Source organism: Bradyrhizobium sp. SZCCT0148 (assembly GCF_018129985.1).
Lineage (GTDB): Bacteria > Pseudomonadota > Alphaproteobacteria > Rhizobiales > Xanthobacteraceae > Bradyrhizobium > Bradyrhizobium japonicum_H.
Map to the genome: position 1 here is coordinate 625143 of NZ_JAFCKT010000002.1, position 113226 is coordinate 738368.

A 113226-nucleotide genomic window follows, 5' to 3' on the forward strand; every position below is an offset into this window, starting at 1 on the left:
CGGACGTCGCTGTTGCGACCGATCAGTCCCGCAAGATCGTGTTCGTTGTGAAACCCGACGACACCGTTGAGGCGCGCCCTGTGGTGCTCGGGCCGCTCGACGAAGGTCTGCGCGTGATACGCGAGGGATTGAAGGCCGATGACCGCGTCATCGTCAACGGCATCCAGCGCGCCCGTGTCGGCGCCAAGGTCACGCCGCAGACGGCGCCAGCGCCCGCCGGTGGCAAGTCATGAATCTCGGCCGCCTCTCCATCAACCAGCCCATCCTGGCGATGGTGCTGTCGATCGTGCTGCTGATCGTCGGTGCGCTCGCGTACACCACGCTGCCGGTGTCGGAATATCCGCAAGTGGTGCCGCCGACGGTCGTCGTCACCACGCAGTATCCCGGCGCCTCCGCGCAGACCGTGTCCGACACAGTTGCGGCTCCGATCGAGCAGGAGATCAACGGCGTCGAGGACATGCTGTATCTCTACAGCCAGGCCACCTCGAACGGCCAGCTCACCATCACCGTCACCTTCAAGCTCGGCACCGATCTCGACAAGGCCCAGGTGCTGGTGCAGAACCGCGTCGCGATCGCGCAGCCGCGCCTGCCCGAGGAGGTCCAGCGTAACGGCGTCACCACCCGCAAGAACTCGCCCGACATCCTGATGGTCGTGTTCATGCTGTCGCCGGACGACACTTTCGACCAGCTCTACATCTCCAACTACGCGCTGCTGCAGGTCCGCGACCAGCTGCTGCGTCTCGACGGCGTCGGCGACATCCAGATGTTCGGCGCGCGCGACTATTCGATGCGGCTATGGCTCGACCCCGATCGAATCGCCAATCTCGGCCTGACCTCGGCCGAGGTGCTGGCTGCGATCCGCGCCCAGAACGTGCAGATCGCCGGCGGCCAGATCGCCGAGCCGCCGATCGCCGATCGCGCCTTCCAGCCCAACCTCACCTTCACCGGCCGCCTGAAGGACCAAAGGCAGTTCGAGGACATCCTGATCAAGGCTGGCTCCGACGGCCGCATCGTGCGATTGCGCGACGTCGCCCGCATCGAGCTCGGCGCGCTCTCCTACACCACCAACAGCTTCCTGCTGCGCAAATCCGCCGTCGCCATGCTGGTGACGCAGCGGCCGGGCTCGAACGCGCTCGCGACCGCGAAGAACATTACCGACACCATGACGAGGCTGAAGGAGACCTTTCCGAAGGGCCTCGACTTCAATATCGGCTATAATCCCACCGAGTTCATCGCACAGTCCGTCCACGAACTGATCAAGACCATCTACGAAGCCATGCTGCTCGTGGTCATCGTCGTGCTGGTGTTCCTGCAGGGATGGCGGCCTGCGATCATTCCGATCATCGCTATCCCGGTGTCGCTGGTCGGCACCTTCGCGGTGATGGCCGCGCTGGGCTTCTCCATCAACAACCTCACCTTGTTCGGCCTCGTCCTCGCCGTCGGCATCGTCGTCGACGACGCCATCGTAGTGGTTGAGAACGTCGAGCGCCATCTCGAGCACGGCATGAGTCGGCGCGACGCGGCGCTGAAGACGATGGAGGAGGTCGGCGGCGCGCTGGTCTCGATCGCGCTGGTGCTCTGCGCGGTGTTCGTGCCGACCGCGTTCCTCGGCGGCATCTCCGGGCAATTCTTCCAGCAATTCGCCGTCACCATCGCGGTTGCGACCGCGATCTCGTGCTTCTGCTCGCTGACGCTGTCGCCCGCGCTGGCCTCGCTGATCCTCACGCCGCACGGGGAGAAGCGGCCTCCAGCGGGCTGGAATGTCATAGCGCGCGGCTGGAACGCCTTCACCGGCGTCTTCAACCGCGTGTTCGATCGCTTGGCCCATGGCTATGCCGGCCTCGCCGATTTCGTCATTCGGCATTCGGTGGTGATGATCCTGATCTACGTCGTGCTGATCGGCAGCGCCGGTTGGCTGATCGCGACCACGTCGCAAGGCTTCATTCCGGCTCAGGACCGCGGCTACGTCATCATCTCCGCGCAATTGCCAGGCGCCGCGTCGCTGGCGCGCACCACGGAGGTCGTGCGCGAGATCGAGCGGATCTCGCTGGAGACGCCGGGCATCGTCCGCGTCGCTGCCTTCGCCGGCTTCTCGGGCGCCACCCGCACGCAGGCCGGCAATGCGGCCGCGCTGTTCCCGGTGTTTGACGAGCCCGAGGCTCGGATCAAGAAAGGCCTCACGGCGAACGCGATCACGGCCGACCTGCGCAAGCGCCTGTCCGCGATCCAGGGCGCGTTCATCATCGTGATCCCGCCGCCGGCCGTACCGGGTATCGGCACGGGCGGCGGTTTCACCATCCGCATCCAGGACCGCCAGGGCCGCGGGCCGGAGATGCTCGCCGCAGCCACCGACGAGCTCGTCGCTGCAGCGCGCAAATCGCCCATGCTGCTCGCCCCCACGGTGTTCTCGCCGTTCTCGGCCAACACGCCGCAGCTGTTCGTCGACATCGACCGCACCAAGGCGCAGAAGCTCGGCGTTCCGATCTCGAACATCAACGATACGATCCAGAGCTATTTCGGATCGACCTACGTCAACGACTTCAACCTGTTCGGCCGCACCTATCACGTCACCGCCCAAGCCGACTTCCCGTTCCGGAAAGAGCCCAGCGATCTCGCGCGCCTGCGCACACGCAACGCCTCCGGGGACATGGTGATGCTCGGCAGCGTGGTCGAGTTCAAGGATGTCTCGGGTCCCGACCGCGTTGCGCGCTACAACCTCTATGCGGCGTCCGAGCTCCAGGGCGAGCCGGCGCCGGGCACCAGCTCGACCACGGCGCTCAACACCATCAAGAAGCTGGCGGACGACACCTTGCCGAGCGGCTTCACCTTCGAATGGACCGACCTGTCCTATCAGCAGATCACCGGTGGCAATGCCGGCCTCTACGTGTTCCCGATCTGCGTGCTGTTCGTTTATCTCGTGCTCGCCGCACAATATGGCAGCTGGACCCTGCCGTTCGCGGTGATCCTGATCGTGCCGATGTGCCTGTTGGCTGCCACCATCGGCGTGCGCATCATGGGGCAGGACGTCAACATCCTCACCCAGATCGGCTTCGTCGTGCTGGTGGGGCTGGCGGCCAAGAACGCGATCCTGATCGTCGAGTTTGCGCGCGACATCGAGAACGAGGGCAAGCCGCGGCTGGAGGCCGTGATCGACGCCTGCCGGCTGCGGCTGCGGCCGATCCTGATGACGTCCTTCGCCTTCATCCTCGGCGTGCTGCCATTGGTGATATCGAGCGGCTCCGGCTCCGAGATGCGGCAGGCCGTCGGCGTCGCCGTCTTCTTCGGCATGATCGGCGTCACCCTGTTCGGCCTGTTGTTCACGCCCATCTTCTATGTGCTTGTGCGGAACCTGGCCGAGGGGCGGAACGAGGGGAAGCCGAAAGTGGTGGGCTCCTAACTGCAGGTGGTGGCCGCCGGCGTACCCTTACCCTCGCTGTCGTCCCCGCGTAGGCGGGGACCCAGATCCCCAGGAAGAAGATGTGGCGCGAGATTGGTAGCCACGAATCTTCGCCAAGCTCGTCCCTGCGGTTATGGATCCCGGATCCGCGCTTCGCTTGTCCGGGACGACAGATGTTGTTTGGCGCGCACCGCCCATACTAACGGCCAACGTGAAATGGATGGGCAGGCGCGGGGTTCTTCACTAGTATCCGCGCGATTTCAAAACAGAAACTGCTGGGAGCTAACAGATGAAATCAGCACTTTTGGCCGCCGTCGCAACTTCCGCCCTGGTGCTGGCGGCGCCGGCGTCTGCGCAAGGCGTCAAGATCGGCATCCTCAACGACCAGTCCGGCGTCTATGCCGATTACGGCGGCAAATGGTCGGTCGAGGCGGCCAGGATGGCGATCGAGGATTTCGGCGGCGAGGTGCTGGGGCAGAAGGTCGAGCTCGTCACCGCCGACCACCAGAACAAGCCTGACCTTGCGACCTCGATCGCACGGCGCTGGTACGACGTCGAGAACGTCGACATGATCACGGAACTGACGACCTCCTCGGTCGCGCTCGCGATCCACGAGCTCTCCAAGGAAAAGAAGAAGATCGACATCGTCGTCGGCGCCGCGACCTCGCGCCTCACGGGCGATGCCTGTCAGCCCTACGGGTTCCACTGGGCCTACGACACCCGCGCGCTCGGCGTCGGCACCGGCGGTGCGCTGACCAAGGCTGGCGGCGACACCTGGTTCTTCCTCACCGCCGACTACGCCTTCGGCTACGCGCTGGAGAAGGACACCAGCGAGATCGTCACTGCCAATGGCGGCAAGGTGGTCGGCTCGGTGCGCGTGCCGCTCAACTCCTCGGACTTCTCCTCCTTCCTGCTGCAGGCGCAGAGTTCGAAGGCCAAGATCGTCGGCCTCGCCAATGCCGGCCTCGACACCACCAACTCGATCAAGCAGGCCTCCGAGTTCGGAATCGTCTCCGGCGGCCAGAAGCTCGCCGGCCTGCTGATGACGCTCGCCGAGGTGAACGGCCTCGGGCTCCAGGCCGCACAGGGCCTGGTGCTGACCGAAGGCTATTACTGGGACGTCAACGACCGCTCGCGCAACCTCGGCGAACGCTTCCTCAAGCGCACCGGCCGGATGCCGAACATGATCCAGGCCGGCACCTATTCGGCAACGCTGAGCTACCTGAAGGCGGTCAAGGCGGCCGGCACCAAGGATCCCGATGCGGTCGCCAAGAAGCTGAAGGAGCTGCCGGTCGACGACGACTTCGCGCAAGGCGGCAAGGTGCTCGAGAACGGCCGCATGATCCACGACATGTATCTGTTCGAGGTCAAGAAACCCTCGGAGTCGAAGAAGCCCTGGGATTATTACAAGCTGCTCGCCACCGTTCCCGGCGATAAGGCCTTCTTCACCGCCAAGGACAGCGGCTGCCCGTTGACGAAGTAGGGCACTCTCGTGCCCCGGACGCATCGCAGCGCGCAGCGGTGCGATGCAGAGCCGGGGCCCTTCTGTCCGGACGGCGACCGCCTGCTGGGTCCCGGTTCAGCGGCGCAGCGTTACATGCTGCACCGCGCCCGGGACACGAGCACCCACGATGCCGGAATTCTCTCACACCAGCCGCAACACCACCGCCCCGAGCGCCCCCGCCCACAACGCAATGGCCGCAATGCCCTGGATCGCAAAGCCCGGACCGCGCTTGGCGGCCGCCTTCGAATAGCCGATGAAATAGACGACGCGGCCGATGATCCAGACCGCGCCGAGCGCTGCCGCGATGCCGTCGCCGATATAGACAGCGAACAGCCAGAGCGCCGGCAGAAAGATCGGCATCCACTCCAGCGTGTTCATCTGGATGCGGAAGGCGCGTTCGAAATCCGGATGGCCCGACATTGCCGGCACCTTGACGCCGGTGGTGCTGCGCGAGCGCGACACGTTGATGCAGGTGAAGAAATAAAATGCGATCGCCAGCAGCGTGACGAGAGCGGTGAAATGATACATCGCGGAATTCCCTTGAAGAGGTCGCGGCTTCAATAGCCGGTCAGCTCGAGATAGCCAACGCCGTCATGCGTCCCGGCAAAGCTGAGCGGCCCCTCCCAGTAGGAGAAGCCGGTCCCCATCCAGGCTTTTGGATTGAGCGGCTTGCACAGGATCGAGAGCGATCGCGACGGGATCGCGATCTGCCATTCCACCGGCAGCTTGCGTCCGGCGACCTCCGCCGTCGCCTTCGGGACCATTTGAATGTCCCCGCCCGCGATCATCTGGGTCTCGCCGGCAGCGCTGATCCAGTTGCCGAACGGATAATCCCGCCCGTCCTTCTGCCGCAAACGATACAGCATCAGCTTGTCGCCGGACGCGAGATGCAGCGACAGCCAGTCCCAGCCGGTCTGGTCGGCATCGAGCGGCTGGCTGCTCCATTCTCGGTCCATCCAGGCCTGGCCCGAGACATCGACCGGCTTGTCGTCGATGGTGAGCGTGCCGCGGGCGCGGTAGAACGGCTGGCTGTAGTAATAGGACGCCTGGCCGCGCTCCGACTTGCGGCTGTAGCCGCGGTCGCCCTGCAGCACGACGGGACGATCGGCCTCCAGCGTCAGCGCGTAGCTGAAATCGGTACTGGACGCCTTCAGCGCCAGCGGCGCCAATGTGCGATCGTCGGTGCTGTCAAAACCCTTCAGCTCCCAGTCGTCGATCCAGGCATCGAACGGCTTGGCCGTGACGCCGGCCTGGCCCACGCCGCCGCGTGAAAACACCTCGGTGAAACGGTGGGTGTCGGCCCGCGTCACGGCGGCATGCGCCATCCAGACCTGCTGATTGGCCCAGCCCTCGCCTTGCGGGCCCGGCTGCGCCGCCTGACGAAACAGCGTCCATTGCAGGCCGCAAGCCGCGCCGCTGAAATCAACGAGGTTTGCCGTCAGATACCACCACTCGATACGAAACTCCGGATGCGGCCCGTGATCGCCGGGAAAGGCAAACAGCTTCCCCGGAGTCACCTTCGCAAAGCCATCCGCCTTCTCACCCAGCCCCGCGTAGCCCTGCGCACCGGCCTGCCGCGCGAGAGCAAGCGCAGCGATGCCGCCGGCGAAGGCCCGGCGTGAGATCCGATCAACGCTCATTGGCAAATACCTTGACGAGGTTGGCCGGCTGCATCCGCGCCAGCCGTATCACCGGCAACAGCGCCGCAAGCATCGACGCGACCAGCGCCACCGCGACCAGCTCGACCAGTTGCAGCGGGAAAATATGAAATGGCAGCCGCCAGCCGAACGCCTTCACGTTCACGATCGCGATCAGGCACCACGCCACCAAGAGGCCGAGCGGCACCGCGAGCAGCGCCGTGAACAGCGCTACCGACAGCGTCTTGGTCAATTCGATCGCGGCAAGGTGCGGCCGCGTGATGCCGATCGCCCATAGCGGCGCAAGCTGTGGCAGGCGGGAATTCGCCAGCGTCAGCAGGCTCGTGAACAGCGCGATCCCGGCGACACCGAGCGTAAAGGCATTCAACGCAGACGTGACAGCAAAGGTACGGTTGAAGATGCGGATCGATTCGGCCTTCACCGTCGCCTGGTCGGCAACGCTTCGATCGTCGAGCGCGAACTGTTTCTGCAACGCCCCGATCAGGCCCGGGATGTTCTCCTTGGCGACGATCAGCCCGATCCGCGTCTGCGGTGTCTGCGGAAACTGCCGGATCAGCGCGGCGACATTGACGGTCAGCTGGCCCTTTGGGTTCCCGTAATCGGCGTAGATGCCGACGATGTCGAGCTCCCAATTCCCGCCCGGCGCCGGCACCTCGATGACGTCGCCGATGCGGACGTTGAGACGGCGGCTGAGCTGCTCGCTGATGAAGGCGGCATTGCCCGGCACGAGCCGGGTCCAGGCCTGCGGCGCGGCCTCCAGCAGCGGCCAGCGCTCGCGATATAGCGCGTGATCGGGCAGGCCGAGCAACTCCACCGGCTGGCCCTGAACCTGCGTGTCGGCGCGGCCGCCCGACAGGACCGCCTGCACGTCGCTGCGCTCTTTCAGCCAGTTGCGGATCGCAACACCTTGCCCATTGTCGGAGGCGTTGATGTAGACGTCGGCTGCGAGCCGCCCGTCGAGCCAGCCAAGAAAGGTCCGGCTGAACGTCTCCACCATGGTGGAGACCCCGACATTGACGGCGAGGGCAAGCAGCAGCGCCATCAGCGCCAGCGACAGTCCGGAGAGTTGCTGCCGGCTGTCCGCCCAGAACCACAGCGCAAGCGGTCGCCGCGCAGCGCGTTGTCCTGCGAGCAGGAGAAGTTCGAGGAGGGCCGGCAGGATCAGCGCCGCACCGAGCATCAGGGCCGCCAGCAAGCCGAAGCCCGCGATCAGCGATTGGCCATAGCCAAGCAGCAGCAGCCCGACGGCGAACACGGCACAGGCGGCAAGACTCTGCAGGACCAGCCAGCGGCGCTGCCGCTGTTGCCAGGCGCGCGGCTGCGCCGTCGTCAGCACCGGCATCCTGATCGCCTTGATCAGGCTGGTCGTCGCCGCAACGAGCGCGCCGGCAATGCTGATGCCGATGCCGGCGAACCACCATTCGGGTCGCAAGCTGAGCTGCCCCGGGATCTGTGCGCCATAGAGTCCGCGCAGCGACGCTGCGACGTCGGACAGCAACACGGCCGCGATGAAATAGCCGCAGACGAGCCCGATCAGGCCTGCGACCAGCGCTAGCGCGACGAGCTCCACCACAAGGACGGTGTTGACCAGCCGCGCCGAGGCGCCGCAGGCGCGCAAGGTGCGCAGCATCGGCAGCCGCTGCTCGAAGGCGAGGCCGACGGCGGAATTGACAATGAACAGGCCGACGAAGAACGACAACAGGCCGAACGCCGTGAGGTTGAGATGAAAACTGTCGGTGAGGCGCTCCAGTTCGGTCTCCGCGGTCGGCTCGACCCGCTGCAACTGGTCTCCGACGACGCTGGCGAGCGCCGCGGGCTTGCTCTTCGGCTGGCCGATCAGAAGCCGCGAAACCTGATCCGGTTTGTTCAGCAGACGCTGCGCCACGCCGATGTCGACCACCAGCACGCCGGGCGCGAGATGCGGCAGCACGCGCAGAGGCGGCAGCTTTGCGCCGTTGCTGATCGGAACCGACGCGCCTTCGGCTTCTTGCAGGTCGCTCAGCGTCTCGGGTGCCACCAATGTCTGGCCCGGCGGGGCCACGAAGCTGCTCAAATCGGAGGCGCCGAGCCGCGGTGCGTTGCCGATTTCGACCGGCAGCGTCACCGGCTCGATGCCGAGCAGCCGCAGCGAGCGGCCGTTGACCTGGACGCGGCCCTCCAGCGTCGGCGAAACCGGCCAGCCGGCGCGGCGGAGTTTCACGTACAACTCTTGCGGAAAGGTCGCCGCATCAGGCGCGACCAGCATCGCGGTGCGTGCGCCACCGAAGGTCGCCGCAGCGCGGTCGTAGGCGGTGCGGGCCTGCTGGTTGATGGCCTGCACACCGCTCCACAGCGCCGTCGCCGCGATCAGCCCGACCAGAAGCGTCGCGAACTGCATCTTGTGACGCCGCCAATGGCTGAGCAGCACCGCGAGCACCCACAGCGCGCGTCTCATGCGATTCGCCCCGCATGCAAAGTGAGATGGCGGTCGAGCGTCGCTGCCAGATGCAGGCTATGGGTCACCATCAGGAAGCCGCAGCCGGTGCGCGTGACGAGGTCGCGCGTCAGCGCCAGCACGTTTTCGGCGGTGGCCTCGTCGAGATTGCCGGTCGGCTCGTCCGCCAGCAGCAGCGATGGCTTTATCGCCAGCGCGCGGCCGATCGCGACCCGTTGCTGCTGCCCGCCGGACAATTGCTCGGGATAGCGCTTCAAGAGAGTGCCGAGCCCGAGCCGCTCGACCAGTTCCTTGGTCCAGGCCGCATCGTGACGCTCGGCGATCCGCGCCTGAAAGGCCAGATTGTCCGCGACCGACAGGCTCGGGATCAGGTTGAATTGCTGGAAAACCAGCCCGATCCGGTTGCGCCGCAAGCGGGCGCGCCCTGCATCGGACAGTGCGGTAACCTCGATATCTTCCAGCCGGATCGTGCCGCCATCGGCGGCGTCCAACCCAGCGATCAAATGCAGCAATGTGCTCTTGCCGCTGCCGGACTCGCCGGTCAGCGCGACGCGCTCGCCGGCTCTGAGGTCGAGATCGACGCCGCGCAGCACATGCACCGGCTCGCCGGCCGAGGAATAGGTCTTGGAGAGATTCTTGATGTTCAACACGATGAATGGCGCCGGGCGGAATTAGCGGAATTGCTGCGTAGCACACTTGCTGCGGAAATGCCGGGTTGCGTTGGTCTCGAAGCCGTTGTTAGCTCCCAAAACGGCCAAATCAAAAAAGTGCCAAAAATCAAAAAAGACAGCGATGGGGGAGGATCATGAGCGTTGAGCGAACGACGGAGATGGCCGGCAAGGCAATCGGGACCAAGGCAACGCCGAAGGGCGCCTGGACCGTCACGTTTCTCCTCTTTCTCTTCATGGTTGTGAACTTTGCGGACAAGATCGTCGTCGGTCTCGCCGGCGTGCCGATCATGACCGATCTGAAGCTCAGCCCGGAGCAGTTCGGCCTGCTCGGCTCCTCGTTCTTCTTCCTGTTCTCGATCGCCGCCATCGTGGTCGGCTTCATCGTCAACAAGGTGCCGACGCGCTGGGTGCTGTTGGTGCTCGCGGTGATCTGGGCGCTGGCGCAGTTTCCGATGGTCGGCACGGTCTCCTTCACCACTCTGTTGATCTGCCGCATCGTACTGGGCGCCGGTGAAGGCCCGGCCTTCTCGGTCGCGGCACACGCGATCTACAAATGGTTCCCCGACGAGAAGCGCACGCTGCCGACCGCGATCCTGTCGCAGGGCTCGGCTTTCGGCGTGATTCTGGCGGTGCCGGCGCTGAACTGGGTCATCGTCAATCACTCCTGGCATTACGCCTTCGGCGCGCTCGGCGTCGTCGGCCTGATCTGGGTCTGTGCCTGGCTTGCGCTCGGCAAGGAAGGGCCTCTGGAGGACACGCAGGTCCTGGCCGCGACCGAGCAGAAGATCCCTTACCTGCAGCTTCTCACCTCGCGCACCTTCATCGGCTGTGTCGCCGCGACCTTCGGTGCCTATTGGGCGCTGTCGCTCGGCCTGACCTGGTTCACGCCGTTCATCGTCAAGGGTCTCGGGTTCTCGCAGAGCCAGGCCGGCTTCATCTCGATCCTGCCCTGGGTGTTCGGTGCCACCATCGTCATTCTCACCGGCTGGATATCGCAGGTGATGATGGCCCGCGGCTACAACACCCGCGTGGCGCGCGGCGTGCTCGGTTCGGTGCCGCTGGTGCTCGGCGGCCTGATCTTGGCGATGATGCCGCATGTCCAGGGCGCGGGCCTGCAGATCGCGCTGCTCGTGGTCGGCTCGGGCCTGTGCGGGGCGATCTACGTGGTCTGCCCCCCGATGCTCGGCGAGTTCACGCCGACGTCGCAGCGTGGCGCCGTCCTCGCGATCTACGGCGCGCTCTACACGCTGGCCGGAATCATCGCGCCGGCGGTGATGGGAGCGATGATCCAGCGTGCCGGCAGCACGATCGACGGCTACATGACCGGCTTCACCATCAATGCCGTGATCATGGTCGGCTCCGGCGTGCTCGGCCTGCTGCTGCTGTGGCCGAACACGGAAAAGGCCAGGCTGACGCGTGGTATGACTGCGCAAGGCCCGGCGCTGAAGAGCGCGGTGTCGCCGACATAGGGGCGGGCGCCTTTCTTACCCTCTCCCTCCGGGAAGGGTAAGCGACGGCCTCGCCTAATTCATTCCCTGGGCCCCGCGGATCAGCTTGCCCGGCCGCTGTCCTGTCGCCTCGCCGTGCCGCCGCGTCACCACGCCCGAGACGATGGTCGCATCATAGCCGTCGACGTCCTGCAGCAGCCGTCGCCCGCCGACCGGCAGATCGTAGTGCACTTTCGGCGGATGCAGGTGCAGCCGGTCATAGTCGATCACATTGACGTCGGCCTTGTAGCCCGGAGCAATCAGCCCGCGATCGGTGAGGCCGACCGAGAGCGCGGTCTTGCGCGACTGCGCCGCGACCACGAACGGGATCGACAGTTTCTCGCCGCGCCTGCGGTCGCGCGTCCAGTGCGTCAGCAGATAGGTCGGGAAGCTGGCATCGCAGATGATGCCGCAATGCGCGCCGCCATCGGACAGGCCCGGCACCGATTGCGGATCCGTCAGCATCTCGCGCGTCGCATCGAGATTGCCATCTGAGTAGTTCAGGAACGGCACATAGAGCATGCCCTTGCCGTCGTCCGACAGCATGGCGTCGTAAGCGAGTTCCTCCGGCTGGCGGCCCTGCTTGCGTGCCTGCGGCCCCAGCGCGTTCTCCGGCGGCTGCTCGTAGTCGGGGGGATCGCCGAGCAGGAACATCTTGTCGTAGTTGGGCCGGAAGAACAGCGGATCGTCGGTGGCCGTCGCATTCTCGCTCAGGATCGCCTTGCGCACCTCCGGTTGATGCAGCTTCGCCAGCCGCTCCTGCAACGGCAGGTGCGCGATTGCCTTGTAGCTCGGATGGGTCTGGAACGGGTTGCGCGACAGCTCGAGCCCAAGCAGGAGGCCGACGGGGCGCGCCGCGATCTGCGCGGTGATGGAGAGGCCGCGTTTGGCGGCCGCGTTGATCTCGTCGAGCGTCTGGCGCCAGCGGTTTGGCGCCTTGTCGTTCTGCGTGATCGAGAAAGAGATCGGGCATTTGGTGGCATCCGCCACCCGCAACATCATTGGCAAATCTTCGTGGATGGTGGAGAGGTCGAGCACGAATTGCAGCACGCTGCGGCCCTGGCTGTGCATCGCGCCTGCAATGGCGGTGAGTTCGTCCTCGCCAGCCTTCAGTGTCGGCGTGAAATCGCCGGTCGAGGTGCGGTGGTTGAGCGTGCGCGACGTCGAGAAGCCGAGCGCGCCGGAGCGGACCGCTTCGCCCGCCAGCTTCGCCATCGCGGCATTGTCCTCGGCAGTCGAGGGATCGCGGCGCGCGCCGCGCTCGCCCATGACATAGACCCGCAGCGCCGCATGCGGGAGCTGTGCGCCGACATCGATGTCGAAATCGCGCTTCGCGAGCCAGTTCATGTAGTCCGGAAAGCTCTCCCAGGCCCAGGGAATGCCGGCGCTCAGGACAGGCTCGGGAATGTCCTCGACGCCTTCCATCAGCTGGATCAGCCTTGTGTGGTCGGCTAGCTTGCACGGCGCAAAGCCGACACCGCAATTGCCCATGATCGCGGTGGTGACGCCGTTCTGCGAGGACGGCGTGATATCCTGGCTCCAGGTGACCTGGCCGTCATAGTGGGTGTGCACGTCGACGAAACCCGGCGTCACGAGCTTGCCGCGCGCGTCGATTTCCTCGCGGCCCTTGGCCGAGATCTTGCCGACCTCGGTGACCTTTCCGCCGGTGATGGCGACATCAGCCTCGAACAGCTCGCCGCCGCTGCCGTCCGCAACGGTGCCGCCACGGATCACGAGGTCAGGATTGCTCATGGTGCTTCTTCCCGATGATTGTTTTGCTTGAGCGCATTTTCGGGTACGCGGTCGCGGTGTCAACCGCGGGGTAGTGCGCTCAGGGTTGCGTGGCAGCCTTGGCCGGCGTCCGTTCCGTGAACGGCGACAGCACCACCGTCGCCAGCATGAAGATCACCGACGCGCCGAACACCCAGTGTGGCGCGCTCTGGTCCATGATCCAGCCGAACAGCAGCGGCGAGACGATGCCGCCGAGATTGAAGCCGGTGGAGACGATGCCGAAGGCGCGTCCCGCGGCGCCTGCCGGCGCGGCATTGCGCACCAGCATGTCGCGCGAGGGGGCGATCACGCCGGAGAGGAAGCCTGCAGCGGTCATGGTTGCGGTCAAGGCCCAGCCCGGCAGCGTCACCAGCGCGATCAAGAGAACGATCGCCGCGTTCGCGGCAAAGCAGGCCGCAGCGACATAGCCATGGCGTTCGGTGTGATCGGCGAGGAAACCGCCGGCCAGCACTCCGGCGGCGCTGGCGCCGAGGAACGCGGTCAGCGCGACATTGGCGATCGAGTAGGAGGTGCCGTAGCCGCTCATCAGCGCCACCACGCCGAAATTGTTGATGCCGGCCACCGACAGGCTGAGCAGCATGAACAGGGCCGTCAGCGTGATCAGCGCCGGGGTGACGACGGCCTGCTTCGGCGCGTTCTCGTGGCCCGGTTTCGTCTTGTGGGCGCCGGCTTCGGGGATGCCGATCGCCACCAGCAGCAGCGCCACCAGAATGGCAATGGCGCCGGATGCGATCAGCGCACCGACCCCGCCCGACACGATGACGAGCGCGGCGATGACCGCCGGCGTCACCGCGCCGCCGAGATAGCCGGCAAAGGTGTGGATCGAGAAGGCGCGGCCCATCCGCGCCTCGTCCATGTGCTCGGCCAGGATTGCGTAATCGGCGGGGTGATAAACGCTGTTGGCGAGCCCGAGCAGCACGGCGCAGGCGATCAGCGAAGCGTAGCTCACATGCAGGCCGAGCAGGATCAGCGCGCAGCCGCCGAGCATCAGCCCGATCAGCAGGATCTTGCGCGCACCGAAATGGTCGACGAGGTAGCCGGTCGGGGCCTGCGTCAGGCCGGAGACGACGGCAAGCGTGGTCAGCGAGAAGCCGAGCTCGACATAACCGACGCCGAGCCTGTCCTTGAGGAACGGGAACAGCATCGGCAGGACCAGCAGATGGAAATGGCTGACCCAATGCGCGATCGAGATTCCGGTCAGCGTGCGCAGCGCGCTGTCCGCCTTGCCTTGCTGCGGTGCGGCGAGAATATCGACCATTGCAGTTTCGGTTTCACTCCCTGGAAGGCGCGCAAACTATCGGGGAGAGCGGTTATTTGTCCATGAACGCAGGCGCATGGCAGCTAGTGCGGGTGGGGGGCGATCCCGGCGTGGGCCGCTCACAACGGCTCGTCATCCGGGCCATAGCGGTCGCGCTTGGGCGTTGCCATGTCGCCGTCCTCGTAGTCGTCGTCATCGCGAGGCGGCGGAGGTGTGTTCGTCTTGCTTTCCGCCGGCTTCTTCTCGGCGATCCCAGACGGCTCGCTTGGCTTGCAGATCTTGGTCATGGCTGGTCCCGGATGGTGATGCTGCATCCGATCCTATCCGGAAGATATGTGCGGTTTCTGACCTGCCGCAAGCAGGCCCTCAATGCACCAGCGGGCCGCCCGCCTTCTTCCAGGCGTCCACGCCGCCGGCGATGTGGGCGGTGTTGGACAGGCCGGCCGCCTTGGCGGCAGCCACCGCCATCGCCGAGCGCTCGCCGAACGCGCAGAAGAACACGACGCGGCGGCCGGTGGCGGCGGCGACCTCGCGCAGCATGCCGCCGGGCTTGAGGCTCTCCTCGATGGACGGATAGGGCGCATGCAGCGCGCCCTCCAGCATGCCGTGCTTCATCCGCTCATTGGTCTCGCGCAGATCGACCAGCAGCATGTCGGGCCGGCCGAGCACGCGGATCGCCTCGACCGCGCTGAGCGCGCGGCCTTCCTTTTCCAACTCCTCCTGATGCAGGCCGACATGCATGTTGGCGGGCACCGCCACGTCCATCATCTTCGGGTTGGGCAATTTCAGGTTAGCCATCAACTCGATATATTCGTCGACCGAGCGCACCTGGAGCCGCGGGTTGAAGCGCTTCTCCTCGCCGATGGTGGAAACGGTGTCGCCCTTATAGTCATGCGCCGGAAACACCATCGTCTCGTCAGGCAGCTTGAGCAGCCGGTTGAAGATCGAATCGTACTGCGCGCGCGAAGAACCGTTCTGGAAATCGGTGCGGCCGGTGCCGCGGATCAGGAGCGTGTCGCCGGTGAAGACGCGATCGCCCATCAGATAGGAATAGGAATCGTCAGTGTGGCCGGGCGTGTACATCACGTCGAGCGACAGGCCCTCGATCGTCACCTTGTCGCCATCGGCGACCCGCATCGCCACCACATCGGCCTTGGTCTGGTCGCCCATCACGGTCATGCAATGGGTGCGGTCGCGCAACTCACCGAGGCCGGTGACGTGGTCGGCATGCAGATGCGTGTCGACCGCCTTGACCAGCTTGAGGTCGAGCTCGCGCAGCAATTGGCAGTAGCGATCGACCTTCTCCAGCACGGGATCGAGGATCAGCGCCTCGCCGCCGGGGCGGCTGGCAAGCAAGTAGCTGTAGGTACCTGAAACGCTGTCGAAGAGTTGGCGGAAGATCATGGCAGGACCCGGCATGGAACTGGTTTCGAGGATTCTACTACGCTGGCGGCCACAAAGAGAAGCAATTCACTGTGTAATGAGCACAATTTGGAAGATTTTTATTGTGCGTCGCGCCGGGGGCCCGATAGCCATCAAGGCTCCGGAGCAGTCAGCGACGCAAAGGCGGCACGCCCACCACCGCTGTCGATCCCCGCGAAGGCAGGGAATCCAGCACGCCGCGGCTTCTCAATTCATCCACCGGCGGTCACGGAGCCCTGGACCGCCCGCCTTCGCGGCGATGACACCGCATATGTTGCAGGGACGCGCTGGGCACTCCGGCGGCCCTACGGCCGCACCACCGTATACCCATTCTCCGCCAGGAACAGGATCTGCCCGACGCCGACCTGCACCGGTGTGGCGGCGGGGATGAACTCCGGCCGCTTGCCGGTCTCGCGCTCGATCGTATCGACCGTGTTGAGGCAGATGTCGAACCGCACGCCCTGCGCGATCAGGCTCTCGACCTGCTTGCGACGCTCGCTGCCGGACAGCAGGAGGTCGATGCCGGGCCCGAACGTCACCACTTCGATCGCGATCTTGTCGGGGTCGTAGGCCTTCAGAAGATTGTTGGCGACGCTCAGCACCAGGGCCTGCTTCTTCGTATCGCCGTCGGAGAGCTGCAGCACGATTTTGTGCTCCGCGAACGGCTTGTCCTGAAGCGGCACCTGCTGCGCCGAAGCGGGTGCGATGGCGGCTCCGACCAGCAGTGCCAGCATCAGCGCAAATGAGATCCGCGCCCGCCTCATCCCTGTCCCACAATGCCCGGATTGTTCTCGACGCCTCTCAGCGTCACGCCGGAGCCGAGCCGCTCCTGAAACATCCGGCCCGAGCGCAGATATTTGCCGACGACGTCCCACACCGGCGCGCCCTGCTGCCCGTTGACCGAAGCCCAGCCTGCGACCTTGTAGCGGTGGTTGGCGCTGAGCGCCTTTCCGCTATTGAGCTTCAACTCCGAGATGCGGCCGCCGATCGAGCCCGTCGGCGCGCAGGTGTAGCTGAGCCCGCCGGCGCGCACCATGTCGCCGCCCTGCTGGTAATAGGGGTCGGCATTGAAGAGGTTGTCGCAGACGTCTTCCAGCACGTCCTTGATCTGGGCGCCCGTCATCTCCTGCACGTAGGTCTCGGGATAGGTGATCGCGGTCTCCGCCAGCAGATCCTCCATGGTCAGCGGCTGGCCTGACAGAGCGGTAATGCCCCAGCGGAACCCCGGCGACAGCGCGATCTCGGCATCGAGCTCGGTGCGCAGCGCGGTGCAGATCAGCTCGTCGACCGGCCCGGAGAAATTGCCGCGGCGATAGAGCAGGCGGTCGGGCGTTGCGATCTTCTCCGACCAGTCGGTGACGTGCGGCGCGCGCAGCCGGCCGATCAGCTCGGCCATGGCGGGATCGGGCTTCAGCAGCTCGGAATAGACCGGCAGCAGATGATAACGAACGTCGCCGACCTTGCCCTTGTCGATCGCAAGGTCGAGCACGGCGAGGAATTTTCCGTTGGAGCCGGCATTGGTGACGAGCGTGGTGCCGGCGGCGTTCTTCACTGGCATAGGCTGCGGCACGGCGTCATGGGTATGGCCGCCAAGGATGACGTCGATGCCGGTGACGCGGCTTGCGAGCTTGAGGTCGACGTCCATGCCGTTGTGCGACAGCAGGACGACGGCATCGACCTTGTCGGTGCCGCGCAAGGCATCGACATGCTTTTGGAGCTCTTCCTCGCGAATGCCGAAAGTCCAGTCCGGTGTGAACCGCTTGGGATGCGCGATCGGCACATAAGGGAAGGCCTGGCCAACGATCGCGATCCGATGGCCGCCGATCTCCTTGATGACGGAGGGCTTGAACACGCGCCCGGTCGCCTTGTCGAAGGCGGGGACGTCGTTGAACGCGGCTTCCTCGGTCAGGAACACGTTCTGCGCCAGGAACTCGCCCTTGAAGCGCTCGAGATTGTCGCGCAGCACCTGCTCGCCATAGGTGAATTCCCAATGTCCGGTCATCGCTTCGATGCCGAGCAGATTGGCGACCTCGACCATGTCGCGGCCCTGCATGACATTGGCAAGCCCGGTGCCCTGCCAGAGATCGCCGCCGTCGACCAGCAGCGAACGCTTCTCGCCGACCTCGCCGCGCAAGCGATCGACCAGCGTCTTCAAATGGGCGAAGCCGCCGAGCTTGCCGAAGCGGCCCGCGGACTTGTCGAACTCGAGACAGGTGAAGGCATAGGCATCGGCGCTGTCGGGGCGGATGCCGAACCGGTCGAGGAAGGCGCGGCCGACCAGATGCGGCGGCCGCCCGTCCATCTCACCGATGCCGATATTGATGCTGGGCTCGCGGAAGTACACCGGGTTGAGCTGCGCATGGGTGTCCGTGATGTGCAGGATCCGCGCGTTGCCGAACCGCTCGAGGTCGTAGATGCTCGCCGTCTCGGTGCCCCGCGCAAGCCGCGGCAGACCGAGCGATGCAGCGGCAAGACCCGCGCTCTTCAGGAAATCACGGCGGCGGATCGCCATCCAAAAATTCTCCGCGCCCTCAACGCTCGCAAGACTGCTCCACTTAAGACCAGTCTAGCGGATTTCCATGGCCTTCCAGGCGTCTTTTTCGGAGTTCGCCTGGAAGATCGACGCCTTGGCCAGCGCCTCGGCCTCCCTGGCGGCGGCCGTGGCGCGGTCGAAATCGCCGCCGTCCGCCGCCTTCCTGGCCGCGGCCAGCGTCGTGACGGTGGTGGTCCACTGGTTGCGCAAGCCGGCAGCCTCCTTCGATGCGGCTTCGGCGGTGGCATAGGCCGCCTTGTAATCCGCTTCATTTGCCGCGCGCGCCGCCGGCGCGAGGCTCAAGGCCAGCAGCATGGCGAGGGGAAGTGACCGCTTCATGGCCGCGCTCCCGGTCCGGATATCGGCAGGCCGTTGGCGACATAAGACAGGAAATATTCGACGTCGCGGTATTCATCCGACTGCGGCTCCAGCGGAACCGCGCGGGTCTGGCTGTTGCAGGTGACGAAGCGGCGGCTGATCGTGCCCATGCCGCTCCATTCGGATCGGTAGATCGGCATCGCGTTGAGAATGCCGAGCGCCGGCGCCAGGACCTCGGCGCGGATGCGCTCGCCCGGGCTCTGCACATGGCAGCTGGCACAGGAGAAGTTCATCTGGCCGCGGCGGGTGTAGAAATAGCGCTTGCCGTTCTCGAACGCCGCAAGTGCGCGCGGATCGTCGGGAATCCTGATGTCCATCGGCTTGCCGCGCGAGGTGAAGGCCATGTAGGCGGTGAGCGAGGCCATCTCGTCCTTGACGTAGGAATAGGGCTGTTCGCCATTGGCCTCGCGGCAGCGGTTGAGCGCGAGCTCCAGCGTGACGACCTTGCCTTCCTTCTCGTCGAAGTAGGGATAGGTCTGGCGGATGCCGACGCCGCCATTGGGGAAGCAATCGGCATAGGTCTTGCCGTTCTTGAACGGGGTGGCGAACATCTCCTTGCCGGCATCGAGCGCGAATTCGTAAGGCGGGAATTCTTCCTTCTCCTGCCACTGCCGCTTCATGTCCGCGTTCATGGAATACGGCCCGTTGACGAAGTCCTCGTGCTTCACCTCAGGAAATTTCTGGAAGAAGAAGTTCTGGAACGCCTTGGCGTCGGCAGCCGGATCGACCTTGTCCGCCGCAACGACCCGCGGCGAGGTGAGGGCGAATGCAACGAGTGCGGCACTGAGCGAGCCAAGCAGCAGGGCAGATCGGGTCTTCATTACGCGATCTTCGCGGTGGTCGTATCCGACGCACCCTTGTTGTCGGTCCAGGAGATCTTGAGGTCGTCGCCTTTCTTGGCGCCCTTGAAGCTGAACTTGACATAGGGGTCCTTGGAGACCGCGGTGCCCCAATCGGCGACGAAGACGTCCTTGCCGTTACATTCGAATGTCAGTTGCTGGATGTAGTGTGCCGGGATCACCTCGCCCTTGGGATCCTTGACCAGGCCGGTATCCATGGGATGCTGAATCAGCGCCTGCACCTCGGTGATGTCGCCATTGGACGTTGCGCGCACGCGAATGCTTGATGCCATCGGACCGATCCTCCTAGCCGCCGCAGCCGCCGACGGTGACCTTCACTTCCTTGGTCGCGCTGTAGAGCTTGCCGTCAGCCTCGACGATGGCGACCAGTTTGGTGGTCTTGGCCATTTTCAGCCGGTTGGCGACCCCCGGAATGGTGCCCTCGGCAAACTTGTAGGTTGCGGCAAGCGCGAAGGGGTTCTCGGCCACGAAGAACGAGATCGAGCTCACCTTGTCGAGAGTCGTCGTCACCGACACCGGGACCACGCCGCCATTCTCGGCGATCTCGGGCGCATCCAGCTTGACCTTGTCGGAGGGCTCGGCGTTCCTGCCATAGAGCGCCTTGATCGCGTCGGCCTCGTTTTTCTGCTTGAAGGCCTCTTCCGGATATTTGTCGTTGGCTGCGGCATGCGCGGGCGCGAACGGCAGATTGCCGAGGCCGAGCAGGGCGACGGAGGCCGCGCCCTGAAGGATCAGGCGCCTTGTTGCAAGCGGGCCGCTGGTCGTGGTCATCTCAATCTCCTGGGCAGCCGGCCGTTACAGTGTTTGCAGGAAATCAACGATCGCGCTGATCTCCTGTTCGGTCAAAATCCGGTTCCGGCCGAACGGCGGCATCATGGTCTGCGGGTTGCGCTTGGTCTCGTCGAAGATGATCGCGGTGAGTTCGCTGCGATCAGGATATTTGGTCTTGAGGTCCTTCAGCTCCGGCCCGATCGTTCCCGGCAGGTCACCGCCCTTGATGACGTGGCAGGTCAGGCAATTGCCCTTGCCGCGATCGAAAGCGAGCCTCTCACCGTCGGCGACAGCGGATTGTGCCCGCGCCGGAGGCATCGCCGCGCCGGCTGAGAGGATCAGCGTCACCAGGACGGCAAGCTTGCAGGGAAAGGCGGTCAAGGCATCGTCCCGAGCGGTATGTCGATGATCTCGTTTGCGGAAATATAAGCGTTTCCAAAGCACAAAGGGCATCGCCTGACAATCAAGACTATGCATGCGGCAAAATGGAGTTAATATCCTCCGCATTGCAACTGTTGAGATAGGTTCGTTCATCTAACGGGGCGGTACTAGCAAATTATTCCAGGGCGTTTGGCCCTTCTGGCCGGCATTTCCGTTTCACATTCATTGGGGACTCACTTGGCTGAATATGTCGTCGAATTTGGCAGGGACGGCGGACGGGTCGAGCCGGATGGGCGGCTCGATGCTCCGGCATTTCATCGCAATCACGAGCCGCTATGGACGGTGCTGGAAAAGCACCTGACCGGGACGACCGGAGACGTGGTCGAGCTCGGCAGTGGAACAGGCCAGCACGTGGTCCATTTCGCCCGCCATACGCCCGGCCTGATCTGGTGGCCCAGCGACCTCAACCAGCGCCACCTCAAGAGCATCGAAGCGTGGCGCGTCCATGCGGGCCTGCCGAACATCCGCAGCCCGCTGCGGATCGATCTCACCGATCCCGGCTGGTGTCAGGAGATGAAGAGCGGGCAGGCGCCGACGGGCCTTGCGGCCGTGTTCTGCGCCAACGTCATCCACATTGCGCCCTGGGCGGTGGCCGAGGGTCTGTTCGCCGGCGCCGGTCGCTACCTGCGACCCGACGGCAAGCTGTTCCTCTACGGCCCGTTCAAGCGCGACGGCAAGCACACCGCGCTCAGCAATGCGGTGTTCGACACCTCCTTGCGAGAAGGCAATCCAGATTGGGGCGTGCGCGACATCAGCGATGTCGAGACACTCGCGCGCGGCGCAGGTCTTCGCCTCGTCGATGCCATCGACATGCCCGCCAACAATCTGACGCTGGTGTTTGAGCGGTAGCACCGGAGTCGGTGCGCTCCCTCCACGCTTGCGGGGGGAAGGGTGGGGAGAGGGTGTCTCAACAACGGGATAGTCCCCAAGAGGAGAGAACCCTCATCCGGCGCTTGGCGCCGACCTCTCCCGCAAGCGGGCGAGGTGCACCGCCTGTTGGGCTCGTGCTTGGCAAAACCAAGCGACAATCACGCCGCTTCGTCCCGCCACCCGATCTTCTCCTTCAAGAACCGATAGCCGAGCACCTCGAAGCCGGCGCGCTCCTTGTTGTCCTTGCCGTAGCCGTGGCCGCCGGCTTCCGGCTCGTAGAACCAGGCCTCGTAGCCCATGGCCTGCAGCTTCGCCGCCATCTTGCGGGCGTGGCCGGGATGCACGCGGTCGTCACGCCGTGTTGTGGCGATCAGGATCGGCGGATAGGTCTGGCCGGCCTTCACGTTGTGATAGGCCGAGTAGGTCTTCAGCCACTCCCACTCTTCCGCCTTGTCGGGGTCGCCATATTCCGCGATCCAGCTCGCGCCCGCGAGCAGCTTGGTGTAGCGGCGCATGTCGATCAGCGGGATGGTGCAGAACAGCGCGCCGAAGCGCTCGGGATAGCGCACCAGCATGTTGGTGATGAGAATGCCGCCGTTCGATCCGCCCTGGGCCGCGATCCGTCTTGCGCTCGTCACGCCGCGGCGGACGAGATCGGCGGCGACGGCAGCGAAATCATCATGCGAGAGTTTCTTGCCGGCGAGCCGGCCGGCGTCGTGCCAGCGCGTGCCGAACTCGCCGCCGCCGCGCAAATTGGCTTGCACGATGGTGCCGCCGCGCTCCAGCCACAGCTTGCCCAGCGAGGAATTGTAATACGGCTTCACCGAATGTCCGAAGCCGCCATAGGCGCTCATATAGACCGGCGCATCGCCGGCCTCGCCTCGCGGGCCGGTCTGGACATAGGGAATACGCTCGCCGTCGACAGAGATCGCTTCGTGCTGCGTCACCACGAGCCCGTCGGCGGTGAACGTCTTCGGCGCCTGCTTCAACACGACCGGGCTCGCGACGCCGCGTTCGAGCAACAGCAGCGACGGCGGGGTTAGCGGATCCTGCACATTGGCGAGCAGATCGCCGTTGCTCTCACCGGGATGACGATCCAGCGGCCAGACATCGACGACGCCGATCTCGGGCAGGCCGGGAAGCACCGAGCGGCTCCAGCCGGCGGCGGATGGCGTGCAGATCTCGAAACGCGGGCGCAGCTCGTCGAGGATCGACAGCACGAGCTTGCCTGCCGCCCAGAACAGGCCTTGCAAGGCGCGCCGCGGCGCCGGCTCGAACAGCACCGAAAAATCGCGGCTGCCGTTGAGGAACGCCGACAGCGAGATGCCGAGCACGGTGTCGGCGGCGTAGGTCTGTCCCTGCACGGACCAGTCCTTGCGCAGTTTCATCGCGAACCAGTCGCCATGGGCCTGCAGCCAGATCCCGGTCGGCAGATCGAGTTTCGTCATTTGACCCGCCGCATCGCGCAGCCAGACCGCGTGATTGAAGAAGTCGATCTGCTCGACGATCCAGACCCGCGGTTCAGGTCCGGTGTCGTCGGCGCTGCCATAGATCGTCATGCGATCGGAGGTGGTCTCGATGATCACCTCGGCCTGATCGACCGGCTGGCCGCGCCGCCACAGCCGAACTGTCCGTGCATAGCCGGAGCTCGTCACCATGCCCTCGCCATGGGCGCTCGACAGCAACAGCGTATCGGCATCGAGCCAGTCCGCGCCGCCCTTGGCTTCCGGCAGCGTAAAGCCGTCCGCCACGAAACTCTTTGTGGCGAGGTCGAATTCCCGCAACGTCACGGCGTCGCTGCCGCCGCGCGACAGGCTCAGGATGGCGCGCGGGTTTCCCGGCGTCGTGGCGATCCCGCTCAGCAGCCAATCCTCGCCCTCGCGCGCTGCGAGCTTGTCGATATCCAGCATGGTCTCCCACGCAGGCGTAGCTTTGCGAAACTCCGTCAGCGTGGTCCGCCGCCACAGCCCGCGCGGGTTGGCGGCGTCCTTCCAGAGGTTGTGCAGGTCGGTGCCGCGCCGGCTGACATAGGGAATGTTGTCGGGGCGATCGTAGATCGAGGCGAGGACCTCGCGGTCGCGCTCGAAGGCCTTGCCGCCGAACGCCGTGAGCGTCAGTTGATTCTGCCGCTCGACGAAATCGAGCGCCTGCGTGCCCTCGATCTCCTCCAGCCACAGAAAGGGATCGTCGTCGGGAGCGCTGAGCGTGGGCCTGGCGTCGACGGTCATGAACGAAACTCCGAAAAATTGGCGGCGGATAGGATTTGATCGAACGCAAGCCGTCAAGGGCGCGGCCCGCTATCATCGCACCGATTGCGTCAGAGGCATGGCCTGCGCCCGTTTGCGCCGGTTGCCCGCCCTTCCGCACCCCTCCATAGTGCCGCGAATCAAACAAGAACCTGTGAGCCCGTTGGGGCGGAAATGCCGATGCTTGACGTGACCTCGACCCACGAGATTTCCGACGACGTCCGGGCGCGCGCCAACGTGGTGCGTCTGGCCGCGGCCCAGGCGCTGACCGGCGCCAACTCGGCGGTGATCTTCGCCACCGGTTCGATCGTCGGCGCGACGCTTGCACCTGACATGTCGCTCGCGACAGTGCCGCTCTCGATGTACGTGTTGGGGCTTGCGGCCGGCACGCTGCCGACCGGCGCGATTTCGCGCCGCTTCGGCCGCCGCGCGGCCTTTGTCGTCGGCACCGGCCTCGGCACCCTCACCGGCCTGCTCGGCTCGTTCGCGATCCTGCACGGCTCGTTCGCGCTGTTCTGCATCGCGACCTTCCTCGGCGGCCTCTATGGCTCCGTGGCGCAATCCTATCGCTTTGCTGCCGCGGACGGCGCCAGCGCGGCCTACCGGCCCAAGGCGGTGTCCTGGGTGATGGCGGGCGGCGTGTTCGCCGGCGTGCTCGGTCCGCAGCTCGTGCAATGGACCATGGACGTCTGGCCGCCCTATCTGTTCGCCTTCAGCTTCCTGGTCCAGGCCGCTGTCGCACTGATCGCAATGGGCATCGTCGCCGGCGTCGACATGCCCAAGCCCGCGCCGGCCGATCTGCATGGTGGCCGGCCGCTGCTCACCATCGTGACCCAGCCGCGCTTCGTCGCCGCGGCGCTGTGCGGCATCATCTCGTATCCGATGATGAACCTGGTGATGACCTCGGCGCCGCTCGCCATGAAGATGTGCGGCCTGTCGGTCTCCGATTCCAATTTCGGCATTCAATGGCACATCGTTGCGATGTACGGGCCGAGCTTCTTCACCGGCTCGCTGATCGCCCGCTTCGGCGCGCAGAAAGTCGTCGCCGCCGGCCTGCTGCTGGAGGCCGGCGCCGCCGGCATCGGCCTCTCCGGCATCACCGCGATGCACTTCTGGGCCACGCTGATCGTGCTCGGCGTCGGCTGGAATTTCTCCTTCATCGGCGCCTCCGCGCTGGTGCTGGAGACGCACCGCCCGCAGGAGCGCAACAAGGTGCAGGCCTTTAACGATTTCCTGGTGTTCGGCATGATGGCGATCGGCTCGTTCTCCTCCGGGCAATTGCTCGCCAGCTACGGATGGTCGGCAGTGAATCTGGTGGTATTCCCGCCGGTGATCCTCGGCCTTGTCGTGCTCTCGCTGGTCTCCTTGGCCCGCCGCCGCAAGGCGCGGCTGGACACGGCGATGGGTGAGTTCCCGGACGCGATCTGAGTGTCAGGAGATTGTCAGCAGCGTTGATACTTCGATCCAGGTCGAAGTGAATTTCGGGGACGCGGTTGTTACATGATGCTCGTCATCACCAGACGAGCGTGACGCAATGCGCTCGCGGGGGAATAAAGGACCAGCGCAAATGCTCGACAATCCCCACGCCACCGCGCCTGTCGACGAAGCCTCACTCCGCTACGAGGGCTGGCGCATCGTCGCGGTCTGCTTCCTTCTCGCGACCTTCGGCTGGGGGCTCGGCTTCTACGGCCAGAGCGTCTACGTCGCCGAGCTGCAGCGTGCGCGGGGCTGGCCGACCACGCTGATCTCGTCAGGCACCACGTTCTTCTATCTGTTCGGCGCGTTGCTCGTCGTGTTCGTCGGCGAGGCGGTGAGGCGATACGGCCCGCGCCTCTGCCTGGTTGCCGGCACGCTGGCGATGGCGGCAGCCAGCGTCGCGATCGGCGCGGTGCGCGAGCCCTGGCAGCTTTACCTCGCCGATGCCGTGCTCGCCTTCGGCTGGGCCGGCACCAGCCTCGCCATGATCACCAATACGATCAGCCTGTGGTTCGACCACAAGCGCGGCATGGCGATCAGCCTGGCGTTGAACGGCGCCAGTTTCGGCGGCATCGTCGGCGTGCCGCTGCTGGTGACCCTGATCGGCCATGTCGGCTTTGCCGGCGCGATGTATGCCGCCGCCGGCGCCATGCTGGTGCTGCTGCTGCCGGTGATCCTTCTGGTGGTCGGCCGGCCGCCCGACCACCACGGCCGGCACGCGGCGGCGAAGGCGCAGCCGCAATCGTCGACGCAGATCCGCGCCTGGGCGCTGCGCGACGTCGGATTCCTCACGGTGACGATCGCGTTCGCGCTGGTGCTGTTCGCGCAGGTCGGCTTCATCGTGCACCTGATCTCGTTCCTCGATCCCGTGATCGGCCGCGAACGCGCCGCGGTTGCCGTCGCGGTGCTGACCGCGATGGCCGTGGTCGGCCGCGTGCTGTTCTCGCTGGTGATCGACCGCCTCAACCAGCGGCTGGCGTCGGCGCTGTCGTTCCTGAGCCAGGCTGCAGCGCTTCTGGTCGTCATCAACCTGCACAACGACTATGTGCTGATCGCGGCCTGCGCATTGTTCGGCTTCTCGGTCGGCAATCTCATCACGCTGCCCTCGCTGATCGTGCAGCGGGAATTCGACTCCGCCGCCTTCGGCGTGCTGATCAGCCTGAACACCGCGATCAACCAGGTGACCTATGCGTTCGGCCCGGGTGTCGTCGGGGCCCTGCGCGACTGGTCCGGCGGCTACGCGCTGCCGTTCTATCTCTGCATCGCACTGGAGGTGGCGGCAGCCGCGCTGATCATGGTGCGGGGAACGCCGCGGGCGAAGGCAGCCTGAATCCGCGGCTGCGCCTCAACACACTCGCTTGCAATGACGAGGAGAGGGTGGATCTCACGCTTCCCGCTCCCGCAGCAACGCCTCCACGTCCAGCCGCTTGGTGAACATCGAAAGCTTGCCGTCCGGCCCCAACGGCCACTGCTCTTTCGGCCTGTCCCGATAGAGCTCCACGCCGTTCTCATCAGGGTCGCGCAAATAAAGCGCCTCGCTGACGCCGTGATCGCTGGCGCCGTCCAGCGCAATGCCCGCGGTGAGCACGCGGTGCAGCGCATCGGCAAGCGCCGCGCGGGTCGGATAGAGGATCGCCGTGTGATAGAGCCCCGTCGTGCCGGGCGGCGGCGGCGAGCCGCCCTTGCTCTCCCAGGTGTTCAGCCCGATGTGGTGATGATAGCCGCCGGCCGAAATGAAGGCGGCGCCCGAGCCCATGCGCTGCATCAGCTCGAAGCCGAGCACGCCGCAATAGAAGCCGAGCGCGCGATCGAGATCGGCGACCTTGAGATGGACGTGGCCGATCCTGGTGCCGGCGGCGACGGCTGGTTTCTGGGACATGTGGCTGCTCCGTTGATGAACTCCACATAGGCCTGGCTCCGGGACGGCGCTACCAGCCTGTTCCGAAACCCATCGTTTCCGAATGAGCGACTAGGCCAGCTCCGGCACCTCGCCCTCCGGCAGCTCGAACGCGAACGTGTTCAGCGTCATCGACACCATCGTGTAATAGCCGCACAGGCCGATCACCTCGACCACGCCGCGCTCGCTGAGCAGCTTCACCGCCTCGTCATAGAGGCCCTTCTCGACGCCGTGCCCCTCGTGCAGCGACTTCGCCAGATCGTAGATCATCTTGGCCTTGGGGTCGTCGAACTCGGGCGTGCGGCGGTCGCGGATGGCGTCGATGATCTCAGGCTTCATGCCGCCGGCGAGCGCGAGGCGCTTATGCGCGTACCATTCATAATGCGCCGTCCAGTGCCGCGCCGTCACCAGGATCGCGATCTCCGAAAGCTTTGCGGGAAACATCGTGTCGTAGCGCAGCACCTCGCCGAGCCGCGTGGCGTGACGGGCCATGTCCGGGCTGTTGAGCCAGGCCATCATCGGCGCCGGCGGTTTGCCGCGCTTGCCGGCGATCGACTCGTCATAGGTCTGCCGCTGGCTCTCGTTCATTTCGCCAGGCGAAAGAAGTTTCAGGCGCATCCTCGTTTCCTCCATGTTTTCAAGCACTCTGTCGAATGCGACTATAGCTGAACGCGGGCGCGCGGAAGTGGTTGAATTCCACGAGGGCTTGGCCCAGAGTCGCGCCCAACAAGTCGATTTTGATGATGGAAACGACCAATGACTGACTCCAGTAACAGCGACACTGAGACGGCCGAGCTCGAAACATTCCGCGCCGAGACGCGCGCCTGGCTTGAAGCCAATTGCCCGCCGGAGATGCGCAAGCCCGCGACGTCGGATGACGACGTGTTCTGGGGCGGTCGCAACGCGAAGTTCTCGTCCGAGCCGCAGCGCATCTGGTTCGAGCGCATGCGCGACAAGGGCTGGACCGTGCCGGATTGGCCGAAGGAATATGGCGGCGGTGGCCTCAGCGCCGCCGAGCACAAGGTGCTGCGCGCCGAGATGGGTAAGATCGGCGCGCGCCCGCCGTTGTCGAGCTTCGGCATCTGGATGCTCGGACCGGCGCTGCTCAAATACGGCAACGACGCGCAGAAGAAGGAGCACCTGCCGAAGATCGCGGCGGGCGAGATCCGCTGGTGCCAGGGCTATTCCGAGCCGAACGCCGGCTCCGACCTTGCTTCGCTGCAGACCCGTGCCGAGAGCGACGGCGACGATTTCGTCATCACGGGCTCGAAGATCTGGACCTCCTACGCCAACTATGCCGACTGGATCTTCTGCCTCGTCCGCACCGATCCCGCGGCCAAGAAGCACGACGGCATCAGCTTCATCCTGTTCGACATGACCTCGAAGGGCGTGACGACCAAGCCCATCCTTCTGATCTCCGGCTATTCGCCGTTCTGCGAGACCTTCTTCGACGGCGTCCGCGTGCCGAAATCGCATGTGGTCGGTACCATCAATCGCGGCTGGGACGTCGCGAAATATCTACTGCAGCACGAGCGCGCGATGATCTCGGGCATGGGCGAACGCGGCGTCGGCCGGCCGCTCGGCCAGATCGCAGCCGATTCCGTCGGCACGGGCGCGCAAGGCAAGCTCGACGATTCCATGCTGCGCGGGAAGATCGCGACGTTCGACGTCGATGAGGCCGCGCTTGCGGCCTGCGCCGAGCGCGCCGTCGATCTCGCCAAGGCGGGGCAGGCGCATCCGGCGTTCTCGTCGGCGATGAAATATTACGGCACCGAGCTCAACAAGCGCCGTCACGAGATCCTGATGGCGGCCGGCGGCATCGATGCGCTGGAATGGGAGAGCGAGCGCTCCAGGCAGGGCGCCCGCCCGCGCGCCTGGCTGCGCACCAAGGCCAACTCGATCGAGGGCGGGACCAGCGAGGTGATGCTCGGCATCGTCGCCAAGCGAATACTCGATCTGCCGGGGGCGTAAGGCCACCTTCTCACCGCCTGTCATTCCGGGGCGCGCAACGCGCCAGCCCGGAATCCATAGCCACCAGTCGGGAATATGGATTCCGGGCCTGCGCCTGAGGGCGCGGAATGACGAAGACCAATAGATTTCGAATCGGAAACACGCACATGGCCCTCGTCCTCACCGAAGAACAGTCGATGCTCCGCGATTCTGCGCGCGGGCTGATCAGCGACAAGGCGCCGGTGTCGCATCTGCGATCCCTGCGCGACAACAAGGACCCGACCGGCTTCTCCAGGGAGCTCTGGCATTCCTTCGCCGAGATGGGCTTTGCCGGCCTGCTGGTACCTGAGGAGTTCGGCGGCAGCGGACTCGGCTATGTCGAGGCAGGTGTCGTGATGGAGGAGATTGGCCGGACCTTGATGCCGTCGCCCTTCCTTGCCACTTCAGTTGTCGCGGCCTCGGCGCTGAACCGCGGCGGCAGCGCCGCGCAGAAGTCGGAATATCTGCCGAAGATTTCGAACGGCTCGCTGCTCGCGACGCTGGCGATCGACGAGGGCGCCAAGCACCGTCCGCTTCAGGTCAATTTGCAGGCCGTGCGCGCCGGCAACGGCTTCAGGCTTTCGGGCGCCAAGGCCCTCGTGCTGGACGGCCATGTCGCCGATCTCCTCATCGTCGCCGCGCGCACCTCGGGCGCCGCAGGCGAGCGCGACGGCCTGACGCTGTTTCTGGTGAACCCCAAGGCCAAGGGCGTCGCGATCGAGCGCACCATCATGGTCGATTCGCACAATGCGGCGCGGATCGAGCTGGCCAATGTCGAGGTCAATGCCGACCATGTGCTCGGCGAAGTCGACCAGGGGGCCGCCCTGCTCGACGGCGTGCTCGATATCGGGCGCGGCGCGGTCGCCTCCGAAATGGTCGGCTTGAGCGAGGAGGTCTTCAACCGCACCGTCGAATATCTCAAGAGCAGGAAGCAGTTCGGCAAGTTGATCGGCGAATTCCAGGCGCTGCAGCACCGCGCCGCCGAGCTCTATGTCGATATCGAGATCACCCGCGCCGCCACCATGAAGGCGCTGCAGGCGCTGGACGCCGATGTTGCCAAGGCAACCTCAGCAGTCGCGGTGGCAAAGGCCCGCGCCGGCACCACCGCCACGCGCGCGGTGCAGGAGGGCGTGCAGATGCATGGCGGCATGGGCATGACCGACCAGTTCGACATCGGCTTCTTCATGAAGCGCGCAAGGGTGTGCGAGGAGCTGTTCGGCGACGCCAATTACCACACCGAGCAGCTGGCGCGGGTGCGGGGTTATTGAGGCTGCGGCAGTAACGCAAGCCGTCATGGCCGGGCTTGTCCCGGCCATCCACGTCCTTTAGCGCCTCAAAACGTGGATGCCCGGGACAAGCCCGGGCATGACGATTGAGAGTGTGGCGCGAGCCTGTATCACAATCGTCATTGCGAGCGCAGCGAAGCAATCCGAAATCTTACCGCGGAGACAGTCTGGATCGCTTCGTCGCTTTGCCCTCGCAATGACGGCGGCGAGACCGCCCTTACCTCATCGGCGGTGCATACTGCACGCCGCCCGCGTTCCACAGCTGGTTCATGCCGCGCGGGATCTTCAGCTTCGACTTCTCGCCGATGTTGCGCTCGTACATCTCGCCGTAATTGCCGACGTGGCGGATGATGCGGGCGGCCCAGTCCTTGGTGAGGCCGAGCTGCTCGCCGTAATTGCCTTCGGTGCCGACCAGCCGCATCACCTCCGGCTTCTTCGACTTCAGCGCCTCGTCGATGTTCTCCGAGGTGACGCCGAGCTCCTCGGCGTTGATCATCGCATAGAGCGTCCATTTCACGATCATCATCCAGTCGTCGTCACGCTGGCGCACCACGGGAGCGAGCGGCTCCTTGGAGATCATGTCCGGCAGGATCATGTTGTCGCCGGGCTTCGCCAGGTTGATCCGCAGCGCGTAGAGCTGGGAGACGTCGGCGGAGAGCGTGTCGCACTTGCCGGTGTCGTAGGCCTTCACGACATCGTCGAGCTTGTCGAACTTCACCTCGTCATACTTCATGTTGTTGGCACGGAAGTAGTCGGCGACGTTGAGCGCCGTCGTGGTGCCGGCCTGGACGCAGACCTTGCTGCCATCGAGGTCCAGCGAGGTCTCCTTGTTGCGCGAGCGCGGCAGCATGAAGCCGGCGCCGTCGTAATAGGCGACCGCGGGGAAATAGAGGTCGTAGTCGAGCTCGCGCGCCATGCTCCAGGTCGAGTTGCGCGAGAGGATGTCCACCTTCCGGCTCTGCAATTCCTTGAAGCGTTCCCCGGCATCGAGCGGGATGAACTTCGCCTTGCCGGGGTCGTTGAAGATCGCCGCGGCCACCGCACGGCAGAAATCGACGTCGAAGCCGGTCCAGGTCTTGTTGTCCTCGGAGTAGGAGAAGCCCGGCAGGCCCTTGTTGACGCCGCACAGCACCTCGCCGCGGCGCACGGTGCGCTTCAACGTGCGGGTGTCGTAGAATTCGTAGATGATGGCGAGAACGGCGACCAGCACGGCGACCGCGAGCCCGATCAACAGGCCGCCACGAAAAGTGCGCATCATTTTTAATCTCTCGAATAATCGGGAAAAGGAGTGAAGACGGAGAGATGGCGAGCATGGCCCGGAGGACCATGCTCGGATCGAAGCCTCAGAGTTCGGGCTTCTGCCGGATGATCACCTTGGTGCCGACAGGCACGCGGTCGTAGAGATCGGCGACGTCGTTGTTGACGAGGCGGAAGCAGCCGGAGGACACCTTGGTGCCGATCGTGTCGGGGCGGTTGGTGCCGTGGATGCGGTAGACCGTGGTGCCGAGATACATGGCGCGGGCGCCGAGCGGATTGCCGGGGCCGCCGGCCATGAAGCGCGGCAGATAGGGCTGGCGCTGGATCATCTCAGGCGGCGGCGTCCAGTCCGGCCACTCCTTCTTGTTGGTGATGTTCACCAGCCCCTGCCATTGGAAACCGTCGCGGCCGACGCCGATGCCGTAGCGGATCGCGCGCCCTCCGGGCTGCACCAGATACAGGTGCCGTTCGGCGGTCGAGACGATGATGGTGCCCGGCGCCTCGGTGGTGCGGAAATAGACCACCTGCTTCTGCCACTCCGGGTCGAGCTGGTAGCCGTCATCGGCGACCAGACCTGGCTCGTCACCGCGGTCGGGCTGCTGTGCGATAGCCTGTGGCGCGGACAGGATCAGGCCGATCGCGGCCACGCACACCCCGGTCAGACGACGAAAATCCGTCATTTCAAGCTCTCCCCACTGCCTCGGCGCAAATCATTCGGAACCATCAAACCTGAGGGGCATGTTCATGGCAAGTTGATGGCGCGCCGCCCAGATATGTCACGAGAATGCTTTGGTTTTTTGACGCCACCCCGGCAATGCCACAAACAGGGGATGGCGCGAAAAGCATAGATTTTGGCGGCTGGCTCGGTGCGCTCCCTCTCTCGCCCGCAGGGGAGGGTCATTTGGCACCGGTCTAAGCCCACACCTCTTCGAGACGACCGCTGCGCGGTCTCCTCAGGATGAGGCTGAGAACAGTGTTGCTCATCGAAATTGTCACCGCGGAGTCTGCCCTCATCCTGAGGGCCCCCGCTGGCGGGCGTCTCGAAGGATGGCCCCAGGCGAACTGCCGGCTCCCCTCTAGATCTTGTTGCTCTCCGCCGCGATCCCGAGCCGCCGCACGATCTCCGTCCCCACCGCCCGCGCCTCGACCCTCGAACCAATCCGCGGGCTGCGAAATCGTCGTCCGGAGTGCAGCCGGATCACCACGATGCAGTGCTCGTCCTCGGACCGGCCTCGGCGGTCGACGGTGATCGTCTTCACGTCGGGCGCCTCGATGATATCCGTGCGCGGCGTGCCGTCGCCCCATAGCCGCTCGACGCGGATATCGCTCTGCCGGATGATCCAGAACGCGCCGATCACGAGGTTGGCGTATCTGTAGACCGCGAACGCCGCCAGAACGCCGAGCGGCAGCAGCAGGATATCGACGTGGCTCGGCGGCCATCCGCGCCAGAGCTTGTAGGCGTAGGGCACGGCGGACAACGCGACGGCGATCAACGCGACGATGCGGATGTCCCGTGCGGGAAAGGCCTCGAGAGGCTCGCCAAGGTGCATCTCGCGATTGCTGGCATCGAGCGGATTGACGGGTTCCTCGACGTTGGGAACCTCGAACTGCGCGGCGATCCGCGCCACGGTGTCGTGAACATGCGTGACGTCCGAAATCGGCGGCGACGTCAGGCGCTCCCCTGAAGTCAGCGTGAAGACGAGTTGAAAGCGGGCCTTCACCCGCTTGCTGCCGGGAACCTGCAGCGCCGTGATGTCGTCCTTCGCGACGATCCGCGTGCGCAGCTTGCCGAACGGACTTTGCCGCCCGATCAGGATCTCGTTCGCCGTGATGATCCACACCACCGCCGGCGCCAGCATGATGCCGACGACGAACCCCGCGCCCGCCAGCAGCGCTACCACCGAGATGACGATCTCCAGCGTGTCGTGCGTGAACAGGCCCGGCGTGAAGCACAGCGCGACGGCCGCGGCAAAGGTGGACATCACCAGCCGCTGCGCGATCGAAGAGCCTTCACGAAGGCGGATGTCGGTGCTGGCGGTCGCGTCGTCCATTGCGGGCGGCTGATTTCGATGCCGCGAAACTCCACGGACGGGGCCGTGGAGTCAAGCAGGGCGGCAGCAGAAGCCGCCGCACCCTGCCCACGCGGCGTCAACTGCTGACGTTCAGCAGCTTCGCCACGGTGCGGTCTATCTGGTCGTAACCGCCTTCGCCGGCGTGCTGGAATACGATCTTGCCGGTCTGGTCGATGATGTATTGCGCCGGCCAATACTGGTTGCTGTAGGCGTTCCAGGTCTTGGAATCATTGTCCTGCGCCACCGGATAGGTGATGCCGTGGCGCTTCAGCGCGGCCTGGACGTTGGCGGCCGAGCGCTCGAACGGGAATTCCGGTGTGTGGACGCCGACCACGACGAGGCCCTTGTCCTTGTATTTGGCATAGAGGTCGGTGACGTGCGGCAGCGTGTTGACGCAGTTGACGCAGCCATAGGTCCAGAAGTCGACCAGCACGACCTTGCCGCGGAGGTCGGCGAGGCTGAGCGGCTTGGAGTTGAACCAAGTGTTGATGCCGGTGAAGTCGGGCGCCGACTGCTGGCTTGCGGCGGCGACCTCGATCGGCACGGCGGGGGCGGTGACGACAGGCGTCGCGCGTGCAGCCTCGTGGCAGATGCCGGGGATGACAGCGCCGGTGACGGCCATGCCGATCAGGGCGGTGGAGACGGCGAGCAGTTTGAATGTCACGGTAGCGTCCTCCGAGGAGCTTTGCGGTGATCACAGGCCGATCTGGCCGGTGGGATAAAAGCCGGTGAGCCACGCCACGATCAGCGTGTCGTATTGGAAGTAGGCGGCGACCGCGAAACCGATCACGACGACGCCGAAGCCCTGCTGCAGCCGCGGCGAGATGCGCGAAAGGCTGCGCACGCGCGTGGTCGCGGCCTGTCCGCCATAGGCGATCGCCAGCATCGGGATCGCCGCACCGATGGCGTAGGCGATCAGCAGCGTGCCGGCCCAGGCGGCATTCTTCTGGGTCGCAACCAGCGTCAGGATCGAGCCGAGCACGGGGCCGGCGCAGGGCGTCCAGACCAGGCCCAGCGTGGTGCCGAGCACGAGCCCGCCGAGCGCGCCTTCGCGTTGTGTGCTGCCTCCGTTGCCGAGATCGAGCCAGCCATTGAGCCGGCTCGACAGCCATTCGAACGGCGCCGGCCACAGCATCAACAGCCCGAAGCCGAGCAGCAGGACCGACGCGGCCTCACGCAGCACGCTCGGATCGAAATCGAACAGGCGCGTCAGCGCACCCAGCAAGAGCGCGGTCGCCGAGAACGACAGCACAAAGCCGAGCGCGATCATCGCCGGCCGCAAGTGTCCCGCGCGCCCGACCGAGGCGCCGAGCAGGATCGGCAGCATCGGCAGCGTGCAGGGCGCGGCGATGGTGAGGATGCCGGCGAGGACGGCGAGGATAAGTTCGAGCATGGCGCACTCGTGATGAAGGTCACGAGGGCAGTTCGGACCCGAGGTGCCAGTCGTTACGTGGCGTCACACGTTCGTGACGGGAGCGGCGCTCGGGTCACGGAGACGGTGCGCTCCCTCCCCGCCTGCGGGGGAGGGTTGGGGAGAGGGTGATTCCACAATGGGAAGAGAAAACCCTCACCCGCCGCTACGCGTCGGCCTCCCTGCAAGCGGGAGAGGCGGGAGCCTGCGTCGGCTACCTCGGGCCCCAAATACAAAACGACCCGGACGGGGGCATCGTCCGGGTCGTTGGAGGTCCTGGGAGGTTTAAGCAAAACCGTATGTAAGCTTTATAGGGAGGAAGTTTTTCCGCCTGATGTTGTGCTTTGTTTCAATTGTTTCGTCGGCGGTAACACTTCTGTGTGCGGGACGGGCCGGATTGGTGGCCCTATCCCTCTGAATTCATTGACCTCAGGCCGCGAAGCGCTCGACGCCGGCGCCCTTAAGCAATTCCGCCAGCTGCTTGCGGGCATAGAACATCCGCGTCTTCACCGTGCTCTGGGGGATGCCGATGATCTGGCCGACCTCCTCCACCGACTTCTCATGGTAGTAGACGAGGGTGATGATCTCGCGATGGGCGGGCGACAGCTTCTGCACGCAGGCGCGCAGGATGGCGCTGGTGTCGCTGCGGTCGAGCGAGGTCTCCGGCGTATCGGAGCCGTCGGGAATCTGGCGCACGTCCTCCTGGTCGATGTCTTCGAAGCGGCGCTGGCGCATCGCGGTCAGCGCCTTGAAGCGGGCGATCGACAGCAGCCAGGTCGAAACCTGCGAGCGGCCCTGGAATTGGCCGGCGGTCCGCCACACGTCCAGGAACACCTGGCTGACGAGGTCTTCGGCCGCGGTGGCGTCGCGCACGATGCGCAGGATGAAGCGGTACACCCGCACATTGTGGCGGCAATAAAGGATATGCATCGACGTCCGGTTGCCGTCGGCAATGCTCTCTAGAAGCATATCGTCCGAAGTCGCCTGAGCGGCGATGATGCTCTGGCTGGCCTGGGCGTTGATGGCGATGACGTTCCGCATTGACTTGGCTCCCCGTAGCGCCGCAACCGAGCGGCGTTTCCTTGGACCAAAGTGTTAATGAGCCAACGTTTCGGGACGTCTGCACGAAAGCCGGAAAATGGTTTCGTGCGCCGTCAAATTGTTTCGTCGAGGAAGCCTCAACGAAACATTGGGAGCAAAAAAGCGTGGAATTTCAATGTACGGAAAATACGGGGAGGGCGTTTGGCGGCGCTCTGAACCGCCGGGAACGAATTTTTGGGTTGAGCGTTCGGTCGCGCCAGGCACTCTCCTGTCGTGCCGGGACGCGAAGCGAGCCCGGGACCCGTAATCCCAGGAGCAGTTTGACGACGACTCGGAGTTGCCAGCTCGGCGTCATCACCACACACTGTGGTTATGGATCCCGGGCTCGCGCTGTGCGCGCTCGGGATGACAGCTGGTTTTGCCGCCTGCCTTACGCCTTCTCGCCCTGCGGCGAGAACAGATAGCCGCCGCCGCGGATGGTTCGGATCACGGCGGGCTTGGCCGGATCGGGCTCGATCTTGCGGCGGATGCGCATGATGCGCAGGTCTACCGCGCGGTCGAAGGCCTCGGCGTCGCGCGCATTGGCGAGTTCGAGCAGGCGCTCGCGCGACAGCACGCGCTTCGGATTGGCCGCGAACACCTTCAGGAGCCCGAACTCGGAGGCGGTCAGCGGATGCTCGTTGCCCTCGTCGTCGCGCAAGGCCTGGGCTTCGAGATCGAGCCATTTGGTGCCGAAGCGCACCAGCTGGTCCTTGTCCGATTTCGCCGCCGCCTCGGGCGCGGCCGCCTTGGCCGGCACGCTCCTGCGCAGCACCGAGCGGATCCGCGCCATCAGTTCGCGCAGCTCGCAGGGCTTGGCCACGTAATCGTCGGCGCCGAGCTCCAGCCCCACCACGCGATCGATCGGGCTCGCGGTGGCCGTCAGCATGATGACAGGCACGTTGATGCGGCTCTTGAGGTCGCGGATGATCGAGAGGCCGTCCTCCTCGGGCATGTTGAGGTCGAGCACGACGAGATCGGGCATGCTGCCCTGGATCGCGGTCCGCAACGATTTGCCGCCGTCGCACAGCGTCACGGTGAAGCCGTGCATCTTGAGATAATCGCCGACCATCTCCCGGGCCGGGGCTTCGTCGTCGACGATCATGATGTGCTGGCTTTGGGTCATGGCTTCCAGATCAAGGCAGTTCGGTCGCGGGGAGGGTGATGGTGAAGGTCGAGCCCTTGCCGGGGCCTTCGCTGTCGGCGGTCACCTCGCCGCCATGCATGTCGATGATGCGCTTGACGATGGAGAGCCCGAGGCCCGTCGAGCTTTCGCCCGCGGTCGGCTTGGCCGACAACCGCTGGAAGCGACCGAACAGGCGGCCGAGATCCTCCGGCGACAGGCCGGCGCCCTCGTCGCTGACACGGACAATGGTCTCGCTGCCTTCGTGGCTGACGACCACGTCGATCCTGCCGCCGATCGGCGAGTATTTGATGGCGTTGCTGATGAGGTTGTCGATCGCCTCGCGGATGCGGTCGGTGTCGCACATGGTGACGATGTTGGGCGGCGCGGCGACGTGGATGGCCTGCTGCTTGTTCACGGCGAGCGGCTGGTTGGCCTCGGCGACCTCCTTCACCAGGCCGGCGACGTCGACCGGCTCGCGGCGGATGGTGATGTCGAAGGCGTCGGCCATCGCGTCCGAGATCAGATGATCGACCATCGTGGTCAGGCGCTTGGTGGCGTCGCGGATGTGGTCGACCTGGGCGACCACGCCGCTTTCCGAGGCGCCGGTCGAGATCAGCTCCTTCAGCATCTCGGTGCGGCCGAGGATGACGCCGAGCGGGTTCTTCAGGTCGTGCGCGACCGTGCCCAGGATCTCGTTCTTGAAGCCGTTGGCGCGCTGCAGCCGCAGCCATTGCGCCGACAGGCGGCGGTTGGCCTGCATCAGGGCGCGGGTGCGCTGGGCGACGCGGTCCTCAAGCTGGGTGTTGGCGTCCTGGAGCTGCTGGTAAAGGATGACGTTGTCGAAGGCGATCGAGAGCCTGCTCGAGAAGATCTCGACCAGCGAGCGGTCGGTCTCCGACAATTCGCGCTCGGCCTGCAGCAGCACCACCACCTCGCGGCCGCTTCCGGTGCGCAGATAGATCACGCTGCGGTGGTCGGCGAATTCGTTCTTGCGGCCCTGGAAAGCGGCTTCCACCATCGCGCGCAGATCAGGGTCGAGCGCCTTCGACGAGGTGGTGCCGATGAAGCGGCTGTAGCAGCCGCTGCCGGCGAGCACCGAGAGTTCGGGGTCGATGCCGCCATTGTCGCGCAAAACCAGGATGCCGGCGCAATCGACGTTGAGCAGCGAGGCGAGCTGGGTCAGCACGCCCTCGGCGAGCCGCTGCATCGACTTGAAATCGTACAGCGTCGAGGCCGCGTCGATGATGATTTCGAGCCCGCGCCGTGTCTGCAGCATGCGCTCGAGCTGCTGATAGGAGCGTAGCGCCGCGGTCAGCGAGGTGAACAGCTTGTCGGCGGTGAGCTCGGTCTTGGCCTTGTAGTCGTTGATGTCGTACTGGACGATCACGCGCCGCTCCGGCGCCTGGCCGGGCTGGCCGGTGCGCAGGATGATGCGCACGGTCTCGTTCTTGAGCTCGTTGCGGATGTATTCGACCAGCTCGAGGCCGGCGACGTCGGTCTCCATGATGACGTCGAGCAGAACCGCGGCGATGTCGTTGTGCGCGGCCATCAGCTTGCGGCCTTCGGCCGCGGAATGCGCCGACAGGATCTCCAGGCTCTGGCCGTTCAGGCTGTAATCCGAGAGGGCAAAGCGGGTGCCGTCATGCACGGCCGGATCGTCGTCGATGACGGCGATCTTCCATTTCCGGGCGTTGGCATCCTCCGACGCGGTACCGGTATCGTCGATCAGGTGGAGGACATCGTCCTGTTCGGCCATTGAGAAGTCCCGTCACTTTCTGTGCTTTGCGCGCCGCCCTTGGCGACCCGGGGCATGATAATGCGAAAAGTGGTGCCTTGTCCCAGCTTGGATTCCAGCATCATGCGCCCGCCGAGCTGCTGGGTGACGAGGTTATAGACGATATGCAGGCCGAGTCCCGTACCGCCTTCATTGCGCCGGGTGGTAAAGAAAGGGTCAAAGGCCTGGCGCTGCACGTCGGGGGTCATGCCGGCCCCGTCGTCGGTGAAGATGATCTCGATGTCGTCGGCGCCGCGCGGCCGCGCCGAGATGGTGATCGTGCCGGCACGCCCGTCGGCGAAGGCGTGATTGGCGGCGTTGAGGAAGAGGTTGGTCAGGATCTGGCCGTAGGAGCCGGGATAGCCGTCGAGCAGCAGCCCCTCGGGCACGTCGACTTGAAGCGTGATCGGCGAGCGCTTCAGCACGGGGCGAAGGCTCGCGATGATCTGGTCGGTGGCCTCGCTGAGCGAGAATTGCCGCCGCTCGGCATGCGAGCGGTCGACCGCGACCTGCTTGAATGACTGGATCAGCTCGCCGGCGCGCTGCAGATTGGCGACCAGCTGCTGCGAGGCGTCGCGCGAGGACTGCACGAACTCCTCCAGCTGCGAGCGGCGCAGGCCGCCGTCGCCCCTGAGCTGGGCTTCGAAGATCTCGCTGCGCCGGGCAAAGCTCGAGGCCACCGTGAGGCTGATGCCGATGGGGTTGTTGACCTCGTGCGCGACGCCGGCGACAAGGCCGCCGAGCGCCGCCAGCCTCTCGGCATCGATCAAATTCTGCTGGGCGGTGTTGAGCTCGAGCAGCGCGCTTTCGGCCTTCTCCTTGGACGCGCGCAGCTCGTCCTCGGTCTGGCGCTTCGCGATCGCGTTCTCGCGGAACACTTCGACCGCGCGGGCCATGGCGCCGACCTCGTCGCGGGCCTTGGTGCCCTGCACCTCGCGGCCGAGGTCGCCGAGGGTGATCGCGCGCATCGCCGCCATGATCTGCTGCAGCGGCAGGCGGATCGATAGCGCGATCAGCACGCCGGCGGTGAGGATGATGCCGAGGAAGATCACCGCGATCGTCAGGACCCGGCGGGAAATAGCCGCCAGCGTGCGGTCGAAGGTCTCCTGCGCCTTCTGCTCGCGCTGGCGCATCTTGCTGGAAAGGTCGTCGATGGCGCCGATCGCCTCGGCCTGGCTGGCGTCGATGGTGTTGCGCAGGAGTTCGGTGCGGCTCGCAAGCTGCTCGGAGAGTTTTGCAAAGCCCTCGCGCAGCGCGGCGGTGCGGGCCCCGAGGCGCCGCAATGCCATGCGCTGGAGGTCGTTGTCGGCGAGATCGATCATCACGGGGATGGTCTTCTCGATCGTCTCGGTGTTGCGGCGCGCATCGTCGGCCGCGCCCGTCTGCAGCGACAGGTAATAGGAATTGGCCGCCACCAGCATCGCGGTGAAGGCCTCGCGGGATTTGCCGAGCGAAGGCCAGATCAGCGCATCGCGATGCCCGGTGGCGCCTTCGATGATGGAATAGAGGCCGGCCATGTCCTTGGCCGGTCCCTGGACCTGTTCCTCATAGGTCCTGGCGATGGTGGCCTGCACGCCGCGCAGTTCGCCGAAGCCGTTGAGGAAGCGGTCGGTGGTCCGCTCCAGCTCCTCGACCGAGCCCGACAGCATCGGGTCCTTGGCGGCGCGGTTGGACAGCGTGCCCAGCACCGCCTCGCGCAGCAGCAGGATTTCGGCGAACAGGTCCGGGCTCGGCTGGTTGATGTAGCGGTGGATCAGGTTCTGCAGCCGCCCGGTCTCGCTTTCGAGCAGCGCCAGGATCCGGTCGGATTCGCGCACCTGGCGGACGTCGTCCCAGGCCGAGCCCAGCACCTGCGCGCCGTTCCAGATCATCGCCGCCAGCACCACGACCACGGCGGAGTTCAGCGCGGCGATCGACAGGATGCGCCAGCGGATCGGCACCGCCCGCAGCGCCCCGACGATGCGCGCGCGCAGCTTCCCGAGCGGGCCCGACGGCCGCTCTGCGTGCTCGCTGTGTCCAAGCCCGGTCAACAGGCCTCACTCCACCTTGCGAATGCGTTCGATCAGCGCGGCCGCGGCGGGATCGCGCCCGGTCTTGGCGTAGATCGGGGCCATCGCGTCCTCGAACGGCTTGCGGTCGATATCCCTGATGATGGTGACCCCGGCTTCCTGCGCCTTGCGCTGCGACTGCTCCTCGAGGTCGCGCCACTTTTCGCGCATGAACCGGCTGGAGCGCTGCGCGGCCTCCCGGAAAATCTTCTGGTCGTCCGGCGACAGGCTCTGCCAGGCCTTCAGCGAGATCACCAGCACCTCGGGGCTCATCGTGTGCTCGGTAAGCGTGTAATGGCCGGCATGCTTGTAATGGTCCGTCGTCACGAAAGATGGCCAGTTGTTCTCGGCGCCGTCGACCAGATGGTTGGCGAGCCCGGTGAGCACTTGCCCATAGGGCATCTCGACGGGCTCGGCGCCGAGCGAGCGGATCATCTGGCTCATCAACTCCGACTGCTGCACCCGGATCCGCAATCCCTTGAGATCCGCGATCGACTTCACGGGTCGGACGCCGTTGTAGATCGACCGCGCCCCGGAATCGTAGAAGGCGAGCCCGACGAAGCCGTAGGGCTCGAAACTATCGAGGATTTCGCTGCCGACCGGCCCGTCCAGCACCTTCTGCATGTGCTCGATGGACCGGAACAGGAACGGCATGGCGAGCACGTTCATCGCCGGCACGAAATTGCCGATCAGCGCGACGTTGGTCCGGTTGAGGTCGATCGCGCCGGCCCGGGTTTGCTCGATGGTCTCCTTCTCCTCGCCGAGCTGGCGGGAGTGGAACACCTTGATCTCGTGGCGGCCGCCGCTGCGCTCGGCGATCAGGGCGCCCATGTAGCGCAGCGCCTGGACCGTCGGGTAATCCTCGGTCTGGGTATCTGCGGCGCGAAATTCGCGTGCGCCGGCGCCCGTCATGCAGACGGCAAGCACAAGCGCGACGAAGATCACCCCGGTCCGCGAGAGTTCGGCACGGTTCAGCACTGGCACACTCAACCCCTCGGTGATGGAGTCTATGGCGGGAGCAAAAGGTTCAATGCAATCTAGCAGATGGGAGGGCCAAGGCTACCCGCTGCGGGTACGCCCGATTGTGCAGCGCGGCCGGGATACCTTGCCGGTTGAAACCGCTGGGGATGCGCCGTAAGCAGGGTCGCCCGCCCCACGGCGTGAGAAACGAGAAAAGCCATCGTGACGTCAGCATTGCGCCCCTTGTTCCTCGCCATTCTTGCGGCGTTCTCCTTGGCGGCTCCGGCTGGCGCCGCCACCGACATCGCCTGGTGGCACGCCATGTCCGGCGAGCTCGGCCGCCGGCTCGAGAAGCTCGCCTCGGATTTCAACGCCTCGCAGTCCGACTATCGCATCGTGCCGGTTTACAAGGGCAACTACACTGAGACGGTGACCGCCGCGATCTTCGCCTTCCGCTCGCGCAGCCAGCCCGCCATCGTCCAGGTCAACGAGGTCGCCACTGCCACCATGACCGCGGCCAAGGGCGCGATCTATCCGGTGTTCAGCCTGATGCGGGACATGAACGAGCCGTTCTCGCTGGCCGATTACCTGCCCACGGTCTCCGGCTACTACACCGATGCGGCCGGCAATCTGTTGTCGTTCCCGTTCAATTCCTCGACGCCGATCCTCTATTACAACAAGACCATGTTCCGCGACGCGGGCCTCGATCCGGAGACGCCGCCGAAGACCTGGCCGGAATTGGGCGCGGCTGCAAAGCGCCTGCGCGACCGTGGCGCTGCGTGCGGTTTCACGACGTCCTGGCCGTCCTGGATCCATGTCGAGAATTTCTCCGCTTTCCATAATTTGCCGTTGGCGACGCGCGGCAATGGCTTTGCCGGGCTGGACGCGGAATTGACCATCAACAATCCGGTCGTGCTCAAACACATCGCCCAGCTCGCCGAATGGCAAAAGACGAAGGCGTTCGACTATGGCGGTCGGGGGCAAGCGGCCGAGCCGCGTTTCCAGCGCGGCGAATGCGGCATCTTCATCGGCTCCTCGGCGACGCGCGCCGACATCAAGGCGAATTCGAAGTTCGAGGTCGGCTACGGCATGATGCCGTACTGGCCCGACGTGAAGGGCGCGCCGCAGAACTCGATCATCGGTGGCGCAACCCTGTGGGTGCTGCGCGACCGCCCGCGCGAGGAATACAAGGGCGTGGCGCGATTCTTCGCCTATCTGTCGCAGCCCGGCGTGCAGGCCGCCTGGCACCAGAACACCGGATACCTGCCGATCACCCGCGCCGCTTCCGAGCTGACGCGCGCGCAGGGCTTTTACGAGCGCAATCCGGGTGCGGCGATCTCGTTCGAGGAAATCACGCTCAATCCGCCGACCGAGAATTCGAAAGGCATCCGGCTCGGCTCCTTCGTCCTGATCCGCGGCGCGATCGAGGACGAACTGGAGCAGGCCTTCGCCGGCCACAAGAGCGCGCAGGCTGCGCTGGATTCCGCGGTCGAGCGCGGCAACAAGCTGCTGCGCCAGTTCGAGCGTGCCAGTCCGGACCGGTAGGAGTGATCGGTGCGCACGCCTCGTCCTTCGAGACGCCCGCCTCCGGCGGGCTCCTCAGGATAAGGCTCAGCAGCGCCTGTCAATGCCGCTGCGCAATCAGCTCCTCATCCTGAGGAGCCCGCAAAGCTGGCGTCTCGAAGGATGGCCGCCAGGATACTGTTTCAAGAATGTAAGCCGATGACACTGTCAAACTTCACGGACGCCGAAAGCTTCCGCGCCTTCCGTTCCGATCCTGCGCAATGGCTGCCGATCGCGCTCGACATCGCGCGCGGCCACGGCCTCGATACCAGCGCGCCGCATGTGTTCGAGACCGGCACCAATCTCGTGGTCGGCCTCGGCGACAAGGTGATCCTGAAAATCTTTCCGCCGCTGCTGCGCGCGCAGTTCGTGTCCGAGCGTGGTTCGCTGGCGCAACTCAAAGGCCATCTCGATCTGCCTATCCCCGAGATCGTCGCCGAGGGGGCGCGCGACGGCTGGCCCTATCTCGTCATCACGCGTCTCACAGGCACGCTCGGCTCGGAGGTGTGGCCGCAATTGCCGGAAGACCAGAAAGAGCGCCTGCTGCGCCAGATCGGCGAGACCATCGCGCGCGTCCAGCGTGTCCCGCTCGGACCGCTCACGAGCATCAAGCCGCGCTGGAACGACTTGATGCGTGCCCAGATGCAGGGCTGCAAGGCCCGGCACACGCGCCTCGGCCTTGCGCCGAAATTCCTCGCAGGCCTCGATGATCTCCTGCGCGATGCGGAAAAGCTCATTCCGATGGATCCTCCGCCGGTTTTTCTGGTCGGCGAGTACATTCCGGAGAACTTCCTGCTCGCCTGTGACGACGGCCAGTGGTCGCTCGCCGGCCTGTTCGACTTCGGCGACGTCCTGGCGGGATGGCGCGATTACGATCTGCTCGGCCCCGGCGCGTTCATGGCGGCGGGCCGGCCGGGCAGGGTGAGGAGCCTGCTCGCAGGCTTCGGCTATGAGAAGCTCGACTACCCGCTCAAGCGCCGCCTGATGGCCCTGATGCTGCTGCACCGCGCCAGCGACCTCAACGCGCACGTCTGCATCGATGGCTGGCAGCACAAGGCGAACGATCTGATCGAGTTGCAGGAGCTGATCTGGGCGGGGTGAGCGGGCGCGCTCCGCCTCTCTTCGTCATTCCAGGGCGCCGCGCAGCGGCGAGCTATGGTGCGCAATTGCGCAGCTGAGAATGCATCGTCCCGCGCGAACTTCTGCCCGATGGATGCCGGGCCGATCGCATCGCTCCGGAATGACGGGCGTGCTTATTGGAAGGGCGCCCACGAAATGAAGCTTACTAAATGAGCAAATCTGCATCTTTGTATGCAAGGTGTAAAGATCGAGGCGAGCGCCTCCGACCTGTTAAAATCAGGAATTCATAGCGATTTCAGTCTAGTAGCTCGGTCGTAAACCGGCATTAAGCCTTGGCACGAACCTTGCGAATCCGGTTCCAACCAAAAACATTGTGTTGGAGCCATTGCCATGAAGCGCCGCGATTTCCTCAAGTCCGTTTCCGGATTGGCCGCCGGAGCGGCGCTTCCGGCCATGCCGCAGGTGATCTCCTCGGCCTATGCCGACGCCCGCTCGGAGACGCTGCTGATCGTCTCGGAGGGCGGCCCCAACAATCTCGACATCCACGGCGTCGGCACCAACGTGCCCGGCTATGAAGTCTCCTGGAATTGCTACGACCGCCTGATCAGCCACGAGATGAAGAGCGGTCCCGGCGGCGTGCCCTATTACGACCGCGACAAGTTCAAGGGCGAACTCGCCGAGGAGTTCAAGATCGACGACATGTCGGTCACCTTCAAGCTGCGCAAGAACGCCAAATTCCACGACGGCACGCCGGTGACCGCCAAGGACGTGAAGTGGTCGCTCGACCGCGCCGTCAGCGTCGGCGGCTTCCCGACATTCCAGATGAGCGCGGGGTCTCTCACGAAGCCGGAGCAGTTCGTCGTCATCGACGACCACACCGTACGCGTCGACTTCCTGAAGAAGGACAAGCTCACGATTCCCGATCTCGCCGTGATCGTGCCCTGCATCGTCAATTCCGAGCTGGTGAAGAAGAACGCCAGTGAGAAGGACCCCTGGGGTCTCGAATTCACCAAGCAGCAGACCGCGGGCTCCGGCGCCTACAAGGTGACGAAATGGACCGCCGGCACCGAAGTCATCATGGAGCGCAACGACGATTGGGTCTGCGGTCCGCTGCCGAAGATCAAGCGCGTGATCTGGCGCATGGTGCCGCAGGCCGGCAACCGCCGCGCGCTGCTGGAACGCGGTGACGCCGACATTTCCTACGAGCTGCCCAACAAGGACTTTCAGGAGATGAAAGCCAACGGCAAGCTCAACGTGGTGTCGCTGCCGTTCTCCAACGGCATCCAGTATATCGGCATGAACGTCACCAAGCCGCCCTTCGATAATCCCAAGGTGCGCCAGGCCGTCGCCTACGCGCTGCCCTACCAGAAGATCATGGACGCGGTGATGTTCGGCCTCGCCAACCCGATGTTCGGCGCGCCAAAGGACAAGGCCACCGAAGTCGCCTGGCCGCAGCCGCACAAATACAACACCGACATCGAGAAGGCGAAGGCATTGATGGCCGAAGCGGGCATGGCCAACGGCTTCGAGACCACGATCTCGTTCGACCTGAATTTCGCCGGCGTCAACGAGCCGCTCTGCGTGCTGGTGCAGGAGAGCCTGGCCCAGATCGGCATCAAGACCACCATCAACAAGGTGCCCGGCGCCAACTGGCGCACCGAGTTGAACAAGAAGGAGATGCCGCTCTTCACCAACGTGTTCTCGGGCTGGCTCGATTACCCCGAATACTTCTTCTACTGGTGCTATCACGGCAACAATTCCGTCTTCAACACCATGAGCTACAAGTCGGCGGAGATGGACAAGCTGATCGACGGCGCGCGCACCGCGGCCGCAAGCGGCGACACCGCCACCTACGACAAGGACGTGAAGGGCTTCGTCGACCTCGCCTTTGCCGACATCCCGCGCATCCCGCTGTACCAGCCCTTCGTCAATGTCGCGATGCAGAAGAACATCTCGGGCTATCAGTACTGGTTCCACCGCCGCCTGGATTATCGCGCGCTGGCGAAGGGGTGAGGAGTCGGAACGGCGAATAGCGAGTAGGGCGAGGCAATCGCATATGGTGTTCGCAGGCGTATCGGCTGGCTCTGTTCGCCTCTCCCGCTTGCGGGGGAGGCCGACGCGCTCGAACAGCGCGGCGGGTAGGGGCTCTCTCCACACGAAAAGCCCCTATGCAGAGGCGCCCCCACCCCAACCCTCCCCCGCAAGCGGCAGAGGGAGCGCGATCGTGCGTGTTGCGTCACCTCTCCTCACCACAGGGAGCACCCCATGCTGACCATGATCGGCAAGCGCCTGATGTTCGCGATTCCCTCGCTGATCGGGGTCGTCATCGTCACCTTCCTGCTGACGCGCGCGTTGCCGGGCGATCCCGCCGCCTACTTTGCCGGTCCCGCCGCGACCAAGGAGGCCGTCGAGCAGATCCGCAAGAAGCTCGGCCTCGACAAGCCGCTGATCGAGCAGTTCTTCCGCTACACCAACGACCTCGCGCACGGCGATTTCGGCAACTCGCTGACGACGGGCCAGCCGGTCGCCGCCGAGATCCGCAACCGCCTGCCGGCTTCGGCCGAACTGACGCTGCTCGGGCTGGTCGTCTCGATCGTGATCGCGATCCCGCTCGGCGTGCTGGCGGCAACGCGGCCGGGATCCTGGGTCGACCATCTCTGCCGCGTCACGACGACGGCGGGCGTGTCGCTGCCGGTGTTCTTCACAGGCCTCGTGCTGGTCTATGTGTTTTATTTCCGGCTCGGCTGGTCGCCGGCGCCGCTCGGTCGTCTCGACGTGTTCTACAGCGCGCCGCCGACGGTCACGGGCTTCTATCTGATCGACACCCTGATCGCGCGCGACTTCGAGGCCTTCCGCTCCGCGCTGAGCCAGCTCATCCTGCCGGCGACGACGCTTGCGATCTTCTCGCTGGCGCCGATCGCGCGCATGACGCGCGCCTCGATGCTGGCGGTGCTGTCGTCGGAGTTCGTCCGCACCGCCCGCGCCAGCGGCCTGTCGCCGGCGACCGTCATCGTCACCTACGCGTTTCGCAATGCGATGCTGCCTGTGATCACCACGCTCAGCATGGTGTTCTCGTTCCTGCTGGGGGCCAACGTGCTGGTGGAAAAAGTGTTCGCCTGGCCCGGCATCGGCTCCTACGCCGTGGAAGCGCTGATCTCGTCGGACTTCGCGCCGGTGCAGGGCTTCGTGCTGACCATGGCGGTCATGTACGTGCTGCTCAATCTCGTGATCGACATTCTCTACGGCGTGATCGATCCACGCGTCAGGTTGGAGGGCTGAACCATGAGCTCCGTTGCGCCTGCTGTCGAACCTGTCGGTCCCGCTCGCACCTCCGGACTCGTCGCGGTGCTCGAACAAACCCGCTACGTTCTCGGCGAGAACAAGGTCACGGGCTTCGCCTTCGCCCTGCTGATTCTGATCCTGGTCGCCGCGATCTTCGGCCCCTACGTCGTGCCCTACGATCCGCTCGCCTCGGATACCGCTGCTGCTCTGAAGCCGCCGTCGGCGGCGCACTGGTTCGGCACCGACCAGCTCGGCCGCGACATCTTCAGCCGCGTCATCGTGGCGACGCGGCTCGACACCTTCATCGCGGTCGCTTCCGTCGTGCTGGTGTTTCTGATGGGTGGGCTCGCCGGCATCGCGGCGGGCTATTTCGGCGGCTGGACCGACCGCATCGTCGGCCGCATCGCCGACACCATCATGGCCTTCCCACTGTTCGTGCTGGCGATGGGCATCGTCGCCGCGCTCGGCAACACCGTGCAGAACATCATCCTCGCCACCGCCATCGTGAACTTCCCGCTCTATGCCCGTGTCGCGCGCGCCGAGGCCAACGTGCGCCGCAACGCAGGCTTCGTGCAGGCTGCGCGCCTCTCCGGCAACGGTGAGTTTCGTATCCTGCTGGTGCACATCCTGCCGAACATCATGCCGATCATGATCGTGCAGATGTCGCTGACGATGGGCTACGCCATCCTCAATGCCGCCGGCCTCTCCTTCATCGGCCTCGGCGTCCGCCCGCCGACCGCCGAATGGGGCATCATGGTCGCCGAAGGCGCGGGCTTCATGGTCTCGGGCGAGTGGTGGATCGCGCTGTTCCCCGGTCTTGCGCTGATGATCGCCGTGTTCTGCTTCAACCTTCTCGGCGACGGCCTGCGCGACATCGTCGACCCCCAGCGGAGGACGTGATGGCCATTTTTCGTCGAAAATTCCTCAAAGATTTCAATGCCATTCTACTGTGCATGGGGTTGTTTTCGCGTTTTTTGAGTCACGGTAGGCCCGCATGACCGCCCAGCCCCTGCTCGACGTCCAGGACCTCACCGTCGAATTCTCCACCCGCCGCGGCATCGTCAAGGCCGTGCAGCACGTCAACATCTCCGTGGCCAAGGGCGAGACGCTGGCCATCGTCGGCGAGTCCGGCTCCGGCAAGTCGGTGACGTCCTATGCCGTGATGCGCATCCTCGACCGTGCCGGGCGGATCGCCGAGGGCTCGGTGATGTTCTCAGGCATCGACGTCAAGGCCGCGACCGAAGACCAGATGCGCGATCTGCGCGGCCGCGAAGTCTCGATGATCTTCCAGAATCCGCGCGCGGCGCTGAATCCGATCCGGAAAGTCGGTGACCAGATCGAGGACGTGCTGCGTACCCATGTGCAGCAGGCGACGGTCTCGGACCACGGAGAAAAGGCGATCGAGGCGCTGGAACAGGTCAAGATCGCTCGCCCGCGCGAGCGCTATCACGCCTATCCGTTCGAGCTGTCCGGCGGCATGTGCCAGCGCGTCGTCATCGCGCTCGCGCTGGCCTGCAATCCGCAACTGCTGATCGCGGACGAGCCGACCACCGGCCTCGACGTCACCACCCAGAAGGCGGTGATGGACTTGATCGTCGAGCTGACCAAACGTCGCGCGATGTCGACCATCCTGATCACCCACGATCTCGGCCTCGCCGCCGCCTATTGCGACCGCGTCGTGGTGATGGAGAAGGGCCGCGTGGTCGAGACCGCCAAGGCCGCCGACATCTTTGCCAATCCGCAGCACCCCTACACCAAGAAGCTGATGCGCGCGACGCCGCGGCTCGGTGTGTCGTTGCGGGATCTGCTGCCGGAGGAGGAGGGCTCGGCCGTCATGGCCGGGCCTGACCCGGCCATCCATCACGCTTCGCAACACCAGTCTCAGTCGATGGACCCCCGGGTCAAGCCCGGGGTTGACCAGAGCGCAAAGCCACTTCTCCTCATTGAAAAGCTCGTCAAGGAATACCCCCGCCAGGGCGCAACGGCCACGCTGGGGAAGCTGTTCGGTCGAAAACCGCCCGTGGAGCCCGATGTGTTCCGCGCCGTCGACGGCATCAGTTTCTCCATCGGTCACGGCGAGAGCGTCGGCCTGGTCGGCGAATCCGGCTGCGGCAAATCGACCACCTCGATGATGGTGATGCGCCTGCTCGACCAGACCTCCGGCCTGATCCAGTTCGACGGAGAGGACATTGGCGCGATCCAGCCTGCCAACTTCGCGCGGCTGCCGCAGCGCAGCCGCATCCAGATGGTGTTCCAGGATCCGACCGACAGCCTCAACCCGCGCTTCACCGCCGCGCGCGCCATCGCCGATCCCATCATGCAATTGAGCGACATCAGGGGCCGCGATGCGCTCCGTGCCCGCTGCGAGGAGCTGGCCACCATGGTCGGCCTGCCGCACAATCTGCTCGACCGTTTCCCGCACCAGCTCTCCGGCGGGCAGAAGGCCCGCGTCGGCATCGCCCGCGCCATCGCGCTGCATCCGAAGCTGGTGATCCTGGACGAGCCGACCGCGGCGCTGGACGTCTCGGTGCAGGCGGTCGTGCTGAACCTGCTGCAGGATCTGAAGGCGCGGCTCGGTATGAGCTATCTGTTCGTCTCGCATGATTTGAACGTAGTGCGCTTGCTGTGCGATCGTGTCATTGTGATGCGGACGGGTCGAATCGTCGAGGAAGGCTCTTCCGAGCAGGTCTTGAGCGATCCGCAGGACGACTACACCAAGGAGCTGCTGACGGCGATCCCGCATCCGCCGTTGCAGGTACACTGAGCGCACTGAGAGGTTGTTGGGAGCGTGATGGCCGAGCCGCTGGACGATTATATCGACGCCGTATCGAAAGCGCTGGCGCTGCCGGTCGAAGAAGCCTGGAGGCCTGCGGTGCGTGCCAATCTCGAAGTGTCGCTGCGGCTTGGCCGTTTGGTCGACGAATTCGCGCTGCCGGACGAGACCGAGCCGGCGCCGATCTTCACCGCCTGATGCTGCCATGACCAGCAAGCCAGAGATGACGGCCACCGAAATCGCGAAGGCGGTTGCGGGCGGCAAGATGTCCGCGCTCGATGCGACCGAAGCCGCTCTCACGCGCATCAAGCAGCACGACGGCATCCTCAATTCCTTCACCGACGTCACCGCCGACCGCGCCCGCGCCAAGGCACGCGCGATCGATGCCGATATCGCCGCCGGCAAGGATGTCGGCCCGCTCGCCGGCGTGCCCTTCGCGGTGAAGAACCTGTTCGACGTCGCCGGGCTTCCGACCCGCGCAGGCTCGAAGATCAACCGCGATCGCGCGCCCGCAGCGCGCGATGCGACGCTGATCGAGCGCATGGAGGCCGCCGGCGCCGTGCTCGTCGGTGCGCTCAACATGGGCGAATACGCCTACGACTTCACCGGCGAGAACGTCCATGACGGCCCCTCGCGCAATCCGCACGACACCACGCGAATGACCGGCGGCTCGTCCGGCGGCTCGGGCAGTGCCGTCGGCGGCGCGCTCGTCCCGATCGCGCTCGGCTCGGACACCAATGGTTCGATCCGCGTGCCGTCCTCGTTCTGCGGCATCTTCGGCCTGAAGCCGACCTATGGCCGGCTGTCGCGGGCGCGCTCGTTTCCGTTCGTAGCGAGCCTCGATCATCTCGGTCCGTTCGCGCGCTCCGTCGCCGATCTCGCACTCGCCTATGATGCGATGCAGGGCCCGGACGCGGAGGATAGCGCCTGCACGACGCGCGGGCTGGAGCCGACGCTGCCGCTGATCGCCAATCCGGTCTCGGATCTGCGCATCGCCATCGCCGGCGGGTATTTCCAGAAGAATGTGTTTCCGGAGGCGGTCGAGGCCGTCAGCCGTGTCGCCAAGGCGCTCGGTGCGACGAAGGTTGTCGATATTCCCGAGGCCGCGCGCGCCCGCGCGGCGGCTTATGTCATCTCCACCACCGAAGGCGCCTCGCTGCATCTCGATCGCCTGCGCCGGCGCGCGAACGATTTCGATCCGGCCGTGCGCGACCGGCTGATCGCGGGCGCCATGGTGCCGGCAGCGTTGGTCGACCGCGCGCAGAAATTCCGCCGATGGTATCGCGCGGAGCTCGCCGAGATCTTCAAGTCGGTCGACGTGCTGCTCGCGCCGGCGACGCCCTGCACCGCGCCGAAACTCGGCCAGGTGAATTTCAATCTCGACGGCGTCGAGCTGCCGGTGCGCGCCAACATCGGTATCCACACCCAGCCGATCTCCTTCATCGGTTTGCCGGTGGTCGCCGTCCCGGTGCCACTCGAGCCGCTGCCGATCGGCGTGCAGATCATCGCCGCGCCCTGGCGCGAGGACATCGCGCTCCGCGTCGCGCACGCCCTGGAAAAGATGGGCGTAGCCGCCGCGCCATTGCCGAGAGGACTCTGACATGGAGATCGATATCCCCGAGGTGATCGCGGAAGTCAAAGCCGCGTTCGACCGCTATGAGCAGGCGCTCATCACCAACGATGTCGCCGTGCTCGGCGAGCTCTTCCGCAACGATCCCCGCACGCTGCGCTACGGCATCGGAGAGAACCTCTACGGCTACGAGGCGATCAACGGCTTCCGCGCCGCGCGTTCGCCGGTCGGCCTCAATCGCCGCACTGCAAAGACCGTCATCTCCAGCTATGGCCGCGACACGGCCGTGGCCTCCACCCTGTTCTATCGCGATACCGCGCCCGGCAAGGTCGGCCGGCAGATGCAAACCTGGATTCGCTTTCCGGAGGGCTGGCGCGTCGTCGCCGCCCATGTCAGCGTCATCGACGAGCCGAAAGAGACCGCATGACGCTCGACGATCTTCCGCGGGGAGCGCTACCGGCCGAGCCGGTGGTGCCGCGCGTCGACCGTCCCTCGGCATCGCTGCACAAGGTGACGCGCGCCGAGGAGCTGCGCCTGCAGCTTGCCGACGAGATCGTGCGCGGCACCCTGGCGCCCGGCGCGCCGCTGGACGAAACCGACATCGCCCGCCGCTTCAGCGTCTCGCGGACGCCGGTGCGCGAGGCGTTGCGCCAGCTGGTCGCCAGCGGTCTCGTCGAGTCGCGTGCTCATCGTGGCGCGGTGGTCGCGCAGCCCTCAATCGAGCGGTTGACAAGCATGTTCGAGGCGATGGCCGAGCTCGAGGCGATGTGCGCCGGTCTTGCCGCAGAGCGCATGTCGGCGGCCGAGCGCCACGGCCTGGAGGCCGTGCACGAGGAGCTGAGGGTGCTGAGCTACACCGGCAATCCCGAGCGTTTCCACGAGGTCAACGAGCGCTTCCACAACGCGATCTACGCAGGATCGCAGAACGGCTACATCGCCGAGATCACGCTCGCGACCCGCGTCCGCGTGCAGCCGTTCCGCCGGGCCCAGTTCCGCAATCTCGGCCGATTGGCAAAGTCGCAAGCCGAGCACGACCGCGTCGTCGTCGCCATCATGCGCGGCGACAAGCAGGGTGCCGCGGCCGCGATGCGTGCGCATATCGAATTGGTGCGCGGGGAGTACGAGATCTACGCGGTGTCGGTGTAGCGCGTACTCGTGTCCTGAACGGGGTGCAGAGCCGGGCCTATCCATCCATTCGCTTGCTGCTAGATGGGTCCCGATTCAGCAACGCACCACTGCGTGCTGTGCTGCGCCGGGGACGCGAGGCCGGTTACCCCGTCGCCTTCTCCGCCATGAATTTCCGCCAGCCGCCATACGCCGTGATGTCCCGCGCCTCGCCCAGCACCTCGGGCTCGACGAGAAACCCCTTCACGCTACGGCCATCGGCAAGGCGCACCGTGCCGATCGCCATCGGCGCGGGGATCGCATTGACGAACTTGCCGAACGCGGAGGACGACAGCGACCAGAGCTCCAGCTCGATTGCGGCGCCGCTACCGGCCGCAACCCGCAACATGCCGGGCTTCGGCGGCGTGGTCTTGAGCGCGTAGAGCTTGTAGTCGGGCGCGGTCTTCGTTGCCTCGATCAGCTTGGCATTCAGCGCCGTCAGCTCACTGTTCAGCGCCATGCCGGAGAGATGTGCGCCGACGACCGCGATCGGGATCTCGTCGCCGCCGCCTGCCGGCAATGGCGCAAGCGGTGCCTGTGCCACGCCATTCGCTCCGACGGTCAATTTCGTATCCGCATGGAAAACGCGGCCGATGCTCGCCAGCAGCGCGTCATGCCCCGCGGGGGCGAGCAGTGTGATGCCGAACGGAATGCCGTCCGCGCGCATCTCTGCCGGCAGCGCGAGGCCGCAGAGGTCGAGCAGGTTGACGAAATTGGTGTAAGTGCCGAGCCGGCTGTTGAGCTCGATCGGATTGGCGAGCACCTGCGCGGTCGTATAGGCGGTCGGCGCCGTCGGCAGCACCAGCGCGTCGATATTGCCGAACGTCCGCTCCGCGATCCTGCGCAGGCCCTGCAGGCGATAGAGCGCCGAGAACGTGTCCGCAGCGGTGAGCCGCGCTCCCGCGGCGGTGATCTCGCGCGTCACGGGGTGAATCGAATCGGGCGCGGATGCCAGCAGATCCTTGATCACGAGGTAGCGCTCGGCGACCCAGGGACCTTCATAGAGCAGCCGCGCCGTCTCGTAGAACGGCTCGAGATCGAATTCGACCAGCGTCGCTCCGAGCGCCGTCCAGCGCTTCAACGCGTCGGCGTAGGCGGCTTCCGCCGTCTTGTCGCCGAAGAAGATCAGTTGCCCCTTGCGAGGCACGCCGAGACGCAGGCCCGCCGGGAACGGCGTGATCGCGCCCAGCGGCCGGTCGCGTGAGAACGGATCGGCGGAGTCGGGCCCTGCCATTACCGACAGCGCCAGCGCCGCGTCGTCGACCGTCAGGGCGAACACCGAGATGCAGTCGAGCGTGCGGCAGGCCGGCACCAGCCCGGCATTTGAAATCATGCCGAGGCTCGGCTTCAGCCCGACGATGTTGTTGAGCATCGCCGGCACGCGGCCCGAGCCGGCGGTGTCCGTGCCGAGCGATAGCGGCACCAGGCCGGCGCCGACGGCAACGGCGGAGCCCGAGCTGGAGCCGCCGGGAACGAGATCCTCGCGGATCGAATTCTTGGGGACGCCATAGGGCGAGCGCACGCCGACGAGGCCGGTCGCGAACTGGTCGAGATTGGTCTTGCCGATGATGATCGCGCCGGCCGCGCGCAGCCGCGCCACCGCCGTCGAATCGTGGGTGGGCGTATAGGAGAAGGCCGGGCAGGCCGCCGTGGTCGGAAAACCCAGCGCGTCGATATTGTCCTTCACGGCGACCGGCACGCCGTAGAGCGGCAGGCTGGCGGCGTCCTTCGTCGCAAGCCTCTCGGCCTCCGCGATCGCATCCTTTTCGTCGCGCAGGCTGATGAACACGGCAGGATCGTTATGGTCGCGGATGCGCTGATAGGTCCGCGCGATCGTCCCTGCCGGCGTCATCGTGCCCGCGCGATGCGCGGCCATGATCGCGGCAATCGTTTCAGGCTGCTCAGCCCCCATTCCCAGCCCCCATGGCAACAACACTCCGGCAACTTGTCCTCACCCGGATTGAAGCAAGCGATGTGCCATTGTGTACACAATCCGGGCAGGACTGAAGTTGCGGATATTATCCGTGTGATCAGTGGCTTGGGGGAGAATTTGACAGGCGGGCGGGCCGCGATGTCAGCGCCCTGTGACGGGCATCTGCTCAAATCATGGGCAGTCGAGATCAGGTGAAGCCGGCGAGGATTTTCAGCAGCTGCGCACGGTTCTCCTTGCCGATCTTCGCCTCGACATGCCGTTCGTGCTCGGCCGCGAGGCGCTTGAACTTGGCCAGCGCCGTCTCGCCCTGGATCGTGAGATGCAGCGCATGGGAGCGACGGTCCGCCTTCGACTTGACCCGCTTCACGAGCTTGCGCTGTTCGAGGCTGTCGAGCAGGTGCACCAGACGGGCGCGCTCGATGCCCAGGCGTTTCGCCACCGCCATCTGCGACAGGCCCGGATTGGCGCCGATCACCGTCAGCACCGAATATTGCGTCGGCCGGATGTCGACATCGCCGAGCGTCTTGATGAAGTCCTGGAAGATCCAGATCTGGAAGCGCCGCACCGCATAACCGGCGTGCCCCACCAGCGCGTCGAGGCCGATCTCGTCGGCATCGGTCCGCCGCGCCGTGCCGTTGCTCGCTCGTTTGCGTGGGAAGGTCCGGGGCGCGGTGGCTGTCACATCGTGTCTCCTGCCGGGCAAGCTTAACGCTTCAGGAGTCGCCAAGAAAGATTGTTGTTGACGACAACAATTGCCGTGCCCAACATTATGGCCAAAGCAGCCCGGAACGAGGCTGTCGCCGATCGGGCGGAGGAGGGAACCATGACAACCGCCGCTCGCGGTGACGCTGCAAGCCTGTTCGCAAGGCCCAGAACCGTTGCCGAGCATCGGGCTGACGGCAGCATCGTGCTGCGCTCGCCCGAACCGTTGCGCGATGGCGCGCGCTGCGTCGGCGACTGGCTGGAGCAATGGGCGCGGCAAACGCCGGATACGATCTTCCTGGCCGAGCGCGGCCATGTCGAGGCACCCTGGACCACCGTCACCTACGCGCAGGCGCTCCGCCAGGTGCGCGCGGCGGCATCCTGGATTCTTGCGCAGGGCCTGAGCGCCGAGCGTCCGCTGGCAATCCTCTCCGACAACAGCGTCGACCATGCGCTGCTTGCGCTTGCCGCCCAGCATGTCGGCGTCCCCTCGGCAGCGATCTCGCCGGCCTATTCGCTGATGTCGAAGGATTTCGACAAGCTCAGGAGCATGGTCGCGCTGCTCGATCCGGGCGCGATCTATGTCTCCGCGACCAAGTCATTCGCGCCGGCGCTCGCCGCGATCAAGCCACAGCACAAGGCGCAGATCATCAGCGGCAACGCGAGCGATGGCGACGCGCTCGCTTTCCGCACGATCGCGGAGACTCCGGAGAGCCCGGACGTCGCAACGGCGTTCGCCGCGGTGGCGCCCGACACGATCGCAAAGTTCCTGTTCACGTCGGGCTCGACTGGCACGCCGAAAGCCGTCATCAACACCCAGCGCATGCTGACATCGAGCCAGCAGGCGAAGGCGCAGACCTGGACCTTCCTGCAGCCGGGCCGCGGCGATCTCGTCATTCTCGACTGGCTGCCCTGGAGCCACACCTTCGGTGCCAACCACAATTTCAACCTCGTGCTGCGCAATGGCGGCTCGCTCTATATCGACGGCGGCAAGCCCGCGCCGGGCCTGTTTGCGACGTCGCTCGCGAATCTGAAAAGCGTGATGCCGACCGTCTATTTCAACGTGCCGCGTGGTTTCGACATGTTGATCGGGGCGCTGCGCGGCGACGAGGCGCTGTGCCGCCGTTTCTTCAACGAGGTAAAGTTCGCCTTCTATGCCGGCGCGGCGCTGCCGCAGAATCTCTGGGACGCGCTCGAAGAGCTTTCGATCAGAACGGTCGGCCGCGCGCTGCCGATGGTCTCGGCCTGGGGCTCGACCGAGACGTCGCCGCTCGCGACCGACTGCCATTTCCTCGCCAAACGCTCCGGCAATATCGGCGTGCCCATTCCCGGTACCGAGCTGAAGCTCGTCACCTCCGGTGACAAGATGGAGGTGCGGGTGCGTGGTCCCAACGTCACGCCCGGCTATTGGAAGGCGCCGGAGCTGACCAGGCAGGCCTTTGACGAAGAGGGCTTTTATCTGATCGGCGATGCCGTCAAGCTCGTCGACAGCGCGCGGCCGGAGCGCGGCCTGTTCTTCGACGGCCGCGTCGCCGAGGATTTCAAGTTGAATTCCGGTACGTGGGTCAATGTCGGCTCACTGCGCGTGGCCGGCATCGCCGCGCTGGCGCCACTCGCTCAGGACATCGTCGTGTCAGGGCACGGCGGTGACGAGGTGCGTTTCCTCGTGATCCCGAACGTCGCGGCCTGCCGCGCTCATGCCGGCCTGGGCGAGACGGCCGATGTGGACGAGGTGCTTGCACATGACAAGGTCAGGAGCGCGATCGCGCAGGGCCTGGTGAAACTAAGGCAGCAAGGCCCCAACTCCTCCGGCCACGCCACGCGTGCGCTGCTTCTCGCCGAGCCGCCGTCCGTCGATGGCGGCGAGATCACCGACAAGGGTTACATCAACCAGCGTGCCGTGCTGACGCGCCGCGCCGATGCGGTAGCGCGGTTGAACGAAGATACGTCGGCGGAGTGGATCGGGTGCGTCGAATAGGCCGTCCCGCCCACCGCCAGCTGCTATCGTGCCCGGACGCAGCGCAGCACGCAGTGATGTCGGGGCCCATCACACATGGCGCGCGGCCGCATGGGTCTCGGCCCTGCGCGGCAGCGTTTACACACTGCAACGCGTCCGGGACACCAGAGCGGGGTATGGCCAATAGGTCATCCACCCTGCAGCAATATACTGCCGATTATTTTGTTGCCTAAGCAACTAATCTGTGCGAACCGTTCGAGGAGCGACGACGGCGGGGAAACCGCCGCGTCTGATCCTGGAGGAAACGATGCCCGGCCCGAATGGTGCCGCCGGTCAACACCGGCGCATGCCTGGACGTAACGGCAGCAAGCGCCCCGCTCGCGACCGTTCAGGCTTCGGTGTCGCCGGTGACCGCGCCGAGATTTTCGTGCAGCCGGCGCAGCAGATCGATCAGCACCTCGCGCTCGTCCTTGTTCAGGCAGGACAGCAGCCGCCGTTCGCGCTCGAGTGCCGCGACGATCACCTTGTCATGGGTGGCGCGGCCCTTCGCCGTCAGCGCGATCGAATGGGTGCGGCCGTCATGGGGATCAGTGCGGATCGAGACCAGCCCGCGCTTCTCGAGTCCCGCCAGCGTCCGGCTCACCGGCCCCTTGTCGAAGCCGATGACGTGACAGATGCGCGAGGCCGGAATCCCGGGCTCGATCGCCAGCAGCGACATGATCCGCCATTCCGTGACGTTGACGCCGAACTGCCGCTGATAGAACGCGGTCGCGCTGTTCGAGAGCTTGTTGGCGATGAACGTGACGAACGCCGGGACGTAGCGGTCGAGATCGAGCGTCGGTCCTGCATCGCTAGGCGCGGGCTTCTGGCGGGATCTGATCGAAGGCGAAGGCATGTCGGGGGTCTGACTCGCGGTGGGGCGACCGACCTAAGGGCAAGCGCCATCCTTTCACAAGATCAAAATGAGGGAGGTCTCCCATGAGCGTATCCGGCTCCCCGATATCGTCCGGCTCCGCAGCCGTTCCGCATCTCGACGTCGATCCCTTCGCGACGGATTTTTTCGCCGATCCCTATCCCACGCATGAGCGGCTGCGGGAGGCGGGGCCGGTGGTCTATCTCGACAAGTGGAACGTCTACGGCGTGGCACGTTATGCCGAAGTCCATGCGGTGCTGAACGATCCCGCGACCTTCTGCTCCAGCCGCGGTGTCGGCCTCAGCGATTTCAAGAAGGAGACGCCGTGGCGGCCGCCGAGCCTGATCCTCGAAGCCGACCCGCCCGCGCACACCCGCACCCGTGCCGTGCTGTCGAAGGTGTTGTCACCGACCGTGATGAAGGGGCTCCGCGACCGTTTTGCGGCTGCGGCCGAAGAACGCGTCGATATGCTGCTCGCCAAGCGCAGCTTTGACGCTATCACGGATCTGGCGGAAGCCTATCCGCTCTCGATCTTCCCGGACGCGTTGGGGCTGAAGCCCGAAGGCCGTGAGCATCTCATCCCCTATGCGAGCGTCGTATTCAACGCGTTCGGTCCGCCCAATGAGTTGCGCCAGGAAGCCATCGCGCGCTCGTCGCCGCATCAAGCCTATGTCACCGCGCAATGCCAGCGTGACAACCTCACGCCCGGCGGCATCGGGGCCTGCATCCACGCCCATGTCGACGAGGGCGCGATCACCGCGACCGAGGCGCCGCTACTGGTGCGGTCGCTGTTGTCGGCCGGCCTCGACACCACGGTCAACGGCATCGGTGCCGCCGTTTATTGCCTGGCGCGTTTCCCCGAGCAATGGCAGCGCCTGCGTGATGATCTGACGCTGGCGCGCAACGCCTTCGAGGAGGCCGTGCGGTTCGAAAGCCCGGTGCAGACCTTTTTCCGCACCACGACGCGTGACATCGAACTGTCCGGCGCGACGATCGGCGAAGGTGAAAAAGTGCTGATGTTCCTCGCCGCGGCCAATCGCGATCCCAGGCGCTGGGACAATCCCGACAGTTACGACATCACACGCCGCACCTCCGGCCATGTTGGCTATGGCTCCGGCATCCACATGTGCGTCGGCCAGCTCGTGGCGCGGCTGGAAGGCGAGACGATGCTCTCGGCGCTGGCGCGCCGCATCGCCAGCATCGAGATCACGAGCGAGCCGAAGCGCCGCTTCAACAACACGCTGCGCGGGTTGGACAGCCTGCCGGTAACGATCACGCCGGCCTGACACGACCGGAAAAACAAAGCAGGGGACGGACCAATGAAGAACCTGAAGTGGACGCTCGCGCTGGCCGCGGGCCTTATGAGCGGCGCGGCAAGCGCCGAGATCTCCGACAATGTCGTGCGCGTCGGCGTGCTCAACGACGTCTCCGGAATCTTCCAGGATACCAACGGCATGGGCTCGGTCGAGGCCGCGCGTATGGCGGCGGAGGATTTCAACGGCGGGGCTAAGAACATCAAGGTCGAGATCGTCTATGCCGACCATCAGAACAAGGCCGATGTCGGCAACGCCATCGCGCGCAAATGGCTGGATGTCGAGGGCGTCGATGCCATCGTCGACGTGCCGAACTCGGCCGTCGGCCTCTCGATCAATACGCTGCTGCGCGACAGCCGCATGACCTTTCTGGCGTCGTCGACCGCAAGCTCGGACCTCACCGGCAAGGCCTGCTCGCCCAACACCATCCAATGGGTCAACGACACCTGGGCAACCGGCAACACGACTGCAGCCGCGATGATGTCGCGCGGCGGCAAGGACTGGTACTTCCTCACGGTCGATTATGCGCTCGGCAAGGGCATCGAGGCCGAGGCGCAAAAGTATATCGAGGGCCATGGCGGCAAGGTGCTAGGCTCCTCAAAGCATCCGCTGGGCACCTCTGATTTCGCGTCGTTCCTGTTGCAGGCGCAGGGCTCGAAGGCGCAGGTGATCGGCCTTGCGAACGCCGGCGGCGACACCATCAACGCGGTGAAGCAGGCCGCCGAATTCGGCATCCAGCAGAACGGCCAGAAACTCGTCGCCTTCCTGCTCTTCATCAACGACGTCCACGGCATGGGCATCAAGGTCGCGCAGGGCCTCCAACTGATGGAAGCCTTCTACTGGGACATGAACGACGATACCCGCGCGTTCGCCAAGCGGTTCGCCGCGCGGCCCGGCATGAACGGCAAGATGCCGAGCGGCAACCAGGCCGGCGTCTATGCCTCGACGCTCGCTTATCTCAACGCGGTTGCCTCGACCGGCAGCGACAACGCCAAGGACGCCGTGCCCGAGATGAAGAAGTTCAAAGGCAAGGACAAGCTGTTCGGCGACACCACCATCCGCCAGGACGGCCGCGTCGTGCACCCCATGTATCTGTTCGAGGTGAAGAAGCCGGAGGAGTCGAAGTATCCGTACGACTATTACAAGCTGGTCTCGACCATTCCGGCGGAGCAAGCGTTCCGGCCGATCGCGGAGGGCGGTTGCGAATTGGTGAAGTAGGGGAGCTCTGCGACTGCACCTTCTCCCACAAGGGGACAAGGAAAAAGAGCTACACCACCTTGCTGCTTCCCTGCGTGATCAGCCGCGCCGCGCGCTGGTCGCGCGCGTAGATCCACAACCAGCTCAGCGCGACGCTGAGACGGTGACGGAGGCCGATCAGGAAGTAGATGTGGGCGATGCCCCAGATCCACCACGCGATGGTGCCGCGCAGCTTGAAGCGGCCGAAGTCGATCACGGCGAGTCGCTTGCCGATCTGGGCGAGGCTGCCTGCGTGCTTGTAGCGGAATGGGCCGGTCGCAGCTCCGCGCAGCCGCGCCTTGATGGTGTCGGCGACATGACGGCCCTGCTGCTTGGCCGCCGGCGCGATGCCGGGCACCGGCTTGCCTTCCCAGGCGTTGATGCTGACGGTGTCCCCGATCGCAAAGATCTCGGGATGACCGGGGACGGTCAGGTCGTCTTCGACCTGCGCGCGTCCGGCGCGATCGGCTGGTGCACCCAGCCATTCGGCGGCGGGCGAGGCGCGAACGCCGGCGGCCCAGATCCGCGTCTTGGCTTCGAGCAGCTTGCCGCCGAACACCACGCCCTCGCGATTGATCTCGGTGACGGCCTGTCCCAGCACGACCTCGACTCCGATCTTCTCCAGCGAGGCCTGGGCATAGGCCGAGAGGTCGTCGGCAAAGCCGGCGAGCACGCGCGGCCCCGCCTCGATCAGCACGACGCGCGCCTTGGTGGTGTCGATGTTGCGGAAGTCGCCGGGCAGCGTGTGACGCGCCATCTCGGCGATGGTGCCCGCGAGCTCGACGCCGGTTGGACCGGCGCCGACGATGACGAAGGTCAGCCGCGCCGCGCGCTTTGCCGGATCGGTCTCGCGCTCGGCGCGCTCGAACGCCACCAGGATGTGACGGCGCAGCGTGGTGCCGTCCTCCAGCGTTTTCAGGCCCGGCGCCCACTGCTCCCATTCGTCGTGGCCGAAATAGGCGTGACGCGCGCCGGTCGCGAGCACCAGCGTGTCGTAGGCCACTTCGCCGCCGTCGTCGATCAGCACACGACGCCTCGCGGCGTCGACGCCGCTCACCGTTGCGAACAGCGTCGTCACCTCGGGCCGGTCGCGCATCAAATGCCGGATCGGCCAGGCGATCTCGCTGGTGGCGAGCGAGGCGGTCGCGACCTGGTACAGCAGCGGCTGGAACAGATGATGGTTGCGGCGGTCGATCAGCGTGATCTCGACCGGCGCACCCGCAAGCCGGTAGGTCGCTTCCAGCCCGCCGAAGCCGGCCCCGACGATGACGACGCGATGCGGTGTCGTGGTCATGATGTGCCCTCGAATCTCGCTGCTCCACATCCCCCATTTAAGTGCGGATCGGACGCCGCGGTCCAATAGCCGTCATCAATCGCCGCATAGGCGGGATGTATCGATCAGGCGCGAGAAAGCGCCGCAGGGTTGGCCGAAGTATGTAGAATTATATTTCTTGCCTTCGTCGATGAGGGCGAAATATGGTGCAGGACAGGCACTGAGCCATTGGCGGCGCGACGGATTTTGCGTTCAATAGAGCTAGACCCGGGGCGGCGACACCGCGTTTCCGGGCTCAATAATGTGGAGGGGAGTGGTTATGAGGACGGCATTCTGGCTGGCGGGCGCAGCGGCGCTGGTGCTGGCGAACCCGGCATTCGCCGGCGACACCATCAAGATCGGTTTCGTTTCGACCTTCAGCGGCCCCACCGCCGTGATCGGCAACGACATGCGCAACTCCTTCGAGCTGGCGCTGGATCACATGGGCCGCAAGATGGACGGCAAGCCGGTCGAGGTCATCTACGAGGATGACGGCCAGAAGCCCGATGTCGGCAAGCAGAAGACCGAGAAGCTGGTGCAGTCCGACAAGGTCGATTTCATCGTCGGCTACATCTGGTCGAACGTGCTCCTGGCCTCGCTGAAGACCGCGGTGGACTCGCAGACCTTCCTGATCTCGGCCAATGCCGGCCCCTCGCAGCTCGCCGGCGAGCTGTGTTCGCCTTACGTGTTCTCGACCTCATGGCAGAACGACCAGACGCCGGCGGCCATGGGCCTCTACATGAACCAGAAGGGCGTCAAGAGCGTGTTCCTGATCGGCCCGAACTACGCGGCCGGCAAGGACATGCTGGCCGGCGTGAAGAGCACCTTCAAGGGCGAGGTCAAGGGCGAGGAATACACGGTCTGGCCGAGCCAGCTCGATTTCTCCGCCGAACTCTCCAAGGCGCGCGCCTCCGGCGCCGAGTCGATCTTCGTGTTCTATCCGGGCGCTGCTGGCGTGCAGTTCCTCAACCAATATGCGCAGGCGGGCCTGAAGAGCACGATGCCGCTCTACACGGCGTTCACTGTCGACGAGCTGTCGCTGCCGCTGCAGAAGGAGAACGCGCTCGGGGTGCCCGGCGCGCAGGAATGGGTCAACGACCTCCCCAACGAGCAGAACAAGCGCTTCGTCGCGGACTATCGCAAGAAGTACACCGGCCTGCGTCCCACCTATTACGGTGCGCAAGCCTATGACGCCGCGCAGCTGATCAACAGCGCGGTGGTCGCGGTGAAGGGCGACACCAGCAAGAAGGATGCGATGAAGGCCGAGATGGAGAAGGCCAACTTCAAGTCGCTGCGCGGCCCCTTCAAATACGGCAAGAACCACATCCCGGTGCAGAACTTCTATCTGCAGGACGTGGTTAAGGATAGCGAAGGCCAGCTCTCGCTGAAGACCGTCGCGACCATCGTCGAGAACGACCAGGATCGCTTCCACGACAAGTGCCCGATGAAGTAGCTGCAAGCGACGTTGCCCCTTCTCCCCTTGTGGGAGAAGGTGGCGCGAAGCGCCGGATGAGGGGTGTATCTCCGCGTATTCAACTGCGAGAGATGTGCTCGTGGAGAGAGACCCCTCACCCCTCTCGCCGCTTCGCGGCGAGCCACCCTCTACCACAAGGGAAGAGAGTCATTACATCCGCGGCATGCTCGCGGGCCGCACTTCGCGGGCCTGGGCTGCGAGCCTGATGCCGGCATTGGCCGCACCGAACCCCTGATAATTCCTGCGTTCGACGATCTCGAAGAAGAAGCGCTCGTCGAAAATGTGGGTGTAGACCTGGAAGAACTCGCCGTCGCCCTCGCGGTCGTAGAGGATGTGATTGGCGCGCAGCTGCGCCATCAGCTGGGGCGCAAGATCGTATTTGGCTTCGATGTCGTCGTAGTAATTGGCGGGGATATCCAGGAAATCGGCGCCGCGCTTGCGCATCTCGGCGACCGTCGCAAAAATGTCCCGGCACGCAAACGCGACGTGCTGCACGCCAGAACCGAAAAACTCCGAGATGAAGCGCGCCGGCAACGTGCGATTGGCGGAGGAGCCGTTGAGCACGAAGCGCAGGCTCTGGTCGGCGTTGATGATGGCCTGGCTCTGCACCAGGCCCCTGGGGTCGGCGATTTCCATCTGCGGCAGACGCTTCAAATCGAGGATGCCGGTGTAGAACAAAAGCCACGACAGCATCTCGTCATAGGGCATCGATTGCGCGATGTGATCGACGGCGAGCAGCGCGTCCGCGCCTTTGTCGCTCGTAACAGGCTCGAAATCCGTGTCCCAGTTCTTGCCGGCCTGGTCGAGGAAATACAGCAGGCTGCCGCCCACGCCGTGGATCGCCGGGATCTCGAGTTCGCCCGGCCCGACCGGCTGGTAGAAGGTGCGCGCCCTCAGCGATTCGGCACGCTGCATGGCAAGGCCAGCATTGTCGACATCGAGCGCGATCGCGCAAACACCGGGGCCGTGTGTCACATAGTGCGAATGCGCAAAGCCGTCGGTCTCGCTGTTGATGACGAGCTCGACCTCGCCCTGCGACCAGCGCTCCACTGCCTTGCTGCGATGCGCGCCGGTCTTGCGAAAGCCGAGTTGCGCAAACAGGCGGCCGAGCTCGCCCGCCTTGGTCTCGTTGACGGCAAACTCGATGAAGCCGATGCCGCGGCCTTTCGCTTTCGGCGCCAGCGGCTCGGCGGCAAATCTCGGCCAATCCGGCGCAAGCTGGTCGTCGAGCAGGATCAGCGAGCGCAGGCCGTCGAGCGCGGTCTGCGTGGCCGAGCCGGCGCGGAACTGGTCGTTGAAGATTTCCAGCGACAGCGGCCCGGCATAGCCGGTCGCCGCGATCGCGGCCATGAACTCGCCGACCGGCAGGTCGCCCTGGCCGGGGAAAGAGCGGAAGTGCCGGCTCCACGACAGAATATCGAGCTCGAGTTTCGGCGCGTCCGCGAGCTGCACCAGAAAAATCTTGTCGCCGGGAATCGAGGCCATCGCGCGCACGGGAAAGCCCGGTGCCAGGGCGTGAAAGCTGTCGAGGATGATTCCGATCGCGGGATGATCGGCGCGCCGCACGATCTCCCAGGCATCGCGATAGTCGTTGACGTGGCGGCCCCAGGCCAAGGCCTCGTAGCCGATGCGCAAGCCGCGCCTGGCGGCGCGATCGCCCAGCTCGCGGAAATCATCGGCCGCGCGGTCGATGCCGCCGAGCGAGGCAGGCGAGACGTTGGAGCAGATCAGCAAGAGGTCGGTGCCGAGCTCCTGCATCAGGTCGAACTTGCGCTCGGCGCGGGCAAAAGTGCGCGCACGCTGCGGCTCCGGCATGCCCTCGAAGTCGCGGAACGGCTGGAAGGCGCAGATCGCGAGATTGAGATCGCGGCAGAGCTTTGCAATGTCGCGCGGGCCTGAACCGAACGACAGCAGATCGTTCTCGAAGATCTCGACCGCGTCGAAGCCGGCGGATGCGATGGCGCGGAGTTTCTCGTCGAGTGCGCCGGAGAGGGAGACGGTCGCGATCGATCGCCTGTTCATGCCGCGCTCTCCTCCATGGCCCCGCCGAGAAAGAGCTGGCCGATGCGCGGATCGTTCAGGATGCGCCTGGCGTCGTCGACCATGCGGGTCTGGCCGAGCTCGAGCACGATGCCGATGTCGGAAATTTCAAGCGCCGAGCGTGCGTTTTGCTCGATCATCAGGATCGTGACGCCGCGGTCGCGCAAGCTTTTGAGGATGTCGAAAGTCTGCTGCACCATCAGCGGCGACAGGCCGATCGAGGGCTCGTCGATCAGCACCAGCTTTGGCTCGAGCAGCAGCGAGCGGGCGATCTCGAGCTGCTTCTGCTCGCCGCCGGAGAGTGTCGAGGCCTGCTGCGTGGATTTGCGGCGCAGGGCGGGAAACAAATCGAGCGCCGCCTCGATCCGCGTGGGCAGGTCGAGCCCCTTGCCGGCGGCGACGCCGCCGAGCTCGATATTGTGGCGCACCGACAGCTCCGGGAAGATGTTGCGGCCCTGTGGCACGTAACAGATGCCGGCATTGAGCAGCGCGCGCTGGCTCAAGTTGGTGATGTCACGACCGGCAAAGCTGACCTTGCCCTCGCGCAGCTTCAACAAGCCGAAGATCGCCTTGAACACGGTGGACTTGCCGGCGCCGTTCGGGCCGATGATGGTGGTGATGGTGGCCTGCGGCACGGCGAAGGTCGTGCCGTTCAGGATCGTCATCTTGCCGTAGCCGCCGACGAGATTGTGAACCGAGAGGATCGGGTCGCTCATGGTCAATGTCCCAAATAGGCTTCGATAACGGCGGGGTTCTTGCGGACCTCGTCGGGCCGGCCCATCGCCAGCACCTTGCCCTCCGCCATCACCATCACGCGCGAGCACAGCGACATCACGAATTCCATGTTGTGCTCGATCACGACGAAGGTGGCGTTCTTCTCGCGGTTGATCGCGACCAGGCGCTCCTTCAAATCCGCCAGCATCGACGGGTTGACGCCGCCGGCGGGCTCGTCGAGCAGCACCAGGCGCGGGCCGCCCATGAAGGCCATGGCGGCATCGAGCAGCTTTTGCTGGCCATAGGACAATCCGCCGGCTGGCTCGTCGGCGAGATGATCGAGCTTGAAGAAGCCGATCATCTGGTTGGCGGCATCAGTCAGCCCGGCATCGGAGCGACCGACCAGCCGCGAGGCCATGTTGCCCTGGTGCTCCTGGCCCGCGAGGATCAGGTTCTCGCGCACCGAGAGTTTCGGAAACACCTGCAGCAGCTGGAAGGTGCGGCTGACCCCGAGCTTGTTGAGCTCGGAGGGGCGGAGGCCCGTGACGACCTTGCCGTCGAGCTTGACCTCGCCGCCTGACGGGGCGAGCTGGCCGAGGATGCAGTTGAACAAAGTCGACTTGCCGCAGCCGTTCGGCCCGATCAGGCCGAGGATCTCGCTCTCGCGCACGTCGAAGGAAACGCCGTCGACGGCGCTGATCCCGCCAAAATTCTTCTTGATGCCGGAGACTTCGAGGACCGCACTCATTGCGCCGTCTCCAGACGGGATTTCGCGACGGCGCGCAGCGCGGAGGCTGCCTTGGTGCGGCGCTCGGCGAGGTAGCGATCGACGATTCCGAGAATGCCGGTCGGCGACCAGATCAGCAGCAGCATTACCGCGACCGCATACAGCATCAGATAATAGCCCTCGGTGAAGCGCAGCCATTCCGGCAGCAGCACCGCGATCATTGCGCCGAGGAACGGGCCGAAATAGAAGCCCGCGCCGCCGACGATCACCATCATCAGGAGGTCGAGCGAGAGTGACAGGTTGAACGGCACCGGATCGATGTACTGCGTCAGCGGCGCATAGAGCGCGCCGGCGACGCCGCCGAGTGCCGAGCCGATCGCGAACGCCATCAGCGTGTAGCGGCGGGTGTCGATGCCGAGCGATTGCGCGCGCAGCGGGTTTTCGCGCAGGGCCATGAAGGCGCGGCCCCAGGGCGAGCGGATCAGCCACCACACCGCGGCCGACACGATCGCGAGCGAGCCGAGGCAGACATAATAAAACGGCAGCGGCTTGTTGGTCGCAATCCCGAAGAAGTTCGGCCGCGGGATGTTGGAGATGCCGTAGATGCCGCCGGTCAGCCAGCTCTCGTTCCGGAATACCAGGAAGGCGAGGGTGGAGAAGGCCAGCGTGACGAAGGCGAGGTAGTGGTGCTGCACGCGCAGCGCGGGATAGCCGAGCACCCAGCCGACCGCGAAGCTCAGCACGATGGCGACGACGATCGCTGCCGGCAGGGGCCAGCCATGGGTGGTCATGATCGCCGCGGCATAGGCGCCGATGCCGACGAACGCGCCCTGCGCCAGCGAGACCTGGCCGGCATAGCCGAGCGTGAGGTTGAGGCCCATCGCGGCGATCGTCATCACCGCCCATTGGCTGAGGATGAACAGGCCGTAGCGGTTGAAATTCATGGGGACGACGATCAGGCCGGCGATGACGACCAGGCCCAGCGCGATCTTCAGGGGTTTGCCGAAGCCGCTCATACCGTGCGCTCCTCGGCGCGGCCGAGCAATCCTTGCGGCCGGAACAGGATGACGACGATCAGGAAGATCAGCGGCACCGCCGCGCGATATTGGGTGGAGACGTAGCTGGCTGCGAGATTGTCGAGCACGCCGATCAGCAGGCCGCCGGCGATCGCGCCGCGCACCTGGTTGAAGCCACCGACGATCGCCGCGATGAAAGCCGCCTGTCCCAGCACTTCGCCTGAGGAGAATTTTGCCAGATAAATCGGCGTGATGAGAAGCGAGGCCAGCGCGACCAGGACGGCGTTGATCAGGAATGTCAGCAGGATCATCCGCTCGACCGGCACGCCGATGATGCGCGCCACCGTCGGGTTCTGCGCCGCCGCCTGCATCTGGTGGCCGAGCGAGGTGCGGTTGAGCAGCGTCGTCAATCCAACGACGGCGAGGATGGCGACGACGAGGACGCCGATGCTTTGCAGCGAGACCGCGTGGCCGAGAATGGAGACGTCGCCGGTCGGCACGATCGACGGGAAGGGCGAGGCCTCCGCGCTGAAGAACTGCTTGACCGCTTCCTTGATGCCGATCGCGAGCGCCATGGTCGCGATCGCCAGCGGCAGCACCCCGTGGCGCATCATGGGATCGACCAGCAACAGCTTGAAGCCGAGCCCGAGCAGGATCATCGACAAGAGCATGCCGAGGATGATCGCGAGCCAGAACGGCGCGCCCGCATGCATCGCGGCGAGCATCAGGAAGGCTGGCAGCATCACGAACTCGCCTTGCGCGAAATTGATGGTCTGCGAGGTCTGCCACAGCAGCGTGAAGCCGACCGCGACCAGCGCATAGATCGCGCCGGTGGCTAACCCTGCGACCAGAAGATCGAATAGGTTGGACATGTTCCCCTCTTTCTCTTCCGCTCCCGCGAGCGCCAGGGCAATCGCATATGGAAGCGATCATGCCTGTGGCCATCCTTCGAGAAGCCCGCCGTTGGCGGATCCTCAGGATGAGGGCGGAGTGCGCGGCTGCAGCACCATGCGCTCCGCAGCGAGTTCGGCCTCATCCTGAGGAGACCGCTAAGAGCGGTCGTCTCGAAGGACGAGGCGCTTGCTCCGCTCTATCTCACTTCACCTTCGGCAGCACTTGCTTCACGACCTGCTTGCCTTCGACCACCTCGACCAGAAAGCTCTGACGGTCGATGTCGCCGGTGTCGCTGAAGGTCACGTCCATAAGGATGCCCGGTTCGTCCGCGGCCATGATGGTGAGGCCGTGCAGCGTGTCGGCGAACTTCTTCGGGTCGACTTTGCCCATCTTCTCGGTGGTGGCCTTCACCATGTAGACGGCGAGATAGCCTTTCAGGCCGTTATGGTCAGGAACGTAATTGTACTTCTTGGAAAACTTCTCGCGGAATTGCTTGACCAGATCGACGGGCGCGTCGGTGGTGAGGCCGACATGTCCGCGCGCGCCGTTGGCGGCGTCGCCGGCGAGCTCGATCACCTTCTGGCCGATCAGCGTGGTCTCGCCCATCAGCGGCGCGGTGACGCCCTGGCGCTTCAGCTCCTTCAGGATGCGCGCGCTCTCTTCCTCGTTCAGATAGACGAACACGGCATCGGGATTGGCGGCCTTGATCTTGCCGACGTCGGCGGCGAAGTCGGCCTGGCCTGCTTCAGTGGAGAGATCGGCCACCACCTTGGAGCCGAGGCGTTCGAGCTCCTTGGTCACCATGTCGCGTCCGCCGCGGCCGAAATCGTTGTTGACCCAGACCACTGCGACGGTTTTCGCCTTCATGTCGTCGTGGATGTATTTCGCGACCTTCGGCATCGAGGATTGTTGGCCGAACGAGGTGCGGAACAGAAACTTGTTGCCGGCTTGGGTCAGCTCGGCGGCTTCGCCACCCATGATCTGCGCGATGCCGGCTTCGGCCGCGAGCGGCGCCGTCACCTTCACGGAGCCGGAATAGCCGGGCCCGAGCAGCACATAGGGCTCGGCGTCGAGCGCCTTCTGCACCTGGGCGCGGGCGACACCCGGGTTGGACTGCGAGTCGGCATGGCTGACTTCGAGCTTGCGGCCGAGCACGCCGCCCTTGGCGTTGATCTCCTCGATCGCGAGGTCGATGCCGTTCTTCCAGTTGGTGCCGACGGTGGCGCCGCCGCCGGAGAGTTCGGCGACGTTGGCGAGCTTGATCGCCTGGGCGTGAACGCCGGTTGCAGTTGCGAAGGCAAGCAGGGCGCCTGCCAGAATGGTCGATCTCATCATGTCTCCTCCCGTTTCCTCTGATGTTGCCGGCGGCCTTGTATCGGCCGCTTCGGTTACGCTGCGTGATAGGCCGAGCTTCGTGCCGCCATCACCTCGTCGAATGCCTCTCCCATGATCTCGGTCGATGGGGCAAGGCCCGTGAACAGTTCGAATGCGTCGGCGGCCTGATAGATCGCGAGCTCCCGCCCGGTCATGATCCGTGCGCCCCTGGCTTGTGCCGCCGCCAGCAGCGGCGTGATCAGCGGCGAATAGACGGCATCCGCGACCCACAATTTTTCGTGCAACAACGTGGCCGCAACCGGCATGCCGCGGTCCGGCAGCATGCCGACCGGCGTGCCGTTGACGAGACCGGTTGCGCCGTGAACCGCATCCTCGACGCTTGCGGCAACCCTGGCGCCGCCCTGCGGCGCCAGCAGGGAGACGAGCGTCGCGGCGCGCGCCGGCTCGCTGTCGAAGATGCGGATGTCGGACACTTTCAGGCTCGCCAGCGCAAACGCGATCGCCTTGCCGACGCCGCCGGCGCCGATCACCGCAACGGCATTTCCCGCGGGCGCCAGCAGCGGCGCCACCGCGCGCGCAAAGCCGGTGGTGTCGGTGTTGTGGCCGGTCAGGCGGGCGTCCTTGACGACGACGGTGTTGACCGCGCCCATGCTGGCCGCACCGGGCGCCAACGCGTCGAGCAGCGGAACCACCGCCTCCTTGTAGGGGTAGGTGACATTGACGCCGGCAAAGCCGAGCCGCCGCACGCCCTCGAGCATCATGCGAAGCGCTGCCGCATCGGCTCCGGCCACCTCGATGAGCTGATAGTGGCCGCGCAGCCCGAGCGCCTCCGCGGCGCGCTCATGCATGGCAGGCGATGCGGAATGCGCGATCGGCGCGCCGATCAGGCCGGTAAGGAGCTTCTTGCTGGCGGCGTATCCGCGCTGGGACATAATTCGCTATCGTCTCAAAAGGAGCGTTCGGTCCCGGCCATTAGCGGGGAAATCCGCGCGATTCCAAGCGGGATTTCAGGTGCGACGATAGCCATTCCTCCGCCTAACACAATTACCCTTTTATCCGGCAAACCTAACATGATGTTATTTCTTCCGCCCCCGCGTCGGCGCGGCCTTGCCGCTGCCGCCCGGCACGGCCTTGCCGTTGCCGCGGGACGGCTCGACCGCGCGCATCTCGGCGCGCAGCGACTCGATGAAGGACTCCGCATGGAGCGACAGCGGCGCGCCGCGCTTGACCGCGATATAGGTGTCGAACCGCGTCGGCTCGGCAATCTTCAGAAGCTCGATCCCGGGATAGCCGCCATGGGCCACCGTGAACTGGTCGATGATCGCGATCCCGAGACCCGCCTTCACCAGCGCGCAGACCGTGGTGCCGAAGCGCGCCCGAATGGTGATGTTGTAGGCGAGCCGGTGGCGCGCGAAGATCTCGGCCATGATCCGGCCGTAGGGATCGTTGGGATCGATGCCGATCAGCGGATAGCGGGTGATCTCGGCGGCGGAGACCTGCTTGCGGCCGGCGAGCTCGTGGCCCGGCGGCACGATGCAATACAGCTCGCCCGAGGCCAGCGGCATGAAGTCGAGCCCGGAATGCTCTAGCCGGTAGCTCATCGCCACGCACTCGCCGCGGCCGAGCATGAGATAGTCGATGGCTTCCTCGAGTTTGAGAATGTTGATGTCGATGCCCAAATCGGGATAGCGGCGGCGGACGCGCTCGATCGCGCGCGGCACCATCACCTGCGAGATGCTCGGCACCGAGCCGATGCGCAGTTCGGACAGGCCGCCGCGGCCGATCTTGGAGATGATCTCGGAGAGGTCGTCGACCTTCTTGTAGACGCTGTTGATCTGCTCGAAGATGTTCTCGGCTTCCGGCGTCGGGAAGTAGCGCCCGTTCTGGCGCTGGAAGAAGCGGATGCCGAGCGAGCGCTCGGTGTATTTGACGAGGCGGCTGATCCCGGGCGCCGAGACATTGAGCAGCTTCGCGGCACCGCCGATGGTGCCCGTCACCATCACGGCACGGATCACTTCCACCTGGCGCAGCGTCATCATGTCTGGATGTCCCGGAACGGTCTTCCAGGATCATCTCATGGAAGGCGCGCGGCCATCCAGCGCCAAATGCTAGGAATGGAAGTGGCCGTATTTCGGAATCAGGATCTGGCAGACGACGCCGGTCGGCCGGAATTCGAGCTTCGTGCCACCGTTGGCGCCGCTGCCAAGGCTGCGCGAGATCAGGGTCTGGCCGAAGCCGGAGGTCGTCGGCGGCGTCACCATGGGGCCGTCGCGCTCTTCCCACTCGATCTGCAGCGCGCCATCGTCGACCAGGCCGATCCGCCGCACCGACAGCTTGCCGGCCCGGGTCGACAGCGCGCCGTATTTCACCGCGTTGGTCGTCAATTCGTGGAACACCAGCCCGAGCGAGACGGCGGTCTTGGAGTCGACGGAAACATCCAGCCCCTCCATCGTGATGCGCCCGCTGGACAAGGTCGCATAGGGCGCCAGCTCGACGCTGAGCACGTCCTTGATCTGCAAATTCTCCCACGACGCGTTCGACAGCAGCGTGTGGGTGGCGGCGAGGGCCTGGATGCGGCCGGAGAATGACTTCTGGAAGTCCTCGATCGTGCGCTCGTGCGAAGCGGTGCGCGCGGAGATCGCCAGCACCATGGCCAAGGTGTTCTTGACGCGGTGATCGAGCTCGCCCATCAGGAGGGCCTGGCGACGCTCGGCGGCCTTGCGCTGCGACAGGTTGATCAGCGTGACCACGCAGCCCTGGGTCCGCTCGCCGGATACGACGAGCGGTGCCGCGCTGATCATGACGTCGGTGACGTCGACGGCGGACGTCTTCACGGCGGCTTCGAGCCCCTGCACCGGCGTGCCGCCAATGGCCATCGCAACGATGTCGGCTCCCGACATCAGCTCGGCGGCATCGGCAAAGGTCAGTGCGATCGCCTCCTCGAACCGCTTCCCGATCGGCGCCTCGGCGCAAATCCGTTCGGCGGCGTTATTGATGTGAGTGACCGTACCGGATCGGTCGCAGACGATGACGGCCTCGTTGGCGGAGGCGAGAACGGACCGCGCCAGCCGCTCGGACTCCTTGGCGGCGGCGGTCTGCTCACGCTCGCTGATGTCGGTGAAGGTGATGGCGACGCCGCTCACGATGCCAAAATCGATCGGCGTTCCGGTGAGAAGGAAGCTGCGCTCGCTGTCGTTCACGCGAACGTGGATTTCAGCGGATTGACGTTCTTCCATCGCCTGCGCCAGGAGGCGGCGGAACGTCGTCTGATTGACGGCATCGAGGATGTCGAGCAGCGCCGGCCCGGAAAGTCCGCCGGCCGGCCGGTCCAGCAACGTACACAGCGCCTGGTTGGCATAGAGCAACTGCCCATCGGCGTCGAACGCGGCGGCGCCGATGTCCATCGCTTCCATGAAGGTGCGGTAGGAGTGGCCGTCACCCTCGAGCGTGAAGACCTGCTCGGTCGTTCCGCCTTTGATGACGACGGCATCGATCTCGCCTTCGCGGATGGCACGGAGCGTCTCCTCGGCTTCGTATAGACGAGCCTCGAGTTCGTCCCGGGTCAACGCGGATGCGAGCGACACCACTGTCATCATTCCTCAACCGACAGATGCACTAGAACCTTCTGGGTGTCGGAAAGGTCCCCGATGATCTTGCGAATCGGGACAGGAAGCTCCTTCACCAGGGTGGGAATGGCGACGATGCCGTGCTCCCGGGCGAGCTGGGGCTGCTTCTTGAGATCGACGACCTCGACCTTGTACTTGCCGGCCAGGTGCTCGGAGCAGATCTTTTCGAGATTGCGGATCGCCGCGAGCGACTTCGGGGTCTCGCCGGCAACGTAAAGGACGAGCTTGACGGGCTCTTTGTCGACTTCGGTCATGACTTAGCCCTGCTTCTTCATGCCGGTAGACAGGTCCAGTCCCCGTCCCCGCGCCAGTGCTGCGGCACTTTCCCGGCTGAGTTGTTGATAGGTTTCCTCGGCCGTCACCAGCCGCCTGAGTTCGGCCTCGTCGGCCTCGATATCCGCGTTGAGAGTTTCGATCTGGGCAAGTGCGCGGCGGCGCCGTTGCGTGACCTGGTCCTGCACGCGGGTCACCTCGGCCTGCCGCTCGGCCTCGGCGCGGCGCGCCCGCGCCTCTGCGTTGCGTCGGGCCGAACCCGTCAATGCGCCGTCCTCGCCGAGATAGGGGTCCAGCAGGTGAATGCCATTGTTCGACATGACGAACTCGCGGACCTGGTTGGAATGGGAGATGCCGCGCGCTTTCAGCAGATAGAGCTCCCGGTTGAACTCGCCGTTGGCCTCGCGGTTGAGCAAAAGCACCCAGCCATCCATGATCGACGACAGGCCGGCGTCGGTTTGCGCCTGCTCGACACTGGCCAGATGGGTGAACACGGCGGTGATGCCGTTGGACTTGAGGTAGTCGACGATGCGCAGAAGCATCGCCTGCACCTCGGCGATGTCGGCAGAGTCGGTGAAGGCAGAGATCGGATCGAGCACGACGAGCTGCGGCTTGAACCTGTTGATCTCGCGCAGCATGATCGCAAGGTGCATTTCGAGCGAGTAGAAGGTCGGTCGCGCGGCAATATAGCGCATCTGGCCGCTCTTCAGCCATTTGCCGAGATCGGTGCCGATCGACTTCATGTTGCGGACGGTCTGCGCCTCGGATTCCTCGAACGAGAGGTAAAGGGCCCGTTCGCCGTTCTGGCAGGCGGCGTCGGCCATCATGCACGCGAGCGAGCTCTTGCCGGAGCCGGCGACGCCGGTGAGCAGGATGCTGCTGCCCCGGTAGAAGCCGCCGCCGGTCAGCATGGCATCGAGGTCGGCGACGCCGGTCGAAATCCGGTCTTCGAACACCTTGTGCCCAAGCCCGAGCGAGGACACCGGCAGTACGGAAAAGCCGTCCTCGTCGATCAGGAACGGATATTCGTTGGTGCCGTGCGCGGTGCCGCGATACTTGACGATGCGCAGGCGCCGCGTCGAGATCTGGTTGTCGACCCGGTGATCGAGCAGGATGACGCAGTCCGAGACATATTCCTCGAGGCCTTGCCGGGTCAGCGTGCCGTCGCCGCGTTCACCGGTGATGACCGCCGTCAGGCCCTTCTGCTTGAGCCAGTCGAACAGGCGGCGGATCTCGGCGCGCAGGATCGCCGGATTGGAGAATGCCGAGAACAGGCTCTCGATGGTGTCGAGCACGATACGCTTGGCGCCGATCTGGTCGACGGCGAACTCAAGCCGCAGGAACAGAGCCTCCAGATCGTAATCGCCGATCTCGGCGACTTCCGATGGATCGATCTCGATGTGCTCGATGTGGATCTTCGACTGATCGATCAACCCCTGGAGATCGAAGCCAAGCGAGTCGACATTGGCGACGATGTCGATCGGGCGCTCCTCGAACGTAACGAAGACGCCGGGCTCGTCGTAGATCTTCGCGCCATTGAACAGAAAGGTCGAAGCAAAGAGCGTCTTGCCGCAGCCGGCCGAACCGCAGACCAGCGTCGGCCGTCCGGTGGGAAGGCCGCCAAGCGTCAGGTCGTCAAAGCCTTCGATTCCGGTTGGAGATTTCGTGATGCCGTCAGTCATGTCCCATCCTGGTTCCCTGCGGATTTCTAAGCAAAGAACCTCAAAACGCCTAGTGGCGAGCGGGCAAATTTGTCAGCCCCTTGGTAGGAACAAGTCGCCCGGATCGATGTTGATCCTCTCGTCCTATCCTTGGAGCCGAGGTTGGCAGCTTTCGGCCAGCGGTGTCGGTCTTCGGCTTTTCAAGCGGCGGTCGTCGCAATCGGCTCACCGCTCCTTGTGCTCACAAGTGAACATACAATCTTACCTCTTCATTTACATGAAGCTCAGATGAGCGCCACTGCCGGCGCGTGAGGAACGACATGAGCGAGGTCGAGGGGCGCCTGCGGACGATCCTGGATGCGGCACTTGAGGCCGCGTTCGGTCACGTCAGGCATGGCGGTGATCACGAGAGCCGGAAACTCGTTGCGGCACGTCTGCTGGACGCGGCTCGCTCTGGCATTACGGCATTGGACGAATTGACGGCGGTCGGACGTCGCGCGCTCGTTGATCTCAAGATCAGGTCGCGGGCTTGAGCCCGGCTGTTGGCAGCGCAAGCTATACTGAACTTGCGTTTTAGCTCGCCGGACCTTCCGGGACGACGCTTTCGGGAATGTCCTCGCGTTCGGCTTCCAGCACCTCGCGCGCGAACTCGATGATCTTCTGCTTGTTTGCCTTTTCGCGGATGGCGAAAAACACGCGGTTCAATTCCAGGCCGAGCACGCTGTTGAGGGCGATGTCCTCGTCTTCCATCGTGGTTTTCCCGCTCAAGTCGCGACAGGTGTATCGTGGCGTCAATTCTGCCACAAGTAGTTTAAATCTTCAGACCGGATGAGCACCGGGAAACTACGGCCGCAGCGAATTGAGGCAGTCCCCGAAGACGTGCTATACGAGCCCTTGTGGGTTAGGAAACGCACCGATGTCCGCCGTGGATTATGGCCGGGAGGCGCTCGACTTCATTGAGGGGCTGGAGACCTATCGCAAGGTGCCCGATGCCATGAACGCGCTAGAAACCGCGTTCGGGCGCTTCGGCTTCGAAACCATCATTGTGACGGGATTGCCCAATCCCGACCAGCGGTTTGCGCAGATGGTGCTCGCCAAGCGCTGGCCGGCCGGCTGGTTCAGTCTCTACACCCAGAACAATTACGACCGCTTCGATCCCGTGGTGCGGCTGTGCCGGCAATCGGTCAATCCGTTCGAATGGTCGGAAGCCCCCTATGACGCCGAGCTTGAGCCCGATGCGGCCGAGGTGATGAACCGCGCCACCGATTTTCGCATGTCGCGGGGCTTCATCGTGCCGATCCACGGGCTCACCGGCTATGAAGCGGCGGTGTCGCTTGGCGGCGTTCATCTCGACCTCAATCCGCGGAGCAAGCCGGCGCTGCACCTGATGGCGATGTATGGCTTCGACCACATTCGCCGTCTGCTCGAGCCGACGCCTTATCCCCCGGCGCGCCTTACTCCGCGCGAGCGCGAAGTGATCTCCTGGGCTTCACAGGGCAAGTCGGCCTGGGAGATCGGCGAGATCCTGCACATCACGCAGCGCACCGTGGAAGAGCATCTTGCAACTGCCGGGCGCAAGCTCGGTGCCGTCAACCGCACGCATGCGGTGGCGCTGGCGATCCGGAACAAGATCATCAATCCGTAAGCGCCGTACTGGGAAATTTCCCAATATCGAACCCGGCTCTTTTCGCCGACTCTGCTCCCATTGAGGCTGAATGGGGGTTTTCATGATTCACGCCATTTCTGCGGTCAATCGCCACCTCTATGAAGACGTGATCGAGCAGCATTTCCGGTTGCGCCACGATATCTTCGTCAAGGAGCGGCGCTGGGAGGCGCTGCGCAGGCCGGACGGCCGCGAGATCGATTCCTATGACGACGAGGATACGGTCTATCTGCTTGCACTCGAGGGGCGGCGGGTCATCGGCGGTCACCGGCTCTACCCGACGACCAAACCCTCGATGATGAGCGAGGTGTTCCCGCATTTGGCGTCGGTGCGCGGTTGCCCCGCGAATCCGGTAGTGTGGGAATGGTCACGCTACTTCGTCGTGCGTGATCGCCGCGACGGCGCGCTCAATCTGCAACTGATGGCGGCGGTGCAGGAGTTCTGCCTCAATCAGGGCATCGCGCAGGTCAGCGCGATCATGGAGACCTGGTGGCTGCCGCGCTTCCACGAGGCCGGCTTCGTGGTGACACCGCTTGGCCTGCCGGCTCTGGTGGAGGACGCGTGGACCATGGCGGCAATCATCGACATTCGTCGCGAGACCCTCGATGCCCTGCATGATCGTATCGGCATGCATCCGGTCGTGCGTCAGGACGGCCCGCATCTGGACGCCGTCGCCCGAGCCAACCTCTGCGGCCTTGCCGCGCAACGAAAGAGCGCCTGAGAATGTCGAACATGATGCGGGACAGCCAGATCATGGCGCAGATCAGGGACGAGAATCTCGGCTACATGTCGGACATGGCGCTCGAGCTGGCGCAGATGGCGGAGGACACCGGATTGGCGACGCTCGCCTATCTGTTCCGGATGGCGGCGCTGGAGGCCTCGACGGCCAACAGCGCGCTCGCCGAACCGGATGACCTTTCCCGGCAGATGACGTCGCACTAGACGCATCTCCTCGATCCCATGAACTCAACACCCTCTCCCCGGCAACGGGGGAGAGGGTGATCGCTTGGGTGCGGCAGCTTGCCCCAGCCGGCGCGGCAGCCTTCTTGCAAGGCCATTTCGACCGCATGCATCGGCATGCAACAAAGTGCATGTTTGGTGTCGAATCGCTCTTGCCTCGGAACGATACTGCCATTACCCATTTTTCCGCCTTGATGAGGCAGGGGGAGCTCTTTCACTGATGGCGACCGTGTTCGAACATCGGCGCGACACCGCGTGCGCCTGAAAGAGTCTTGATGCTGCTCGTCGTCGAACAGTTTCTGAACGGATTGCAGTTCGGCCTGCTGCTGTTTCTGCTCGCCGCCGGCCTGACGCTGGTGTTTGGGATCATGGATCTCGTCAACCTCGCGCACGGCTCGCTCTACATGATGGGCGCCTATTTCGCCGCGACGTTCGCGGCCTGGACCGGCAGCTTCCTGCTCGGCGCGCTGCTGGCGCTTGGCGCCACGCTGATCCTCGGCATCGTCCTCGAAATGTCGGCGCTGCGGCATCTCTACGGGCGAGATCATCTCGACCACGTGCTCGCAACCTTCGGCCTGATCCTGTTCTTCAACGAGGCCGTGCGGCTGATCTGGGGGCCGGCCGGCCTTGCGCTGCCGCTGCCGGCCTGGCTCACCGTGCCCGTGCCGATCCTGCCGGGCATTCACTATCCCGCCTATCGGCTCGCCATCATCGTGGTGGCGCTGCTGGTGGCGCTGCTGCTCTATCTCGGCGTGATGCGCACCCGCATCGGCATGCTGATCCGCGCCGGCGCCTCCAACCGCGAGATGATCGGCGCGCTTGGCATCAACATCAAGCTGCTCTACACGCTGGTGTTCGGCCTCGGCGCCGCGCTCGCAGGCCTGGCCGGGCTGATGCAGGCGCCGATCCTCACCGTGCAGATCGGCATGGGCGAGAACATCCTGATTCTCGCCTTCGTCATCATCGTGATCGGCGGCATCGGCTCGATCCGCGGCGCGTTCCTGGCCGCGATCTTCGTCGGCATGATCGACACCCTCGGCCGCGCCTTTCTGCCCAATCTGCTGCGGCAGGTGCTGAGCGGCGCCGCTGCCTCCACCGCCGCGCCCGCATTGTCCTCCATGCTGATCTACCTGCTGATGGCGATCGTGCTGGTGGTGCGGCCGGAGGGGCTGTTTCCAGCCAACCGTCGATGAAGAATTTGACTGTGAGCAAGGCCGTCACGGCCCTGATGCTGGCCGGCCTCGTGCTGCTGCCGCTGTATTCGCAAGCGTCCGGCAACGTCTTCATCCTGACGCTGTTCACCCGCATCGTCATACTGGCGCTGGCGGCCGCGAGCCTCAACCTTATCATGGGTTTCGGCGGCATGATGAGTTTCGGCCACGCCGCCTATCTGGGCATCGGCGGCTACGCGGTCGGCATGCTGGCGCAGGAAGGTGTCGGCTCGGGCTTCATCCAGTTTCCGGTCGCGCTCGCGGCGTCCGCGCTCTATGCGCTCGTGATCGGCGCGCTGTCCCTGCGCACCCGCGGCGTCTATTTCATCATGATCACGCTGGCCTTCGCGCAGATGGCCTATTACGTCGCCTCGGGCCTTGCGCGTTATGGCGGCGACGACGGGCTCACCGTCTACAAGCGCAGCGACTTCTCCGGCCTGATCAATCTCGGCAATCGCACGCAGTTCTATTATCTCTGCCTGGCCTGCCTGTTCGGCGTGCTCTTCCTGATCTGGCGCATCGTCAATTCGCGCTTCGGCCTCGTCGTGCAGGGCTTGCGCTCCAACGAGCAGCGCATGCAGGCGATCGGCTTTCCCGCCAAGCGCTATCAGCTGGTCTGCTTCGTCATTTCAGGGACAATGTGCGGCCTCGCCGGCGCGCTGCTTGCCAACAACACCGATTTCGTCAGCCCGGCCGTGATGTACTGGACCCGCTCCGGCGACCTCATGGTGATGGTGATCCTGGGCGGCATGGGCACGCTGTTCGGCCCCGTCGTGGGCGCGGTGGTGTTCCTGCTGCTCGAAGAGTTCCTGTCGCAGATCACCGAATATTGGGCGCTCATCATGGGCCCGCTGCTGCTGCTGATCGTGCTGTTCGGCCGCGGCGGCATCATGGGCCTGCTCGGGAGGTTCAATCGTGGCTGAACCCCTGCTCCGCGTCGAAAAGCTGGTACGCCGCTTCGGCGGCATCATCGCCACCGACAATGTCTCGCTCGACGTCGCCGCCGGCGAGCTGCACGCCATCATCGGCCCGAACGGCGCCGGCAAGACCACGCTGATCAGCCAGCTCACCGGGCATCTCGAGCCGCATTCCGGCAGCGTCTCGCTTGGGGGCCGCGACATCACCTATCTGCCGGCCCATCGCCGCTGCGCGCTGGGCTTGGCGCGTTCGTTCCAGATCACCTCGCTGCTGCTCGACTTCACCGCCGCCGACAACGTCGCGCTGGCGGCGCAGGCTCATGCCGGCACCTCGTTCCGCTTCTTTGCCGATGCGCGCAAGGAAAAGGGCCTGCGCGATGCCGCCCATGCCGCGCTCGATCGCGTCGGACTGCTGCATCGCGCGGACGTCGTTGTCAGCAGGCTCAGCCATGGCGAGCGCCGCGAACTCGAGCTTGCGGTGGCGCTGGCGAGCAAGCCGAAATTGCTGCTGCTCGACGAGCCGATGGCCGGTCTCGGCGTCACCGAATCCCAGCGCATGGTGAAGCTGCTCCAGGAGCTGCGCAAGGAAGTCTCGATCGTGCTGGTCGAGCACGACATGCCGGCGGTGTTCGCGCTGGCCGACCGCATCACGGTGCTGGTCTATGGCCGCGTCATCGCGTCCGGCGATCCGGCCGCGATCCGCGCCAACGAGGACGTCAAGCGCGCCTATCTCGGCGACCAGCACGTGGTGACGCACCATGGCTGAAAAAATAATCGCTGACACGCTGCTCGAGGTCGACGGCATCGAGACCTGCTACGGCCTCTCCCAGGTGCTGTTCGGGCTGTCGCTGTCGATCAAGCCGGGCGAGATGGTCTCGCTGATGGGCCGCAACGGCATGGGCAAGACCACGACCATCCGCTCCATCATGGGCCTGACGCCGGCGCGTGCGGGTTCGATCCGCTTTGCGGGCACGGAGGTGCGAACGCAGCCCTCCTACCGGATCGCCAAGCTCGGCGTCGGTCTGGTCCCCGAAGGACGCCAGATCTTCCCGAACCTCACCGTGCGCGAAAATCTGGTCGCAGCCGCAGCCGATCGCTTCGGCAGCGCCAATCCCTGGACGCTGGCCGCGATCTACGTGATGTTTCCACGCCTCGCCGAACGCGCCGCCAACATGGGCAACCAGCTCTCCGGCGGCGAGCAGCAGATGCTGGCGATCGGCCGCGCGCTGATGACCAACCCGAAGCTGCTGATCCTGGACGAGGCGACCGAAGGCCTTGCGCCGCTGATCCGCGAGGAGATCTGGCACTGCCTGTCGCTGCTCAAGAGCCGGGGCCAGTCGATCCTGGTGGTCGACAAGAACGTCGATCACCTCGCCCGCATCTGCGACCGCCACTTCATCATCGAGCGCGGCAGGACGGTGTGGAGCGGCACGTCGGACGAACTGATGGCCGCGCCGGATTTGCAGCACAAGTATCTGGGGATTTAGGGTCTCTCAATATCGTCATGGCCGGGCTTGTCCCGGCCATCCACGCCTCGCCGCGCGACACGAAGAACGTGGATGCCCGGGACAAGCCCGGGCATGACGTCGGCGACGTGGCTGTCAAAACACCTCGAAATACTCGCGATGCTCCCAGTCCGTTACCTCGGACAGGAAGCGGTCGATCTCGGCATTCTTGATGTGCGTGTAATAATCCACGAACTCAGGCCCGAACTTGTCGCGGAAGAACGGATCGTCCTTCAGCGCGCTGACCGCATCGCGCAGTGATTTCGGCAGCAGCGGCGCCTTGGTCTCGTAGGGCGTGTCGGCCGACGGGCCAGGATCGAGCTTGCGGTCGACGCCGTCGAGGCCCGATAGGATCTGCGAGGCCATGTAGAGATAGGGATTGGCGGCGGGCTCGCCGATGCGGTTCTCCAGGCGCGTCGCGGCGTCATTGGCGCCGCCGAGCACGCGGATCATCACGCCGCGATTGTCGCGGCCCCAGATTGCGCGGTCCGGCGCCAGCGAATAGGAACGGTAGCGCTTGTAGCCGTTGATGGTCGGGGTCGTGAACAATGTCGAGGCGCGGGCGTGGTCGAGCAGGCCGGCGAGATAGGACTTGCCGAACGCGCTGAGCGGCTCACCGCCGTCCTGTGGCATGAACAGGTTCTCGGCCGTGGCGCGCGAGACGATCGACTGGTGCAGATGCCAGCCGCTCGCGAACACATTCGGCAATTTCGGCCGGCACATGAAGGTGGCGTGGTAGCCGTGGCGGCGCGCGATCTGCTTTACGGCAGACCGAAACAGCACCATGTTGTCGGCCGGTTCGATTCCCTTTCGGGGTGCGAAGGTGAACTCGCACTGGCTCGGACCGAACTCGACCTCGACCGAGCGCAACGGGAGCCCGAGCGCGACGATGTCGCGCCGCAAGACCTCCAGAACCGGCTCCATCTGATCGAAGCGCTGTTCGGTGAGATATTGATAACCGTGGCTAAGCAAGCTCACCGAGGGCGGCACGCCCGGCTGTCCCGCATCCTCGGGCCGCATATGCGCATCGTCGAGCTTGAAGATGTGGAATTCGACTTCGAGCCCCGCGACGAAGTCGTGACCGCGGCTGGCGAGTTCGTCCAGCGCCTTGCGATAGAGCGAGCGCGTCGCGAACGGCACCGGGCGGCCGTCGGCAAAATAAAGGTCGCACAGCACCCAGCCCGTGGTCGGTGCCCACGGCAAGACGCGAAACGTGGTGGGATCAGGCACCATCAGTACGTCGGCCGCGCCCTCCATCTCCTTCATGCCGAAGCCGCCGCCCGCGGTGAACACCGGAAACACCGTGCGGTGCGAGGTGTCCTTGGCCAGCATCGTGGTGGTGATGGAGCAGCCGCTCTCCAGCGACACGATCGCCTCCGAGGCGATGATGGTCTTGCCGCGCAGGATGCCGTGCTGGTCGGGGAAGGCGAGGCGGATCACCTCGAGATTCTTCTCCTCGACGAGACGGCGCATGCGCGACGCGGCATCCCTCTGCTCATCCGACCACAGCGCATGACGCGCGACGAAAGTCACTTTGGTTGCTCCTCAATCCACGCTGCTCGACGTGAGCAAAACACTTGCCACATTCTCCGTCATTGCGAGGCGCGAAGCGACGAAGCAATCCAGCGTCATTCTTGAGAGGTGGTCTGGATTGCTTCGCTTCGCTCGCAATGACGTGGAGGGAATTCCGCTTTACTCCGCCGCCGTCAGCCGGTGCACGTTGTCCGCGATCTCCTTCGGGACCGGTGCGGCCCAGGGAGCGCCACGGCGGCGCTTGACGTCGACCTCCATCCAGTAGAGCTCCCAACCCTGGGTCGGCCCGATGCCGTCCATGGTGGCCGGTCCCTGAATGCTGCGTGCCTTGCTGTCATCCAGAAACAGCATCGGTTTCTCGCCGCCGCCGACCTTCTCGATCTCGGCCCGCAGCAGGCGGCGATATTGCACGATCGCCTTGTCGCTCGAGCCGAGATGCTCCTGGGTGCGGTCCTGGATCGCGCCCATCGATTCAACCGCCCATTGGTCGTGGACGTTGATGTCGTTGCCCATGCCGGTATAGGTCGCGGTCTGCTGCTCGTGTGGATCGAAACCGTAATCGTTAGCTCGGTTCTTGCGCGATTTGTAATCCGGCAGCTCATAGAGCTCGAGCCGCTGGTCGCGCATCTTCTGCTTGTCGACCGGGTTCGAATAGCTGGTGAAGATCGCGTACCAGTAGCAGTTCTCATCGTCGACCGGCACGTGCCACTGCGTGATCGTCATCTCGGTGCTCATGGGAATGACGAAGCCGTGCGGGAACAGCTGGTTGGTCACGCGCACATGGGTGCGCTCCTCGTCGATCTCGCGGAGCGCGATCAGCCGCAGACCATATTCGGTATGCTCGACATTGATGATCGGGCGGTCGTATTCGCGCAAGATCTTCGTCATCGGCAGATCGCTTCCTGCGGAAGCGCCGCGGAATTGCTTGCCGTAGGCGGTGGAGGTGTCCTCATCCTCGAAGAAGCGGTGCAGGTAGGAAGCGTGCGCGGGATCGATGCCGACTTCGAGGGCCTGCAGCCAGTTGCAGGCCATGTGGCCCTTGAATGCAAACGTGTGAGTCCCGGGAGCAACGAAGCAGTCGAGCTCGGGGAATGAAGGCGGCGCGCCCTCGCCGAGATAGGCCCAGAGGATGCCGCTCTTCTCCACCACGGGGTAGGAGCGCTGCCGGATGTTCTGGCAGAGTTTCGAGTCCTTCGGCTCGGCCGGCGTCTCGATGCATTGGCCGGTGGCGTCGAACAGCCAGCCATGAAAGGCGCAGCGCAGGCCGCCATGCTCGAGCCGTCCGAAGGCGAGATCGGCGCCGCGATGCGCGCAATGGCGATCGATCAGGCCATAGCGCCCTCGCTCGTCGCGGAACAGCACCAGGTTCTCGCCGAGCAGCCTGACGGGACGGATCGGTCGCTCGCCTTGCAGCTCATCCACCAGCGCCGCCGGCTGCCAGTAGCTCCGCATCAGCTTGCCGCAGGGGTCTTTCGGCCCGGTGCGGGTGATCAGGTCGTTCTGCTCCTGGCTCATCATGGCGGGTGCATCCTTGCGTGGAATGGCGCTCGTTCGCCTATTGAACGAATGTGCGAATTATGACATGCCTTGAAACGTCAGCAAGCACTATTTTGCAGGATTATCCCCGACATGCCCAAGCTGAGGCGGAGCGAGAACGATGAGCGCGCGACCGACTTCGTCGAGGCGCTCGATCGCGGCCTGCGCCTGCTGCAGTGCTTCGGCACCACCGCAGGCCCGATGACGCTGAGCGATCTCGCGCGCGCGGCGGATCTGCCGCGCGCGACCGCCCGGCGCATGCTGTTCACGCTGCAGCGGGGCGGCTACGTCTCGGGCGACGGCAAACTGTTCTCGCTGACGCCGCATGTGCTGACGCTGGCAGCGTCCTATCTGCGATCCAACCAGCTCGTCACTGTCCTGCAACCGGTGCTCGATCGTGTCGCGATCGCGGCAAACGAAATCTCCTCGCTCGCGGTGCGCGATGGCGATGACGTCGTCTTCGTCGCCCGCGGCAGTCCGGCGCGGATGTTTTCCGGTGGACTCGAAATCGGCTACCGACTGCCCGCCTTCTGCACCTCGGTCGGCCGCGCCATGCTCGGCCAGCTCGAAGACGCCGATCTCGCGGCGCGCCTGAAGACGATGACGCGCGAGGCGTTGACGCCGCAAACCGAGACCAATCCCAAGGCGCTGCTCGCGCGCATCGTCGCCGATCGGGCGCAGGGCTATTCGCTGGTCGATCGCGAGGCTGAGCCGCATTTCCGCTCGATCTCGGTTCCCGTGCGTCGTTACGACAATGTGATCGTCGCCGCGATCAACATGGGCGCCCATGTCGATCGCGTGCCGGCGCAGGAATTGATCGAGCGCTTCCTGCCGTTGCTGCGCGACGCCGCGGAATCCGTGCACTTGCAATTGCTGTGAGCTACGACCCGCGCGCACAGGTCGCGGTGCGCCAGCGTGCTCGCTGTGTCACAAGGCAAAAATGCCGCATGAAACACCGCTCATCGCCACCATCGTCGTCGGACTCGGACTAGCCTTCGTATTCGGAACCATCGCGCAGCGGTTCCGCATACCGCCGTTGGTCGGATATCTCATCGCCGGAGTCGCGGTCGGTCCGTTCACGCCAGGCTTCGTCGCCGACCAGGCGCTCGCCACCGAGCTCGCCGAGCTCGGCATCATCCTGCTGATGTTCGGCGTCGGTCTGCATTTCTCGCTGCAGGATTTGCTGTCGGTGCGGAAGATCGCCGTACCCGGCGCCGTCGTGCAGATCGCGGCTGCGACATTGATGGGACTCGGCCTTGCATGGCTGATGGGCTGGAGCATCCCGGCGGGGCTCGTGTTCGGCCTTGCGCTATCGGTGGCAAGCACCGTCGTACTGCTTCGTGCGCTTCAGGAGCGCCGCCTGATGGAGACCGACCGCGGACGCATCGCGGTCGGCTGGCTGATCGTCGAAGACCTCGCGATGGTGCTCGTGCTGGTGCTGTTTCCCGCGATCGCCAGCCTGCAGGGCGGCACCGAGGGCAAACCCGCATTCGAGCCGCTGGCCGCGCAAGCCGGCTTCGGGCTCGCCGGCATCGTGGTGCTGACCCTCGTCAAGATCGTCGTGTTCATCGGGCTGATGCTGGTCGTGGGGCGCCGGGTGATCCCGTGGATCCTGCACTACATCGCCCATACCGGCTCGCGCGAATTGTTCCGTCTCGCCGTGCTCGCAATCGCACTGTGCGTCGCGTTCGGCGCGACCAAACTGTTCGACGTCTCGCTGGCGCTCGGCGCGTTCTTCGCCGGCATGATGCTGCGGGAATCGCCGCTCAGCGCGCGCGCCGCGCAGGAATCACTGCCGCTGCGCGATGCTTTCGCCGTGCTGTTCTTCGTCTCGGTCGGCATGATGTTCGATCCGATGAGCGTCGTCCGCGAGCCCTGGCCGCTGCTTGCCACCCTCGCGATCATCATGCTGGGCAAATCGCTCGCGGCCTATTTGATCGTGGTCGTGTTCCGCCACCCTGTCGCCACGGCGCTGACCATCTCGGCGAGCCTGTCGCAAATCGGCGAGTTCTCCTTCATCCTGGCCGAACTCGGCGTCGCCTCGCAGATCCTGCCCAAGGAGGGCCGTGACCTGATCATGGCGGGCGCGATCCTCTCCATCATGCTCAACCCGCTGATGTTCGCCGCCGCCACCTGGCTTGCACCGCGCCTCGACCCGCGGCGCGAAGAGCCTGCGGCCCCGACAGCGGTCACCGAGGCGATCCGGACGACAGAACTGACGGATCATACGATCGTGATCGGCTATGGCCGCGTCGGTGCGCTCGTCGGTGATGCGCTGAAGCAGCGCAAATTGCCGTTCCTCGTTACCGAAGTCGGCGAGACCGCGCTGGCGAAGCTGAAGCAGGGTGGCATCGAGACCGTCGCGGGCAATGCCGCACAGCCGCAAATCCTCAGTGCCACCAATCCATCGCGTGCGCGACATCTGGTGGTCGCGATCCCGGAAGCCTTCGAAGCGGGCCAGATCGTGCAGCAGGCGCGCGCCGCCAATCCCGACATCCGCATCATCGCGCGCGCGCATGCGGACGCCGAGGTCGATCATTTGAAGGGACTGGGCGCCGACGTCGTCATCATGGGCGAGCGCGAAATCGCCCGCGGGATGATCGAGGAACTGGAGAAGAAAGTCCCGAATGCCACCCGGCAGGAGTCACGGCCACGCGCAGTCGGTTCGGTCGGTTGAGATGATCTCCCCGGCGGTCCATCACCCCTGGCGATAGGGCCGGGAACAGCAGCAGGCTTGTTTGTAACAATTCCCTTAGGAACGACCGAGTGAGCTCGCCGGTTGTCGTTCACCTCTCCACTATGAAGGATAACGATAATGGATAGCGAACACATCAAGGGCGTCGCCGACAAGGCCAAGGGCGCAATCAAGGAAGGCGCCGGCAAGCTCACCGGCAACGAAAACCTGGAGGCCGAAGGCAAGATGGATAAGGCCAAAGGCGCCGCGCATAGCGTTGCGGGAGATGTCAAGGATGCGGCCCGCGATGCTGCGGATGCCGTCAAGAAATAGCAGATCTGATTGAGCAGGGAGGCCGCCTTCGGGCGGCTTTCTCTTGTTGTGCTCCACTTTGGCAAACCGCCTGTCTGTTTTCGGAGAGCTGGAAGCAGGCCGCCAGCTTCCCTACCGTTCTTCCGCCTCGCGCTCCATGTCGCGTCCGGCCAGCTCCTCGCCCTGCATATTGGCGTAGTCCCGCGCCATCTCGCGCATCAGGAATTTCGCCGGCACATCGTGATAGCTACCGCGGTCGTTGACGTATTGCATGTACGCACGACCTTCGCCGTCGAAGGGGTGTAGCAGCGCATCGGTATGGCCGTCGAAATCAAGCGGCGCCACGCCGACCTTGGCGCAGAGGCTCGCGTTGAACGTCGGCGTTGCCTTGCGCCAGGCGTCGTCCACGTACACCTCCGTAAAACCGTGCCAGGTGAAGATGTCCGTGCCCATGCTGGCGCGCAGCTTCTCGGTGGTGAGGTGGTTCTTCACGTCGGCGAAACCGACGCGGGCAGGAATGCCGTGGACCCGGCAGGCGGCGGCATACAGCGAGGCCTTGCCGACGCAATAGCCCTGGCCTGCGGCAAGCACGCTCGACGCGCGAAAGGTCTCGGCGACGCGCATGCTCACATACGGGTTGTAGCGGATGCCGTCGCGCACCGCCTTGTAGAGCTGGCTGGCCTTCTCACGCGCGCTCGCATCCACGCGCACGGCGTCTGATGCGAATTGCTGCACGGCGGGGTGATCGCTGTCGATGTACTCGCCGGGATCGGTATAGAGGCGGCGGATGGTGTCGGGAAGGGTGTCGGTCATGCCGGCAAGTCTAGCCCGGCGTGACGCGATGTCTACGCAGTGTCGTCGTCCATGCCTGAATGCCAGCGTTGCGCATCTCGGTGACCTGCAGTCAGTCAGCCCGGCAGAGGATCCTCGCCGACCTTGGGCCAATAAGTGCCGAAACTCCATAGGCCGCCCTCGGGATCGCGCGCCGCAAAATCCCGGCTGCCGTAATCGGTCTCGTACAATTCCATTTCGATCGGAGCCCCGGACGCCTTCATCTTGGCGTAGAGCGCATCGGGATCGTCGACGGCCAGATAGACAGAATCGGTTCTGCGGCCCTCCAGCTCTCCGACACGCTTACCATAGGCGTCCGGCCGGTCGGCCCCCAGCATCAGGATCGACGACCCGAACGACAATTCGGCATGCACAACGACGTCGTCGCGTCGGTAAATCACGCGTTCCCTGAAGCCGAGAACGTCCTTCAGCCAGGCGATCATCGATTCGGCATTCTTGCAGCGCAGGGTGTGATACAGCCGTGGCGCTTCAGTCGCTGTCGGGTTGGACATGGTGTCTCCTGGGGTTGCTCATTCCCCTTAAAGTGCCCGCCGACCGAATTCTTGAAGATTTGGGACATCGTCTCTCATCCGCCGGCCTCGCGCATGAGGCGGTGGTCCGCGATGGCCAGCCGTGCCGCCCACTCGGTGGGTTTTTCGCCGCTGAACTCCCTGAAATCGCGGGCGAGATGCGCCTGATCGGCGAAGCCCGCTTCAAGCGCGACGCGAGCCCATCCGGACGCATTGCCCTCGCGCGCCAGCGTGCAGGCGCGGTGGAAGCGCAGCATGCGCGCCAGCGTCTTCGGTGAGACGCCGATCTCGTTGTGGAACCGGCGCGACAGATGCTTGCGGCTCCAGCCCACGTCCGTGGCGATGTCAGATATCCGAACCGCGCCTGCGCTGCGCCATAGCCGTTGGATGGCCGCAGCGATCTCCGGCGAGGGCTCGTTCACCGTCCGCCCGATCACGAACGTCTCGATGATCTCCCAGCGCTGTTGCCAATCCGGCGCGTCCGCAATCCTTGCACTGAGGTCCCGGCCGTCCCGGCCCAGCAAATCCCCGATGTCGACCATTCGCGCCGTCAGATCGGGCATCGCGCCGCCAAAGAAGCGGTAGGCGCCGAGCGGGGTGAAGTCGATCTGGATGCACATGGCGCGGCCGTCCGATTCGATCTGGACCGGTCCGGGGAAAAGCCCGGCGGCAAAGCTTGGCCGCGCATCGGACAGGCCGGGCTCGCGGCCGAGCGCGATCCGGAATGGATTTCCGAGGTTGATGAGCAGGGGAAGCGACAAGGGCGCCGCGTGGCGAAAATTGACCAGGCCGAGCCCGCGCTCGCGATAACAGGAAATCGACGAGACGATGTGCGCCAGATGCGCAGAGACAGGCCGCCTGATGACGTCCGGCGTCTTGGTCGCGTCCATCGAGAGTGTCTCCGTGACGGAGCGCAGCTTAGCCCGACGGTGGGATCGCACCAAGAGTGGGGAGCCCGACCTATTGCCGGTTGCGCATCCAGTCGGCGAGGCCCGACAGCGCCTTGTCGAGATCCCGGCGCGCGGCGGCATCGGTCACCGTCTCCTCCATGGCGCCGCGCATGCACAGCATCCAGGCGTCGCGTTCGGCATCGCCGATGGCGAAGCCGAGGTGTCGCTGCCGTAATCGCGGATGGCCCTTCTCGGGCGTATAAAGTTTGGGGCCACCGGTCCATTCGGTGAGATAGCGCTTCAGCACGTCGCGGATCAGGCCGAGATCGTCCGCGTGCATCGCGCGGATGACCTTGGCTTCCGGCAAAGTTTCCATGCGGTCGTAGAACCGGTCAACCAGGGCGTCGATCGTGGCGCGGCCGCCGATCCGCTCGAACATGGAAATGGTGACGTCGCTGTCGGTCATCTCTACAGCGCCACGCTGCGCAGCCCGAAGCTGCGGGCTTCGTTCTGCAGCACAGGCCGCACCGCATCGATCAGCCGCGCTGCTGCGGCATCGACAGAAAGACCCGCCGTATCCACCACAGCCGTGGCCCGCGAATACAGCGGCTCGCGGCTCAGCAGAATGTTGCGCAGCTCCGCCATTGCGGAGCGATCGTCGGCCATCGGGCGCAGATCGCCCTGGCGACGGACGCGGGCCATGTGCTCCTCGGGCTCGGCCTTCAGCCAGATCGTGTAGAACGAGCTCAGGATCTGGTCGAAGGTCAGGGGCTCCGAGACGATGCCGCCGCCGGTCGCCAGCACCATCAGTTCGTTGCGGGCCAGCAACTGTTGCAGCGCCGCCTGCTCCATGCGGCGAAAGCCTTCCTGCCCGTAGAGCGCGATGATCTCGGCGACCGAGAGGCCGTTCTGCTGCTCGACCTCCTTGTTGAGCTCGACGAAGCTCCAGCCGACCTTCTTCGCCAAAATCTTGCCGAGCGTGGATTTGCCGGCGCCGCGCAGGCCGATCAGGGCGATTCCGCAAAACGGCGCGCGCCGCGGCGCCGAGGCGCTGCCGCCGGCGAGCAGATCCTTGGCCTGCGCGATCTGGGCAGGCGTGGCCTTGCGCAGGAGATCGCGAAACATCTGCCAGTCCGGTGTCGGATCGGCGCTTGGCAACAGATCCTCGAGATGCGCACCCATCGCGTCGGAGACACGGCGCAACAGCACGATGGAGACATTGCCCTTGCCGCTTTCGAGCTGCGCGATGTAGCGCTCCGAAATCCCCGACACCTTGGCGAGCACCTTGCGCGACATGCCGCGCAGTGCGCGCATGGTGCGCACACGCTGGCCGAGTTGTTCGAGGAATTGGGATTCGGCGTCGGGACTGTCGGTCATGATCCTTCTTACGGATGTCCTCTTGAAGGAAGTCCTGCGGCGCGCTTTAATGAAACATAGTGCCTGCTGGCATTGACAGCAAGCCGCCGCGGTGTCTTTCTATGAATTATAATTCAAAAATTCGGGGGAGAAGTCCGTGAGCGAGGGATCCTACAATGCGGTGACCTGGCTGCTCGACCGGAACGTCAGGGAAGGCCGCGGCAACAAGCTGGCCTTCGACGACACCGTCTCGCGCCTGACCTATGGCGAGCTCCAGCACCAGAGCTGCCGCGCCGCCAACATGCTGCGCCGGCTCGGCGTCCGCCGCGAGGAGCGCGTGGCGATGATCATGCTCGATACGGTCGATTTCCCGGTGGTGTTCTTGGGCGCGATCCGCGCCGGCGTCGTGCCGGTGCCGCTCAACACGCTGCTGACCGCGGACCAATACGCCTACATCCTCGCCGACTGCCGCGCCCGCGTGCTGTTCGTCTCCGAGGCGCTCTATCCCGTCATCAAGGACGTCGTCGGGCGCATGCCCGATCTCGAGCATGTCGTGGTCTCCGGTGCCGAGCAGAACGGCCACAAGCAACTCGCCGGGGAGCTCGCGGGCGAGAGCGATCAGTTCGCCACCGCCGCGACGCATCCGGACGAGCCGGCGTTCTGGCTCTATTCGTCGGGTTCGACCGGCATGCCCAAGGGCGTGCGTCATATCCATTCCAATCTGCAGGCGACCGCCGACACCTACGCCAAGCAGGTGCTCGGCATCCGCGAGAGCGACGTGTGTCTCTCCGCGGCCAAGCTGTTCTTCGCCTATGGGCTCGGCAACGCACTGACCTTTCCGATGTCGGTCGGCGCCAGCGTGATCCTCAACAGTGAGCGGCCGACGCCGGCGCGCATGTTCGACCTGATGAACCGCTACAAGCCGTCGATCTTCTACGGCGTGCCGACCCTGTTCGCGGCGATGCTCAACGATGAGACCATGAAGGCCGAGCGCGGCGGCGGCGCCTTGCGCATCTGCACCTCGGCCGGCGAGGCGCTTCCGGAATCCGTCGGCACCAGCTGGAAGGCGCGCTTCGGCGTCGACATCCTCGACGGCGTCGGCTCGACCGAGCTGCTGCACATCTTCCTGTCGAACGCGCCCGGTGACATCAAATACGGCTGCTCCGGCAAGCCCGTGCCGGGCTATGCGGTGCGGCTGGTCAACGAGGCCGGGCAGGACGTCGCCGACGGCGAGGTCGGTGAGCTCCTGGTCGATGCGCCCTCGGCCGGCGAGGGCTATTGGAATCAGCGCCACAAGAGTCGCCGTACCTTCGAGGGGCCGTGGACCCGCACCGGCGACAAATATGTCCGCGACGCGGAAGGCCGCTACACCTTCTGCGGCCGCGCCGACGACATGTTCAAGGTTTCCGGCATCTGGGTTTCGCCGTTCGAAGTCGAGAGCGCGCTGATCACCCATCCGGCCGTGCTGGAGGCTGCCGTCGTGCCCGAGGCCGATCCCGAAGGACTGTTGAAGCCGAAGGCCTTCGTCGTGCTGCGCCCGGGCGCGACCACGACGGAGCTTCAGGAAATGCTGAAGGAGCACGTCAAGCAGAAGATCGGCCCGTGGAAATATCCGCGCTGGATCGACGTGGTGGAATCCTTGCCGAAGACGGCAACGGGAAAGATCCAGCGGTTCAAGCTGCGAGAAGGGGCGCACTAATTGGCCAGGTACAACAGGCCGTCATGGCCGACCTTGACCGGGCCATCCCCGCGCAGCCGCGGTTGACGAAAGACGTGGATGCCTGGGCATAGGCGAGCGCGACGCCGTCCTTCAGACGGCTACGCCCGGGCAGGACGGCGAAGAGACAAGAGCAACAGCATGACCAATCTCACACCTACCGGCTTCCTCACCATCGGCAGCGCCAGCCTCGAATACAAATGGCTCGCTCCCGCGTCCGCCGATGCGCCGACCATCGTCATGCTGCATGAAGGCCTCGGCTGCGTCGGCCTCTGGAGCGATTTTCCCGAGAAGCTGCAACAAGCGACCGGCGCCGGCATCTTCGCCTATTCGCGCGCGGGCTACGGCCGGTCAAGCCCGGTGACGTTGCCGCGGCCGCTCGACTACATGCAGCGCGAGGCTCTGGACGTGCTGCCGAAGCTGCTCGACGCGATCGGCTTCAGGCGCGGCCTGTTGCTCGGCCATTCCGACGGCGCCTCGATCGCGACGATCTATGCCGGCGCGCACCAGGATCATCGCCTGCAGGGCCTCGTGCTCCTCGCCCCGCATTTCATCGTCGAGGACATCTCGGTGACATCCATCGCCGCGATCAAGGCCACCTACGAGACTGCCGACCTCAAGACAAAACTGGCGCGCTGGCACAAGGACGTCGACTGCGCCTTCTACGGCTGGAACGGAGCTTGGCTCGATCCGAAATTCCGTGATTGGGACATCTCGGAATATCTGGCCTATGTCCGCGTTCCCATTCTGATCCTGCAGGGCGCAGCCGACCAATATGGGACATTGCGTCAGGTCGAAATTGCGCAGGAAGAGTGCTACTGTCCGGTCGATATTAAAGTCATTTCAGACGCGGGCCATTCCCCGCATCGTGAAGCGCCGGGGGCGACGCTTGACGCGATTGAGCAATTTGCAAAAGCGGCCCTGCGCGACGATCAGGGACTTCAGGGGCACGCCGCATGACCATGCGGAGGCACATCGATGAATGTGCCTTCACATGCGACCGGCCAATTGCCGTGGCCGCGATGGGCCTATGTGCCGGGCGAGCCCGGCGGCATCGAGGCCGATGACGAGACGCTCGATTTGGCCAAGGCGCTGGTGCCATCGGCCTTTCGCGGCCACGTGCCGGCCCGCCATCCGGCGCTGCGCTACGGGCTCGCGCTCAACGACCGCGGCTATTTCTGGGAAGCGCAGGAAGTGCTGGAGACGGTCTGGGCCGCTGCCCCGCAGAGCGGCCGCGAACGCATCCTGCTGCGTGCCTGCATCCATATCGCCAATGCCAATCTGCGGCTGCGCATGCAGAAGGCGCATTCCGCCGCCCGCCTGTTCGGCGACGCGCTGACCGAGCTGCGCGCGTTGAGCGCGCGCAAGGCGGCCGGCAGCGGCGACGGTTTTGTCGAGAGCTTTCCGGTCGCCGCCGTGCTGGCGCTGCTCCAGGCCAAGATCGGCCGCCCGCAGCTCTCGAAAGCCGATTGGATCGCGCTGGGCGCGATTGTGCGGACCCAGCCGATTGCATGAAACAAAGTGCATGTAGGCGTAGTTAAGGGCTGGACGCGTGCCAAAAGATGCACTATTGTGCATCTAACGCTAAACCAAAACGAGCTCAAGGGTGGCCCATGGCCGGGGAAGATCGGCGCCTCGCAGGCGGCGCGACATTCATCGATTTCCAGACCGAACCATCCCGCTACAAGCACTGGAAGCTCGGGGTCGAGGGTGACGTCGCGACGCTGACCATGGATGTCGACGAGAACGGCGGCCTGTTCGAGGGCTATCTGCTCAAGCTCAATTCCTATGATCTCGGCGTCGACATCGAGCTTGCGGATGCCGTGCAGCGTCTGCGCTTCGAGCATCCGGAAGTGAAGGTCGTGCTGCTACGCTCGGCCAAGAACCGCGTGTTCTGCGCCGGCGCCAACATCCGCATGCTGGCGGGCTCCACGCACGCCCACAAGGTGAACTTCTGCAAGTTCACCAACGAGACCCGCAACGGCATGGAGGATTCGTCGGAGAATTCCGGCCAGCGCTTCATCACCGTGGTGAACGGCTCCGCCGCCGGCGGCGGCTATGAACTGGCGCTCGCGACCGACCACATCATCATGGCCGATGACGGCGCCTCCGCCGTCGCGCTGCCCGAAGTGCCGCTGCTCGCGGTACTGCCGGGCACCGGCGGCCTCACCCGCGTCGTCGACAAGCGCAAGGTGCGCCGCGACCATGCCGACTTCTTCTGCACCATCGAGGAAGGCGTGAAGGGCAAGCGCGCCGTGCAGTGGCGCCTCGTCGACGAGATCGTGCCGAACAGCAAGCTCGAAGGCAAGATTGCCGAGCGCGCCAAGGAGTTCGCAGCCGCCTCGACGCGCAAGGGAAGCGGCAAGGGCATTACGCTCTCCCCGCTCAAGCGCGTCATCGACGAGACCAGCATCCGCTACGGCTTCGTCACGGTCGACATCGATCGCGCGGCCCGCCTCGCCACCATCTCGATCAAGGCGCCGGAGACCGCAGCGCCCGCCGACATCGACGGCATGATGGCCCAGGGCGCGTCGTTCTGGCCGCTCCAGGTCGCGCGCGAGCTCGACGACGCCATCCTGCACTTGCGCATCAACGAGCTCGAGATCGCGATGCTGGTGTTCAAGAGCCATGGCGACCGCGCCCATGTGCTTGCGCATGATGCCTTCCTTGAAGCCAACAAGGCGCACTGGCTGGTCAACGAGATCAGGCATTACTGGAAGCGCGTCTTGAAGCGCATCGACGTCACCTCGCGCACGCTGGTGACGCTGGTCGAGCCCGGCTCCTGCTTTGCCGGGACGCTCGCCGAACTCGTCTTCGCCGCCGACCGCTCCTACATGCTGATCGGCACGCGCCAGGGCGACAACCGCCCGCCGCCGTCGATCGAACTCTCCGCGATGAATTTCGGCCCCTATCCGATGAGCCACGGCCTGACGCGGCTGCAATCGCGTTTCCAGGCCGATCCCGCCGATGTGGAGCGCGCGGAAGCGACGCTTGGCACTGCGCTCGACGCCGAGCAGGCCGAAGAGCTCGGCCTCGTCACCTTCGCGCTCGACGACATCGACTGGGACGACGAGGTCCGCATGTTCCTGGAGGAACGCGCCAGCTTCTCGCCCGACAGCCTCACCGGCATGGAAGCGAGCCTGCGCTTCGTCGGCCCCGAGACGATGGAGTCGAAAATCTTCTCGCGCCTGACCGCGTGGCAGAACTGGATCTTCCAGCGCCCCAACGCAGTCGGCGAGGAAGGCGCGCTGCGCCGCTACGGTAGCGGCCAGAAACCGAAATTCGACATGACGCGAGTCTGACATTCACCGCGTCATGGCCGGGCTTATCCCGGCCATCCACAGTCCTTCCTCCAAGGAGGCAAGGACGTGGATGTCCGGCACAAGGCCGGGCATGACGGAACGAGTTCGCAAGGAGAGCACGGCCATGAACATGAACATCATGAACGTCGACTACTCGACCAAGATTCCCAACAACGTCAATCTCGCCGAAGACCGTCAGGTGCTCAAAGCCCTGGAAGGCTGGCATCCCGGCTACATGGATTGGTGGAGCGACATGGGGCCGGAAGGTTTCCAGGAATCGCTGGTGTATCTGCGCACCGCTTACTCGGTCGACCCGCGCGGCTGGGCCAAGTTCGACTATGTCCGCATGCCCGAATATCGCTGGGGCATTCTGCTAGCTCCTCAGGAAGAGAACCGCGTCGTGCCATTCGGCGAGCATTATGGCGAGCCGGCCTGGCAGGAAGTCCCGGGCGAGCATCGCGCCATGCTGCGCCGCCTGATCGTGATTCAGGGTGACACCGAGCCGGCTTCTGTCGAGCAGCAGCGCCATCTCGGCAAGACCGCGCCCTCGCTCTACGACATGCGCAATTTGTTCCAGGTCAATGTCGAGGAAGGCCGCCATCTCTGGGCGATGGTCTACCTGCTGCAGAAATATTTCGGCCGCGACGGCCGTGAGGAGGCCGATGATCTCCTGCGCCGCCGCTCCGGCGATGCCGATGCCCCGCGCATGCTCGGCGCCTTCAACGAGGCCACGCCGGACTGGCTCTCCTTCTTCATGTTCACCTATTTCACCGACCGCGACGGCAAGATGCAGCTGCACAGCCTCGCGCAGTCCGGCTTCGATCCGCTGTCGCGCACCTGCCGCTTCATGCTGACGGAAGAAGCGCACCACATGTTCGTCGGCGAGACCGGCATCACCCGCGTCGTGCAGCGCACCTGCGATGCGATGCGCGAGGCCGGCATCACCGATCCCACCGACATCGCCAAGGTGCGCGCACTCGGCGTGATCGATCTTCCGACCATCCAGAAGAAGCTGAACCTGCACTATACGCTGTCGCTCGACCTGTTCGGCTCGGAGGTCTCGACCAACGCGGCCAACGCCTTCAACGCCGGCATCAAGGGCCGATATCACGAGACCCAGATCGAGGACGATCACCAGCTCAAGAATGCCACCTATCCGGTGCTGAAGTTCATCGACGGCGAGATCAAGCTGGTCGACGAGCCCGCGCTGACTGCACTCAACATGCGCCTGCGCGACGATTACAGCCAGGACTGCGTCAAGGGCCTGTTGCGCTGGAACAAGGTGATCACGACTGCAGGCTACGATTTCCAGCTCAAGCTGCCCAACGTCGCCTTCCACCGCCACATCGGCGAGTTCAAGAACATCCACGCGACGCCCGACGGCCTGCTGATCGACGATGCCACCTGGGCGAAGCGCAAGGACGATTGGCTGCCCTCGACCGCCGACGGCGACTTCATAACCTCGCTGATGCAGCCCGTCACGGAAAGCGGCAAGTTCGCCTCGTGGATCTCGCCCCCGAAAGTCGGCATCGACAACAAGCCGGGCGATTTCGAGTACGTGAAGATCGAGTCGTAAGACGATCGCCGGCTATGGCCGTCACCGATCGACGGACCATAACCAATCAAAACAAAGCCCCGCTCGGTGCCGGGGCTTTGTTGTCCGAGAGGGCGTCTTTCGATCAGTAGCGGGCGACCACCGGGCCGCCGAAGCGGTAGTTGATGCGGGCGGTGACCACATCGATATCTTGACGGATGGTGTCGCTGCGCGAGGGGCCTGCAAACGGCGCCACAAAGTTGAAACTGATGTCGCGCTTGCCCATGAACAAGTGATTGTACTCGACCGCGAGCGACCAGTTCGGGGCGAAGCCAAATTCGATGCCGGTCCCAACGGCGGCGCCCCACCGGGTCTCGCTCGCACGATCGAACACGGCGCCGGTCGGGATGTCGATACCCTCATACTTGTCGTGGGCGACAGCAGCGCCACCCTTCACATACCAAAGGACGTTATTCCAGGCGTAGCCGACCTGACCGGTGAACAGGCCGAAGGCGTCAACCTTGCTGCGGTTGATCTGGCCGAAGGGAGCGGGGAATACGAGGCTGGTATTGGACCCCGTGAAATTGGCCCAGTTGCCTTGCGCCTCGAGACCGAAAACCCAGTTGGTGGCCTGCCAGCGATAGCCGATCTGGCCACCGACCGTGCCGCCGGTCGCATCGTGGCATCCTTCGGTAGCGACTGGACCGGGAACACCGAGCACGGAGAAATTGTCCCAGCACTTGCGGGCCCAGCCGCCGCCGCCGTTGGCGCCGATATAGAAGCCGGTCCAGTTGTAGACGGCAGCGACCGGGACCGGCGCCTTGGTGTAGGGCCGGGCTGCCAGATCCGCCGCAACAGCCGATCCAGTGAGTGCCGCCGAAATCGCGAGCGTGGCGATTACCTTCATTGTATTGGCAACTCTGTCTTGCATCGCAAATTTGATCCGAAGATTATTGGGTTTCAGGCAGATTGCTATCACCGGAACGACACAGTGAGTTCCAAAAATGGGCTGTGGCGACCGACGAGAGCAGCCCTCGGTGGTGGCTGCTCTCCGCAATCAGCTTTTGGCGACGGACACTCTGGTCAATCGCGCCATGAGACGGTTGCGCCCCGCTCGACGACTGCGGTGATCTGGGCGAAGCAGGACGATTGGCCGCCCTCGACCGCCGACGGCGACTTCATCACCTCGCTGATGCAGCCCGTCACCGAGAGCGGTAAGTTCGCCTCGTCGATCTCGCCGCCTACCCCGCGATCTCCAGCCCCGCATTCGCGTACACCACGCCGCCATCCACCGCGATGGTGTTGCCGACCACGTAGTCGCCGGCACGCGAGGCGAGATAGATCGCGACGCCCGCCATGTCCTCGTCGCTGCCGATCCGGCGCGAGGGAATGCGTTTGGCGACGTCGTCGGCGTGGTCCCGCGCGGCGCGGTTCATGTCGGATTTGAACGCGCCCGGCGCGATCGCGGTGACGTTGATGTTGTCCTTGACCAGCTTGGTCGCCATGCGCCGTGTCAGATGGATCACGGCGGCCTTGCTGGCGGCGTAGGAATAGGTCTCGCTGGGATTGACGAAGATGCCGTCGACCGAGGCGATGTTGATCACCTTCGCCGGCCGTTCGTGCGAGGCCGCCGCGCGCAGCGGTTTTGCCAGCGCCTTGGTCAGGAAGAACAGCGACTTGACGTTGAGGTCCATCACCTTGTCCCAGCCGCTTTCAGGGAATTCGTCGAACTCCGCGCCCCAGGCCGCGCCGGCATTGTTGACGAGGATGTCGAGCTTCGGCTCCAGCTTGATGATCTCGGAAGCGAGCCTGTCGCAGCCCTCGACGGTGGAGATGTCGATCGGCAGCGCGATGCATTCGCCGTCATATTGCGCGCTCAGCTCCTTGGCCGTGGCCTCGCACGGTCCGGCCTTGCGCGCGGTGATGTAGACCTTTGCCGCGCCGGCGCTGAGAAATCCTGCCGCGATCATCTTGCCGATGCCGCGCGAGCCGCCGGTCACAAGCGCGACGCGGCCTTTGAGCGAAAACATATCCTTGAACATGGTGCCTCCCTGGGTTGGCGTTGTTTTGGGCGGGGAGGGGAGGGGAGTCAAGGAAGGGGCCGAGAGGCGCGCGCGCCAACGGAGTTTGCGCGCCTACGCCGCGGCGATCCGGCGGAAGCCGTTCCACATCGCGGTCGCGGCACCCGAGGTCAGCACCGGCAGGATCCGCGCGTCCTGGTAGTTGCCGTTGAGCGAGACGCGCGGCAGCGCCGTCATGTGGGCGGCATTGTCGGCGAACAGCATGCCGGGCCGCGTCGTCACCGCGGTCTTGAAGCCTGCCGTTGCAGCAAGCCCGAATTCGCGTACGCCGGCGGCCTCGCGATCGCCATAGGGATAGGCGAGATGCAGCACGGGACGGTCCAGCGCCTGCTCGATCCGCGCGCGGCTCGTGGCGATCTCCTGCGCGGCGACGTCTTCGGTTTGCTTGGCGAGATTGCAATGGCTGACGCTATGCGCGCCGATCGTGACCAGCGGATCGGCGGCGAAGCTCTTCAATTCAGTCCAGGACAGGCAGAGGCTGCGGCACAGCGCTGGCATGTCGACGTGGTGTGTCGCGCAGAGCGCCTCGATCTCCCGCTTGAGATCATGCTCGCCGGGCAGCGCGCGCAGCCAGTCGTGCAGGCGGTCGAACGCGGCCTGCTTGGCCACAGGCGTTGTCGTATCGAGCCGCAGCGCGGAATGGCCGATCATGACGTCGATCTGCTCGGCCTTGGCGATCACGGCCTCCAGCGCCGCCCACCACAGCCGCCCGGTGCCTTCGGCAAAATCGCTCGCGACATAGACCGCCAAAGGCGCGTCAAATTCGCGCAGCACGGGCAGCGCGTAGTCGAGATTGTCGCGATAGCCGTCGTCGAGGGTGAAGGCGGCGAAGCGGCGGTCGAACCGGCCCTGCACCAGCCGCTCATGCAGCTCGTCCATGCTGACGATGTCGATGTCGCGCGAGCGCAGATGGCACAGCGCCGCGCGCAGGAATTCGGGGGTGACTTCGAGATGCCGGTTTGGCTGGAACGCCGCCTCCCGGGCCGGCCGCACGTGGTGCAGCATGAAAATGGCGCCGACGCCCGACAAGAGCGGGCGCAGCAAATGGTGCGCCCCGCTGAAGTAAAGTGCTCCCAGCCCGGCGCGGATGACGTTGTTACGCAGTTGTTTCATGACCGGCTGGCAGACTCTGGCATTCCGCCCGCAACTTACGGAAGAACCCTTGAAGAAAAAGTTAGTCGGATTGTCGAGCCGGCGCCCTCGGAAGGGCGCCATTTCCGGTTTGACAGCCCGCCAAGGGTTTGTTTTGTCTCCGTTTCCAGAGTTCGGGTCGTCGAATGCAGAAGCTTTTTAGGTGGGCCAGCAAATGGTGGCTGGGGCTGATTCCCCTGGCCGTCATGTGGGGATTTGCGGCCTGGAATAACACCTTACCGGTCGAAGCCGACCTGTCGGCCCGCAGTTCGGCCGCGCTGAAGGATACCGTTCTGGACAAGACCCGGATCGCCGTGGACGGCCGCGATGTCAGCTTGGCCGCTGATGCCTTCTCCGAGGAGGGGCGCCGGGACGCCGTGATGGCGGTCGAGACCGTCCCCGGCGTACGCCTGGTCGACGACCGGACCCGCCTTGCTCCCGAGGCCAAACCCTTCGTCTGGAACGCCGAGCGCGACGTGGTGCGGGTGACCCTGTCGGGCTCCGCGCCGTTGCCGTCGATGAAGGGCCGGCTGGCCGAGGCGGCCCGCAAGGAGGTCGGCGGCGTCGAGGTGGCCGACCAGATGGGGCTGGCGCGCGGGGCGCCGCCGCGGTTCGAGGCCGCCGCGATGTTGCTGCTGGACCAGATCGGCAAGCTGAAGGACGGCAAGATCACGATCACCGACACCAAGGTCAATCTCTCGGGCATGGCGCGCGATCTCGGTGGCCGCGAGGCGATCGCGGCGGCGCTGAAGAACCTGCCCGAAGGCTTCTCGATCGCGGCCAACGACGTCAAGGCGCCGCCTTATATCTTCCAGGCCTACAAGGATCCGGTCGCCGCGACCGTGACGCTGACCGGCTACGTGCCCGACAACACCATCCACGCGGCGATCGCCACCAGCGCCGCGCGAAAATTCTTCACCGAGAAAGTCGTCGACAACCTCAAGGCCAGCGTCGGCGCGCCCGGCTCCTTCAACACGGCCGTGATCGCCGCACTCGGCGCGCTGTCGCGGCTGTCGACCGGCACGCTCGTGGTCTCCGACCGCGAGGTGAAGCTGTCGGGCGATGCGCTCTACGAGGCGGCCGCCAACGACATCCGCGCCGGCCTCGGCAAGGACTTCCCGAAGAACTGGCAGTACAAGCCGGAGATCACCGTGAAGCCCGCGGCAGGCCCGGTCGACGGCACCGTGTGCCAGCAATTGTTCACGGACCTTCTCGCCAAGGGCAAGATTCGCTTCGCGGCCAAGCGCGCCGACATCGATCCGGATTCCGCCGCCATCCTCGATCACCTGATCGAGACGGCGCTGCGCTGCCCCAACACCAATGTCGAGGTGGCCGGACATACCGACGCCGACGGCGAGGACGGCTTCAACCGGGCTCTCTCCGAGAAGCGTGCGCAGGCGGTGATCGACTATCTGGTCAAGGCCGGCCTGCCCGCCAGCCGCTTCACCGCAACCGGCCATGGCAGCACGCAGCCGGTCGCCGGCAACGACACCGATGAAGGCAAGGCGCAGAATCGCCGCATCGAATTTCTGGTGAGGTGACGATGCCCTATCTCGTCTCGTTCCATCTGGGCTGGCTGATCGGCTCGCTGCTGCTGGGCTTCTGCATGGGCTGGATCTCGGTGGTCCAGCGCGGCAACGGCACCTCGAAGGTGACGGCGCGCTGGCTCGCCGCGCTGGCTGCCGCCCTGGTCGCGGCTTCGTTCGCACACGTCGTCCCGGGCCGCTTCGGCTATTGGCTCGATCTCGGCCTGATCATGTCCGCCAGCTACCTGGTCGGCTGCACCATCGGCGCCTGGCTGCGCGACCGCGTGGTCTCGCGCAGTATGCGGACCAGCTGAAGCTTTTCGACCTGCACCCTCATGCGTAGGCACGGCATTCGAATTGGCGAAAACCATCGATTGACTTTAATACGTACGTACGTATTATATGTGTATGCCCAAACCTTCCCTTAAAGATGCCATCCTCGATGCCGGCCTGAAGGTCATGTTCCGTACCGGCTACCACGGCACCAGCGTGCGCGATGTCACCGCCGCGGCCGGCGCACCGCAGGGATCCTTCACCAATCATTTCCGCTCCAAGGAAGCATTCGCTTCGGAGGTGCTCGATCGTTATTTCGAGATCACGAAGGGGTTGGTCGCGGAGGCGCTCGAAGACGCCTCGCTGACCCCGCGGGCGCGGCTCAAGCGCTATCTCGACATCATCACCGGCCGGCTTGAAGCCGACGGCTATGGACGCGGCTGCCTCATCGGCGATCTCAGCCTGGAAGCGGCCGGCAGCAGCGAGATGCTGCGAACCCGCCTTGCCGAAATCTTCGCCGAATGGCGCATGCCCTTCGCGGCCTGCATCGCTGAAGCGCAGAGAGATAGCGAGATCGATCCCGAATTCGAGCCGGGGGAGCTTGCCGACTTCCTGCTGGCATCCTGGCAAGGCGCGATCCTGCGCATGAAAGTCGACCGCACACCCGAGGCGCTCGAGCGCTTCAAGATCATCGCCTTCAAGACTGTCTTTAAGGAGCCGACATGAGCAAGCAGGCCGAGATCCTCATCCGCAGCGCCGCGGTGCTGGGAAGCACAATGGCTTATCGCGACACGGGCGCGCAGGATGCGCCGGTCGCGCTCTTCCTTCACGGCAATCCGACGTCGTCACATATCTGGCGAAACATCCTGCCCTTGGTGGCGCCGGTGGCGCATTGCATTGCGCCAGATCTCATCGGCTTCGGCTGCTCGGGCAAGCCCGATATCGCCTACCGGTTCTTCGACCATGTTCGCTATCTCGACGCGTTGATCGAACGCCTGGGCATCTCATCGGCCTATCTGGTGGCGCAAGATTGGGGCACGGCGCTCGCCTTTCATTTGGCGGCGCGCCGACCGGCCTTCGTGCGCGGCCTCGCCTTCATGGAGTTCATCCGGCCGATGCCGACCTGGCAGGATTTCCATCAGGTCGAGGCGGCGCGCCAGACGTTCCGCAAATTCAGGACGGAGGGCGAGGGCGAGGCCATGATCCTGGAGGCGAACGCCTTCGTCGAGCGCGTGCTGCCGGGCGGCATCATGCGCCGTTTGGAGGACGACGAGATGGAGCCTTATCGCGCACCCTTTCCGACCCCGGACAGCCGCCGTCCGACGCTCGCTTTCCCTCGTGAACTGCCGATCGCCGGTGAGCCCGCCGACGTCTATCAAGCGCTGCAATCGGCTCACGCGTCGCTCAAAGCGTCAGCATATCCTAAGCTGCTATTCGCAGGCGAGCCTGGCGCCATCGTCTCTCCCGAATTTGCCGAGACCTTCGCTGCCTCGCTGACGCACTGCGCGCTCGTCCGCCTCGGGCCCGGCCTGCACTACCTCCAGGAGGATCACTCCGACGCGATCGGCCGTTCCGTTGCCGGCTGGATCGCCGGCATCGAAGCAGTGCGTCCCGGGCTTGCGGCCTGAAGGAGGACGAGATGTCGGACGTGACCATCATCTATTGCAGGCCTTGCGGATACGAGAAGCGCGCCAAAGAAGCGGCCGCGGCGCTGTGCCGGCAACTGGGGCTGGAAGCCGATCTGGTCCCCGGCAAGGGCGGTGTTTTCCAGGTCAAGGTCGGCGACCGGATCGTCGCCAGCCGTAGCAAAGGCCATTTCCCTGACGGTAACGACATCGTCGCTGCCGTCACCGCCGCGCGGGTCTGAGCCAGGGAGGGCTTTCGCGATGCCGATTGTCTGGGCCGACGATCTCGCCGGGATCGACTGGGACGAACTGTCCGAACTCTATCGCATCGCGCCGCTGGGCAACAAGAATCCGGCCGATCTCGCGATGGTGTTCGGCAACAGCATGTTTCGCGCCTTCGCCAATGAGGGCGGTCGCGTCGTGGGTGCGGGACGCGTCCTGGCCGACGGGCGCGACTGCGCCTACCTCTGCGATATCGCCGTGCATCCGGACTGCCAGGGACGAGGTCTTGGCCGCGACATCGTCGGGCGTCTGCTTGCGCACTGCCGCGGCCATCGCAAGATCATCCTCTACGCCGTCCCGGGCAAGGAAGGGTTTTACGAGCGCCTGGGCTTCAGGCGAATGACCACGGCCATGGCGATCTTCGAGGATCAGGCCGGCGCCTTTGGCCGCGGCTATTTGACCGCGCCTTGAGCCGCGCCCCGGGGCCCGCGCCTCCCGGTGCATCCAAAAGTCCAACAACATTGCTTGGGGCGTCCCCCTCTTTCAACAGGTGGGCGGCGCTCATAGATTGACGTCGGCTTAAGGCGTGAAGGAACATTGTGCGGCCGAAATCATCAAACTTTCATGGCGCCTGCGCAGGATCGCCATGGAGATTCGGGTCAAGCCTGCCGCCGAAGGCGCCAAACCGTGCATCAGGAGCCCGTAATCCTGCCTAAAATATTGAATGCACGTGTTTTTGTTCGAATTGGCGAATTCCACTCCGCCCCAAAACGCGCTAGTGGAGGGGCAGGGGGCATGCGCGATGCCGGAGCCGGCGGCGAGGGATCGTCGAGTGCCGTTCGTTGAGTGCCTGTGCGTCGTCTGCCTGTTCGCCGGCCACCCTGGCCGCTGAAGCGTTGTTCGAGGTCTAGATGCTGGAAGCCATACGCAGAGCGGTGTCGTTTCTGCGCCAGAAGCAAATCCTGCATAAGCTTGGCGTTGTGATCAGCGTCGCGGTCATCGGCATCGCTTGCTATGTGCTCTATCACATGCTGCGAGGCATCGATTTCAACGAAGTCCTCGAGGCAATCAAGAGCACCGAGCCGAGCCAGATTGCGATGGCGGCGCTGTTCGTCACCGCGGGCTATTTCACCCTGACCTTCTATGACCTGTTTGCCACGCGCGCGATCGGCCATGCCCATGTGCCCTATCGCATCAACGCGCTCGCGGCCTTCACCAGTTATTCGATCGGCCACAATGTCGGCGCATCCGTCTTTACCGGTGGCGCGGTGCGCTATCGCATCTATTCGGCCTACGGCCTGAACGCGATCGACGTCGCCAAGATCTGCTTCCTTGCCGGCCTGACCTTCTGGCTCGGCAACGCCGCCGTGCTCGGCCTCGGCATCGCCTATCATCCGGAGGCCGCCGCCTCGATCGACCAGCTGCCGCCCTGGCTGAACCGGACGCTGGCCCTGATGATCATCGTCGGGCTGGTCGGCTACGTGGTCTGGGTCTGGACCCAGCCGCGCGTGGTCGGCCGCGGCCCCTGGACCGTGGTACTGCCGGGCGGTCCGCTGACCCTGCTCCAGATCGCGATCGGCATCATCGATCTCGGCTTCTGCGCGCTCGCGATGTACGTGCTGGTCCCGGACGAGCCCAATCTCGGCTTCGTCGTGGTCGCGGTGATCTTCGTCTCTGCCACCCTGCTCGGGTTCGCCAGCCACTCGCCAGGCGGGCTCGGGGTGTTCGACGCCGCCATGCTGGTCGGCCTCTGGCAGATGGACCGCGAGGAGCTGCTGGGCGGCATGCTGCTGTTCCGCGTCCTCTATTATCTCTCGCCCTTCGTCATTTCTGTAATCTTGCTGACGTTTCGCGAAGTTATCATCGGCGCACGATCGAAGCGCCTGCAGCAGGCGGCGCTCAAACTCGACCCCGGCCCGGCGCCTAAAGCCGCTTATGTGAGAGAACGCAGCGACAAGTCCTAGGACGGGTCCTCCAGGAGAAGTCCGCCCCGATGGCGATCGACGCCCCATCTTCTCCCTCCACGCAGCCTTGGTCCGACCGGCTGCGGCATTCGACCGTGATCCTGATCGCCGCGGCGCTGGCGCTGTCCGTCGTGGTCTCGCTCAGCGAATTGTCGGCGTTTCACGCCGCGATCGTGTTCCTCTGCATCGCCGCTGCGGCCTTGATCCCGTGGCGGCTGCACGATCCCGCCGCGTCCCGCGACGAGGTCAGGCGCATCAACCCGGTCGAGAGCGCGGCGGTAGCCGCGGTCGTCGCCGGCATGCCGGATCCGGCAGTGCTGCTCGACCGCGCCGGCCGCGTCATCCACCTCAACGCCGCCGCCGCCCAGCTCGCGCCGGCGCTACGCCGGAACGAGCTCGCCCAGTTCGCGCTGCGCTCACCGGAGATCATCACGGCGTTGCGCGAAGCGATCGCGACCACCGAGGCCCGGCGCGCGACCTATCTCGACCACGTCCCGGTCGATCGCTGGATGGAGCTGATCATCACGCCGGTGCCGGTGCCGACCAGCTTCGGCGGCGCCGACAAATGCATGCTGATGACCTTCCACGACCAGACGCCGCTGCGCCGGGTCGAGGAGATGCGCGCCGACTTCGTCGCCAATGCCAGCCACGAGCTGCGCACGCCGCTGGCTGCCCTGTCGGGCTTCATCGACACGCTGCAGGGCCAGGCCAAGGACGATCCCAAGGCGCGCGAGCGCTTTCTCGGCATCATGCACAACCAGGCCACCCGCATGGCGCGCCTGATCGACGACCTGTTGTCGCTGTCGCGGGTCGAACTGTCGGCCCATGTCAGGCCCGACACCCTGGTCGACCTGCTGCCGATCATCCGCCAGGTCGCCGACGGGCTCGAGCCGTTGGCGCGCGAGCGCCAGGTGGAGGTCGAGATCCAGTTGCCGGAGGGGCCGGTGATGATCGCGGGCGACCGCGAAGAACTGCTCCGCCTGTTCGAGAATCTGATCGAGAACGCGCTCAAATACGGCGCCTCCGGCGGACGTGTGATGGTGTCGCTCACATCTGGCGCGGCCACTGATGGAACTCAGGAAGTCCGGATCACGGTGCGGGATTTCGGCCCCGGTATCGCGCCCGAGCACCTGCCACGGCTGACAGAGCGGTTCTACCGGGTGGACGTCGGCGACAGCCGCTCGCAAGGCGGCACCGGGCTCGGATTATCTCTGGTGAAACATATTCTTAACCGCCATCGCGGCCGGCTTTTGATCGAGAGCGTGCCCAAACAGGGCGCCACCTTCACCGCCTGTTTTCCCCAGGTCAAGACTCCGGCGGCGGCCTGAAATTCAAGCGATTTCAATCGCTTGAGAGTGTCATCCGACTGTCACGAAACCTTCGTAAAAGCACAGCCGACCGCTCCTAAAGGGGCGGCGTGGGGAGCGCGATCGGGCGCGGATGGCGCTTCGCTCCCCTGCATGGAGACCAGCATGAATTTCCTCAAAACGATCGTCGCGGCCGGCATGGTTGCCGCTTCGACGACAGCGGCCTTTGCTGCCGACATCACCGGTGCCGGTGCGACCTTCCCCTTCCCGATCTATTCGAAGTGGGCTGACGCCTACAAGAAGGAGACCGGCAACGGTCTGAACTACCAGTCGATCGGTTCCGGCGGCGGCATCAAGCAGATCCAGGCCAAGACCGTAACCTTCGGCGCGACCGACATGCCGCTCAAGGCCGAGCAGCTCGAGAAGGACGGCCTCGTCCAGTGGCCGATGGTGATGGGCGCCATCGTTCCCGTGGTCAACCTCGAGGGCGTGAAGCCCGGCGAGATGGTGTTCGACGGCGAAACGCTGGCCAACGTCTATCTCGGCAAGATCACCAAGTGGGACGATCCGGCCATCAAGAAGCTCAATCCGAACGTCAAGCTGCCGTCGGATGCGATCACCGTGGTCCGCCGTTCGGACGGGTCGGGCACCACTTTCAACTTCACCAACTACCTGTCCAAGGCCAGCGCGGACTGGAAGAGCAAGGTCGGTGAGGGCACCGCGGTCGAGTGGCCGGTCGGCGTCGGCGCCAAGGGCAACGAAGGCGTGTCGGGCAACATCGGCCAGACCAAGAACTCGATCGGCTACGTCGAGTATGCCTATGCCAAGCAGAACAAGCTGACCTACACCGGTCTCGTCAACAAGGCCGGCAAGCCGGTGCAGCCGACCGTCGAAGCTTTCCAGGCGGCCGCCTCCAATGCCGACTGGGCCAAGGCGCCCGGCTACTACGTCATCCTGACCGACCAGCCCGGCGAGAAGTCCTGGCCGATCACGGCGGCGACCTTCATCCTCATGCACAAGGATGCCACCGACAAGGCGGCCTCGCAGGAAGCCATCAAGTTCTTCCGCTGGGCCTTCACGAAGGGCGACAAGGCGGCCGAGGAGCTCGACTACATCCCGATGCCGGACACCGTCGTCCAGCAGATCGAGAAGACCTGGGCTGCCGATATCAAGAGCTGAGCGCTCTCCCCTCATGTCCCGGACGCGGTGCGGCCCTGGCGATGCGAAGCATCGTCCAGCGTGCTGCTCCGCAGAGCCGGGACCTACAAGCACCGGGCCCCGGATCAGCGCCGCACCGCGACGCATCCGGGGCACGAGACCAGCAAAGCGTATATAACGGGTACAGGGGATCGGCGTGGCAGAAATGGCCGTTCAGAGCGATATCATCGACGACGTCGGGCCGTATGACCGCGCCAAGGCCTTGGGTGCGTTCAAGCTAGGCGACGTCACCTTCTACTGGATCACGCGACTGTCCGCGATCTCGGTGCTGCTGATCCTCGGCGGCATCATCATCTCGCTGATTGTCGGCGCATACCCGGCGATAAGGGAGTTCGGCTTCTCCTTCCTGTGGACGCAGCGCTGGGCGCCGTCGGCCGATCCGCCGGTGCTCGGTGCGCTCGGTCCGATGTACGGCACGCTCGTCACCTCCTTCATTGCGATGCTGATCGCCATTCCGGTCGGTCTCGGCATTGCGATCTTCCTCACCGAGCTCTGCCCGCAATGGCTGCGTCGCCCGATCGGCATGGCGATCGAGCTGCTCGCCGGCATTCCCTCGATCATCTACGGCATGTGGGGCTTCTTCGTGCTGGGCCCGTTCCTGGCCAACAGCTTCCAGCCCTTCATGATCAAGATCTTCGACGGCGTCCCGGTGCTGGGCGCGATCTTCGCGGGTCCGCCGTCCTATCTCAGCACGTTCAACGCCGCGCTGATCCTCGCCATCATGGTGCTGCCCTTCATCACCTCGATCTCGGTCGACGTGTTCAAGACCGTGCCGCCGGTGCTGAAGGAGGCCGCCTACGGCGTCGGCTGCACCACCTGGGAGGTCGTCCGCAGCGTGGTGATCCCCTACACCCGCGTCGGCATCATCGGCGGCATCATGCTGGCGCTGGGCCGCGCGCTTGGCGAGACCATGGCGGTGACCTTCATCATCGGCAACTCGTTCCGCATCTCCTCATCGATCTTCGCGCCGGGCACCACGATCTCGGCGGCGATCGCATCCGAGTTCGCCGAGAGCGACGGCCTGCACCAGTCCGGCCTGATCCTGCTCGGTCTTTTGCTGTTCGTGCTGACGTTCTTCGTGCTGGCCGCCGCGCGGCTGATGCTGATGCGGCTGGACAAGAAGGCGGGGAAGTAAGGTCATGGCCCTCAATCCGATCTATTCGCGTCGTCGCCGCACGGACATCATCATCCGCGGGCTCTGCTTCGCTGCGGCCGCCTTCGGCGTCACCTGGCTCGCGCTGATCCTGATCACGCTGCTCTTCAACGGCCTGGCCGGCCTTAATCTCGAGCTCTTCGTCGCGGATACGCCGCCTCCGGGCTCGACCGAAGGCGGCCTGCGCAACGCGATCGTCGGCTCGATCATCATGACGGTGATCGGCGTCGGCATCGGCGCGCCGCTCGGCCTGTTCGCCGGCACCTACCTCGCCGAATACGGCCGCAACGACCGCCTGACCTCGGTGATCCGCTTCATCAACGACATCCTGCTCTCGGCGCCCTCGATCATCATCGGCCTCTTCATCTACGGCGCGGTAGTGGTGCCGATGAGTGGCTTCTCCGCGATCGCAGGCAGCCTGGCGCTCGCCGTCATCGTGATCCCGGTCGTGCTGCGCACCACCGAGGACATGCTGCTGCTGGTGCCTAATCCGCTGCGCGAGGCGGCCTCGGCACTGGGCCTGCCGCGCTCGCTGGTGATCAAGCGTATCGCCTATCGTGCGGCCCGGTCGGGCCTCATCACCGGCGTGCTGCTTGCCACCGCCCGAGTCGCCGGCGAGACCGCGCCGTTGCTCTTCACCGCGCTGTCCAACCAGTTCTTCAGCCTCGGCCTGAACAAGACGATGGCCAACCTGCCGGTGACCATCAACAACTTCGTGCAGAGCCCCTACGCCTACTGGAAGCAGTTGGCGTGGAGCGGCGCCCTGCTCATCACCCTGACCGTGCTTGCCCTGAACATTGGCGCGCGCATCCTTGGCGCCGAGAGGACCGCAAAATGAGTGATCTTTCCGTATCGATGAGCGCGTCCGGTGGCCTTCCGCAGGCGCCGGTGCTCCCTGAGGCGCCCGCCAAGGTGACGGTGCGCAACCTCAACTTCTATTACGGTGAGCACCACGCGCTGAAGAACATCAACCTGACGCTCGGCGCCAACCGCGTCACGGCGTTCATCGGCCCGTCGGGCTGCGGCAAGTCGACCCTGCTGCGCATCTTCAACCGGATGTACGACCTCTATCCGGGCCAGCGCGCCACCGGCCAGCTGATGCTGGACCAGACCAACATCCTCGACCCCAAGCTCGACCTCAACCTGCTGCGCGCCCGGGTCGGCATGGTGTTCCAGAAGCCGACGCCGTTCCCGATGACGATCTACGAGAACATCGCTTTCGGCATCCGCCTCTACGAGAAGATCTCGAAGTCCGAGATGGACGACCGCGTCGAGAAGGCGCTGCGCGGCGGCGCCCTCTGGAACGAGGTCAAGGACAAGCTCAATGCCTCCGGCCTGTCGCTCTCCGGCGGCCAGCAGCAGCGCCTGTGCATCGCCCGCACCGTTGCGGTGCGCCCGGAAGTCATCCTGTTCGACGAGCCCTGCTCGGCGCTCGACCCGATCTCGACCGCCAAGGTCGAGGAGCTGATCCAGGAACTGTCCGAGAACTACACGATCGCGATCGTCACCCACAACATGCAGCAGGCGGCGCGCGTCTCCGACAAGACCGCCTTCATGTATCTCGGCGAGCTGATCGAGTTCGACGACACCAGCAAGATCT

Annotated in this window: 104 protein-coding genes (2 of these 104 running past the window's edge); 50 read left to right on the forward strand and 54 right to left on the reverse strand. The window is 65.0% G+C overall.

The features are described from left to right. The 3 genes from JQ580_RS11285 to JQ580_RS11295 all read left to right on the forward strand — a co-directional run. Positions 1–233: the end of an efflux RND transporter periplasmic adaptor subunit gene (locus JQ580_RS11285; RefSeq protein ID WP_212280113.1), read on the forward strand. 973 nt of this gene lie to the left of the window's left edge; 233 of the gene's 1206 nt are visible here — the last part of the coding sequence; the start codon falls outside the window, past its left edge; it ends in the stop codon at positions 231–233. Beyond that, entirely contained in the window at positions 230–3397 is a 3168-nt protein-coding gene (locus tag JQ580_RS11290) for an efflux RND transporter permease subunit (protein ID WP_212280114.1), read from the forward strand. The genes JQ580_RS11285 and JQ580_RS11290 overlap by 4 nt, the downstream gene beginning before the upstream one ends. Before the next feature lie 289 nt (positions 3398–3686). Then, positions 3687–4880 carry an ABC transporter substrate-binding protein gene (locus JQ580_RS11295; protein ID WP_212280115.1) on the forward strand — a complete coding sequence of 398 codons (1194 nt, stop codon included), beginning with the start codon at positions 3687–3689 and terminating at the stop codon, positions 4878–4880. 162 nt (positions 4881–5042) lie between these two features. Here the strand turns inward: JQ580_RS11295 and JQ580_RS11300 are convergent, their stop codons facing one another. From JQ580_RS11300 to JQ580_RS11315, 4 genes are read right to left on the reverse strand one after another with little or no spacing between them, the layout of a single operon-like run. After that, complete coding sequence (locus JQ580_RS11300; RefSeq protein ID WP_212280116.1) at positions 5043–5429, reverse strand: MAPEG family protein; 387 nt, start codon at positions 5427–5429, stop codon at positions 5043–5045. Between the two features lie 29 nt (positions 5430–5458). Continuing rightward, positions 5459–6541, reverse strand: coding sequence for a lipocalin-like domain-containing protein (locus tag JQ580_RS11305; protein WP_212280117.1), 1083 nt, complete (start codon positions 6539–6541; stop codon positions 5459–5461). Further along, on the reverse strand, positions 6531–8993 hold the full coding sequence (locus JQ580_RS11310) for an ABC transporter permease (protein ID WP_212280118.1): 2463 nt from the start codon (positions 8991–8993) through the stop codon (positions 6531–6533). The genes JQ580_RS11305 and JQ580_RS11310 overlap by 11 nt, the downstream gene beginning before the upstream one ends. After that, complete coding sequence (locus JQ580_RS11315; RefSeq protein WP_212280119.1) at positions 8990–9643, reverse strand: ABC transporter ATP-binding protein; 654 nt, start codon at positions 9641–9643, stop codon at positions 8990–8992. The genes JQ580_RS11310 and JQ580_RS11315 overlap by 4 nt, the downstream gene beginning before the upstream one ends. A gap of 155 nt (positions 9644–9798) precedes the next feature. On the opposite strand from JQ580_RS11315, the gene JQ580_RS11320 reads away from it, so the two are divergent. Further along, a complete protein-coding gene (locus JQ580_RS11320) occupies positions 9799–11133 on the forward strand; it encodes an MFS transporter (RefSeq protein WP_212280120.1) in 1335 nt (444 codons plus the stop codon). A gap of 54 nt (positions 11134–11187) precedes the next feature. Here JQ580_RS11320 and JQ580_RS11325 read toward each other — a convergent pair whose 3' ends face one another. From JQ580_RS11325 to soxX, 11 genes are all read right to left on the reverse strand, one after another. Continuing rightward, positions 11188–12903 (reverse strand): N-acyl-D-amino-acid deacylase family protein, encoded by a 1716-nt coding sequence (locus JQ580_RS11325; RefSeq protein ID WP_212280121.1) that lies wholly within the window; start codon positions 12901–12903, stop codon positions 11188–11190. A gap of 79 nt (positions 12904–12982) precedes the next feature. After that, positions 12983–14200, reverse strand: coding sequence for an MFS transporter (locus JQ580_RS11330; RefSeq protein ID WP_212280122.1), 1218 nt, complete (start codon positions 14198–14200; stop codon positions 12983–12985). Positions 14201–14319: 119 nt separating this feature from the next. Beyond that, positions 14320–14487, reverse strand: coding sequence for a hypothetical protein (locus JQ580_RS11335; protein WP_212280123.1), 168 nt, complete (start codon positions 14485–14487; stop codon positions 14320–14322). Positions 14488–14566: 79 nt separating this feature from the next. After that, on the reverse strand, positions 14567–15604 hold the full coding sequence (locus JQ580_RS11340; RefSeq protein WP_212280241.1) for an MBL fold metallo-hydrolase: 1038 nt from the start codon (positions 15602–15604) through the stop codon (positions 14567–14569). 323 nt (positions 15605–15927) lie between these two features. Next, the gene (locus JQ580_RS11345; RefSeq protein WP_212280124.1) at positions 15928–16386 is read right to left on the reverse strand and encodes a DsrE family protein; all 459 of its coding nucleotides are present in this window, start codon (positions 16384–16386) and stop codon (positions 15928–15930) included. Next, positions 16383–18134, reverse strand: a complete 1752-nt coding sequence (gene soxB, locus JQ580_RS11350; protein ID WP_212280125.1) for a thiosulfohydrolase SoxB — start codon at positions 18132–18134, stop codon at positions 16383–16385. Before soxB ends, JQ580_RS11345 begins: the two co-directional genes overlap by 4 nt. Positions 18135–18188: 54 nt before the next feature. Continuing rightward, positions 18189–18494 carry a hypothetical protein gene (locus JQ580_RS11355; RefSeq protein WP_212280126.1) on the reverse strand — a complete coding sequence of 102 codons (306 nt, stop codon included), beginning with the start codon at positions 18492–18494 and terminating at the stop codon, positions 18189–18191. Then, the gene (gene soxA, locus JQ580_RS11360; RefSeq protein WP_212280127.1) at positions 18491–19354 is read right to left on the reverse strand and encodes a sulfur oxidation c-type cytochrome SoxA; all 864 of its coding nucleotides are present in this window, start codon (positions 19352–19354) and stop codon (positions 18491–18493) included. The genes JQ580_RS11355 and soxA overlap by 4 nt, the downstream gene beginning before the upstream one ends. Beyond that, positions 19354–19665: a thiosulfate oxidation carrier complex protein SoxZ gene (gene soxZ, locus JQ580_RS11365; protein ID WP_094976288.1), complete on the reverse strand. Its 312-nt coding sequence runs from the start codon at positions 19663–19665 to the stop codon at positions 19354–19356. The genes soxA and soxZ overlap by 1 nt, the downstream gene beginning before the upstream one ends. A gap of 13 nt (positions 19666–19678) precedes the next feature. Further along, entirely contained in the window at positions 19679–20164 is a 486-nt protein-coding gene (gene soxY, locus JQ580_RS11370; RefSeq protein ID WP_212280128.1) for a thiosulfate oxidation carrier protein SoxY, read from the reverse strand. A 24-nt stretch (positions 20165–20188) separates the two neighbouring features. Then, the gene (gene soxX / locus JQ580_RS11375; RefSeq protein WP_212280129.1) at positions 20189–20545 is read right to left on the reverse strand and encodes a sulfur oxidation c-type cytochrome SoxX; all 357 of its coding nucleotides are present in this window, start codon (positions 20543–20545) and stop codon (positions 20189–20191) included. Positions 20546–20782: 237 nt separating this feature from the next. Here soxX and JQ580_RS11380 point away from each other — a divergent pair, with 237 nt between their 5' ends. Then, the gene (locus JQ580_RS11380) at positions 20783–21454 is read left to right on the forward strand and encodes a DUF938 domain-containing protein (RefSeq protein WP_212280130.1); all 672 of its coding nucleotides are present in this window, start codon (positions 20783–20785) and stop codon (positions 21452–21454) included. Positions 21455–21633: 179 nt separating this feature from the next. On the opposite strand, the gene JQ580_RS11385 is transcribed toward JQ580_RS11380, so the two are convergent. Further along, entirely contained in the window at positions 21634–23703 is a 2070-nt protein-coding gene (locus JQ580_RS11385) for a prolyl oligopeptidase family serine peptidase (RefSeq protein ID WP_212280131.1), read from the reverse strand. Positions 23704–23901: 198 nt separating this feature from the next. On the opposite strand from JQ580_RS11385, the gene JQ580_RS11390 reads away from it, so the two are divergent. Together JQ580_RS11390 and JQ580_RS11395 are read left to right on the forward strand one after the other, a co-directional pair. Next, on the forward strand, positions 23902–25149 hold the full coding sequence (locus JQ580_RS11390; RefSeq protein WP_212280132.1) for an MFS transporter: 1248 nt from the start codon (positions 23902–23904) through the stop codon (positions 25147–25149). Between the two features lie 139 nt (positions 25150–25288). Continuing rightward, entirely contained in the window at positions 25289–26527 is a 1239-nt protein-coding gene (locus JQ580_RS11395) for an MFS transporter (protein WP_212280133.1), read from the forward strand. A gap of 54 nt (positions 26528–26581) precedes the next feature. On the opposite strand, the gene JQ580_RS11400 is transcribed toward JQ580_RS11395, so the two are convergent. Beyond that, positions 26582–27076, reverse strand: a complete 495-nt coding sequence (locus JQ580_RS11400) for a VOC family protein (protein WP_212280134.1) — start codon at positions 27074–27076, stop codon at positions 26582–26584. 90 nt (positions 27077–27166) lie between these two features. Then, positions 27167–27712, reverse strand: coding sequence for a carboxymuconolactone decarboxylase family protein (locus JQ580_RS11405; RefSeq protein ID WP_212280135.1), 546 nt, complete (start codon positions 27710–27712; stop codon positions 27167–27169). A 138-nt stretch (positions 27713–27850) separates the two neighbouring features. On the opposite strand from JQ580_RS11405, the gene JQ580_RS11410 reads away from it, so the two are divergent. Further along, positions 27851–29065: an acyl-CoA dehydrogenase family protein gene (locus JQ580_RS11410; RefSeq protein ID WP_212280136.1), complete on the forward strand. Its 1215-nt coding sequence runs from the start codon at positions 27851–27853 to the stop codon at positions 29063–29065. A 146-nt stretch (positions 29066–29211) separates the two neighbouring features. Next, positions 29212–30351, forward strand: coding sequence for an acyl-CoA dehydrogenase family protein (locus JQ580_RS11415; protein ID WP_212280137.1), 1140 nt, complete (start codon positions 29212–29214; stop codon positions 30349–30351). A 235-nt stretch (positions 30352–30586) separates the two neighbouring features. Here the strand turns inward: JQ580_RS11415 and JQ580_RS11420 are convergent, their stop codons facing one another. The 10 genes from JQ580_RS11420 to JQ580_RS11465 form a co-directional block, all read right to left on the reverse strand. Further along, entirely contained in the window at positions 30587–31624 is a 1038-nt protein-coding gene (locus JQ580_RS11420) for an amino acid ABC transporter substrate-binding protein (RefSeq protein ID WP_212280242.1), read from the reverse strand. A gap of 88 nt (positions 31625–31712) precedes the next feature. Then, a complete protein-coding gene (locus JQ580_RS11425; RefSeq protein WP_212280138.1) occupies positions 31713–32306 on the reverse strand; it encodes a L,D-transpeptidase in 594 nt (197 codons plus the stop codon). A 396-nt stretch (positions 32307–32702) separates the two neighbouring features. Continuing rightward, positions 32703–33677 (reverse strand): hypothetical protein, encoded by a 975-nt coding sequence (locus JQ580_RS11430; protein WP_212280139.1) that lies wholly within the window; start codon positions 33675–33677, stop codon positions 32703–32705. Positions 33678–33774: 97 nt separating this feature from the next. Continuing rightward, a complete protein-coding gene (locus JQ580_RS11435; RefSeq protein ID WP_212280140.1) occupies positions 33775–34362 on the reverse strand; it encodes a thioredoxin family protein in 588 nt (195 codons plus the stop codon). 30 nt (positions 34363–34392) lie between these two features. Next, positions 34393–35091 carry a cytochrome c biogenesis CcdA family protein gene (locus JQ580_RS11440; RefSeq protein WP_212280141.1) on the reverse strand — a complete coding sequence of 233 codons (699 nt, stop codon included), beginning with the start codon at positions 35089–35091 and terminating at the stop codon, positions 34393–34395. A 447-nt stretch (positions 35092–35538) separates the two neighbouring features. Next, complete coding sequence (locus JQ580_RS11445; RefSeq protein WP_094892568.1) at positions 35539–36150, reverse strand: sigma-70 family RNA polymerase sigma factor; 612 nt, start codon at positions 36148–36150, stop codon at positions 35539–35541. Positions 36151–36580: 430 nt separating this feature from the next. After that, positions 36581–37315, reverse strand: a complete 735-nt coding sequence (locus JQ580_RS11450; protein ID WP_126257198.1) for a response regulator — start codon at positions 37313–37315, stop codon at positions 36581–36583. Positions 37316–37325: 10 nt separating this feature from the next. Beyond that, the gene (locus JQ580_RS11455) at positions 37326–39071 is read right to left on the reverse strand and encodes an ATP-binding response regulator (RefSeq protein ID WP_212280142.1); all 1746 of its coding nucleotides are present in this window, start codon (positions 39069–39071) and stop codon (positions 37326–37328) included. Continuing rightward, complete coding sequence (locus JQ580_RS11460; RefSeq protein WP_212280143.1) at positions 39041–41119, reverse strand: sensor histidine kinase; 2079 nt, start codon at positions 41117–41119, stop codon at positions 39041–39043. The genes JQ580_RS11455 and JQ580_RS11460 overlap by 31 nt, the downstream gene beginning before the upstream one ends. Positions 41120–41125: 6 nt before the next feature. Beyond that, positions 41126–42121 carry a TRAP transporter substrate-binding protein gene (locus JQ580_RS11465; RefSeq protein ID WP_212280144.1) on the reverse strand — a complete coding sequence of 332 codons (996 nt, stop codon included), beginning with the start codon at positions 42119–42121 and terminating at the stop codon, positions 41126–41128. Positions 42122–42319: 198 nt separating this feature from the next. On the opposite strand from JQ580_RS11465, the gene ugpB reads away from it, so the two are divergent. The 10 genes from ugpB to JQ580_RS11515 all read left to right on the forward strand — a co-directional run bounded on the left by ugpB (position 42320) and on the right by JQ580_RS11515 (position 53511). Further along, positions 42320–43642, forward strand: coding sequence for a sn-glycerol-3-phosphate ABC transporter substrate-binding protein UgpB (gene ugpB / locus JQ580_RS11470; RefSeq protein ID WP_212280145.1), 1323 nt, complete (start codon positions 42320–42322; stop codon positions 43640–43642). Positions 43643–43819: 177 nt separating this feature from the next. Next, complete coding sequence (locus tag JQ580_RS11475) at positions 43820–44761, forward strand: aminoglycoside phosphotransferase family protein (protein WP_212280146.1); 942 nt, start codon at positions 43820–43822, stop codon at positions 44759–44761. Between the two features lie 369 nt (positions 44762–45130). Continuing rightward, positions 45131–46753, forward strand: a complete 1623-nt coding sequence (locus JQ580_RS11480) for an ABC transporter substrate-binding protein (protein WP_212280147.1) — start codon at positions 45131–45133, stop codon at positions 46751–46753. Positions 46754–47005: 252 nt separating this feature from the next. Beyond that, entirely contained in the window at positions 47006–48019 is a 1014-nt protein-coding gene (locus JQ580_RS11485) for an ABC transporter permease (protein ID WP_212280148.1), read from the forward strand. Between the two features lie 3 nt (positions 48020–48022). After that, entirely contained in the window at positions 48023–48922 is a 900-nt protein-coding gene (locus JQ580_RS11490) for an ABC transporter permease (RefSeq protein ID WP_212280149.1), read from the forward strand. Between the two features lie 94 nt (positions 48923–49016). After that, positions 49017–50786: a dipeptide ABC transporter ATP-binding protein gene (locus JQ580_RS11495; protein ID WP_212280150.1), complete on the forward strand. Its 1770-nt coding sequence runs from the start codon at positions 49017–49019 to the stop codon at positions 50784–50786. 27 nt (positions 50787–50813) lie between these two features. Then, complete coding sequence (locus JQ580_RS11500) at positions 50814–50993, forward strand: DUF4089 domain-containing protein (RefSeq protein ID WP_128930863.1); 180 nt, start codon at positions 50814–50816, stop codon at positions 50991–50993. Positions 50994–51000: 7 nt separating this feature from the next. Next, positions 51001–52395 carry an AtzE family amidohydrolase gene (locus JQ580_RS11505; protein WP_212280151.1) on the forward strand — a complete coding sequence of 465 codons (1395 nt, stop codon included), beginning with the start codon at positions 51001–51003 and terminating at the stop codon, positions 52393–52395. Between the two features lies 1 nt (position 52396). Continuing rightward, on the forward strand, positions 52397–52792 hold the full coding sequence (gene hpxZ, locus JQ580_RS11510) for an oxalurate catabolism protein HpxZ (RefSeq protein WP_212280152.1): 396 nt from the start codon (positions 52397–52399) through the stop codon (positions 52790–52792). Next, the gene (locus JQ580_RS11515; RefSeq protein WP_212280153.1) at positions 52789–53511 is read left to right on the forward strand and encodes a GntR family transcriptional regulator; all 723 of its coding nucleotides are present in this window, start codon (positions 52789–52791) and stop codon (positions 53509–53511) included. The genes hpxZ and JQ580_RS11515 overlap by 4 nt, the downstream gene beginning before the upstream one ends. A 124-nt stretch (positions 53512–53635) precedes the next feature. On the opposite strand, the gene atzF is transcribed toward JQ580_RS11515, so the two are convergent. Together atzF and JQ580_RS11525 are read right to left on the reverse strand one after the other, a co-directional pair. Beyond that, positions 53636–55441 carry an allophanate hydrolase gene (gene atzF / locus JQ580_RS11520; protein WP_212280154.1) on the reverse strand — a complete coding sequence of 602 codons (1806 nt, stop codon included), beginning with the start codon at positions 55439–55441 and terminating at the stop codon, positions 53636–53638. A 208-nt stretch (positions 55442–55649) separates the two neighbouring features. Then, positions 55650–56144, reverse strand: a complete 495-nt coding sequence (locus JQ580_RS11525; protein WP_212280155.1) for a MarR family winged helix-turn-helix transcriptional regulator — start codon at positions 56142–56144, stop codon at positions 55650–55652. Positions 56145–56285: 141 nt separating this feature from the next. On the opposite strand from JQ580_RS11525, the gene JQ580_RS11530 reads away from it, so the two are divergent. Further along, positions 56286–58142 carry a feruloyl-CoA synthase gene (locus tag JQ580_RS11530; protein WP_212280156.1) on the forward strand — a complete coding sequence of 619 codons (1857 nt, stop codon included), beginning with the start codon at positions 56286–56288 and terminating at the stop codon, positions 58140–58142. 367 nt (positions 58143–58509) lie between these two features. Here JQ580_RS11530 and JQ580_RS11535 read toward each other — a convergent pair whose 3' ends face one another. Next, on the reverse strand, positions 58510–59016 hold the full coding sequence (locus tag JQ580_RS11535; protein ID WP_212280157.1) for a MarR family winged helix-turn-helix transcriptional regulator: 507 nt from the start codon (positions 59014–59016) through the stop codon (positions 58510–58512). An 83-nt stretch (positions 59017–59099) separates the two neighbouring features. On the opposite strand from JQ580_RS11535, the gene JQ580_RS11540 reads away from it, so the two are divergent. Both JQ580_RS11540 and JQ580_RS11545 read left to right on the forward strand, forming a co-directional pair. Beyond that, positions 59100–60320 carry a cytochrome P450 gene (locus tag JQ580_RS11540; RefSeq protein WP_212280158.1) on the forward strand — a complete coding sequence of 407 codons (1221 nt, stop codon included), beginning with the start codon at positions 59100–59102 and terminating at the stop codon, positions 60318–60320. 33 nt (positions 60321–60353) lie between these two features. After that, positions 60354–61565 (forward strand): ABC transporter substrate-binding protein, encoded by a 1212-nt coding sequence (locus JQ580_RS11545; protein ID WP_212280159.1) that lies wholly within the window; start codon positions 60354–60356, stop codon positions 61563–61565. Between the two features lie 49 nt (positions 61566–61614). On the opposite strand, the gene JQ580_RS11550 is transcribed toward JQ580_RS11545, so the two are convergent. Further along, the gene (locus JQ580_RS11550) at positions 61615–62877 is read right to left on the reverse strand and encodes an NAD(P)/FAD-dependent oxidoreductase (protein WP_212280160.1); all 1263 of its coding nucleotides are present in this window, start codon (positions 62875–62877) and stop codon (positions 61615–61617) included. 298 nt (positions 62878–63175) lie between these two features. Here JQ580_RS11550 and JQ580_RS11555 point away from each other — a divergent pair, with 298 nt between their 5' ends. Next, on the forward strand, positions 63176–64348 hold the full coding sequence (locus JQ580_RS11555; protein ID WP_212280161.1) for an ABC transporter substrate-binding protein: 1173 nt from the start codon (positions 63176–63178) through the stop codon (positions 64346–64348). A gap of 171 nt (positions 64349–64519) precedes the next feature. On the opposite strand, the gene JQ580_RS11560 is transcribed toward JQ580_RS11555, so the two are convergent. The 12 genes from JQ580_RS11560 to JQ580_RS11615 all read right to left on the reverse strand — a co-directional run bounded on the left by JQ580_RS11560 (position 64520) and on the right by JQ580_RS11615 (position 77405). After that, the gene (locus JQ580_RS11560; protein ID WP_212280162.1) at positions 64520–66391 is read right to left on the reverse strand and encodes a bifunctional sugar phosphate isomerase/epimerase/4-hydroxyphenylpyruvate dioxygenase family protein; all 1872 of its coding nucleotides are present in this window, start codon (positions 66389–66391) and stop codon (positions 64520–64522) included. Next, positions 66388–67125 carry an ABC transporter ATP-binding protein gene (locus tag JQ580_RS11565; protein WP_212280163.1) on the reverse strand — a complete coding sequence of 246 codons (738 nt, stop codon included), beginning with the start codon at positions 67123–67125 and terminating at the stop codon, positions 66388–66390. The genes JQ580_RS11560 and JQ580_RS11565 overlap by 4 nt, the downstream gene beginning before the upstream one ends. A gap of 2 nt (positions 67126–67127) precedes the next feature. Then, the gene (locus JQ580_RS11570) at positions 67128–67871 is read right to left on the reverse strand and encodes an ABC transporter ATP-binding protein (RefSeq protein WP_212280164.1); all 744 of its coding nucleotides are present in this window, start codon (positions 67869–67871) and stop codon (positions 67128–67130) included. Then, on the reverse strand, positions 67868–68866 hold the full coding sequence (locus tag JQ580_RS11575; protein ID WP_212280165.1) for a branched-chain amino acid ABC transporter permease: 999 nt from the start codon (positions 68864–68866) through the stop codon (positions 67868–67870). The genes JQ580_RS11570 and JQ580_RS11575 overlap by 4 nt, the downstream gene beginning before the upstream one ends. After that, positions 68863–69738, reverse strand: a complete 876-nt coding sequence (locus JQ580_RS11580; RefSeq protein ID WP_212280166.1) for a branched-chain amino acid ABC transporter permease — start codon at positions 69736–69738, stop codon at positions 68863–68865. The genes JQ580_RS11575 and JQ580_RS11580 overlap by 4 nt, the downstream gene beginning before the upstream one ends. Before the next feature lie 223 nt (positions 69739–69961). Beyond that, positions 69962–71092, reverse strand: coding sequence for an ABC transporter substrate-binding protein (locus tag JQ580_RS11585; protein ID WP_212280243.1), 1131 nt, complete (start codon positions 71090–71092; stop codon positions 69962–69964). 56 nt (positions 71093–71148) lie between these two features. After that, a complete protein-coding gene (locus tag JQ580_RS11590) occupies positions 71149–72027 on the reverse strand; it encodes a shikimate dehydrogenase (RefSeq protein WP_212280167.1) in 879 nt (292 codons plus the stop codon). A 144-nt stretch (positions 72028–72171) separates the two neighbouring features. Next, complete coding sequence (locus tag JQ580_RS11595) at positions 72172–73134, reverse strand: LysR family transcriptional regulator (protein ID WP_212280168.1); 963 nt, start codon at positions 73132–73134, stop codon at positions 72172–72174. 69 nt (positions 73135–73203) lie between these two features. Next, entirely contained in the window at positions 73204–74688 is a 1485-nt protein-coding gene (locus tag JQ580_RS11600) for a sensor histidine kinase (RefSeq protein ID WP_249134129.1), read from the reverse strand. Beyond that, positions 74688–74975: a circadian clock KaiB family protein gene (locus JQ580_RS11605; RefSeq protein ID WP_094892540.1), complete on the reverse strand. Its 288-nt coding sequence runs from the start codon at positions 74973–74975 to the stop codon at positions 74688–74690. The genes JQ580_RS11600 and JQ580_RS11605 overlap by 1 nt, the downstream gene beginning before the upstream one ends. A 3-nt stretch (positions 74976–74978) precedes the next feature. Then, the gene (kaiC, locus tag JQ580_RS11610; RefSeq protein ID WP_212280169.1) at positions 74979–76676 is read right to left on the reverse strand and encodes a circadian clock protein KaiC; all 1698 of its coding nucleotides are present in this window, start codon (positions 76674–76676) and stop codon (positions 74979–74981) included. Between the two features lie 552 nt (positions 76677–77228). Further along, the gene (locus tag JQ580_RS11615) at positions 77229–77405 is read right to left on the reverse strand and encodes a hypothetical protein (protein ID WP_212280170.1); all 177 of its coding nucleotides are present in this window, start codon (positions 77403–77405) and stop codon (positions 77229–77231) included. A 166-nt stretch (positions 77406–77571) separates the two neighbouring features. Between JQ580_RS11615 and JQ580_RS11620 the strand changes: the two genes are divergently transcribed. The 7 genes from JQ580_RS11620 (at position 77572) to JQ580_RS11650 (ending at position 82893) form a co-directional block, all read left to right on the forward strand. Beyond that, positions 77572–78300: a LuxR family transcriptional regulator gene (locus JQ580_RS11620; protein ID WP_212280171.1), complete on the forward strand. Its 729-nt coding sequence runs from the start codon at positions 77572–77574 to the stop codon at positions 78298–78300. Positions 78301–78382: 82 nt separating this feature from the next. Next, on the forward strand, positions 78383–79039 hold the full coding sequence (locus JQ580_RS11625) for an acyl-homoserine-lactone synthase (RefSeq protein WP_212280172.1): 657 nt from the start codon (positions 78383–78385) through the stop codon (positions 79037–79039). 2 nt (positions 79040–79041) lie between these two features. Then, complete coding sequence (locus tag JQ580_RS11630) at positions 79042–79260, forward strand: hypothetical protein (RefSeq protein ID WP_212280173.1); 219 nt, start codon at positions 79042–79044, stop codon at positions 79258–79260. A 293-nt stretch (positions 79261–79553) separates the two neighbouring features. Next, positions 79554–80471, forward strand: coding sequence for a branched-chain amino acid ABC transporter permease (locus tag JQ580_RS11635; RefSeq protein WP_106947638.1), 918 nt, complete (start codon positions 79554–79556; stop codon positions 80469–80471). Next, positions 80468–81412 (forward strand): branched-chain amino acid ABC transporter permease, encoded by a 945-nt coding sequence (locus JQ580_RS11640; protein ID WP_212280174.1) that lies wholly within the window; start codon positions 80468–80470, stop codon positions 81410–81412. Before JQ580_RS11635 ends, JQ580_RS11640 begins: the two co-directional genes overlap by 4 nt. Further along, a complete protein-coding gene (locus tag JQ580_RS11645) occupies positions 81405–82172 on the forward strand; it encodes an ABC transporter ATP-binding protein (protein WP_212280175.1) in 768 nt (255 codons plus the stop codon). The genes JQ580_RS11640 and JQ580_RS11645 overlap by 8 nt, the downstream gene beginning before the upstream one ends. Then, positions 82165–82893, forward strand: coding sequence for an ABC transporter ATP-binding protein (locus JQ580_RS11650; protein ID WP_212280176.1), 729 nt, complete (start codon positions 82165–82167; stop codon positions 82891–82893). Before JQ580_RS11645 ends, JQ580_RS11650 begins: the two co-directional genes overlap by 8 nt. Positions 82894–83007: 114 nt before the next feature. Here JQ580_RS11650 and JQ580_RS11655 read toward each other — a convergent pair whose 3' ends face one another. Beyond that, positions 83008–84444, reverse strand: a complete 1437-nt coding sequence (locus tag JQ580_RS11655; RefSeq protein ID WP_212280177.1) for a glutamine synthetase family protein — start codon at positions 84442–84444, stop codon at positions 83008–83010. 159 nt (positions 84445–84603) lie between these two features. Next, a complete protein-coding gene (locus tag JQ580_RS11660) occupies positions 84604–85962 on the reverse strand; it encodes an aromatic ring-hydroxylating dioxygenase subunit alpha (protein WP_212280178.1) in 1359 nt (452 codons plus the stop codon). 111 nt (positions 85963–86073) lie between these two features. Here JQ580_RS11660 and JQ580_RS11665 point away from each other — a divergent pair, with 111 nt between their 5' ends. The 3 genes from JQ580_RS11665 (at position 86074) to JQ580_RS11675 (ending at position 88987) form a co-directional block, all read left to right on the forward strand. After that, on the forward strand, positions 86074–86859 hold the full coding sequence (locus JQ580_RS11665; protein WP_212280179.1) for an IclR family transcriptional regulator domain-containing protein: 786 nt from the start codon (positions 86074–86076) through the stop codon (positions 86857–86859). 61 nt (positions 86860–86920) lie between these two features. Beyond that, a complete protein-coding gene (gene ybaL / locus JQ580_RS11670; RefSeq protein WP_212280180.1) occupies positions 86921–88657 on the forward strand; it encodes a YbaL family putative K(+) efflux transporter in 1737 nt (578 codons plus the stop codon). Between the two features lie 138 nt (positions 88658–88795). After that, positions 88796–88987, forward strand: a complete 192-nt coding sequence (locus tag JQ580_RS11675) for a CsbD family protein (RefSeq protein ID WP_212280181.1) — start codon at positions 88796–88798, stop codon at positions 88985–88987. Between the two features lie 111 nt (positions 88988–89098). On the opposite strand, the gene JQ580_RS11680 is transcribed toward JQ580_RS11675, so the two are convergent. The 5 genes from JQ580_RS11680 to JQ580_RS11700 all read right to left on the reverse strand — a co-directional run bounded on the left by JQ580_RS11680 (position 89099) and on the right by JQ580_RS11700 (position 92645). After that, a complete protein-coding gene (locus tag JQ580_RS11680) occupies positions 89099–89779 on the reverse strand; it encodes a transglutaminase-like domain-containing protein (protein ID WP_212280182.1) in 681 nt (226 codons plus the stop codon). 95 nt (positions 89780–89874) lie between these two features. After that, positions 89875–90309 carry a VOC family protein gene (locus tag JQ580_RS11685; RefSeq protein WP_212280183.1) on the reverse strand — a complete coding sequence of 145 codons (435 nt, stop codon included), beginning with the start codon at positions 90307–90309 and terminating at the stop codon, positions 89875–89877. A 74-nt stretch (positions 90310–90383) separates the two neighbouring features. Beyond that, on the reverse strand, positions 90384–91217 hold the full coding sequence (locus JQ580_RS11690; protein WP_212280184.1) for a helix-turn-helix domain-containing protein: 834 nt from the start codon (positions 91215–91217) through the stop codon (positions 90384–90386). Positions 91218–91287: 70 nt separating this feature from the next. Next, on the reverse strand, positions 91288–91683 hold the full coding sequence (locus tag JQ580_RS11695) for a group II truncated hemoglobin (RefSeq protein WP_212280185.1): 396 nt from the start codon (positions 91681–91683) through the stop codon (positions 91288–91290). Between the two features lie 2 nt (positions 91684–91685). Continuing rightward, entirely contained in the window at positions 91686–92645 is a 960-nt protein-coding gene (locus JQ580_RS11700) for a helix-turn-helix transcriptional regulator (RefSeq protein ID WP_311982449.1), read from the reverse strand. An 85-nt stretch (positions 92646–92730) separates the two neighbouring features. Between JQ580_RS11700 and JQ580_RS11705 the strand changes: the two genes are divergently transcribed. The 5 genes from JQ580_RS11705 (at position 92731) to boxB (ending at position 99168) form a co-directional block, all read left to right on the forward strand. Next, positions 92731–94272, forward strand: a complete 1542-nt coding sequence (locus JQ580_RS11705) for a benzoate-CoA ligase family protein (RefSeq protein WP_212280187.1) — start codon at positions 92731–92733, stop codon at positions 94270–94272. A 159-nt stretch (positions 94273–94431) separates the two neighbouring features. Next, positions 94432–95250: an alpha/beta fold hydrolase gene (locus JQ580_RS11710; RefSeq protein WP_212280188.1), complete on the forward strand. Its 819-nt coding sequence runs from the start codon at positions 94432–94434 to the stop codon at positions 95248–95250. Between the two features lie 18 nt (positions 95251–95268). Beyond that, on the forward strand, positions 95269–95805 hold the full coding sequence (locus JQ580_RS11715; RefSeq protein WP_212280189.1) for a DUF309 domain-containing protein: 537 nt from the start codon (positions 95269–95271) through the stop codon (positions 95803–95805). 98 nt (positions 95806–95903) lie between these two features. Further along, the gene (gene boxC / locus JQ580_RS11720; protein ID WP_212280190.1) at positions 95904–97592 is read left to right on the forward strand and encodes a 2,3-epoxybenzoyl-CoA dihydrolase; all 1689 of its coding nucleotides are present in this window, start codon (positions 95904–95906) and stop codon (positions 97590–97592) included. A 124-nt stretch (positions 97593–97716) separates the two neighbouring features. Further along, complete coding sequence (gene boxB / locus JQ580_RS11725; RefSeq protein WP_212280191.1) at positions 97717–99168, forward strand: benzoyl-CoA 2,3-epoxidase subunit BoxB; 1452 nt, start codon at positions 97717–97719, stop codon at positions 99166–99168. A gap of 103 nt (positions 99169–99271) precedes the next feature. On the opposite strand, the gene JQ580_RS11730 is transcribed toward boxB, so the two are convergent. The 3 genes from JQ580_RS11730 to JQ580_RS11740 form a co-directional block, all read right to left on the reverse strand. After that, the gene (locus JQ580_RS11730) at positions 99272–100033 is read right to left on the reverse strand and encodes an outer membrane protein (protein WP_249134091.1); all 762 of its coding nucleotides are present in this window, start codon (positions 100031–100033) and stop codon (positions 99272–99274) included. 334 nt (positions 100034–100367) lie between these two features. Further along, positions 100368–101168, reverse strand: coding sequence for an SDR family NAD(P)-dependent oxidoreductase (locus JQ580_RS11735; RefSeq protein WP_212280193.1), 801 nt, complete (start codon positions 101166–101168; stop codon positions 100368–100370). Positions 101169–101261: 93 nt separating this feature from the next. Continuing rightward, complete coding sequence (locus tag JQ580_RS11740; protein WP_212280194.1) at positions 101262–102320, reverse strand: polysaccharide deacetylase family protein; 1059 nt, start codon at positions 102318–102320, stop codon at positions 101262–101264. Between the two features lie 164 nt (positions 102321–102484). Between JQ580_RS11740 and JQ580_RS11745 the strand changes: the two genes are divergently transcribed. From JQ580_RS11745 to pstB, 12 genes are all read left to right on the forward strand, one after another. Beyond that, a complete protein-coding gene (locus JQ580_RS11745; protein WP_212280195.1) occupies positions 102485–103879 on the forward strand; it encodes an OmpA family protein in 1395 nt (464 codons plus the stop codon). A 2-nt stretch (positions 103880–103881) separates the two neighbouring features. Further along, positions 103882–104178: a hypothetical protein gene (locus JQ580_RS11750; RefSeq protein WP_212280196.1), complete on the forward strand. Its 297-nt coding sequence runs from the start codon at positions 103882–103884 to the stop codon at positions 104176–104178. Between the two features lie 94 nt (positions 104179–104272). Continuing rightward, positions 104273–104863: a TetR/AcrR family transcriptional regulator gene (locus JQ580_RS11755; RefSeq protein WP_212280197.1), complete on the forward strand. Its 591-nt coding sequence runs from the start codon at positions 104273–104275 to the stop codon at positions 104861–104863. Further along, positions 104860–105765: a haloalkane dehalogenase gene (locus tag JQ580_RS11760; protein WP_212280198.1), complete on the forward strand. Its 906-nt coding sequence runs from the start codon at positions 104860–104862 to the stop codon at positions 105763–105765. The genes JQ580_RS11755 and JQ580_RS11760 overlap by 4 nt, the downstream gene beginning before the upstream one ends. A gap of 11 nt (positions 105766–105776) precedes the next feature. Beyond that, complete coding sequence (locus JQ580_RS11765; protein WP_212280199.1) at positions 105777–106004, forward strand: SelT/SelW/SelH family protein; 228 nt, start codon at positions 105777–105779, stop codon at positions 106002–106004. A gap of 19 nt (positions 106005–106023) precedes the next feature. Beyond that, positions 106024–106455, forward strand: a complete 432-nt coding sequence (locus JQ580_RS11770; RefSeq protein WP_212280200.1) for a GNAT family N-acetyltransferase — start codon at positions 106024–106026, stop codon at positions 106453–106455. A 440-nt stretch (positions 106456–106895) separates the two neighbouring features. Further along, positions 106896–107948, forward strand: coding sequence for a lysylphosphatidylglycerol synthase domain-containing protein (locus tag JQ580_RS11775; protein ID WP_212280201.1), 1053 nt, complete (start codon positions 106896–106898; stop codon positions 107946–107948). Positions 107949–107977: 29 nt separating this feature from the next. After that, a complete protein-coding gene (locus JQ580_RS11780) occupies positions 107978–109276 on the forward strand; it encodes an ATP-binding protein (RefSeq protein ID WP_212280202.1) in 1299 nt (432 codons plus the stop codon). A 144-nt stretch (positions 109277–109420) separates the two neighbouring features. Further along, a complete protein-coding gene (gene pstS / locus JQ580_RS11785; RefSeq protein ID WP_212280203.1) occupies positions 109421–110434 on the forward strand; it encodes a phosphate ABC transporter substrate-binding protein PstS in 1014 nt (337 codons plus the stop codon). Positions 110435–110618: 184 nt separating this feature from the next. Further along, a complete protein-coding gene (gene pstC, locus JQ580_RS11790; RefSeq protein WP_212280204.1) occupies positions 110619–111608 on the forward strand; it encodes a phosphate ABC transporter permease subunit PstC in 990 nt (329 codons plus the stop codon). A gap of 4 nt (positions 111609–111612) precedes the next feature. Next, the gene (gene pstA, locus JQ580_RS11795; protein ID WP_212280205.1) at positions 111613–112464 is read left to right on the forward strand and encodes a phosphate ABC transporter permease PstA; all 852 of its coding nucleotides are present in this window, start codon (positions 111613–111615) and stop codon (positions 112462–112464) included. After that, positions 112461–113226 carry the 5' portion of a phosphate ABC transporter ATP-binding protein PstB gene (pstB, locus tag JQ580_RS11800; RefSeq protein WP_063199660.1) on the forward strand. 56 nt of this gene lie beyond the right edge of the window, so the window shows 766 of its 822 coding nt (coding positions 1–766); the start codon lies at positions 112461–112463; the stop codon falls past the right edge of the window. Before pstA ends, pstB begins: the two co-directional genes overlap by 4 nt.

What these genes read in the sequence shown, in the direction of transcription:
- JQ580_RS11290 (WP_212280114.1), top strand. Translation starts at nt 230, where the DNA reads ATGAATCTCGGCCGCCTCTCCATCAACCAGCCCATCCTGGCGATGGTG.
- JQ580_RS11295 (WP_212280115.1), top strand. Translation starts at nt 3,687, where the DNA reads ATGAAATCAGCACTTTTGGCCGCCGTCGCAACTTCCGCCCTGGTGCTG.
- JQ580_RS11300 (WP_212280116.1), bottom strand. Translation starts at nt 5,429, where the DNA reads ATGTATCATTTCACCGCTCTCGTCACGCTGCTGGCGATCGCATTTTAT.
- JQ580_RS11305 (WP_212280117.1), bottom strand. Translation starts at nt 6,541, where the DNA reads ATGAGCGTTGATCGGATCTCACGCCGGGCCTTCGCCGGCGGCATCGCT.
- JQ580_RS11310 (WP_212280118.1), bottom strand. Translation starts at nt 8,993, where the DNA reads ATGAGACGCGCGCTGTGGGTGCTCGCGGTGCTGCTCAGCCATTGGCGG.
- JQ580_RS11320 (WP_212280120.1), top strand. Translation starts at nt 9,799, where the DNA reads ATGAGCGTTGAGCGAACGACGGAGATGGCCGGCAAGGCAATCGGGACC.
- JQ580_RS11325 (WP_212280121.1), bottom strand. Translation starts at nt 12,903, where the DNA reads ATGAGCAATCCTGACCTCGTGATCCGTGGCGGCACCGTTGCGGACGGC.
- JQ580_RS11330 (WP_212280122.1), bottom strand. Translation starts at nt 14,200, where the DNA reads ATGGTCGATATTCTCGCCGCACCGCAGCAAGGCAAGGCGGACAGCGCG.
- JQ580_RS11335 (WP_212280123.1), bottom strand. Translation starts at nt 14,487, where the DNA reads ATGACCAAGATCTGCAAGCCAAGCGAGCCGTCTGGGATCGCCGAGAAG.
- JQ580_RS11340 (WP_212280241.1), bottom strand. Translation starts at nt 15,604, where the DNA reads ATGATCTTCCGCCAACTCTTCGACAGCGTTTCAGGTACCTACAGCTAC.
- JQ580_RS11345 (WP_212280124.1), bottom strand. Translation starts at nt 16,386, where the DNA reads ATGAGGCGGGCGCGGATCTCATTTGCGCTGATGCTGGCACTGCTGGTC.
- soxB (WP_212280125.1), bottom strand. Translation starts at nt 18,134, where the DNA reads ATGGCGATCCGCCGCCGTGATTTCCTGAAGAGCGCGGGTCTTGCCGCT.
- JQ580_RS11355 (WP_212280126.1), bottom strand. Translation starts at nt 18,494, where the DNA reads ATGAAGCGGTCACTTCCCCTCGCCATGCTGCTGGCCTTGAGCCTCGCG.
- soxA (WP_212280127.1), bottom strand. Translation starts at nt 19,354, where the DNA reads ATGAAGACCCGATCTGCCCTGCTGCTTGGCTCGCTCAGTGCCGCACTC.
- soxZ (WP_094976288.1), bottom strand. Translation starts at nt 19,665, where the DNA reads ATGGCATCAAGCATTCGCGTGCGCGCAACGTCCAATGGCGACATCACC.
- soxY (WP_212280128.1), bottom strand. Translation starts at nt 20,164, where the DNA reads ATGACCACGACCAGCGGCCCGCTTGCAACAAGGCGCCTGATCCTTCAG.
- JQ580_RS11385 (WP_212280131.1), bottom strand. Translation starts at nt 23,703, where the DNA reads ATGACCGTCGACGCCAGGCCCACGCTCAGCGCTCCCGACGACGATCCC.
- JQ580_RS11390 (WP_212280132.1), top strand. Translation starts at nt 23,902, where the DNA reads ATGCTTGACGTGACCTCGACCCACGAGATTTCCGACGACGTCCGGGCG.
- JQ580_RS11395 (WP_212280133.1), top strand. Translation starts at nt 25,289, where the DNA reads ATGCTCGACAATCCCCACGCCACCGCGCCTGTCGACGAAGCCTCACTC.
- JQ580_RS11400 (WP_212280134.1), bottom strand. Translation starts at nt 27,076, where the DNA reads ATGTCCCAGAAACCAGCCGTCGCCGCCGGCACCAGGATCGGCCACGTC.
- JQ580_RS11405 (WP_212280135.1), bottom strand. Translation starts at nt 27,712, where the DNA reads ATGCGCCTGAAACTTCTTTCGCCTGGCGAAATGAACGAGAGCCAGCGG.
- JQ580_RS11410 (WP_212280136.1), top strand. Translation starts at nt 27,851, where the DNA reads ATGACTGACTCCAGTAACAGCGACACTGAGACGGCCGAGCTCGAAACA.
- JQ580_RS11415 (WP_212280137.1), top strand. Translation starts at nt 29,212, where the DNA reads ATGGCCCTCGTCCTCACCGAAGAACAGTCGATGCTCCGCGATTCTGCG.
- JQ580_RS11420 (WP_212280242.1), bottom strand. Translation starts at nt 31,624, where the DNA reads ATGCGCACTTTTCGTGGCGGCCTGTTGATCGGGCTCGCGGTCGCCGTG.
- JQ580_RS11425 (WP_212280138.1), bottom strand. Translation starts at nt 32,306, where the DNA reads ATGACGGATTTTCGTCGTCTGACCGGGGTGTGCGTGGCCGCGATCGGC.
- JQ580_RS11430 (WP_212280139.1), bottom strand. Translation starts at nt 33,677, where the DNA reads ATGGACGACGCGACCGCCAGCACCGACATCCGCCTTCGTGAAGGCTCT.
- JQ580_RS11440 (WP_212280141.1), bottom strand. Translation starts at nt 35,091, where the DNA reads ATGCTCGAACTTATCCTCGCCGTCCTCGCCGGCATCCTCACCATCGCC.
- JQ580_RS11445 (WP_094892568.1), bottom strand. Translation starts at nt 36,150, where the DNA reads ATGCGGAACGTCATCGCCATCAACGCCCAGGCCAGCCAGAGCATCATC.
- JQ580_RS11450 (WP_126257198.1), bottom strand. Translation starts at nt 37,315, where the DNA reads ATGACCCAAAGCCAGCACATCATGATCGTCGACGACGAAGCCCCGGCC.
- JQ580_RS11455 (WP_212280142.1), bottom strand. Translation starts at nt 39,071, where the DNA reads ATGGCCGAACAGGACGATGTCCTCCACCTGATCGACGATACCGGTACC.
- JQ580_RS11475 (WP_212280146.1), top strand. Translation starts at nt 43,820, where the DNA reads ATGACACTGTCAAACTTCACGGACGCCGAAAGCTTCCGCGCCTTCCGT.
- JQ580_RS11480 (WP_212280147.1), top strand. Translation starts at nt 45,131, where the DNA reads ATGAAGCGCCGCGATTTCCTCAAGTCCGTTTCCGGATTGGCCGCCGGA.
- JQ580_RS11485 (WP_212280148.1), top strand. Translation starts at nt 47,006, where the DNA reads ATGCTGACCATGATCGGCAAGCGCCTGATGTTCGCGATTCCCTCGCTG.
- JQ580_RS11490 (WP_212280149.1), top strand. Translation starts at nt 48,023, where the DNA reads ATGAGCTCCGTTGCGCCTGCTGTCGAACCTGTCGGTCCCGCTCGCACC.
- JQ580_RS11495 (WP_212280150.1), top strand. Translation starts at nt 49,017, where the DNA reads ATGACCGCCCAGCCCCTGCTCGACGTCCAGGACCTCACCGTCGAATTC.
- JQ580_RS11500 (WP_128930863.1), top strand. Translation starts at nt 50,814, where the DNA reads ATGGCCGAGCCGCTGGACGATTATATCGACGCCGTATCGAAAGCGCTG.
- JQ580_RS11505 (WP_212280151.1), top strand. Translation starts at nt 51,001, where the DNA reads ATGACCAGCAAGCCAGAGATGACGGCCACCGAAATCGCGAAGGCGGTT.
- hpxZ (WP_212280152.1), top strand. Translation starts at nt 52,397, where the DNA reads ATGGAGATCGATATCCCCGAGGTGATCGCGGAAGTCAAAGCCGCGTTC.
- JQ580_RS11515 (WP_212280153.1), top strand. Translation starts at nt 52,789, where the DNA reads ATGACGCTCGACGATCTTCCGCGGGGAGCGCTACCGGCCGAGCCGGTG.
- atzF (WP_212280154.1), bottom strand. Translation starts at nt 55,441, where the DNA reads ATGGGGGCTGAGCAGCCTGAAACGATTGCCGCGATCATGGCCGCGCAT.
- JQ580_RS11530 (WP_212280156.1), top strand. Translation starts at nt 56,286, where the DNA reads ATGACAACCGCCGCTCGCGGTGACGCTGCAAGCCTGTTCGCAAGGCCC.
- JQ580_RS11535 (WP_212280157.1), bottom strand. Translation starts at nt 59,016, where the DNA reads ATGCCTTCGCCTTCGATCAGATCCCGCCAGAAGCCCGCGCCTAGCGAT.
- JQ580_RS11540 (WP_212280158.1), top strand. Translation starts at nt 59,100, where the DNA reads ATGAGCGTATCCGGCTCCCCGATATCGTCCGGCTCCGCAGCCGTTCCG.
- JQ580_RS11545 (WP_212280159.1), top strand. Translation starts at nt 60,354, where the DNA reads ATGAAGAACCTGAAGTGGACGCTCGCGCTGGCCGCGGGCCTTATGAGC.
- JQ580_RS11550 (WP_212280160.1), bottom strand. Translation starts at nt 62,877, where the DNA reads ATGACCACGACACCGCATCGCGTCGTCATCGTCGGGGCCGGCTTCGGC.
- JQ580_RS11555 (WP_212280161.1), top strand. Translation starts at nt 63,176, where the DNA reads ATGAGGACGGCATTCTGGCTGGCGGGCGCAGCGGCGCTGGTGCTGGCG.
- JQ580_RS11560 (WP_212280162.1), bottom strand. Translation starts at nt 66,391, where the DNA reads ATGAACAGGCGATCGATCGCGACCGTCTCCCTCTCCGGCGCACTCGAC.
- JQ580_RS11565 (WP_212280163.1), bottom strand. Translation starts at nt 67,125, where the DNA reads ATGAGCGACCCGATCCTCTCGGTTCACAATCTCGTCGGCGGCTACGGC.
- JQ580_RS11570 (WP_212280164.1), bottom strand. Translation starts at nt 67,871, where the DNA reads ATGAGTGCGGTCCTCGAAGTCTCCGGCATCAAGAAGAATTTTGGCGGG.
- JQ580_RS11575 (WP_212280165.1), bottom strand. Translation starts at nt 68,866, where the DNA reads ATGAGCGGCTTCGGCAAACCCCTGAAGATCGCGCTGGGCCTGGTCGTC.
- JQ580_RS11580 (WP_212280166.1), bottom strand. Translation starts at nt 69,738, where the DNA reads ATGTCCAACCTATTCGATCTTCTGGTCGCAGGGTTAGCCACCGGCGCG.
- JQ580_RS11585 (WP_212280243.1), bottom strand. Translation starts at nt 71,092, where the DNA reads ATGAGATCGACCATTCTGGCAGGCGCCCTGCTTGCCTTCGCAACTGCA.
- JQ580_RS11590 (WP_212280167.1), bottom strand. Translation starts at nt 72,027, where the DNA reads ATGTCCCAGCGCGGATACGCCGCCAGCAAGAAGCTCCTTACCGGCCTG.
- JQ580_RS11595 (WP_212280168.1), bottom strand. Translation starts at nt 73,134, where the DNA reads ATGATGACGCTGCGCCAGGTGGAAGTGATCCGTGCCGTGATGGTGACG.
- JQ580_RS11600 (WP_249134129.1), bottom strand. Translation starts at nt 74,688, where the DNA reads ATGACAGTGGTGTCGCTCGCATCCGCGTTGACCCGGGACGAACTCGAG.
- JQ580_RS11605 (WP_094892540.1), bottom strand. Translation starts at nt 74,975, where the DNA reads ATGACCGAAGTCGACAAAGAGCCCGTCAAGCTCGTCCTTTACGTTGCC.
- kaiC (WP_212280169.1), bottom strand. Translation starts at nt 76,676, where the DNA reads ATGACTGACGGCATCACGAAATCTCCAACCGGAATCGAAGGCTTTGAC.
- JQ580_RS11615 (WP_212280170.1), bottom strand. Translation starts at nt 77,405, where the DNA reads ATGGAAGACGAGGACATCGCCCTCAACAGCGTGCTCGGCCTGGAATTG.
- JQ580_RS11620 (WP_212280171.1), top strand. Translation starts at nt 77,572, where the DNA reads ATGTCCGCCGTGGATTATGGCCGGGAGGCGCTCGACTTCATTGAGGGG.
- JQ580_RS11625 (WP_212280172.1), top strand. Translation starts at nt 78,383, where the DNA reads ATGATTCACGCCATTTCTGCGGTCAATCGCCACCTCTATGAAGACGTG.
- JQ580_RS11630 (WP_212280173.1), top strand. Translation starts at nt 79,042, where the DNA reads ATGTCGAACATGATGCGGGACAGCCAGATCATGGCGCAGATCAGGGAC.
- JQ580_RS11635 (WP_106947638.1), top strand. Translation starts at nt 79,554, where the DNA reads ATGCTGCTCGTCGTCGAACAGTTTCTGAACGGATTGCAGTTCGGCCTG.
- JQ580_RS11640 (WP_212280174.1), top strand. Translation starts at nt 80,468, where the DNA reads ATGAAGAATTTGACTGTGAGCAAGGCCGTCACGGCCCTGATGCTGGCC.
- JQ580_RS11650 (WP_212280176.1), top strand. Translation starts at nt 82,165, where the DNA reads ATGGCTGAAAAAATAATCGCTGACACGCTGCTCGAGGTCGACGGCATC.
- JQ580_RS11660 (WP_212280178.1), bottom strand. Translation starts at nt 85,962, where the DNA reads ATGATGAGCCAGGAGCAGAACGACCTGATCACCCGCACCGGGCCGAAA.
- JQ580_RS11665 (WP_212280179.1), top strand. Translation starts at nt 86,074, where the DNA reads ATGCCCAAGCTGAGGCGGAGCGAGAACGATGAGCGCGCGACCGACTTC.
- ybaL (WP_212280180.1), top strand. Translation starts at nt 86,921, where the DNA reads ATGCCGCATGAAACACCGCTCATCGCCACCATCGTCGTCGGACTCGGA.
- JQ580_RS11675 (WP_212280181.1), top strand. Translation starts at nt 88,796, where the DNA reads ATGGATAGCGAACACATCAAGGGCGTCGCCGACAAGGCCAAGGGCGCA.
- JQ580_RS11680 (WP_212280182.1), bottom strand. Translation starts at nt 89,779, where the DNA reads ATGACCGACACCCTTCCCGACACCATCCGCCGCCTCTATACCGATCCC.
- JQ580_RS11685 (WP_212280183.1), bottom strand. Translation starts at nt 90,309, where the DNA reads ATGTCCAACCCGACAGCGACTGAAGCGCCACGGCTGTATCACACCCTG.
- JQ580_RS11690 (WP_212280184.1), bottom strand. Translation starts at nt 91,217, where the DNA reads ATGGACGCGACCAAGACGCCGGACGTCATCAGGCGGCCTGTCTCTGCG.
- JQ580_RS11695 (WP_212280185.1), bottom strand. Translation starts at nt 91,683, where the DNA reads ATGACCGACAGCGACGTCACCATTTCCATGTTCGAGCGGATCGGCGGC.
- JQ580_RS11710 (WP_212280188.1), top strand. Translation starts at nt 94,432, where the DNA reads ATGACCAATCTCACACCTACCGGCTTCCTCACCATCGGCAGCGCCAGC.
- JQ580_RS11715 (WP_212280189.1), top strand. Translation starts at nt 95,269, where the DNA reads ATGAATGTGCCTTCACATGCGACCGGCCAATTGCCGTGGCCGCGATGG.
- boxC (WP_212280190.1), top strand. Translation starts at nt 95,904, where the DNA reads ATGGCCGGGGAAGATCGGCGCCTCGCAGGCGGCGCGACATTCATCGAT.
- boxB (WP_212280191.1), top strand. Translation starts at nt 97,717, where the DNA reads ATGAACATGAACATCATGAACGTCGACTACTCGACCAAGATTCCCAAC.
- JQ580_RS11730 (WP_249134091.1), bottom strand. Translation starts at nt 100,033, where the DNA reads ATGAAGGTAATCGCCACGCTCGCGATTTCGGCGGCACTCACTGGATCG.
- JQ580_RS11735 (WP_212280193.1), bottom strand. Translation starts at nt 101,168, where the DNA reads ATGTTCAAGGATATGTTTTCGCTCAAAGGCCGCGTCGCGCTTGTGACC.
- JQ580_RS11740 (WP_212280194.1), bottom strand. Translation starts at nt 102,320, where the DNA reads ATGAAACAACTGCGTAACAACGTCATCCGCGCCGGGCTGGGAGCACTT.
- JQ580_RS11745 (WP_212280195.1), top strand. Translation starts at nt 102,485, where the DNA reads ATGCAGAAGCTTTTTAGGTGGGCCAGCAAATGGTGGCTGGGGCTGATT.
- JQ580_RS11750 (WP_212280196.1), top strand. Translation starts at nt 103,882, where the DNA reads ATGCCCTATCTCGTCTCGTTCCATCTGGGCTGGCTGATCGGCTCGCTG.
- JQ580_RS11755 (WP_212280197.1), top strand. Translation starts at nt 104,273, where the DNA reads ATGCCCAAACCTTCCCTTAAAGATGCCATCCTCGATGCCGGCCTGAAG.
- JQ580_RS11760 (WP_212280198.1), top strand. Translation starts at nt 104,860, where the DNA reads ATGAGCAAGCAGGCCGAGATCCTCATCCGCAGCGCCGCGGTGCTGGGA.
- JQ580_RS11765 (WP_212280199.1), top strand. Translation starts at nt 105,777, where the DNA reads ATGTCGGACGTGACCATCATCTATTGCAGGCCTTGCGGATACGAGAAG.
- JQ580_RS11770 (WP_212280200.1), top strand. Translation starts at nt 106,024, where the DNA reads ATGCCGATTGTCTGGGCCGACGATCTCGCCGGGATCGACTGGGACGAA.
- JQ580_RS11775 (WP_212280201.1), top strand. Translation starts at nt 106,896, where the DNA reads ATGCTGGAAGCCATACGCAGAGCGGTGTCGTTTCTGCGCCAGAAGCAA.
- JQ580_RS11780 (WP_212280202.1), top strand. Translation starts at nt 107,978, where the DNA reads ATGGCGATCGACGCCCCATCTTCTCCCTCCACGCAGCCTTGGTCCGAC.
- pstS (WP_212280203.1), top strand. Translation starts at nt 109,421, where the DNA reads ATGAATTTCCTCAAAACGATCGTCGCGGCCGGCATGGTTGCCGCTTCG.
- pstC (WP_212280204.1), top strand. Translation starts at nt 110,619, where the DNA reads ATGGCCGTTCAGAGCGATATCATCGACGACGTCGGGCCGTATGACCGC.
- pstA (WP_212280205.1), top strand. Translation starts at nt 111,613, where the DNA reads ATGGCCCTCAATCCGATCTATTCGCGTCGTCGCCGCACGGACATCATC.